This window comes from Lysinibacillus alkalisoli (genome assembly GCF_014643595.1).
Classification (GTDB): Bacteria; Bacillota; Bacilli; order Bacillales_A; family Planococcaceae; genus Metalysinibacillus; species Metalysinibacillus alkalisoli.
In genome coordinates this window covers 57,672-173,014 of the sequence record NZ_BMJT01000007.1, presented here as the reverse complement: position 1 = coordinate 173,014, position 115,343 = coordinate 57,672, and the positions used below count along the sequence as shown (strand labels likewise).

The 115,343-nt window shown below is 37.0% G+C and carries 104 protein-coding genes, 1 other RNA gene, 1 riboswitch and 3 other annotated features (1 of these 109 only partly in view); of the genes, 92 read left to right on the top strand and 13 right to left on the bottom strand.

All coding sequences use genetic code 11. The annotated features are described in order from the left end of the window. The 3 genes from IEW44_RS11650 to IEW44_RS11640 form a co-directional block, all read left to right on the top strand. A protein-coding gene (locus IEW44_RS11650; protein ID WP_188615222.1) for a hypothetical protein crosses the window boundary here: on the top strand, nt 1-1,058 show its 3' portion. Its footprint begins 172 nt before the window's first position; only the last 1,058 of its 1,230 coding nucleotides appear in the window; the start codon falls outside the window, past its left edge; the stop codon is at nt 1,056-1,058. A gap of 140 nt (nt 1,059-1,198) precedes the next feature. Next, on the top strand, nt 1,199-2,593 hold the full coding sequence (locus IEW44_RS11645; RefSeq protein ID WP_188615221.1) for a YfcC family protein: 1,395 nt from the start codon (nt 1,199-1,201) through the stop codon (nt 2,591-2,593). A 1-nt stretch (nt 2,594) separates the two neighbouring features. Continuing rightward, a complete protein-coding gene (locus tag IEW44_RS11640) occupies nt 2,595-3,698 on the top strand; it encodes an amidohydrolase (protein WP_188615220.1) in 1,104 nt (367 codons plus the stop codon). A 78-nt stretch (nt 3,699-3,776) separates the two neighbouring features. Here the strand turns inward: IEW44_RS11640 and IEW44_RS11635 are convergent, their stop codons facing one another. Then, on the bottom strand, nt 3,777-5,579 hold the full coding sequence (locus IEW44_RS11635) for an acyltransferase family protein (RefSeq protein ID WP_229704231.1): 1,803 nt from the start codon (nt 5,577-5,579) through the stop codon (nt 3,777-3,779). A gap of 253 nt (nt 5,580-5,832) precedes the next feature. Further along, a riboswitch (TPP riboswitch) is annotated at nt 5,833-5,928 on the top strand. 55 nt (nt 5,929-5,983) lie between these two features. Between IEW44_RS11635 and tenA the strand changes: the two genes are divergently transcribed. Together tenA and IEW44_RS11625 are read left to right on the top strand one after the other, a co-directional pair. Then, nucleotides 5,984-6,661 (top strand): thiaminase II, encoded by a 678-nt coding sequence (gene tenA, locus IEW44_RS11630; protein WP_229704228.1) that lies wholly within the window; start codon nt 5,984-5,986, stop codon nt 6,659-6,661. A 324-nt stretch (nt 6,662-6,985) separates the two neighbouring features. Next, entirely contained in the window at nt 6,986-7,441 is a 456-nt protein-coding gene (locus tag IEW44_RS11625) for a GNAT family N-acetyltransferase (RefSeq protein WP_188615217.1), read from the top strand. On the opposite strand, the gene IEW44_RS11620 is transcribed toward IEW44_RS11625, so the two are convergent. Beyond that, nucleotides 7,442-8,035 (bottom strand): TetR/AcrR family transcriptional regulator, encoded by a 594-nt coding sequence (locus IEW44_RS11620; protein WP_188615216.1) that lies wholly within the window; start codon nt 8,033-8,035, stop codon nt 7,442-7,444. Between the two features lie 108 nt (nt 8,036-8,143). On the opposite strand from IEW44_RS11620, the gene kynU reads away from it, so the two are divergent. The 6 genes from kynU (at nt 8,144) to IEW44_RS11590 (ending at nt 15,444) form a co-directional block, all read left to right on the top strand. After that, nucleotides 8,144-9,412 carry a kynureninase gene (gene kynU / locus IEW44_RS11615; protein ID WP_188615264.1) on the top strand — a complete coding sequence of 423 codons (1,269 nt, stop codon included), beginning with the start codon at nt 8,144-8,146 and terminating at the stop codon, nt 9,410-9,412. Then, nucleotides 9,412-10,038 (top strand): arylformamidase, encoded by a 627-nt coding sequence (gene kynB, locus IEW44_RS11610; RefSeq protein ID WP_188615215.1) that lies wholly within the window; start codon nt 9,412-9,414, stop codon nt 10,036-10,038. The genes kynU and kynB overlap by 1 nt, the downstream gene beginning before the upstream one ends. Beyond that, nucleotides 10,035-10,877: a tryptophan 2,3-dioxygenase gene (gene kynA / locus IEW44_RS11605; protein ID WP_188615214.1), complete on the top strand. Its 843-nt coding sequence runs from the start codon at nt 10,035-10,037 to the stop codon at nt 10,875-10,877. Before kynB ends, kynA begins: the two co-directional genes overlap by 4 nt. Before the next feature lie 12 nt (nt 10,878-10,889). Then, on the top strand, nt 10,890-12,233 hold the full coding sequence (locus IEW44_RS11600; protein WP_188615213.1) for a sodium-dependent transporter: 1,344 nt from the start codon (nt 10,890-10,892) through the stop codon (nt 12,231-12,233). A 122-nt stretch (nt 12,234-12,355) separates the two neighbouring features. Next, nucleotides 12,356-13,705: a cyclic 2,3-diphosphoglycerate synthase gene (locus IEW44_RS11595; protein ID WP_188615212.1), complete on the top strand. Its 1,350-nt coding sequence runs from the start codon at nt 12,356-12,358 to the stop codon at nt 13,703-13,705. Nucleotides 13,706-13,899: 194 nt separating this feature from the next. After that, entirely contained in the window at nt 13,900-15,444 is a 1,545-nt protein-coding gene (locus IEW44_RS11590) for a glycine betaine uptake BCCT transporter (protein ID WP_188615211.1), read from the top strand. A gap of 48 nt (nt 15,445-15,492) precedes the next feature. Here IEW44_RS11590 and IEW44_RS11585 read toward each other — a convergent pair whose 3' ends face one another. Then, a complete protein-coding gene (locus IEW44_RS11585; protein WP_188615210.1) occupies nt 15,493-16,485 on the bottom strand; it encodes a DMT family transporter in 993 nt (330 codons plus the stop codon). A gap of 119 nt (nt 16,486-16,604) precedes the next feature. Here IEW44_RS11585 and IEW44_RS11580 point away from each other — a divergent pair, with 119 nt between their 5' ends. The 8 genes from IEW44_RS11580 to IEW44_RS11545 all read left to right on the top strand — a co-directional run bounded on the left by IEW44_RS11580 (nt 16,605) and on the right by IEW44_RS11545 (nt 24,606). Continuing rightward, a complete protein-coding gene (locus tag IEW44_RS11580; protein WP_188615209.1) occupies nt 16,605-17,474 on the top strand; it encodes a LysR family transcriptional regulator in 870 nt (289 codons plus the stop codon). Beyond that, complete coding sequence (locus tag IEW44_RS11575; protein WP_188615208.1) at nt 17,475-18,146, top strand: response regulator transcription factor; 672 nt, start codon at nt 17,475-17,477, stop codon at nt 18,144-18,146. It abuts the gene before it with no gap. 1 nt (nt 18,147) lies between these two features. Beyond that, the gene (locus IEW44_RS11570) at nt 18,148-19,152 is read left to right on the top strand and encodes a sensor histidine kinase (RefSeq protein ID WP_188615207.1); all 1,005 of its coding nucleotides are present in this window, start codon (nt 18,148-18,150) and stop codon (nt 19,150-19,152) included. A gap of 249 nt (nt 19,153-19,401) precedes the next feature. After that, nucleotides 19,402-20,085, top strand: coding sequence for an ABC transporter ATP-binding protein (locus IEW44_RS11565; protein ID WP_188615206.1), 684 nt, complete (start codon nt 19,402-19,404; stop codon nt 20,083-20,085). Beyond that, nucleotides 20,082-22,463 carry an ABC transporter permease gene (locus tag IEW44_RS11560; RefSeq protein WP_188615205.1) on the top strand — a complete coding sequence of 794 codons (2,382 nt, stop codon included), beginning with the start codon at nt 20,082-20,084 and terminating at the stop codon, nt 22,461-22,463. Before IEW44_RS11565 ends, IEW44_RS11560 begins: the two co-directional genes overlap by 4 nt. Nucleotides 22,464-22,474: 11 nt before the next feature. Further along, nucleotides 22,475-22,843 (top strand): hypothetical protein, encoded by a 369-nt coding sequence (locus IEW44_RS11555; protein WP_188615204.1) that lies wholly within the window; start codon nt 22,475-22,477, stop codon nt 22,841-22,843. A gap of 213 nt (nt 22,844-23,056) precedes the next feature. After that, the gene (locus IEW44_RS11550; RefSeq protein WP_188615203.1) at nt 23,057-23,671 is read left to right on the top strand and encodes a DUF1232 domain-containing protein; all 615 of its coding nucleotides are present in this window, start codon (nt 23,057-23,059) and stop codon (nt 23,669-23,671) included. Nucleotides 23,672-23,685: 14 nt separating this feature from the next. After that, nucleotides 23,686-24,606 carry an LCP family protein gene (locus tag IEW44_RS11545; protein WP_229704227.1) on the top strand — a complete coding sequence of 307 codons (921 nt, stop codon included), beginning with the start codon at nt 23,686-23,688 and terminating at the stop codon, nt 24,604-24,606. A 144-nt stretch (nt 24,607-24,750) separates the two neighbouring features. Here IEW44_RS11545 and IEW44_RS11540 read toward each other — a convergent pair whose 3' ends face one another. Next, complete coding sequence (locus IEW44_RS11540; protein WP_188615202.1) at nt 24,751-25,938, bottom strand: multidrug effflux MFS transporter; 1,188 nt, start codon at nt 25,936-25,938, stop codon at nt 24,751-24,753. Between the two features lie 229 nt (nt 25,939-26,167). Here IEW44_RS11540 and IEW44_RS11535 point away from each other — a divergent pair, with 229 nt between their 5' ends. After that, nucleotides 26,168-26,482 (top strand): hypothetical protein, encoded by a 315-nt coding sequence (locus IEW44_RS11535; protein WP_188615201.1) that lies wholly within the window; start codon nt 26,168-26,170, stop codon nt 26,480-26,482. Between the two features lie 91 nt (nt 26,483-26,573). Here the strand turns inward: IEW44_RS11535 and purU are convergent, their stop codons facing one another. Next, complete coding sequence (gene purU / locus IEW44_RS11530; RefSeq protein ID WP_188615200.1) at nt 26,574-27,476, bottom strand: formyltetrahydrofolate deformylase; 903 nt, start codon at nt 27,474-27,476, stop codon at nt 26,574-26,576. Between the two features lie 195 nt (nt 27,477-27,671). Between purU and IEW44_RS11525 the strand changes: the two genes are divergently transcribed. The 5 genes from IEW44_RS11525 to IEW44_RS11505 all read left to right on the top strand — a co-directional run bounded on the left by IEW44_RS11525 (nt 27,672) and on the right by IEW44_RS11505 (nt 33,177). Next, a complete protein-coding gene (locus tag IEW44_RS11525) occupies nt 27,672-28,625 on the top strand; it encodes a cation diffusion facilitator family transporter (protein ID WP_188615199.1) in 954 nt (317 codons plus the stop codon). Nucleotides 28,626-28,728: 103 nt separating this feature from the next. Next, nucleotides 28,729-29,034 carry an ArsR/SmtB family transcription factor gene (locus tag IEW44_RS11520; RefSeq protein ID WP_188615198.1) on the top strand — a complete coding sequence of 102 codons (306 nt, stop codon included), beginning with the start codon at nt 28,729-28,731 and terminating at the stop codon, nt 29,032-29,034. A 74-nt stretch (nt 29,035-29,108) separates the two neighbouring features. Beyond that, nucleotides 29,109-29,417 (top strand): metal-sensitive transcriptional regulator, encoded by a 309-nt coding sequence (locus IEW44_RS11515; RefSeq protein ID WP_188615197.1) that lies wholly within the window; start codon nt 29,109-29,111, stop codon nt 29,415-29,417. Nucleotides 29,418-29,484: 67 nt separating this feature from the next. Beyond that, nucleotides 29,485-31,893, top strand: coding sequence for a heavy metal translocating P-type ATPase (locus IEW44_RS11510; RefSeq protein WP_188615196.1), 2,409 nt, complete (start codon nt 29,485-29,487; stop codon nt 31,891-31,893). Between the two features lie 237 nt (nt 31,894-32,130). Then, the gene (locus IEW44_RS11505; RefSeq protein WP_188615195.1) at nt 32,131-33,177 is read left to right on the top strand and encodes an AbrB family transcriptional regulator; all 1,047 of its coding nucleotides are present in this window, start codon (nt 32,131-32,133) and stop codon (nt 33,175-33,177) included. A 148-nt stretch (nt 33,178-33,325) separates the two neighbouring features. Here IEW44_RS11505 and abc-f read toward each other — a convergent pair whose 3' ends face one another. Then, a complete protein-coding gene (gene abc-f / locus IEW44_RS11500) occupies nt 33,326-34,930 on the bottom strand; it encodes a ribosomal protection-like ABC-F family protein (RefSeq protein ID WP_188615194.1) in 1,605 nt (534 codons plus the stop codon). A gap of 271 nt (nt 34,931-35,201) precedes the next feature. Between abc-f and IEW44_RS11495 the strand changes: the two genes are divergently transcribed. From IEW44_RS11495 to IEW44_RS11480, 4 genes are all read left to right on the top strand, one after another. Beyond that, entirely contained in the window at nt 35,202-35,723 is a 522-nt protein-coding gene (locus IEW44_RS11495; RefSeq protein ID WP_188615193.1) for a tetratricopeptide repeat protein, read from the top strand. A gap of 91 nt (nt 35,724-35,814) precedes the next feature. Continuing rightward, nucleotides 35,815-37,152 carry a sodium-dependent transporter gene (locus tag IEW44_RS11490; protein ID WP_188615192.1) on the top strand — a complete coding sequence of 446 codons (1,338 nt, stop codon included), beginning with the start codon at nt 35,815-35,817 and terminating at the stop codon, nt 37,150-37,152. Nucleotides 37,153-37,255: 103 nt separating this feature from the next. Further along, the gene (locus IEW44_RS11485) at nt 37,256-37,741 is read left to right on the top strand and encodes a DedA family protein (protein ID WP_188615191.1); all 486 of its coding nucleotides are present in this window, start codon (nt 37,256-37,258) and stop codon (nt 37,739-37,741) included. A 184-nt stretch (nt 37,742-37,925) separates the two neighbouring features. Continuing rightward, nucleotides 37,926-38,378 carry an OsmC family protein gene (locus IEW44_RS11480; RefSeq protein ID WP_188615190.1) on the top strand — a complete coding sequence of 151 codons (453 nt, stop codon included), beginning with the start codon at nt 37,926-37,928 and terminating at the stop codon, nt 38,376-38,378. 123 nt (nt 38,379-38,501) lie between these two features. On the opposite strand, the gene IEW44_RS11475 is transcribed toward IEW44_RS11480, so the two are convergent. Further along, complete coding sequence (locus tag IEW44_RS11475) at nt 38,502-39,323, bottom strand: DUF2785 domain-containing protein (protein ID WP_188615189.1); 822 nt, start codon at nt 39,321-39,323, stop codon at nt 38,502-38,504. Nucleotides 39,324-39,491: 168 nt separating this feature from the next. On the opposite strand from IEW44_RS11475, the gene IEW44_RS11470 reads away from it, so the two are divergent. The 33 genes from IEW44_RS11470 to IEW44_RS11310 all read left to right on the top strand — a co-directional run bounded on the left by IEW44_RS11470 (nt 39,492) and on the right by IEW44_RS11310 (nt 75,134). After that, entirely contained in the window at nt 39,492-40,454 is a 963-nt protein-coding gene (locus IEW44_RS11470) for a hypothetical protein (RefSeq protein WP_188615188.1), read from the top strand. A 104-nt stretch (nt 40,455-40,558) separates the two neighbouring features. Further along, the gene (gene tig, locus IEW44_RS11465; RefSeq protein WP_188615187.1) at nt 40,559-41,851 is read left to right on the top strand and encodes a trigger factor; all 1,293 of its coding nucleotides are present in this window, start codon (nt 40,559-40,561) and stop codon (nt 41,849-41,851) included. Between the two features lie 160 nt (nt 41,852-42,011). Further along, complete coding sequence (clpX, locus tag IEW44_RS11460) at nt 42,012-43,280, top strand: ATP-dependent protease ATP-binding subunit ClpX (protein ID WP_188615186.1); 1,269 nt, start codon at nt 42,012-42,014, stop codon at nt 43,278-43,280. A 156-nt stretch (nt 43,281-43,436) separates the two neighbouring features. Next, a complete protein-coding gene (lon, locus tag IEW44_RS11455) occupies nt 43,437-45,752 on the top strand; it encodes an endopeptidase La (RefSeq protein WP_188615185.1) in 2,316 nt (771 codons plus the stop codon). After that, on the top strand, nt 45,749-46,330 hold the full coding sequence (gene yihA / locus IEW44_RS11450) for a ribosome biogenesis GTP-binding protein YihA/YsxC (RefSeq protein WP_188615184.1): 582 nt from the start codon (nt 45,749-45,751) through the stop codon (nt 46,328-46,330). Before lon ends, yihA begins: the two co-directional genes overlap by 4 nt. Nucleotides 46,331-46,432: 102 nt before the next feature. Then, nucleotides 46,433-46,606 carry a YjfB family protein gene (locus IEW44_RS11445; protein WP_188615183.1) on the top strand — a complete coding sequence of 58 codons (174 nt, stop codon included), beginning with the start codon at nt 46,433-46,435 and terminating at the stop codon, nt 46,604-46,606. Nucleotides 46,607-46,636: 30 nt separating this feature from the next. After that, on the top strand, nt 46,637-48,007 hold the full coding sequence (locus IEW44_RS11440; RefSeq protein WP_188615182.1) for a hypothetical protein: 1,371 nt from the start codon (nt 46,637-46,639) through the stop codon (nt 48,005-48,007). A gap of 54 nt (nt 48,008-48,061) precedes the next feature. Further along, nucleotides 48,062-49,630 (top strand): S-layer homology domain-containing protein, encoded by a 1,569-nt coding sequence (locus tag IEW44_RS11435; protein WP_188615181.1) that lies wholly within the window; start codon nt 48,062-48,064, stop codon nt 49,628-49,630. Nucleotides 49,631-49,647: 17 nt separating this feature from the next. Next, nucleotides 49,648-52,506, top strand: a complete 2,859-nt coding sequence (locus tag IEW44_RS11430; RefSeq protein WP_188615180.1) for a vWA domain-containing protein — start codon at nt 49,648-49,650, stop codon at nt 52,504-52,506. Between the two features lie 143 nt (nt 52,507-52,649). Continuing rightward, entirely contained in the window at nt 52,650-54,011 is a 1,362-nt protein-coding gene (gene hemA, locus IEW44_RS11425) for a glutamyl-tRNA reductase (protein WP_188615179.1), read from the top strand. Nucleotides 54,012-54,106: 95 nt separating this feature from the next. Then, nucleotides 54,107-54,937 carry a cytochrome c biogenesis protein CcsA gene (ccsA, locus tag IEW44_RS11420; protein WP_188615178.1) on the top strand — a complete coding sequence of 277 codons (831 nt, stop codon included), beginning with the start codon at nt 54,107-54,109 and terminating at the stop codon, nt 54,935-54,937. A 16-nt stretch (nt 54,938-54,953) separates the two neighbouring features. Then, nucleotides 54,954-55,886 (top strand): hydroxymethylbilane synthase, encoded by a 933-nt coding sequence (gene hemC, locus IEW44_RS11415; RefSeq protein WP_188615177.1) that lies wholly within the window; start codon nt 54,954-54,956, stop codon nt 55,884-55,886. Then, entirely contained in the window at nt 55,876-56,616 is a 741-nt protein-coding gene (locus IEW44_RS11410) for a uroporphyrinogen-III synthase (protein ID WP_188615176.1), read from the top strand. The genes hemC and IEW44_RS11410 overlap by 11 nt, the downstream gene beginning before the upstream one ends. Beyond that, nucleotides 56,613-57,584: a porphobilinogen synthase gene (hemB, locus tag IEW44_RS11405; RefSeq protein WP_188615175.1), complete on the top strand. Its 972-nt coding sequence runs from the start codon at nt 56,613-56,615 to the stop codon at nt 57,582-57,584. Before IEW44_RS11410 ends, hemB begins: the two co-directional genes overlap by 4 nt. After that, nucleotides 57,585-58,877, top strand: coding sequence for a glutamate-1-semialdehyde 2,1-aminomutase (gene hemL, locus IEW44_RS11400; RefSeq protein WP_188615174.1), 1,293 nt, complete (start codon nt 57,585-57,587; stop codon nt 58,875-58,877). Between the two features lie 165 nt (nt 58,878-59,042). Continuing rightward, complete coding sequence (locus tag IEW44_RS11395) at nt 59,043-59,489, top strand: SRPBCC family protein (protein ID WP_188615173.1); 447 nt, start codon at nt 59,043-59,045, stop codon at nt 59,487-59,489. Nucleotides 59,490-59,539: 50 nt separating this feature from the next. After that, nucleotides 59,540-59,766 (top strand) — a binding site (T-box leader). Between the two features lie 44 nt (nt 59,767-59,810). After that, nucleotides 59,811-62,453 (top strand): valine--tRNA ligase, encoded by a 2,643-nt coding sequence (locus IEW44_RS11390; protein ID WP_308421647.1) that lies wholly within the window; start codon nt 59,811-59,813, stop codon nt 62,451-62,453. A gap of 50 nt (nt 62,454-62,503) precedes the next feature. Beyond that, nucleotides 62,504-63,790: a bifunctional folylpolyglutamate synthase/dihydrofolate synthase gene (locus IEW44_RS11385; RefSeq protein ID WP_188615172.1), complete on the top strand. Its 1,287-nt coding sequence runs from the start codon at nt 62,504-62,506 to the stop codon at nt 63,788-63,790. Then, nucleotides 63,787-64,998 (top strand): bifunctional folylpolyglutamate synthase/dihydrofolate synthase, encoded by a 1,212-nt coding sequence (locus IEW44_RS11380; RefSeq protein WP_188615171.1) that lies wholly within the window; start codon nt 63,787-63,789, stop codon nt 64,996-64,998. The genes IEW44_RS11385 and IEW44_RS11380 overlap by 4 nt, the downstream gene beginning before the upstream one ends. 112 nt (nt 64,999-65,110) lie before the next feature. Continuing rightward, nucleotides 65,111-65,785 carry a RadC family protein gene (radC, locus tag IEW44_RS11375; RefSeq protein WP_188615261.1) on the top strand — a complete coding sequence of 225 codons (675 nt, stop codon included), beginning with the start codon at nt 65,111-65,113 and terminating at the stop codon, nt 65,783-65,785. 229 nt (nt 65,786-66,014) lie between these two features. Continuing rightward, entirely contained in the window at nt 66,015-67,025 is a 1,011-nt protein-coding gene (locus IEW44_RS11370) for a rod shape-determining protein (protein WP_188615170.1), read from the top strand. Nucleotides 67,026-67,050: 25 nt separating this feature from the next. Next, nucleotides 67,051-67,968 (top strand): rod shape-determining protein MreC, encoded by a 918-nt coding sequence (gene mreC, locus IEW44_RS11365; protein WP_188615169.1) that lies wholly within the window; start codon nt 67,051-67,053, stop codon nt 67,966-67,968. Further along, nucleotides 67,968-68,492 carry a rod shape-determining protein MreD gene (gene mreD / locus IEW44_RS11360; protein WP_188615260.1) on the top strand — a complete coding sequence of 175 codons (525 nt, stop codon included), beginning with the start codon at nt 67,968-67,970 and terminating at the stop codon, nt 68,490-68,492. Before mreC ends, mreD begins: the two co-directional genes overlap by 1 nt. Before the next feature lie 22 nt (nt 68,493-68,514). Next, complete coding sequence (locus tag IEW44_RS11355; protein WP_188615168.1) at nt 68,515-69,180, top strand: septum site-determining protein MinC; 666 nt, start codon at nt 68,515-68,517, stop codon at nt 69,178-69,180. Between the two features lies 1 nt (nt 69,181). Next, a complete protein-coding gene (minD, locus tag IEW44_RS11350) occupies nt 69,182-69,982 on the top strand; it encodes a septum site-determining protein MinD (protein WP_188615167.1) in 801 nt (266 codons plus the stop codon). Nucleotides 69,983-70,084: 102 nt separating this feature from the next. Continuing rightward, nucleotides 70,085-70,158, top strand: a sequence feature (ribosomal protein L21 leader region). 13 nt (nt 70,159-70,171) lie between these two features. Continuing rightward, entirely contained in the window at nt 70,172-70,480 is a 309-nt protein-coding gene (gene rplU / locus IEW44_RS11345) for a 50S ribosomal protein L21 (protein ID WP_188615166.1), read from the top strand. Between the two features lie 21 nt (nt 70,481-70,501). Beyond that, nucleotides 70,502-70,849, top strand: a complete 348-nt coding sequence (locus tag IEW44_RS11340) for a ribosomal-processing cysteine protease Prp (RefSeq protein ID WP_188615165.1) — start codon at nt 70,502-70,504, stop codon at nt 70,847-70,849. Nucleotides 70,850-70,851: 2 nt separating this feature from the next. Continuing rightward, nucleotides 70,852-71,139 carry a 50S ribosomal protein L27 gene (gene rpmA, locus IEW44_RS11335; RefSeq protein ID WP_036142737.1) on the top strand — a complete coding sequence of 96 codons (288 nt, stop codon included), beginning with the start codon at nt 70,852-70,854 and terminating at the stop codon, nt 71,137-71,139. 206 nt (nt 71,140-71,345) lie between these two features. Beyond that, complete coding sequence (locus IEW44_RS11330; RefSeq protein ID WP_188615164.1) at nt 71,346-71,879, top strand: Spo0B domain-containing protein; 534 nt, start codon at nt 71,346-71,348, stop codon at nt 71,877-71,879. 5 nt (nt 71,880-71,884) lie between these two features. After that, nucleotides 71,885-73,171, top strand: a complete 1,287-nt coding sequence (gene obgE / locus IEW44_RS11325; protein WP_188615163.1) for a GTPase ObgE — start codon at nt 71,885-71,887, stop codon at nt 73,169-73,171. 20 nt (nt 73,172-73,191) lie between these two features. Continuing rightward, nucleotides 73,192-73,647, top strand: coding sequence for a transcriptional regulator ThrR (gene thrR, locus IEW44_RS11320; RefSeq protein WP_188615162.1), 456 nt, complete (start codon nt 73,192-73,194; stop codon nt 73,645-73,647). A gap of 219 nt (nt 73,648-73,866) precedes the next feature. Next, nucleotides 73,867-74,745: a prephenate dehydratase gene (gene pheA, locus IEW44_RS11315; RefSeq protein ID WP_188615161.1), complete on the top strand. Its 879-nt coding sequence runs from the start codon at nt 73,867-73,869 to the stop codon at nt 74,743-74,745. An 11-nt stretch (nt 74,746-74,756) separates the two neighbouring features. Then, a complete protein-coding gene (locus IEW44_RS11310; protein ID WP_188615160.1) occupies nt 74,757-75,134 on the top strand; it encodes a thiol-disulfide oxidoreductase DCC family protein in 378 nt (125 codons plus the stop codon). A gap of 213 nt (nt 75,135-75,347) precedes the next feature. Here the strand turns inward: IEW44_RS11310 and IEW44_RS11305 are convergent, their stop codons facing one another. Then, a complete protein-coding gene (locus IEW44_RS11305) occupies nt 75,348-75,785 on the bottom strand; it encodes an Rrf2 family transcriptional regulator (RefSeq protein ID WP_188615159.1) in 438 nt (145 codons plus the stop codon). A 211-nt stretch (nt 75,786-75,996) separates the two neighbouring features. Here IEW44_RS11305 and hmpA point away from each other — a divergent pair, with 211 nt between their 5' ends. The 3 genes from hmpA (at nt 75,997) to yidC (ending at nt 78,323) form a co-directional block, all read left to right on the top strand. Beyond that, on the top strand, nt 75,997-77,148 hold the full coding sequence (gene hmpA / locus IEW44_RS11300; RefSeq protein WP_188615158.1) for an NO-inducible flavohemoprotein: 1,152 nt from the start codon (nt 75,997-75,999) through the stop codon (nt 77,146-77,148). A 134-nt stretch (nt 77,149-77,282) separates the two neighbouring features. Further along, nucleotides 77,283-77,567 carry a hypothetical protein gene (locus IEW44_RS11295; protein WP_188615157.1) on the top strand — a complete coding sequence of 95 codons (285 nt, stop codon included), beginning with the start codon at nt 77,283-77,285 and terminating at the stop codon, nt 77,565-77,567. A gap of 24 nt (nt 77,568-77,591) precedes the next feature. Further along, a complete protein-coding gene (yidC, locus tag IEW44_RS11290; protein WP_188615156.1) occupies nt 77,592-78,323 on the top strand; it encodes a membrane protein insertase YidC in 732 nt (243 codons plus the stop codon). A 60-nt stretch (nt 78,324-78,383) separates the two neighbouring features. Here the strand turns inward: yidC and IEW44_RS11285 are convergent, their stop codons facing one another. Continuing rightward, entirely contained in the window at nt 78,384-78,914 is a 531-nt protein-coding gene (locus IEW44_RS11285) for a transcription repressor NadR (RefSeq protein WP_188615155.1), read from the bottom strand. A gap of 115 nt (nt 78,915-79,029) precedes the next feature. Between IEW44_RS11285 and ruvA the strand changes: the two genes are divergently transcribed. The 14 genes from ruvA (at nt 79,030) to dtd (ending at nt 95,066) form a co-directional block, all read left to right on the top strand. Then, nucleotides 79,030-79,644, top strand: a complete 615-nt coding sequence (ruvA, locus tag IEW44_RS11280; RefSeq protein ID WP_188615154.1) for a Holliday junction branch migration protein RuvA — start codon at nt 79,030-79,032, stop codon at nt 79,642-79,644. Nucleotides 79,645-79,656: 12 nt separating this feature from the next. Continuing rightward, nucleotides 79,657-80,655 carry a Holliday junction branch migration DNA helicase RuvB gene (gene ruvB, locus IEW44_RS11275; RefSeq protein ID WP_188615153.1) on the top strand — a complete coding sequence of 333 codons (999 nt, stop codon included), beginning with the start codon at nt 79,657-79,659 and terminating at the stop codon, nt 80,653-80,655. A gap of 26 nt (nt 80,656-80,681) precedes the next feature. After that, entirely contained in the window at nt 80,682-81,731 is a 1,050-nt protein-coding gene (queA, locus tag IEW44_RS11270; protein WP_188615259.1) for a tRNA preQ1(34) S-adenosylmethionine ribosyltransferase-isomerase QueA, read from the top strand. Beyond that, a complete protein-coding gene (gene tgt, locus IEW44_RS11265) occupies nt 81,731-82,876 on the top strand; it encodes a tRNA guanosine(34) transglycosylase Tgt (RefSeq protein ID WP_188615152.1) in 1,146 nt (381 codons plus the stop codon). Before queA ends, tgt begins: the two co-directional genes overlap by 1 nt. A 72-nt stretch (nt 82,877-82,948) precedes the next feature. Next, entirely contained in the window at nt 82,949-83,218 is a 270-nt protein-coding gene (gene yajC, locus IEW44_RS11260) for a preprotein translocase subunit YajC (protein WP_188615151.1), read from the top strand. Nucleotides 83,219-83,323: 105 nt separating this feature from the next. Continuing rightward, nucleotides 83,324-83,608 carry a post-transcriptional regulator gene (locus tag IEW44_RS11255; RefSeq protein ID WP_188615150.1) on the top strand — a complete coding sequence of 95 codons (285 nt, stop codon included), beginning with the start codon at nt 83,324-83,326 and terminating at the stop codon, nt 83,606-83,608. A gap of 142 nt (nt 83,609-83,750) precedes the next feature. Continuing rightward, a complete protein-coding gene (gene secDF, locus IEW44_RS11250; RefSeq protein WP_188615149.1) occupies nt 83,751-86,018 on the top strand; it encodes a protein translocase subunit SecDF in 2,268 nt (755 codons plus the stop codon). A gap of 128 nt (nt 86,019-86,146) precedes the next feature. Next, nucleotides 86,147-86,521 (top strand): LapA family protein, encoded by a 375-nt coding sequence (locus IEW44_RS11245; protein WP_188615148.1) that lies wholly within the window; start codon nt 86,147-86,149, stop codon nt 86,519-86,521. A 67-nt stretch (nt 86,522-86,588) separates the two neighbouring features. Beyond that, nucleotides 86,589-86,867: a single-stranded DNA-binding protein gene (locus IEW44_RS11240; protein WP_188615147.1), complete on the top strand. Its 279-nt coding sequence runs from the start codon at nt 86,589-86,591 to the stop codon at nt 86,865-86,867. A 730-nt stretch (nt 86,868-87,597) separates the two neighbouring features. Further along, nucleotides 87,598-89,481 (top strand): group II intron reverse transcriptase/maturase, encoded by a 1,884-nt coding sequence (gene ltrA / locus IEW44_RS11235; RefSeq protein ID WP_229704226.1) that lies wholly within the window; start codon nt 87,598-87,600, stop codon nt 89,479-89,481. Between the two features lie 119 nt (nt 89,482-89,600). Beyond that, nucleotides 89,601-91,673 carry a single-stranded-DNA-specific exonuclease RecJ gene (gene recJ / locus IEW44_RS11230; RefSeq protein WP_188615145.1) on the top strand — a complete coding sequence of 691 codons (2,073 nt, stop codon included), beginning with the start codon at nt 89,601-89,603 and terminating at the stop codon, nt 91,671-91,673. 32 nt (nt 91,674-91,705) lie between these two features. Then, nucleotides 91,706-92,224 carry an adenine phosphoribosyltransferase gene (locus IEW44_RS11225; RefSeq protein ID WP_188615144.1) on the top strand — a complete coding sequence of 173 codons (519 nt, stop codon included), beginning with the start codon at nt 91,706-91,708 and terminating at the stop codon, nt 92,222-92,224. Nucleotides 92,225-92,409: 185 nt separating this feature from the next. Next, nucleotides 92,410-94,599 (top strand): RelA/SpoT family protein, encoded by a 2,190-nt coding sequence (locus IEW44_RS11220; RefSeq protein ID WP_188615143.1) that lies wholly within the window; start codon nt 92,410-92,412, stop codon nt 94,597-94,599. A 20-nt stretch (nt 94,600-94,619) separates the two neighbouring features. Continuing rightward, nucleotides 94,620-95,066: a D-aminoacyl-tRNA deacylase gene (gene dtd, locus IEW44_RS11215; RefSeq protein ID WP_188615142.1), complete on the top strand. Its 447-nt coding sequence runs from the start codon at nt 94,620-94,622 to the stop codon at nt 95,064-95,066. 118 nt (nt 95,067-95,184) lie between these two features. Here dtd and IEW44_RS11210 read toward each other — a convergent pair whose 3' ends face one another. Further along, entirely contained in the window at nt 95,185-96,714 is a 1,530-nt protein-coding gene (locus tag IEW44_RS11210; protein ID WP_188615141.1) for an N-acetylmuramoyl-L-alanine amidase family protein, read from the bottom strand. A gap of 134 nt (nt 96,715-96,848) precedes the next feature. After that, nucleotides 96,849-97,070: a binding site (T-box leader), on the top strand. A gap of 43 nt (nt 97,071-97,113) precedes the next feature. Between IEW44_RS11210 and hisS the strand changes: the two genes are divergently transcribed. The 6 genes from hisS to IEW44_RS11180 all read left to right on the top strand — a co-directional run bounded on the left by hisS (nt 97,114) and on the right by IEW44_RS11180 (nt 102,940). After that, nucleotides 97,114-98,382 carry a histidine--tRNA ligase gene (gene hisS, locus IEW44_RS11205; RefSeq protein ID WP_188615140.1) on the top strand — a complete coding sequence of 423 codons (1,269 nt, stop codon included), beginning with the start codon at nt 97,114-97,116 and terminating at the stop codon, nt 98,380-98,382. Nucleotides 98,383-98,402: 20 nt separating this feature from the next. After that, nucleotides 98,403-100,163, top strand: coding sequence for an aspartate--tRNA ligase (aspS, locus tag IEW44_RS11200; protein WP_188615139.1), 1,761 nt, complete (start codon nt 98,403-98,405; stop codon nt 100,161-100,163). Between the two features lie 156 nt (nt 100,164-100,319). After that, nucleotides 100,320-100,499: non-coding RNA, 6S RNA (gene ssrS, locus IEW44_RS11195), on the top strand. Between the two features lie 84 nt (nt 100,500-100,583). Next, on the top strand, nt 100,584-101,351 hold the full coding sequence (locus tag IEW44_RS11190; protein WP_188615138.1) for a tRNA threonylcarbamoyladenosine dehydratase: 768 nt from the start codon (nt 100,584-100,586) through the stop codon (nt 101,349-101,351). Nucleotides 101,352-101,506: 155 nt separating this feature from the next. Then, nucleotides 101,507-102,013, top strand: a complete 507-nt coding sequence (locus IEW44_RS11185; protein ID WP_188615137.1) for a hypothetical protein — start codon at nt 101,507-101,509, stop codon at nt 102,011-102,013. Between the two features lie 210 nt (nt 102,014-102,223). Then, a complete protein-coding gene (locus IEW44_RS11180; protein WP_188615136.1) occupies nt 102,224-102,940 on the top strand; it encodes a hypothetical protein in 717 nt (238 codons plus the stop codon). Here the strand turns inward: IEW44_RS11180 and brnQ are convergent. Then, a complete protein-coding gene (brnQ, locus tag IEW44_RS11175; RefSeq protein WP_188615135.1) occupies nt 102,933-104,291 on the bottom strand; it encodes a branched-chain amino acid transport system II carrier protein in 1,359 nt (452 codons plus the stop codon). The two genes, IEW44_RS11180 and brnQ, sit on opposite strands and share 8 nt — an antisense overlap. Nucleotides 104,292-104,408: 117 nt before the next feature. Continuing rightward, nucleotides 104,409-105,686 carry a replication-associated recombination protein A gene (locus IEW44_RS11170; RefSeq protein ID WP_188615134.1) on the bottom strand — a complete coding sequence of 426 codons (1,278 nt, stop codon included), beginning with the start codon at nt 105,684-105,686 and terminating at the stop codon, nt 104,409-104,411. A gap of 126 nt (nt 105,687-105,812) precedes the next feature. Between IEW44_RS11170 and cymR the strand changes: the two genes are divergently transcribed. Genes cymR through IEW44_RS11150 form a run of 4 tightly spaced genes read left to right on the top strand, consistent with a single transcriptional unit; the run spans nt 105,813 to nt 109,163 of the window. Continuing rightward, nucleotides 105,813-106,232 (top strand): cysteine metabolism transcriptional regulator CymR, encoded by a 420-nt coding sequence (cymR, locus tag IEW44_RS11165; RefSeq protein ID WP_188615133.1) that lies wholly within the window; start codon nt 105,813-105,815, stop codon nt 106,230-106,232. A 12-nt stretch (nt 106,233-106,244) separates the two neighbouring features. Continuing rightward, a complete protein-coding gene (locus IEW44_RS11160; protein WP_188615132.1) occupies nt 106,245-107,360 on the top strand; it encodes a cysteine desulfurase family protein in 1,116 nt (371 codons plus the stop codon). A gap of 16 nt (nt 107,361-107,376) precedes the next feature. After that, nucleotides 107,377-108,495 carry a tRNA 2-thiouridine(34) synthase MnmA gene (gene mnmA, locus IEW44_RS11155; protein ID WP_188615131.1) on the top strand — a complete coding sequence of 373 codons (1,119 nt, stop codon included), beginning with the start codon at nt 107,377-107,379 and terminating at the stop codon, nt 108,493-108,495. A gap of 8 nt (nt 108,496-108,503) precedes the next feature. Further along, a complete protein-coding gene (locus IEW44_RS11150; RefSeq protein ID WP_188615130.1) occupies nt 108,504-109,163 on the top strand; it encodes a tetratricopeptide repeat protein in 660 nt (219 codons plus the stop codon). 108 nt (nt 109,164-109,271) lie between these two features. Here IEW44_RS11150 and IEW44_RS11145 read toward each other — a convergent pair whose 3' ends face one another. Continuing rightward, nucleotides 109,272-109,562, bottom strand: coding sequence for a hypothetical protein (locus IEW44_RS11145; RefSeq protein ID WP_188615129.1), 291 nt, complete (start codon nt 109,560-109,562; stop codon nt 109,272-109,274). 230 nt (nt 109,563-109,792) lie between these two features. On the opposite strand from IEW44_RS11145, the gene recD2 reads away from it, so the two are divergent. The 3 genes from recD2 to IEW44_RS11130 all read left to right on the top strand — a co-directional run bounded on the left by recD2 (nt 109,793) and on the right by IEW44_RS11130 (nt 115,046). Then, complete coding sequence (gene recD2 / locus IEW44_RS11140; protein ID WP_188615128.1) at nt 109,793-112,144, top strand: SF1B family DNA helicase RecD2; 2,352 nt, start codon at nt 109,793-109,795, stop codon at nt 112,142-112,144. A gap of 1 nt (nt 112,145) precedes the next feature. Continuing rightward, entirely contained in the window at nt 112,146-113,834 is a 1,689-nt protein-coding gene (locus IEW44_RS11135) for a polysaccharide deacetylase family protein (RefSeq protein WP_188615127.1), read from the top strand. A 63-nt stretch (nt 113,835-113,897) separates the two neighbouring features. Next, a complete protein-coding gene (locus IEW44_RS11130) occupies nt 113,898-115,046 on the top strand; it encodes a CapA family protein (RefSeq protein ID WP_188615126.1) in 1,149 nt (382 codons plus the stop codon). Nucleotides 115,047-115,343: the final 297 nt, after the last annotated feature.

Sequence of the window (115,343 nt, the reverse complement as noted above, 5' to 3'; positions counted from 1 at the left end):
TCCCGTATGAATTGAGTCAACAAGTGATTGAGGATAATCAATTGCCGGCACTCTATATTCGACAAGATGTCAATTCACTCTCGTTATCACTAATGAAGGCATTGTTAAAAGGGTATACCTTACAACAAATTTCTATTGATTATCGCCATCAAGAAGAATGGGATACGTTAACAAGAGAATTAGATGGTAATGTACCCACTATGGCTTTTCCGATTAGTAATACGATGACACCAGACGAAGTCATTCAATTACATAAAGAGAACATTGTAGCCTATGATGCAAAGATTATTATAACGAGTGTGCATCAAGCAGCTACAGCATTACTTACAGAGGGCGTGACCACACAGCGTGCTGTAGATTCAGAGAGCTCCATCATTAAGATGGTAGATGATGCTATACAATTAGCGACATTACATCAGTTATCTGATACCCAAATGGCTGTTGGGATGTTCTCAGCAGATAGTTTAACGACGCAAGAAGTCACACAGTTTGCTCACCAACTTGATGCTGTTTTTAAGCATGAAGATAAATTGATTAAAATGTACACGACAGTAGGTAAACTTCGACGATTTTTATTTAGCGATTTATTGCAAAAATGGTTGGATAACTTGCCAATAGAATTTGCGATCGGCTTTGGTAGTGGTGAAACATTATTAAAAGCTGAGCAGCATGCAAAAATGGCTTATGCTTATAAATTAAAAGAGCAAAAATACCAAAAAGCTTGTTATTATGTTGATTTGCATCAACGTTTAACAGGACCTTATCCAGAGCAACATAGCAGATTAGATTTAGCTGTGACAAATGATTACGTATATGAGTTAACACAGCAGACTAATTTAAGTCCAATGAGCATCTCAAAGATTATGCAATTTGAACAACTTAATAAAAATTTACCATTTACGATTGATGATTTAGCAGCCTATTTACAAGTTACGCGACGTACAGCTGAGCGAATAGTCAAAAAATTAATTGCGACACCTTATTTACATCAAGTAGGGGAACAAACCTCTACAGGAAAGGGACGACCAAAATCAATTTATCAATTCTCTATTAAATAATTCACTGAATAGTCAAAAAAGCATTGCAATATAACAAGTAATTTAATATACTTTTAAAAACGTCGATAATGTGTCGTTAAATGAATGATATTGGCTGAATACTTATTTGTCAATGCAAAATGTAAAGGGGAATTTTTAGTATGGGAGAAACAAAAAAGAAGTGGTTTAAAATACCACATACGTATGGCATTATTTTTACCATTATTATTTTGGCTACAATTGCCACGTATGTAATTAATGCAGGTCAATATGACCGTGTAGAAGTGGATGGTCGTCAAGTTGTTATAGATAATAGTTATCACCAAGTAGCATCAAGTCCTGTCTCTATTTTTGAGATGTTTACATCAATCCCATTAGGTATGCAAGCAGGTGCACAAATTATCTTCTATATTTTCTTAGTCGGTGGTGCATTTGGGATTATTCAAGCAACAGGTGCCATTGAGTCGGGTGTACAAAGCCTTGTATTAAAAATGCAAAATAGGGGTATATTACTCATTCCTATTTCAATGATTGCTTTTTCTATTTTAGGTTTCACAACAGGGATGTCGGAAGAGACCATTATTTTTGTGCCTATTGGGATCGCTGTAGCTCGGGCATTAGGTTATGATGCCATTGTTGGTACAGCTATGGTATCTACAGGTGCAGCAAGTGGTTTTATTGGCGGTATGATGAATCCGTTTACAGTAGGTATTGCACAAGGGATAGCAGAGATTCCTATTTTTTCAGGCTTTGCTTTTCGTACCGTCGTTTATTTATTTGTATTAACGGTCGCTATTACTTATGTAATGCGTTATGCGATTAAAATTAAAAATGACCCAACAAAAAGTATTATGTATGGTTTAGAGCAAAAATATGCAGGTAAAGCAGATGAGTTTGCAACATTTGAAACATTTAAATTGCGTCATGCATTGGTACTACTAACATTAGTAGCAGGTATTGGTGTTAATATGTATGGTGTTTTTGAGTGGGATTGGTTTTTAAATCAATTAGCAGCTAACTTTTTAATTGTAGGTATGATTGCTGGTTTAATTGGTGGGTTAGGTGTTAATAAAACATTTGATGCCTTAGTAGACGGGATGAAATTAGTCGCTTATGGCGCATTGATTGTTGGTTTTGCACGTGCAATTTTGGTTATTTTAGAGTCAGGCGTTATTATAGATACAATTGTTTATGGTTTAGTATCAGCAATATCGCACTTACCTCAAACATTGGCAGCTGTAGGTATGTTTTTTGTACAAGTATTGATTAATTTCTTTATTCCATCAGGTAGTGGCCAAGCAGCAACAACAATGCCAATTATGGTACCAGTAGCGGATTTACTAGGGATCGAAAGACAAGTAGCTGTTCTAGCATTCCAATATGGTGACGCGATTACAAACTCTATTATTCCAACATCAGCAGCATTGATGGGGTATTTAGCAATAGCGGGTATACCTTATGAAAAGTGGGTTAAATTTATTTGGAAATTAATTTTAATGTGGCTAACAATAGCGGCGGTTGCCTTAGTAGTTGCAGTCATGATAGGAGTGTCATAAATTGAAACAACAACAAATCCAACACGTTTTCGAGCATTTGCATAACCATGCAGAAGTGAGTTGGAAAGAGATTGAAACAACGAATTATTTAGTGGAATTATTTGAAGCAAGTGGTTTTTCTCCACAACGTTTTAAAAATTGTCCAGGCTTTTATGTCGAAATCGGAAGTGGACATCCTGTTGTTGGATTGCGAGCCGATATGGATGCTTTGTGGCAAGAGGTAGATGGTGAAATGAAAGCGAATCATTCGTGTGGGCATGATGCACATATGACGATTGTGACAGGTGTTATGCATGAGTTAAAAGATCGTGTATTACCACACACAGGGACAGTGCGAGCCATTTTTCAGCCCGCAGAAGAGTTAGGTAATGGCTCTTTAAGTGTTGTGGCAGAAGGTGTGGCAGATGATTTGGATTATTTATATGGTGTTCACCTACGTCCACATGATGAAATTAGCTTCCCCCAATGCGCACCTGGTATTCAACACGGTGCATGCGTCTTCGCCAAAGGGTGGATTAAGGGGCATGATGCACACGGAGCACGCCCTCATCAAGGGGTAAATGCGATTGAAGTGTTATTTGCTATTCAACAGCATATCAATACCATTCATGTGGACCCACATATTGCGGCCACAATTAAGTTTACCAATATTCAAGCAGGGACAGATAATCTCAATATCATTCCTGGCAATGCTACATTTGGCTTAGATATTCGAGCACAAACGAATGAAGCTATGGCAAAAATACAACATGATACCCAAAAAATTATAGCAACAATGCGCCAGCTATATGCGTGTGACATTGAATTCACGTTTTTAGATGATGTGCCAGCAGCAGAGGTTGATGCGGACGCGAGTGCACTGTTAGCGACAAGCATACAGCATGTATTACAGCAAGAAGCATTACCTGTTATTGTGACGCCAGGAGCCGATGATTTTCATTTCTATACGATTGAGCGCCCACAAATTAAAGCGACCATGCTCGCTTTAGGAGCAGATGTAGCACCGGGATTACATCATCCTAATATGACATTTAATCCTCAGGCGATTGAAAATGGTATTGCTATTTTAACGGATGTTGTGTGTAGAACCTTAGCATATAAGTGAGTTCGATTACGTAAAAACAGGCACTAACGAGTTATAGCTCGTCAGTGCCTGTTTTTATAGGTGCTATATGATTATCTCTCATTTTGTCACCTTATCCACAGCTTCTTTAATCACGTTAGCATAGTAAAGGGAGCCTTCTTGGTTAGGGTGTATTTGGTCTTCATAAAAGATATTAGGACGTTGACGTGATAAAGTGTCCCAGTCAATTAATCTTACATTGTTATGTTGTTGTGTAGTAGTCGAAAATAAGGTATTGACTTGCTCCTTCCAATAGCGATTAACATTAGTATTAATTAAGAAAATGGTACGCTCTGTACCAATCACATCCAAAAGAGTAGCCATGTCTTGTTCAGAAAAAGCCCCATTAGCACCTAAACCAATCACAATGATATCTCCTAGCTGTTGCTGTTCATTTAGCTGTTGTAATAGGGTAATGGCTTCACTAGGTTGCCTACCTTTTACAGCATCTACATACAGATTAGGAATAGTGTTTTTCATACTTTCAGCAGCACTCATCATGACAGAATCGCCGATCGCTGTAACGGCTGAAGGTGCTTTATTTTGTATAGTTTTTTTCTCTTCTGTTGCTTTCTTTTCGTCGATAGTTTGTTGATTTTGCTTCATTTGTTGCTCCGCTTGCTGTAAATGCGCTTTTAACTCTTCTGTCGCTTGTTGTTGGCTCTTTGCCCAAACAAGACCACCTATAAAAATCGTCAATAAAGCTAAGGAAGTGAAGAAAGTTACTTTGCGTGTAAGTGACCATGTTTTAATCGGCGTCCAACGCCATTTTTTTAGTTTTTTGAAGCTTGCTTTTTTGATGGGTTGTTCAATCAAATGCCAGGATAATTCGGTTAAAATAATAGCAAGACCTACAGCATACCACATTTCTTTGGAGGTGAGCGGTGTGTCAGCAATACCTCCGCCCATCAAAATAATAATGGGGAAGTGCCATAAATAAAGACCGTAAGAACGTTTACCTAGCCATACAAAAGGTTTGAAGCTTAGTGCAGTAGCTAAACGGCTAGACGGTAATGTAATAACCGCAATAATAATAGCTGTAATAATCGAAGCGAGTAACATACCCCCGCGATATAAAAAGGCACTATCCTCTTTCATCGTTAAAAACATAACACCGAGTAGCAAAAGGGCGCTAATGCCAATCCAATCTAATTTATTACGCATAGCGGGAGAAATGGATTTAGTCATTTTTGCACTTGGCCAGACAACGGCCAACATTGCCCCAATAATAAGCGAGAATGCACGTGTATCTGTGCCATAGTAAAGGCGACTGGGGTCTTCATTTGCGGTAAAACCTATCGCCATTGCTAGAGCGGATAACACAGTTAAAATAGCCATTGGTCGCAATAATCGCATACGTGTTGTAAAAAAGACAAACCCTGCAACAATTAATAAGGGCCATATAATATAAAATTGTTCTTCAACGGCAAGTGACCACATATGTTGCAATGGAGAAGGTGCACTAAATTTTGTAAAGTATGATTGCTCTTGTGCAACATACCACCAGTTACTCACATAAAAAATAGAGGCAAGTACATCTTCACGTAACCCTGTCAAAAATTCACGTTGGAATAAAGTAATCCAGATCACTAATAAAAATAACATGGTAAATAAGGCAGGGAGTAAACGTTTGAAACGGCGAATCCAAAATTGTTTTAAGTTAATACGCTGTGTCGTTTCATATTCATATAATAATAAGTCTGTAATTAAATAGCCTGACAATACAAAAAACACCGTTACACCTAAATAACCACCCACAGCAAAAGGAAAGCTTAAATGATAAAATAAAACGCCAATAATAGAGATAGCGCGCAAGCCATCTAAACTGCTAATATAACGGCGTTTTAATTTGTTTTTTTGCACCAAAAACTACGCCTCCTTAAAACATATAACAATATCAATAAGACGCACAACTGATATAAATAGTTGATATCCCTTTATTGTAGAATAAAGTATAACATTTGAAAATATGGAGATAAGACGATTTGTAAAGATGATTCGTTTTACTATAAGTGTAATGGCTTAAAATAGGTGAGAAGTTGGAAGGAAGAGCACCTCGTATTAATTGACTTTACCTAATGCTTGTCCTATGGTGTTAAGTATAACGACATAATAGATGAAGCACTAGGGGAGCCACTGGCTGAGAGAGATTCCTTGACCCTTTGAACCTGATCTAGTTTGTACTAGCGTAGGGAAGTGCTATAGCTCATATATGCTTTTGTGCGCCCTCAATGCTTCATCTTTTAACATTAAGAGGAGGCATTTTTATGTTTACACAAAGATTGTGGCAAAAAGTTCAACCCTTGTGGGAGAGTTATTTAACCCATCCTTTTGTAAAGGGCATTGGAGAAGGTACGTTAGCGCAAGATAAATTCATTCACTATATGAAACAAGATTATATTTATTTAATCGAGTATTCACGTGTATTTGCCTTAGGTGCAGCAAAGGCTAATGATTTAAAAACAATGACTACTTTTGCTAACTTATTACATGGCACAATGAATTTTGAGATGGACTTACACCGAGAATATGCAGCACAGTTCGGTATTGCAACGCAAGAATTAGAAGAAACAAAGCCATCTGCTACCATGACTTCTTATACAAACTATATGTTAAGTCAATCTCAATTAGGCGGCGTAGCCCATGTGATTGCTGCGGTTTTAGCTTGTGCTTGGAGCTATAATTGGATAGGCAAACAATTAGCTACTTGGCCTGGCGCAACAGAGCATGCGTTTTATGGCAATTGGGTACGCATGTATGCATCGCCAGAGTTCAGTGCTTTGGCTGAAGAAACGATGCAAATGATGAATACAATTGCTAAACATCAACCGGAACATGAATTAGCAAAGTTAGAAGAAATCTTTGTAAACACTTGTCAGTATGAATACATGTTTTGGGATATGGCAGAACATAAGTCTATGTGGCCGTTACCTGTTATCTTATAAAATGATGTCATAAATGAAGCAGTAAAGACGATTGTGAGTCTTTTACTGCTTTTTTAGTTTGATGAAGGCATAATCGCAAGCGAATAAATTTTGAGGTAAGTTGATCTGTTAAAAGTATCATACCTTCACCGTAGGTTAATGAAGCTAACATAGACAAAATAAAAAATCTAATGTTGAATCGCTATCTGGCTGTTTTAATTAATAGGGTTGTGAGGATGGTTTGACAAAAGAGTGTGCCCTTATACAGCTTAAATGTATCATATAACATGTATTGACAAGTATATACCCTCCTTATATACTTGCATGCATATAAGGAGGGTATATATGAATATTTATTCAAGTGATGTAGCAGCAGTTATTCATGAAACGATGTTAGCGGCATTTGCTGAATATCGTGACAGTGAAATTCCTTCAAGTGCATTAGATGAGACTGTTGATACAGTGGCACTTGCTTTAAAAAAGGGTGAGCAAGCACTTGTAGGAGAGGTAAATGGCGATATTATTGCTATGGTGCGTTATCAATTACAGGATAATCACCTGTACTTTTCAAGATTATCGGTCATACCTACTCATCAAGGCAATGGCTATGCTAAACAATTAGTACAAGCATTAGATATGGTGGCAAAAACACAGGGCAAATCCATCATTCAATGTAAAGTACGAATGACTGTACCAAGAAATATCGCACTCTATCAAAAATTAGGATTTATTATTGTCTCGCAGGAAGTATTACATGAACGTGATGGATTAACCATTGTTACGATGGAAAAGTATTTATAATTATTGGTACAAAGCAGATACATAAAATTGTGTAATTTGTTGTGTGATAGTATTAATACATAAAGTATCATCAGCCACAATGCGCCATAAGAAAGTTTCATTAATGCCAAACCAAGAAGTAGCTATAATCGTAACATCAATCGGGTATTTCAGTAAATTTTGCTGTTGTGCATAAGTGAGGTCTTGTGCAATACGATGCGTAAATTGCTGTACAATCGTGGACCACTTTAACCGAATTAAGGCGCTATAACCCATAGCTTCTTCTATGAGTTGTAGTGTTTTTTTGTGCACTCTTGCCAATGTTAAAAAGCGGTACACTTGAGTATGAATAATAGCTGTAGCTTGTGCGGCATTTTTCGGATGAAAGGGTTCATTCGCTACAATAAAAAAGTCGTGCATCGTTTGTTCAATTAATTCACTAAAAATCGTCTCTTTATTTTTAAAATGCCCATATACAGTCCCATAGCCAATACCAGCTTGTTCGCCGATTAATGTGATAGTAGTGTCTTGAAAACCATGAGAGAGGAAAATCACGTGAGCAGCCTGTAAAATTTTTATTTTAGTTTGTTGTTTTTGTTGTAAACGTTTATTCATGATTGTCACCTTTTCTATTTCGTCGACATAATGTCGTTGACTAACTTTACTATACAATGGTAACATCAATTTGAAAAGTCTGAACATTTAGAAAGGTGATAACAAATGATGACTAATACAAAATCGTATGCCCAAAAGCTAGAGGCGACATTTCCTATCAAGTCAATGAGAGAAGCATTTTATTTACCAGAAGGGCGCATTTATTTTGATGGTAATTCTTTAGGTTTAATGAGTAAAAAGGCAGAACAATCTTTGTATGACTTAAAAGATTCTTGGAAAGACTACGGGATTGATGGCTGGATGCAAGGCGAGTATCCTTGGTATTTTTTAGCGGAAAATATTGCGCAACAAATGACACAGATAGTAGGAGCAAATAAGGAAGAAATTATTGTGACAGGTTCAACTACAACGAATTTACACCAATTAGTGGCTACCTTTTATCAACCACAAGGAAAGCGTACAAAAATCTTAGCAGATGAACTTAACTTCCCCACAGATATTTATGCGATTAAATCGCAATTGGCCTTGAAAGGTTATGATGAGTCACATCTTGTACAAGTTGCGTCAAGAGATGGCCAAACATTATATGAGCAAGATATTATTGATGCTATGACGGATGAGATTGCGCTTATTGTGCTACCTGCTGTTTTATATCGCAGTGGTCAAATTTTAGATATGGCGACATTAACAACAGCAGCGCATGAACGAGGGATTAAGATTGGCTTTGACTTATGTCATTCTGTAGGGGCAGTCCCTCATCACTTGCATGATTGGCAAGTGGACTTTGCTTTTTGGTGCACATATAAACATTTAAATGGTGGGCCTGGTAGCTCAGGTGCATTGTTTGTACACAAAAATCATTTCGGCACAATACCTGGTTTAGCAGGCTGGTTTGGTTCGAATAAAGAGAAGCAGTTTGCAATGAGTCACACGTTTGAACCTGCCTTTGAAGCAGGTGCGTTCCAACTAGGGACACCGAATGTATTAAGCATGGCGCCATTAATTGGCGCATTAACTTTATTTAACGAAATGGGCATTCAGCGTGTGCGAGAACGTTCGCTCGCTTTAACCGATTATATGTTGCAATGCGTCCATGATTTTCTGAGTGAATATCAATTTACAGTATGTAACCCAATTGACCATCAACAGCGTGGAGGGCATATTTATTTAGAGCACAAAGAGGCAGCACGTATATGTAAAGCGTTAAAAGAGCGAGGCGTCATACCAGACTTTAGAGCACCTAAAGGCATTCGTTTAGCAGCAGTAGCCATGTATAACACATTTGAAGAAATTTATGACTGTTTTACAATCTTGCAAGAGATTATGGAGACAAAAGCGTACGAAAAATATACGAATGAAAGAGAGATTGTTGCCTAATGACATGGATCGATATTACACAACCTCTTAATCGACAAATTGCTACATGGGCAGGTGACACTACATTTAGTTATGAAACGGTTGCTACAAAAGAACAAACAGGCTCTGTAAATGTAGGCAAAATTACAATGAGCTTACATTCAGGTACGCACATGGATGCCCCTTTTCATTTTAAAACAGAGGGGCGTACTTTTGAAGAATTGGATTTAGCACGCTGCATAGGGAGTGTTAGCGTTATTGATGCCACATCATATGAAGAAATTACAATGGACTTATTACAAGGTCAATTAACGGATGTACAAGCCGTATTTGTAAAAACGAAAACACGGGCAGATGCTCATATCTTCCCTGAAGAAGTGCCCACATTTACAGAAGAGGCTGTACATTATTTAGCTACACATAACATCACACTGATTGGGGTTGATGTGCCATCTGTGGATAAAGTACACTCAAAAACATTACCTATCCACCACGCTTTAGAGCAATATGATATTTATATTGTTGAAAACTTATTGTTAGAACATGTGCAACCAGGAAGATATAAAATGGTAGTTTTACCATTACTGATCGAGGGTGCTGATGGTAGCCCAGTACGTGCTATCATTAAAAAGGAGGAGCAACAATGACACAGCATAAGCAACCGTTTGAAGGGGAAAAAAACATCGTTACCAACTTTGAGAATCGTATGACATATACAGACTATTTGCATTTAAACGATGTACTTGCTTGCCAACAGCCGCTAACAGATGAACATGATGAGATGTTATTTATTACGGTGCATCATATTAGTGAGTTATGGATGAAACAAATTTTACACGAAGTAAAATCAGCGACAAAAGATATGCAAGCAGAGCGTTTGCCAGAGGCGTTTAAAAAGCTTGCGCGTGTATCACAAGTGCAAAATCAGCTGAAAAATGTATGGGATGTGCTTGCTACATTAACACCTGCAGATTATTTAAAATTTAGAGACTCATTAGGGAATTCATCAGGGTTTCAATCTTATCAAAATCGCCTTTTAGAGTTTTATTTTGGTTATAAAACGCCACATATTTTAAAAATTTATGCACATGAACCAAAAATAGCTGTACAATTGCAGGAAGCCTATGAAGCGCCAAGTTTATATGATGAAGCTATTCGTATTTTAGCTAAGCGAGGATTTGCCATAGATGAGGCAGTATTACAACGTGACCTTACACAAAAATATGAAGCAAATGATAGCGTGAAGGAAGCTTGGAAAGCCGTTTATCGAGCGCCTGAAACGTATTTTGAGTTATATGAGTTGGCAGAAGAATTAGTGGATATTGAAGATTTGTTCCAGCAGTGGCGCTTTCGCCACATGAAAACAGTAGAACGTATCATTGGCTTTAAAAAAGGAACAGGTGGCTCTGGTGGTGTTAGTTACTTAAAAAAAGTGCTAGACCAATATTTCTTCCCAGAACTTTGGCAGTTACGTACAGAATTATAAGGGGGGAGAGCGATGGCAGGGAAGGAACAATGGTCATCTAAAATAGGTTTTATTTTAGCTTCAGCAGGAGCGGCAATTGGATTAGGCGCTATTTGGAAGTTTCCCTATGTGGTAGGGCAAAGTGGTGGCGGTGCTTTCTTTTTATTATTTGTTGTGTTTACCATGTTAATTGGTTTACCTATGTTAATTGCAGAATATATTATTGGGCGTGGTTCTGGCAAAGAAGCTGTTGGTGCTTATCGAAAGTTAGCTCCTTCTTCATGGATGAAACAAACAGGTGTATTAGGTGTAATTGGCTGTGCGCTATTACTGTCATTTTATGCGGTTGTGGGCGGTTGGATTATCGTTTATGTGGCACTTGGGATTTTTAATCAAATTATTGGTAATCCTATGGCATATGACGCTTTATTTGGGTATATTATTACAACACCGTGGATTACCATTTTAGGTTTATTCGTATTTATGTTACTAAATGTAATTGTTATTGCTGCAGGCATTCAAAAGGGGATTGAGAAGGCAAGCAAATTATTAATGCCCTTATTATTTTTATTTTTTATTATTTTAGTTATTCGCAGTTTAACATTGCCAAATGCAATGGAAGGAGTAAAGTTCTTTTTAGCTCCTAATTTCTCTAATATCACGTGGGAAGCTGTGTTATTTGCTTTAGGTCAATCCTTTTTTAGTTTGGCAGTTGGCTTTAGTTGCATGGTAACGTATAGTTCATTTTTAAGTAAAAAAGAAAGTATACCAAATGCAGCAACAACAGTTGTTGTGTTAAATATATTGGTATCCTTTTTAGCAGGACTTGCCATTTTTCCAGCAGTATTTAGCTTTAATATTGAACCCGATGCAGGGCCTGGCTTATTATTTATGATACTGCCAACAGTCTTTGAACAAATTCCGTTTGGCACAGGATTTTTATTATTATTTTTATTGCTATTTTTATTTGCAACTATTACCTCATCCTTCAGTATGTTAGAAATTATTGTGTCTGCTTTTGTAGAAAATCGTCAGACGAGTCGTAAGAAAACAACATATGCTGTTGGAGCAGTTATGTTTATTTTGGCATTACCTTCAGCGTTAAGTAATGGCGTATTAAAAGATATCATTTTATTTAATCGCAATATTTTTGATCTCACTGATTTTGTAGTCAGTAACGTGTTATTGCCATTAGGTGCTTTGCTTATTGCCATATTTATTTGTTGGGCAATACCTAAACAGCAAATAAAGTCAGAATTCTTATTAGGGAGTAAAGTAAGCCCACAAACTTTTGAACTTTGGTATCGTCTAATGCAATACCTTGTGCCAATTGTAATCGGGGTTGTCTTTATATTAGGATTAATTAAAACGACTTGAGGTTAGATCAAGTCGTTTTTTTATATAATTGGACAAAAGATTAAAAAAATTTGAAAAAACCATTGTATTTATATTCGTTTTGTTGCATTATTAATACAATGTTGTTTGAAGGAGAGATTATCATGACAAAGAAAAATATTATTATCATCGGGGCAGCAGGCCGTGATTTCCATAATTTTAATACATATTATCGCAATAATGACTTATACAACGTAGTAGCTTTTACAGCTGCTCAAATACCAGATATTGATGGACGAAAATATCCTGCTGAATTAGCAGGCAACTTATATCCAGAAGGAATTCCTATTTATGCAGAAGAACAATTAGAAACATTAATTAAAGATTTACAAGTAGATGAGTGTGTATTTTCATACAGTGACTTACACTATGTAAAAGTGATGAATTTAGGTGCATTAGTAAATGCAGCGGGTGCTAATTTTGTATTATTAGGTACAGAGGCGACGATGATTAAAAGTAATAAACCCGTTATTTCTGTATGTGCAACACGTACCGGTACAGGTAAAAGTCAAACTTCTCGTAAAGTAATTGAGACGTTGTTACAGCACGACTTAAAAGTAGTGGCAATACGTCATCCTATGCCATATGGTGACCTTGTGAAGCAAAGTGTACAGCGTTTTGCTACAGTAGAAGATTTAAAATTACATGAATGTACGATTGAAGAAATGGAAGAATATGAACCGCATGTGGTGCGTGGTAATATTATTTATGCAGGTGTAGATTACGAAGCTATTTTACACGCAGCTGAGAATGACCCAGATGGTTGTGATGTGATTTTATGGGATGGTGGTAACAATGATTTCTCATTCTACCAACCTGATTTAGCTATCACTGTCTTAGACCCACACCGACCAGGGCATGAATTAGAATATTATCCTGGAGAAGTATGTTTACGTACTGCAGATATTTCGATTATTAATAAGGTAGATAGTGCAACGGAGGAAAATATTGCGATTGTAGAAAATAATATTAAACAAGTAAATCCAACAAGCCAAATTATTAAAGCAGAATCTACGATCACAGTAGATCAACCAGAATTAATAAAAGGGAAGCGTGTATTAGTCGTAGAAGATGGCCCAACCTTAACACATGGGGAAATGCAAATTGGTGCGGGTTCTGTAGCGGCAGAAAGACTAGGCGCCGCTGAAATTGTCGACCCACGTCCATATGCGAAAGGTTCTTTAGTTACAACTTTTGAAAAATATACACATGTTACAAAGGTGTTGCCAGCTATGGGGTATGGTAAAGAACAATTGAAAGATCTTGAGGCAACGATTAATGCTACAGATTGCGATGCTGTCATTATTGGCACACCAATGGATTTGACACGTATTATTTCGATTAATAAACCAACAACACGTGTATACTACGATTTACATGAGATTGGTGACCAAAATTTAGAACATGTGTTAACAACATTTATTGAACAACATCAATTACAAAAACAACGATAATAAGCAGTGAAACAAAAGGTTACTAGGAAAGCATGCTTTCCTAGTAACCTTTTTTGATGCAATAAAAGTAACAACTTCTATTATAGATGAAGTAGCTTTTATGTTATGATAGGAAAGGTGAAAAAGTAATCAGTTTATCCAAAAGATATTAGGGAAATAATGTATCGAACTGAATGAAAAAAGGGCGGATGTTTATGGTAAAGAAAAAAGAAACAAGACCCCAAAGAAAGTTAGGCGTTGTATTTTGGGGCGCTGTAATACTTACATTAATTGCAGTTGTGATTGGATTAGTTGCGCCAAATATGTTTGAGAGAGTTACAGCAAATGTCCAAGCCTTTTTAACAACAAACTTTGGTTGGTACTATCTGCTTGTTGTTGCGGTAATTGTGGCTTTTTGTTTATTTTTAATTTTAAGTCCAGTTGGCTCAATTCGTTTAGGAAAACGAACAGATCGTCCAGAATATAGTAATTTATCATGGTTTGCGATGCTGTTTAGTGCAGGTATGGGGATTGGTCTTGTATTTTGGGGCGCGGCAGAACCATTATCACACTTTGCTGTAAATGCACCAGAAGTGGCTGAAGGTACACAGCAAGCATTGAAGGATTCATTACGTTATACCTTCTTCCACTGGGGGATTTCGGCTTGGTCAGTTTACGGTGTTGTCGCATTAGCATTAGCCTATTTCCAATTTAGAAAAGGCGCACCAGGTTTATTGAGTGCGACGTTAACTCCTATTATTGGAAATAAGACAAAAGGCTGGATGGGCTATCTTATAGATATTATCGCAGTGTTTGCCACTGTTGTTGGAGTTGCTACTACATTAGGCTTAGGTGCTCAACAAATTAATGGTGGTTTAGCTTACTTAGCTAACGTACCTGTTAACTTCACGGTACAAATGATTATTATTGTGATTGTTACGATTCTATTTATTATCTCCGCATCAAGCGGTTTAGACAAAGGTATTCAAATTTTAAGTAATGCTAATCTTTATATCGCTTTACTATTATTAGTATTAACATTGTTTTTAGGACCAACTGTAAAGATTATGAATACTTTTACAGCAGGTATTGGTGAATATTTGCAAAATATTGTCCAAATGAGTTTACGTACAGCACCAAGTAATCCTGAAGGTCGTGAATGGATTAATACGTGGACGATATTTTACTGGGCATGGTGGATGTCATGGTCACCATTTGTAGGGATTTTTATCGCACGTATTTCAAAAGGGCGTACGATTCGAGAGTTTTTAATGGGTGTTATTTTGCTACCAACCATTGTAAGTATTTTCTGGTTTGCTGTATTTGGCACAACTGCAATTGACGTATCGACAACAAATAGTGCCATTACAAGTCTACCAACAGAACAAGTATTGTTTGGCGTGTTTGAGCAATTGCCAATTGGTTCTATTTTGTCAGTCATTGCTGTACTAGTCATTGCGATTTTCTTTATTACTTCAGCAGATTCAGCTACTTTCGTTTTAGGTATGCAAACGACTTACGGTTCACTAAATCCCAATTTCCGTGTCAAATTAATTTGGGGGGTATTACAAGCAGGTATTGCAAGTAGTTTACTCTTCTCAGGTGGTTTAAAAGCGTTGCAAAATGCAGCGATTATTGTCGCATTCCCGTTCTCTGTCATTGTATTACTAATGATGGCATCTTTATATAAATCATTAATGCATGAACGTAGAGAATTAGGGTTATACATTCGACCAAAGAAGCAGCCACAAGAAAAATAAATAACAAAGCCCCTACTGAAACGCTAGTTGTTTCAGTAGGGGCTTTATTTACGTATTAGAAGGTAAGAAATGTTTGCCTCGGTATGTTTTTTTAGTGAGAATAAATGATAATTTACGATTGCGCAAATCATGACGTTGGTATAAGTTGTTAGCTACTAAAGCTATGATGACAAGCGATGTACCAACTAAGTCAAACACTGTAATTTGATACCCTTGCCACATCATAATAAGCAATGTAGTAATAGGTACAAAGTTGATAAATAAAACACCGTTGAGAGCATTTAATTGTTTGACACCATAATTCCAACATAAGAGCGCAATAATACCTGGGAATGAGCTCATAAATAACATATCGTACTTAATGGTATCCATCACATGCATGGTAGGCATTACAATGCTACCTTGCCATGTTAAAATACCTGTAATAATTGCTGTCACACTTGTCCCAATCAAACAAGTAAGTGTGGAATAACGTAATGTCGACCAACCTATAAAGCGTTGGCCACCCATTGTATACACCACCCAACCTGTGACACCTAAAAAAATTAAGAATAAAGGTAAGGCTTGAGAGCTTAACTCGCTAAAGAAATGTAACTCCCCTTTTGTAATGACTAAACTTGCGCCAATAAATGCCACAATAATACTAAGTAGCATATAGTTTTTAGGGCGCGTTTTGTATAAAAACCAAATGATTAGTATGGTGATGATAGGCATTAACGTTTCCATGATGGAGGCAACAATAACGCCAGATTGCCCCATCTGCGATTGTCCCATAAAAATGAAAAGATTATAAACTGTGAAAGCCATTGTGCCAAAAAATAATAAATAGCGCATTTTACCTTCTGTACGAAAAGCGCGACTACCTTCACGCCACCATAATAAAATGACTAATAGGAGTGAAACAATGCCATAACGAATAGTAGCAAAATAAAAGGGATCAATGTATTGTAAAGCATGGTCAGCTACTGGAAACATGGCTCCCCATGACATACTGGCGATTAAACAGGCAAATGCCCCCATCCATAACGCTTTTTTTTTCAATCTTATTACCTCATTTCGATATCATTGTGTATTGATTATAAGATTGAATAAGTATCTCGTAAAATGATTGTAAAAGATAACTGCTATCATTTAAAATGATAAAAGGAGAGGGTGGAAATATGGACTTACGTAGCTTACGTATTTTTCAAGCTGTAGCAGAGTACGGCACAGTGAGTGCAGCGGCGAAAGAATTAAACTATGTACAATCTAATGTGACTGCACATATTAAACAATTAGAAAATCACTTACAGACGCCTTTATTTTATCGTAAACATAAAGGTATGGTATTAAACCCTGAGGGGCGTAAAATGTTACAGCAAGTAAATCAAATTTTACAACAAGTGACGGAACTAGAGCGGACATTTTTAGAACATGACACACCATCTGGCACATTAAAAATCGGCACAGTCGAAATCGTCAGCATCTTACCAGAGATTTTAGCTACTTATTACAATGCTTATCCCAATGTCGATTTGTCTTTAGAAGCCGGCTTAACAGAGCAATTAATCCAAAAAGTATTGAACCACGAACTAGATGGTGCTTTTATATCAGGGCCTATCCAACATGAGATGCTTAGACAATACACAATTAATAAGGAAGAGTTAGTATTAGTTACATCTAGTCAAGCTTTTAATGTAGAAGAGTTAACGACAATGCCCTTACTTGTGTCTAATGAAGGTTGTGGCTATCGTGCTAAGTTAACATTGTGGTTAAAAGCGTTAGGTATTCGCCCTAAGCGTATTATGGAATTTAATATTATGGAAACGATTTTAAAAAGCGTAATATTAGGACTAGGTGCAACTATTGTGCCAGCTAGTATGGTTGAGCAGCTCGCACAGGAAAAACGTGTATATTGTCATAAAATACCTGCTCAGTATGCGACCAATATAACGCTATTTATTCATCGCAAAGACCAAGGAATGACAGCAACTATGGCAAGTTTCTTAACACATTTACAACATGCTGATGAACAGGAGGTGCACATGTAAATGACACATATACTTGTTATTGAAGATGATGCTAGCATTGTTAAAAACTTAACATTGCTACTACAGGATAAAGGTTTTCAAACGACAGTAGCGATGACACAAAAAGAAGCATTGATGATACTCGACGCACAAACATTTGATCTTGTCTTACTAGATTTAGCTTTACCAGATGGCCATGGTTTTGTCATTTGTTCAACCATAAAACGAGAATATGAGATACCTGTTATCTTTTTAACCGCCAGTGGGGATGAAGGGAGTATTGTGACAGGTTTTGAACTTGGCGCAGATGATTATGTGGCAAAGCCATTCCGCCCACTAGAATTAATATCGCGCATTGCTAATGTTTTACGTCGTAATAAGTCTGAGAAAACAACCTTTCATGTGCAAAACGTTACGGTTGATAGTGTGCGAGCTACCGTAACAAAAGCGGGGCATGAGATTTATTTATCAGCACTAGAGTATCGTTTATTATTAGTATTTTTACATCATCCTGGACAAGTATTGTCACGTACACGTTTATTAGAGGAAATATGGGATATTGCAGGTGAGTTTGTTAATGATAATACTTTAACGGTTTATATTAAGCGCCTGCGTGAGAAAATAGAAGATGATAGTCAAAAGCCAACTATCATTACAACAGTACGTGGGTTAGGCTATAAGGTTGGCGATTAATATGGCAATACGCAGTCCTCATAGTGTACGTTTTATCAAATATTACAGCGTTATAATGAGTAGTATAGCTATTGTCATGGGGTTGTATCACTGGGGAATAGCGCTTGCAGTACTTGCTACGGGTCTGTTCGCTTTACTGTTCTTTATACGTCACTTATATCAAAGAGAGAAGGCTATTGCTGCATTAAGCATGCAATTAAATACGATTTTACATCAACAAAAGCGGATTGCTATTTCAGATTATGAAGAAGGGGAGCTATCCGTGCTAAAAAGTGAGATTCAAAAGATGGTGACAAGACTTTTTGAACAAGCAGATGCCTTGCAGCAAGAGAAGGTTTATTTAAAGGACGCTATAGCTGATATTTCACATCAACTAAGAACGCCATTAACATCCCTTCAGCTTATTTTACCACGCTTAACATCAGCTACGTTAACCGAGAGAGAACGCATGGAATATGTATCAGAAATGACACAACTGATACAACGCATTGATCATTTAATCAATATATTGTTGAAAATATCTAAAATTGAGTCAGGCACAGCTACCTTTCAACAACAACCAGTGCATATATATGCTATTGTACAACAAGCGGCAGAACCACTCCTCATACCTATGGAGCTTAGAGAGCAGCAATTTACAATTACAGGTTCAACAACAAGTACATTCATAGGAGATGCCTTGTGGTCAGTGGAGGCAATAACAAATATTTTAAAAAATGCGATGGAACATACGCCTGCTCATGGCAATATACGAGTGACTATTAGTGAACAGCCCTTATATACTCAAATTACGATTGAAAATGAAGGCAATCATATTGCTGAGGAGGACTTACCTCATTTATTTGAGCGCTTTTATCAAGGGCGTACAACAGGACAATGGAATGTAGGAATTGGTTTAGCGTTAGCTCGCATGATTATTCATCAGCAAAATGGTACAATTACAGTAAAAAACCGGTCACATAATGGCGTTATTTTTACGATTAAATTTTATCAATATACGATTTAAAAGCTAATACTACCTTAAAATAATAGCATTCATGGCACTAACGAGTATAATTTCGTTAGTGCTTATTTTATGTGATATTTCTGTGTCGTATACAGTTGGGTTCACATTCGATGGATGTTAAGACTTGCCGCATCCACTAGAGGATCAGGCAACACTTTTTTTGTAAAGTGACGTTTTTGTTATTTTACAGTCACGTTACTGTCACCGTAGGTATGGCATAGTGGAAATATGAAACAGGAGGAATGAACAATGGAAATCGTAAAAGTAGAAAATCTCAGTAAAACATATGGCTCTGGCGATCATGTTGTGAGAGCGCTTGATGATATCTCTTTCACTATAGAGCAAGGTGAGTTTGTTGCGATTGTTGGGCCATCGGGTTCAGGCAAGTCTACGTTAATGCATTTGCTTGGAGGTATTGATAAACCAACAACAGGTAAAATATTTGTAGAAGGTACAGACGTTTATGCACAAAATGAAGAGCAACTTGCAATTTTTAGACGCAGACAAGTCGGCCTAGTGTATCAATTTTATAATTTAATACCTGTGCTTAACGTAGTGGAGAATATTACATTGCCTATGTTGATGGATGGACAAAAAGTTAATGAAGAACGTCTAGAAGAAATGCTACATGTATTAAATTTACAAGGAAGAGAAACACATTTACCTAATCAATTATCGGGTGGGCAACAACAGCGTGTTTCCATTGGTCGAGCTTTAATTAATGCCCCTTCTATTGTATTGGCGGACGAGCCCACAGGGAACTTAGATAGTAAAAATGGACAAGAAATTATCGAATTATTAAAGTATTCTAATCGCACATATGGACAAACCTTAATCGTAATTACTCATGATGAAAATTTTGCACTGCAAGCAGATCGTATTATTGCTATACAAGATGGCAAAATTCATCGTGATGAGGTGGTTATGCGATGAATGTCTTTCAAAAAATGACGATTGCTTTTTTACGTAAAAATAAGATGCGTACATTAGTGACGATTATTGGTGTGATTTTATCTGTATCAATGTTTGTCAGTATTACAACATTTTTATCAACACTGCAACAAAATACTTTACAATCTGAGATTGACCGCAATGGGGATTGGCATGTTGAGCTCCCCGATATAGCCCCTCAAACGATGAAAAAAATCCAACAAGATACTCGTGTGGCACATGTCACATGGAAAAATGAGGACCTTTATATTGATATAGCCGATATGGAAGCACCATTAGTATTTGCTTCCGCTACCTTTTTAGAAGCAGAGCAAATCAAAATTGTAGGAGGCAGATTACCTAAAAATAGCGAGGAAATCATTGTGCCTAATTATCGTATTGGTGGAGAGTTAGGATTAAAGATTGGAGATACCATTACTGCCCATTATGGTGTGAAAAATAGTGAGGATATCACAGCCCCAATGATAGTGCAAGGTCAAAAGACATTCACGATTGTAGGCGCAGGTAACTTCCCTATGCAGTATATGGATACCGACCATTATTTTGCATTAGCACCAGATAACATGGCTAATATCACAGCGATTGTTACGATGAAAAATCCGAAAGAAGTATATGATGTAGTGAAAGACTATGGTGTGCCACAAGTAAAATACAACAGCTCCCTCCTCATGTATTACGGGGTATTAAAATCGGTAGCTGCGAATGAAACATTTCTAGGTCTAGCCATTATTTTAATTAGTATTATTGTTATTGGTTCGGTTCTTTTGATTTATAATGCCTTTGCTATCTCAGTGACAGAACGTACAAAGTACTTTGGTTTGTTATCATCTATAGGAGCCACAAAGAAACAGTTACGCAAAATGGTGTTTTTTGAAGCATTGATCATTGCATTGATCGGTATTCCACTCGGCCTATTATCAGGAATAGTTGGTATTGGCATTACAATGAAAGTGTTGGAAAAACCGCTCACCCAATTTATCGACACAACAGGTCAATTTACGATGCATATCTCCTATGCCTCTATACTTATTGCGGTTTTATTAGCAGTTATTACGATTATTATATCTGTTTGGGTTCCTGCAAAACGGGCAAGTAAACAAACCGCCATTGAAGCCATACGACAAGCAAGAGACATTCGGCAATACCCCACTAAAACAAAAAAGTTATCATGGATTTATCGGGTATTTGGCTTGGAAGGTATGATTGCAAATCGTAATTTTACTCGCAATAAACGCCAATATCGTACAACAATTATTTCACTTGCTGTGAGTATGGTACTAGTAGTTGCGGCAGGTGCGTTTACTAACTATTTAAAGGTGGGTGTAGGCGAAGTAAACGAACCACTAGATTACGATATTATGTATTATTTAGGTGAACAAAAGGACATCACCCATGTTACTACTGTTTTACAACAAAATAAAGCGCTTAAAAATATAACGGCGACTTCGCTTTACCAAGCTGAAACAACGGCATTCAATACAGAGAATATTACCTTTTTGGTATATCATACAGGTTTTGATGAGTACGCTAAAAAAGCCAATCTAGCAGGTGCACAAGCCATTTTAATTAATAAAATGTATACACGGTCGATGGATACAGGAAAGTTTATCATTCATAAATTAAAGCCTACTGATGAAGCGTTTGATTTGGCTTTTAATATGAATGAAAGAGAAATGACGATGACAGTGGATGGTGCTACAACCCTTTTACCTATTGGTGTCTCAGGTATCATTAAAGAAATGGCATCACCTATTGTCATCGTGTCCCCTAATTATGCTAAAGACTTGCAATTACAAGGTAGCAATATTGATGAAATTTATATGAGTGTGAAAGATCGTGAAAATAGTGAGCAAGTACGAATGGTATTAGAGCGTCAATTAATCGAAGCGGGTTATAGCACTACAATGTTAAATGATGTATCGCATCATGCAGATAGCGACCGTAATTTTATGCTCATTGTTAACGTATTTTGTTATGGCTTTATTGTGTTAATCTCGCTCATTGCCATCGCTAATGTTTTTAACACCATATCTACGAATGTGATGTTGCGTACAAAAGAGTTTGCCATTTTACAGTCCATTGGTTTTAGTAATAAAGATTTATATAAAATGTTGCGCTTAGAATGTGTATTATATGGACTAAAAGCTATTGTGTTTGGATTGCCGTTATCATTTATTACAGCAATTGCCATCCATATTGTAATGAATCGCTCCATTAGTCTTACATTTATGATGCCGTGGGTAAGTTTGATGAGTAGTATTATTGGTATTTTTATCATAGTGGCATTAAGTATGTGGTATGCCGTTAGAAAAACTAAACAAGCAAGCATTATTGATGCATTGCGCAATGAAAACCGTTAGGAAGTATAAAGATGAAAAAATATATGTTACTCGCTACGATTGTAGGAATACTGGCAAGTATTTTATATCTGAAAATGCCCCTTACAGTTGTACAATCAACCACAGAGAATATTACAAAGATTGAAATATATGGTGACACTAAAAAAGTTATTACAAATGTTGTAGATATTGAAACAATATTGCATGAATTTCATAAAACAAAGTATGTACGTTATAAAGTAATACGCAACGGTGAAGGCACACGCCAACAATATCTCGTTAAGCTATGGCGTGGACAACAACTTATACAGTGGATTAATATTGCGGATTCAAGCCATATTGATGTAAAGCAGTGGCAATATTATGCACAAGCGCCACTTGATTTAACAGTTTTTCAATAAACCAATGTCAACTAAGCGGTCAAGGAGCAGTAGCTTCCTTCGACCGCTTAGTTGTGTTTGCATATATGCCATTTTATCATTTACTAACTTTATAGCATGCGTCTGCTCTTTTTTCCTTTTATTAAGCAACTTTATATCATGACAAAGCGTCAAAATAATTGACGTTTTGTCAAAAAAGAGGTATTTTTATTTTGGTGAAAGGAGGAATATCATATGGAAACAGATGATTTTGGTCAATATTTAACAAAGCAACTGCATAATAAACAAATGAATCGCGCCCAGTTAAGTAAGCAAACAGGTATCAACCCCTCAACCATTTCTCGTATCATTACAGGCAAGCGACAACCAACATTGCAACATTTACAACAATTAGCTTTTGCTTTAGAGCGACCTTTGCCAGAATTATTACGTTATTTAGAACCACAACCATCATCACCATCTCTGCCGCATGCCATCCATGAAATTATGGATCAGCTTACTGCTGTATACCCTATAGATAAAGATGATTTTAAAGTTAAGGTGGAAGATAAATTAATCTCTTTGCAACAAGATCAGGATGAAGTACGTCATAGACAAATGATTTTGCAAGAGTTTCCAAAAAAGATTCAAACATTGCAAGGAGATGGCCCGTATATTTCACAATTTCATGATTTCTTTGCACGCTTTAAAAATCGAGAAGGCACAAAAAAACAAGTAACATTCATTGGTTTGGCTTTATTATATTTCGTCATTCCAGTAGATGTTATTCCAGATTATATCTTTCCGATTGGCTACATAGATGATGTTATCGCAATGAATATTGTAGTGAACTGGTTAAATAAAGAATAGAGAGTGGATGTATAGTGAAAAAATTTGTATTTGGCTTTATTAGTTTATTGATGATTGGTGCGACGATAGGTGTTTTTTATTTCAAAAATGAATACCAAAAAGCGTATAATGCTCAATTAGCCCATATTGATCCAATTAACGAAGAGGATATTGAATTTAAAGGAGCGAAACCTGTTAAAGGTATTGTAAATGTCTTGTTATTAGGTAGCGATGCAAGACCAGGTGATACAGGGAATTCGGATACATTGATGATTGGTCAATACAATAATGATCAAAAGAAGCTGAAATTAGTATCTGTGATGCGTGATACATATGTGGATATACCAGGTCATGGCATGAGTAAAATTAATGCAGCTTACAGTTTAGGTGGCCCTGATCTAGTGCGCCAAACATTAAAAAAGAATTTTGGAATCAATTTGCATTATTATGCAATTGTAGATTTTAAAAGTTTTTCAAGTGTTTTTGATATTTTAGCGCCAGATGGTATTGAAGTAGATATTCCTTATGAAATGTCTTACGGTATTGGTATGACATTGCCCGCTGGCAAACAAATATTACATGGTAATGATGCATTAGGTTATGCAAGATTCCGACATGATATTAATAGCGATTTTGGACGTGTACAGCGTCAACAAGAAATCATTTCTAAAGTAAAAGACGAGGCTTTAAGCACACATACAATTACTAACTTACCAACAATATTAGGCACACTTGATGCCTATGTGGCAACAAACTTGGATATGAAAACGATGCTAGGTATTGGCACAAGCCTAATTACTCAAGACTTTGGCGAGATTGAAACATTACGCATTCCTTTAGAAGAATCTTATGAGGACGAATATAATGAATATGGTCAACAAATTTTAGCTGTAGACTTGGCTGAAAATCGTCGTGCACTCATACAGTTTTTAAGTAATAAACCAAGTATAAAATAATTTTATAATGGTAATAAAATAGGCGGCAAAGGAAAATAGTACACTTCCTTTGCCGCCTTGCTATTTGTAAATCGTTTTTAAAAAGTAGCACACAACTTGCATCGCTAATATAAAGTACTGCTTTAAATTTAACTACTTACGCATTTATTGTGTGGTGTGACGTTGCAAAATGCGTATACTTGCTATTAACATAACAATACCAATACATAAAAAGTAATAAGGCATTGCTGTTAATGTACCGTCATGCCAAACACTCATACCATAGGTAATTAAACTCACAAGTAAATAATATACTAAACTAAAGACAGCACCTGCTGATGCAACTACATCTTGAAAGTCATTTAATGCTAAGCTTAAACAATTAGGCAAGGCCATACCATTGCCAAGTAACACAATAAATAGACTACCTATCATCAGCCATAACTGTATGATGGCAGGCATCATTGCCGTCACTAGTGTTAAAATACTCCCAACTAACATGATGATAATGCCTAAGACAATGATTTTTTCAGGCATGATATGACTCACTAAACGTTTAGATAATAATGCACCTGTAATAGAGGCAAGAGCGACTATAATACCTAAGAAGCCGAACTGTGCACTTGTTAATGTAAAGTACTGTGTAAAAATGAAAGGGGCTTCGGCATAATAGCTAAATAAAATACCATTAATGCCACCAATTAATAGGGCATAATGCCATAAACGAGTGTTGGTTGCCATGCGTTTCATGATGGGTGTTAGTGGTTGAATCGTTTGTTGTTGAGGCGCTGTTTCTGGTAAGCGCAAATATGCATAAACAAAAATACTAACGCTCATCACAATTAATACTATGAACATCATTTTAAAACCTAAATAGTAGTCTGTAAAACCGCCAATTAGTGGACCAATCGCTGGTGTAAATGCTAATGCAGCAGAAATTTGTGCAAATAGTTGATGTCGTTTGACGCCTGTAAAAGCTTCTCGCAAAATAGTCTGTGTAATTACAGAACCAACACTAGCACCAAATGCTTGAATAAAGCGAGCGACAAGTAAAAATGATAAATCTTTAGCAAAGAAGCACAGCATATTCCCAACAAAATAAAAAGCTACACCAAGTAGCAAAGCTTTACGACGTCCAATATAGTCTGAGAGACGCCCAAAAAATAATACACCAATGGCAAAAGCTATGAAATAAATACTCATCGTTAATTGCACTTGGCTCATAGATATATGAAAGGCTGAAGAAATAGCAGGTAGTGAGGGGCTAAAAATTGTCTCACTAATTTGTGGGAAGCCTACTAATATAATCAGTAAAAGTACATGTGGTGTTTGTTTATCGATGTTTTTCTTCAAAAAAATCCGCTCCTAATTACATAATAGGGATAGTAGAAAAACATCTTTGCTTGGGAAATGGAGGCTTCACAAGTTTAATTCGTTCTAAATCACTCATGAATTCACATCCTTTATTAAGATGGTGTTGATTTTAACAAGTTTGATAAGATAAAGCAACTAATTTCTTTACATTATGACGATAAATTCGTAAACTATAAGAGAAAGTTATTGACAATTAAGGAGTGAAGAAATGAAAAAATGGCTAACAGTTACTTTTCTCTTTTTTTCGATCACCTTCGTTAGTGCCGTAGCGTCTCCATATGATGCAGCGCAAGCAGCGTCATACGATCAAATTTTCATTAAAAAAAATGTACCTTATACACATGATAAAGTGATATGGGAGACACAAACACATTATGGTATTGTTTATTCAGGTTATTTGTATAATAGAGGTTTTAGTGATGCGGCTGGACGTTACTCATTATTTTCTGGCTACCTTATTGGTTCGTCAATGATGCCACCAATTGTGCCAATGACAATAAAATTGCCTCAAGCATCCCAGTAACGATGATAAAAACAGGCACAGACAAATAGTTATTTGTCTGTGCCTGTTTTTTATATTAATTAGCAACGAAAGGGTTATTTACATGTGATAATCAATGAAAAACTACGGTTTTATTGCCTTCTACAATAATGCGGTCTTGCAGATGCCATTTCACTGCACGAGCAAGCACTCTACGTTCAATCTGACGACCTATTTTTTTCAATGATACGACATCTTCTCGGTGATCGACACGCTCAATATCTTGCTCAATGATGGGCCCTTCATCTAAATCGTTGGTGACATAATGTGAAGTAGCACCAATCAATTTGACACCGCGTTCAAAAGCACGTTCATAAGGTCTAGCTCCTATAAAAGCGGGTAAAAAAGAATGATGGATATTAATAATGCGACTTTTAAATTGTGCAATGAAGTGTGGCGTTAATATTTGCATATATCGCGCTAAAATCAATAAATCTACATCATATTCTTCCATCAATTGAATTTGTTTCGCTTCAACTTCTTCCCGAATGCCTTTATGAGCAGGGATATAATAAAAAGGAATGTTTAACGCTTCAACCATCTCACGCGCATCTTCATGATTACTAATGACAAGCGCAACATCCATTGGTAATTCACCATTTTGCCATTCCCATAATAATTCCATTAAGCAGTATAGCTCTTTAGATACATAAATGGCTGTACGTTTACGCTCGAAGGCATAAGTAAATTGATAGCTCATTTGATATTGCGCAGCAATGGCTGTAAAACTTTGTTCCATCTCTAATGCTTGTTGCTGTAGATTTTTACAATAGAAAGCGATACGAATAAAAAATGTGCCATGCACAGGATCACTAGAATACTGATTAGATTCAATAATATTAGCATTATATTGTTGAAGGAAGGAAGATAATTTTGCTACAATACCTGGCTGATCGGGACATTTGACGAGTAAACAGCCTTCATTTTCTACTTTGGTTAATGGTGCTTCTTTACTTTGTACATTCTGAGTAGACAATTTATAAACAACTCCTAAACTTTAATTCATTTGTTAATTATGGACTAAAGTTAATATAATCGCAATGTTTTTATGAGTAATAAATCATACTGTATTTCTAGAGAGGAATTTATAAGTAAAGTTTGACAAGTAGTTTTAAATATAATAATCTATATATGAACATATAATCATATATAGTTATTAGGAGGCGTAAATATGACAAATCAGACCAATCAACAATCTACCCATGATGCCAATAAAAAAGTGTTAATCATTTCATTTATCATTATTACAACGTACATGATTATTGAAGTAATAGGTGGTGTTTGGACAAATAGTTTAGCATTATTATCAGATGCAGGGCATATGTTATCAGATGCGATCTCTTTAGCAATTGCTCTAATTGCGTTTAAGTTAGGGGAGAAGGCAACTTCTAAAAGTAAAACATATGGCTATAAACGTTTTGAGATCTTAGCTGCATTATTAAATGGTGCAACATTATTTGCTATTGCTATATTTATTTATTATGAGGCAATTCATCGTTTTACAAACCCCCCAGAAGTAGCAACAACAGGGATGTTAATCATTAGTACAATTGGTTTGCTTGTTAATATTTTTGTAGCATGGTATATGTTCCGCGGAGCAGATACAAAAGATAATTTAAATATGCGTGGTGCATTTCTACATGTGATTGGTGATATGTTAGGCTCTGTCGGTGCAATTATAGCAGCATTATTGATGATGTTTTTCGGCTGGGGATGGGCAGACCCATTAGCTAGTGTATTAGTCGCAACACTTGTATTACGTAGCGGATTTATGGTAATGAAATCTTCTGTACATGTATTAATGGAAGGTACACCAGCTTCAATATCAGTCGAGCGTATGGTAGAAGTTATAAAAAATGTAGAAGGTGTGAAAAATCTTCATGATGTGCATGTATGGGCGATTACAAGTGGGCTTAACGCTTTATCAGCCCATGTGGTTGTAAATGGGCAACTCACTGTAATAGAAGCAGAGCGCATTATTAAAAAAATTGAACATGATTTAGAGCACGAAAATATTCAACACGTCACTCTACAAATTGAGTCAGAGCAACACCCTCATGATGATGAGATTTTATGCACGATTAAAGGGCCAATGCCAGATGCACATGCAGGTCATAATCATTAATAGTAAGGCGCAGAAGCATTATAGTTTCTGCGTTTTGCCGTTGACGAAAATAAAGGGACTGATTATGCTTTGTTAAAGAGAGCTAGAGAAGGAGCGCTAATAAATGAATCAATACGAGTGGCATGAATTAGATGAAGAGGTGCTATTTAGCATCACACAAATATTTAAGGCGTTAAGTGACCCTACAAGAGTTAAAATTTTAAATTTAGTCTGTTCTAGAGAATATGCCGTAAACGAAATCGCAGAAACATTACATCTTGGGCAGTCGACAGTGTCACACCAATTACGATTTTTAAAAAATCTGCGTCTAGTAAAGGCGCGTCGAGAAGGTACAACCATTTATTATTCAAGCGATGATGAGCATGTGAAAACACTACTCACTCAGGCGATTGAGCATGCGGATCATTAAATGAAAACAATTATTTTGCATACCTAACATGGGTATGTTATAGTGAGGGTGTACAAATAAAAGGAGGTATTATTATGGCACAATCATCAACAGATACTGTTTGTCGTAAAAGTCACCATCCTGAACACATTAAAAAAAATCTCACAACACGTTTAAATCGTATTGAAGGTCAAATTCGAGGGATTAATAATATGATTGAAAATGATGTGTATTGTGATGATGTTATTACACAATTATCAGCAGTTCAATCTGCACTTAACAGTGTAGCCACAATATTGTTAGATGGGCATTTAAAAGGTTGTGTAGTGGACCGGCTTGCTGATGGTGATGAAGAAGTGTTAGACGAGCTTGTTGTGACAATAAAAAAGTTAATGCGTAAATGAGAGTGCAATCATGCACTCTATACTTTTCGTAAAAATATACCCATAGTAGGTATAAGAGGTGAGGAAAATGACAAATAACAAAGAAATGAATGTACAACTATCAGGTATGACTTGTGCAGCTTGTGCTACACGCATTGAAAAAGGATTAAATAAAATGGAAGGCGTTACATCCGCTAACGTGAATTTGGCATTAGAAAAGTCAACTATCACATATAATCCTGAAGAAGTTTCAGAGCGGGATGTCAAAGCTAAGATTGAAAGTTTAGGTTATGGTGTAATAGAAGAAAAAGCAGAGTTTGATATTACAGGTATGACTTGTGCTGCGTGTTCAGCGCGTATTGAAAAAGTACTAAATAAAATGGAAGGTATTGATGAAGCTAGTGTGAACTTAGCATTGGAAAAAGCGACAGTTACATTTAATCCCTCAACCGTTTCTGTACATGATATTATAGCCAAAATCGAAAAAGTAGGTTACGGGGCGCATCAACAAACGGAAGGGCAATCGTCTGAAGATCATCGTGAAAAAGCGATACGTATTCAAAAACGCAAGTTTATTTTTGCCGCTATTTTATCATTGCCTTTATTGTGGACAATGGTTGGGCATTTCTCTTTCACATCCTTTATTTATATGCCAGAAATTTTAATGAATCCATGGGTACAAATGGCTCTAGCCACACCTGTGCAATTTATTATAGGTAAGCAATTTTATGTTGGTGCTTACAAAGCGTTACGTAATGGCAGTGCTAATATGGATGTCCTTGTAGTTATGGGGACATCAGCTGCTTATTTTTATAGTGTTTATCAAGCATTTCTTACACTTAATACAAATATAGAGCCACATTTGTATTTTGAAACAAGTGCGGTATTAATTACTTTGATTTTATTAGGTAAATTATTTGAAGCACAAGCGAAAGGTCGTTCTTCGGAAGCAATAAAGAAATTGATGGGGTTACAGGCAAAGACAGCTCTAGTTGAACGAGATGGTGTAGAAAAAGAAATACCATTAGAAGAAGTATTGATTGGTGATATTGTACATGTGAAACCAGGTGAGAAGATACCTGTTGATGGCGAGGTTGTAACAGGTGCAACAGCTGTAGATGAATCTATGTTGACAGGTGAGAGCCTGCCTGTTACTAAGCAAGTAGGCGATGAGCTATTTGGTTCAACTGTGAACAAAAATGGCTTTATTAAAATGAAAACGACAAAGGTAGGTAGAGATACAGCCTTAGCTCAAATTATTAAAGTTGTAGAAGATGCTCAAGGTTCTAAAGCGCCTATACAACGTCTTGCAGACACGATTTCAGGTATATTTGTACCAATCGTTGTAGGGATTGCTGTTCTTACATTTTTAGTGTGGTTTATTTGGATAACACCTGGTAACTTCACACAAGCATTAGAAGTATTTATTGCAGTACTTGTCATTGCTTGTCCATGTGCGTTAGGTTTAGCTACGCCAACTTCCATTATGGCAGGCTCAGGTCGAGCAGCGGAGTTTGGTATTTTATTTAAAGGTGGCGAACATTTAGAGCAAACACAAGCCATTGACACAGTAGTAGTTGATAAAACAGGTACAGTGACACATGGTCAACCAAAATTAACAGATGTAAAAGTAGTAAAAGGACAAGAAGAAACATTTTTAGCTCTAGTTGCAGCAGCAGAAAAACAATCCGAACACCCACTAGCAGAAGCTATTGTAGCAGGTGTTGAGGCACGTCAGATTACAATAGGTAACGTGCAATATTTTGAGGCAATTCCAGGGCATGGTGTAATAGCAACTGTTGATGGTCAAGGGTTAATTATTGGTACAAGGAAACTCATGGCACAATCCCAAATTGACATCACAGCAGCAGAGCAATTGATGACAACGCTTGAACGTGAAGGTAAAACAGCTATGTTAGTTGGCATAAACGGAGAATACGCTGGACTAGTAGCTGTGGCAGACACTGTTAAAGAAACATCAGCAGAAGCTATACGACGATTAAAAGATATGGACATTACAGTGATTATGATGACTGGTGACAATATTCGTACGGCAGAAGCTATAGGTAAAGAAGTTGGTGTGGATGAAGTCATTGCTGAAGTATTGCCAGAAGGTAAAGCCGAAGAAGTGAAAAAACTACAAGCACAAGGCAAAAAAGTGGCGATGGTAGGAGATGGAATCAATGATGCGCCAGCTCTCGCAACCGCCAATATTGGTATGGCGATTGGCACAGGTACAGATGTTGCGATGGAGGCTGCCGATATTACGTTGATTCGCGGCGATTTAAATAGTATTGCTGATGCGATTATGATGAGTCGTAAGACAATGCGTAATATAAAGCAAAATTTGTTCTGGGCATTTGCGTATAACACTTTAGGCATCCCGATTGCTGCAATTGGTTTGTTAGCGCCATGGGTAGCAGGTGCAGCAATGGCATTTAGTTCTGTTTCGGTTGTGTTAAATGCCTTACGTTTGCAACGTGTAAAACTTCATTAAAGTTGTTTAGCGATAATCTATTTACACGATATTGTCATGGCATTTGTCAGCTAACTATATTAATAATTGCTAGTACACAAAAAATACAATAGGGTTATAGAGAAGCAAGCATTAACATTTGTCCCATGTTAGTGCTTGTTTTACTTTTTTATTGTATTGAAAACAACTTATTTTAGCTTGTATTAAAAGTGTGTCACAATAAAATAAGAGATTTACAATAAGAAATAAGGTGAGCAAATGTACGATAGTATAAAACGCATAACAATTACGCTAAGTTTTGCATTGCTTGGTGCAGGGTTATTTACCGTTTTTCATTTACCATTGCCGTGGCTATTAGGTCCAATGTTGAGCATTTTAGTGATTGCACATTGGTACGCAAAATGGTTGTACTGGCCAAAACAATTGCGTAATACAGGGTTGATTATTGTAGGTTATGTAATAGGACGGTCATTAACAAAAGAGGCTTTATTAGAAATTAGTCAGCACATATGGCATATGTTATTTTTTACTTTATTTTTAGTCATAATCTGTTTACTCATTGCGGTTTTGCTAGCTAAAACAACGGGATTACATATAAAGACTGCTATCCTTGGTAGTATACCTGGAGGGATGATGCAGGCACTTACTTTAGCAGAAGAAACGAAAGGCGTTAATGTTGGTATTGTAACGTTAATGCAAACGATAAGGCTATTATGTATTATTATAGGTGTGCCATTATTAGTGATCGGTAATACATCCACATTACAAAATGAAAAAGTCGAAGTTTTTCATCTTACATGGCATTTCATTATTTTTATGGTGAGTGTTGTAATAGCCGCATGGGTAGCTAATAAATACCACTTACCAACAGCATATATGCTTGGGCCAGCAATCATTACGGTTATTTTACAATTGATCGGTTTAACAAGCGAGCCCTTTCCGATTGGTGTAAGTGAGATTGCCCAACTTTTAGTAGGTACAAATTTAGGTTTGATTTTGCATAGACAAAAGATGCCTGAGCTTAAAAAGATGATCGGTTATAGTATAATAAGTGGGGTTTTGATATTTATTGTGTCCATGCTAGGGGCGTTGATCTTCTATCGAATGAGCAACTTTACATTGCCTACTGCATTACTCGCCCTAGCACCAGGAGGGCTAGATCAATTAGGTTTAGTGGCGCATGCCATTGGGGCAGATTTGGCTGTTGTATCAGGCTTTCAAATTTTTAGATTGTTCTTTTTGTTACTCATTATGCCCTTTATTATTCGCCTTATTTTCCGCTTTTTTGACAAACAAAAAGTTTAACTTATATGATTAATAGTAAGTCTTTAGGACAAAAATAAAAGGTTAGACCGCTGTATGGTCTAACCTTTTATTGTAGCGAGGAAGGCGTTAAACAAGTAAGTGTTTTTGCAGTTTTTCAAAGAATCAAGTAGTAATCTCCATTTCTTATTTACTCTTTGAGCTGTTTAATCCGTTGGAGAATTTCGTTAAAACGAGCATCTAATGCCGCATAGTCTTTATGTGAAGGTGTTAAAAAAGACAGTTTCCCTAGTACTTCTTGTTTTTCTGTTTCTAACGTTAATACATCTGCATTTTCATTAGATATTGTCTTTGGTACATGTAACGAGCCTTTCTCTATCATGACAGTACGAGTGGCTAATTTTTCTCGTAAATAACGGTCATGAGACACAAATAGAATAGTGCCATTATAACTTAATAACGCTGCTTCTAATTGTTCGCGTGACGCTAAATCAAGATGGTTACTTGGCTCATCTAAGATAAGGAAATCACATTGTGTAAAAATAAAATTAGCAATAACGAGTTTAATGCGCTCTCCCATACTTAACGTGCCGATAAGTTGTTGCCACTGACTATCCTTAAAGCCGAGGTGAATGAGCTGTGTACGAATCCCTCCTTCCTCTTTAAAGTTTTCAAATTGAAATAACGAAGCAATGGTTTCATCTTCAGGTAATGCAAAAACGGATTGTTGTAAATAGCCGATTTTAGTAGTAGGCGATAGCCATAAGACATCATCCGAAAAGCGTTGTTTCACAATATGATTCAGTAATGTGGATTTTCCCACACCATTATTGCCCATAATAGCTACACGCTCGCCTCGCATAATAGTAAGATTGATATGTTGTAATAATGGAGAGATGCTGCCATTTTTCAGTTGCAAAATCCGTTTACCTTTTGGGGCAAGTGTTGAGAGTGAAAAATTTACTTCGTAAAGTTTCTTAGGTTGCTCAATGGTTTGTTTCTCCAGGTTTTTTTGAAGCAATTTACGTTTAGATTTTACTTGTTTATCCGCTCTCTTTGCTTTTAAACGATAATATTCTTTTGCACCCATTGCTTTAGGATGGTGATTGGCTGTAGATTCTTTATGCATATTAGCTGACCATTGTTCCAAGTCAGCCATCTGTTGTTCGACATGAGCAATATGTTTTTGTTGTTGTTCGTAATCATGCTGTTGTTTAGCGCGTTGTTTTTTATACCATTGTACGTAATGACTATAATTTCCTTTTACTGTAGCAAATTGTTGATCATCTAATGACCAGATTGTTGTCGCAATGGCATCTAAAAAATAACGGTCATGGGATACGATGATATATGTTTTTTTGCTATTTTTAATCGTTGTAATAAGCTGTTGAACACTGTGTTCATCTAAGTGATTAGTCGGTTCATCCAGTAGAATGATCGGTGCAGGATGTGCCAAGGTCTTAGCGAGCCGCCACTTTAATTGTTCCCCACCACTAAGCTGTGTGTAAGGCCTTTCTGGCACATGCCATTTGGCTAATAAAGCAGCCTCTTCTTTTGTATACTGAATGGTTGAGAGTTGTTCTTCTTGTTTCATGAGAGATGTTGTGGTAGATGTGATTAATTGTCCATCTGTTGGCAATAGGTCTTGATGAATAATATGCAATAATGTAGATTTCCCTGCACCATTTGGCCCCACAATCCCTATACGCTCCCCCTGTTGTAGATGAAAATTAATATGCTGTAAAATTACTGTCTCATCGATTTGAAATTGAATGTTCTGTGCTTCCATTAACATGAGTATCACTCCTTCTGTTTAGGAGAAAAGAAAAATCCTCCTAAACTACTGTTTAGAAGGATTAGTCCATACTTAATAAGCACAACTTGTGTGTGTGCGTGTACTAAAATAGACAGACTAATCCCATAAAATTGAAAAGAAAACGAACTATATTCGCATCCATCATTTTTGCAAGAGATTAGTTATCCATCGTCCACACGTCACCCCGTTCATAAATTTGATACTAGTATAAATAGAAATACGTTACAATGTCAAATGAGGTGATAATTTTATGGTGACTTTAGAAGCGGTGACGAAGACGATTTACTTTGACCATAATAATTATTTGCGAGAACAGACGAGAGACCCTCAAAATGTTCAGCGTTACATATTAACTTTAAAGACAGAAGATTACCTTACATTAAGTTTAAAAGCCTATTTATATCGCATTTTAAATCAGCCAAAAGAAGCGATACGTTTATTTAAATTAGTGATTCCACACACAGATGCTAGCAACTATGGTCTAACATTATTACGATTAGGTGAAGCCTATAAATATGATAATGAGCATGCAAAAGCTTTATTAAAGTTTGAAGAAGCTTATGAAGATTTAGCTGAAGAGCATTATGATTTTTATTATCAACATAAAGCAAAATGCTTATGGGAGCTTGGCAAGTTAGAAGAAGCGAGAAAACTCTTTTTAAAAGCACAATATTTACGTAAGCAAAAACGAGATACCAAGTTAATTCGTTCTACTACCCAAGCGATTCGATTAATTGAACAATCACTCATGTGTCAAAATTCAGACAATTAGGAACAGAATCTCTTTTTCGTGCTCCTCTACTTGTTTTCTTACATTGGTCAAGCGATAATGTACCAATATGTAAAAAAAGGAGTAGAGGTTTTTGTCTTCAAGAGAACAGTTTTCATCTAAGATTGGGTTTATGCTTGCAGCAGCAGGTAGTGCCGTCGGATTAGGTGCCATTTGGAAGTTCCCCTATATGGCAGGTAGTCACGGCGGGAGTGTTTTTATTTTATTATTTGTAATATGTATTTTTTTGATTAGTCTACCTGTACTCATCGCAGAGTTTATGATAGGTCGTAGAGGTCAAGCAGATGTAATCACATCTTTAAAGAAACAAGCTCCAGGTACACCTTGGTATTGGATTGGTTATCTAGGTATGTTTGTATCAGCAGTGATTTTGTCGTTTTATAGTGTAGTTGGTGGCTGGATTATTAGTTACTTAGGGCGTGCTTTGGTTTTTGCAGTAAAGCCTGCGGAAGGACAAACGTATGAGTCATTATTCAACCATGTTATTCAAAGTCCACTTGAAACGATAGGTTCACAATTTATTTTTATGTTACTCACTATTATTATTGTGCAAGCAGGTATTAAGTCTGGTATTGAGAAAGCAAGTAAAATTATGATGCCTGCGTTATTTATCTTTTTCATTATATTAGCCATTCGTTCATTGACGTTAGATGGCGCTATGGAAGGCGTACGCTTTATGTTTGTACCTGATTGGTCATATTTAACGAGCGAAACCTTATTACTAGCGCTAGGTCAAGCATTCTTTACATTAAGTGTAGGTATTTCTATTATGATTACATACGCTTCGTATTTAGGGAAGAGTGAAAACATTGTTGGTACAGGTATTAATGTTGCTGTAATGAATATTTTTATTTCATTGTTAGCAGGGTTGGTCATTTTTCCAGCTGTTTTTGCTTTAGGTTTTAAGCCAGACCAAGGCCCAGGGTTAGTGTTTGTCATTCTGCCCGCTGTATTCGAACAAATACCGTTTGGTGGTGTATTTTTATTAATTTTCTTCATTTTATTATTATTTGCAACCATTACCTCGTCTATGTCGTTATTAGAGATGGTTGTATCAGTTGTAGTAGGTGAAAAGAGAAGAAGTCGAGTGCGTACAAGTTGGCTTGTAGGTATTGTGATTTTTGTGATGGGGATTCCAAGTGCCTTATCATTTGGTGTACTCGCTGATGTAAAAATATTTAATAAATCCATCTTTGATGCGATGGACTTTATGACAAATAATATTGGTATGCCTCTAGGTGCATTATTTATCTCAATATTTGTAGGTTATTATTATAAAACCGATATATCACGTAAAGAGTTAAATACATCTCAAGGGATATATAAGGGATGGATTACATTAATACGTTTTGTATCACCAGTAGCGATTATTATTATTTTTATCCAAAGTATTTTGCCACTCTTTAAATAGTCTACATTACGTAGACTATTTTTCTTTGAATTTTAAGTGAAATACCACGCATTTTATGATAGTGTTATGCAAGGTATAGACAAGAAAGGGGGAAGTAAGCATCATGGGCACAGTAGAAAACCTCATTATGGATTATGGCTACTTTGCTTTATATGGCATATTGGCATTAGGTATTATAGGGCTACCTGTACCTGATGAGATACTCATGACATTTGTTGGTTATCTTACTTCCACCCACGTTATGAGCTTTACTATTGCGTTAATCGTAAGCATTTTAGGGTCAATTACAGGAATGATGGTGAGTTATACGATCGGGCGGAAAGTCGGAAAGCCGTTTTTACTAAAGTACGGAAAATATGTGAAACTAACAGAAAAACGTATTGATAAGGTGGAGAATTGGTTTAATCGTTATGGACCATGGACCATTAATATTGGCTATTTTATTCCAGGTTTTAGACATGTTACAAGTTATATTGCAGGAACAAGTGGCATGAATCAGCGTAAATATATTATTTTTGCGAGTATTGGCGCAGTTATTTGGTGTGTTACCTTTTTGATTATCGGTCATAAAGTGGGAGTTCATTTCTAAGGTGAGTGTTATAAGAGTAGGATGTCATGAGTAATCTCATGACATTTTTTAATGAATTGAAGAAAGAATATTCTTATATTTCGCAACAATTCATAAATTATTTAGTAAAGCACTAGTAATCTTTTTGAAAGTTGTTATACTATTAAAAACTAAGTAAATCTATAAGAATTAGGAGAGATGTATCATGGCAGTAACTGTTTTTCAATCAACATCAACATTAAAAGAGAATGTGTTAGTAGAATCAACGGCTCGTCAACATGCAATTACAATAGACGAACCTAAACAACTTGGCGGTACAGATACAGGGATGAATCCAGTAGAGTTGCTATTAGCAGCATTAGGAGCATGTCAAACCATTGCTGCTCAAACATTTGCTAAGAAGTTTGATGTAAGTTATGAGGAACTTTATGTAGAAGTAGAGGGAGATTTAGATATTGATGGCTTTTTAGACAAGGCGGATGTGCGTCCAGGTTTTTCAGAAATTCGTTATAAAGTTCATTTAACATCACAAGCACCACAAGATAAAATTGATGCTTTTTTAGCTTTTGTAGAAAGCCATTGTCCAGTAGGTGATACGTTAGCTAATGGTGTGAAACTTGTTTCACAAGGTGCTGTAGTGACAACACCTCAGCTATAAGTGAATCTACTATTTTTACTACGTATATTATTAATAGTGAATAAAAATAAGGATTATGTTTGATTGGAATAGATGAAATATAAAAAGTGAGACGAGCTGCAGCTGCGTCTCACTTTTTATATTTTATGCATTCAAACGGTGCCATTGTGTAATGTAGGCATAAAGTGTTTCTTGTAAAAGTGGCATGCAACGCTTTACTTTTAAATAAAAATATAAAGTTTTCAACACATGTAATGTGTTAGTGCGTTGCTTAAAGAAATGATCGGTATAACCTGATTCAAATAATGTGTAGTTTAACTGTTCAAATACTTGTGTCACCCATTCGATAAGTAAAGGTTCAGGTATTTGTTGATGGGCTAGGGTTTCAAGAATAATAGCAGCACGTTCATCTTCATCATGTGTGTACACCGTATGTAATTGTAAAATATGTTTAACACCATGCAAAATTTTAGGGACAGTTTTATCGTCGAAAAGGGGATGCTTAATAGCAGCGATAGTAGCATCAGCCCCAAAAGGAATTGCATTAGCCCATCCCTTACCTTCCACAAAATTACGTGTATCGTTTTCATACATTAGGAAAGAGCTGATGTGTACGAGTGTTTGTTGCATACAAGTAGGTTCAATCTGTTGTTGTTCAGTATCTAATGCAATAACATCTGCTAATAAAAGAGCAGCGTATGAGCGTGCAAAAACAGCATCTTCTGTATCATGTAGTGTTAACAAATCGCGTAATTGATGGGTTAAAAATGTAAGTTGTTCTGATGTAAGTAGTTGTTGACGCAAACAATGGAAGAGTGTCTGATAACTAAAATCGTCTCTAATCATAGGGTCCGTATTTTGCAAAGATTGTATTAAATCAAGTAGTAATTGTGGTTTGTCGTGTTGTAAATAATGCTGGAATTCAGTGTGCGTTAATTGCGTTATTTTTTGTAATTCTTGTTGCAATTTTGTCAACCTCCTTGTCGATTTGTCATGCTATAATGTTCTTATTATGCCATGAAAAAATCAACAACAAAAGGGTAAGGTACATACGAGGCTGACGAGTCATGTGGGTTATACTAAAAATGTTAATTTTTTGTTATGAGGTGTAAGTGTAGCGAGGAGGGGATTTGCTTGAAGTCTAAGAAAGTTATTGTATTCCCAGGAATGATTGAAAAATTAATTGAACAAGGGAAAGAACACGCCGAACACTACCGGTTTACTGAGGCAGTTACTTGCTTTGAACAAGCACTAACAGTAGCCGATATTGAGGATGAACGCGTAATGTTTGTTTATGCTTGTGCTTTGCACGAACTTAAACAATATGAAAAAACAAAGCAAATTTGTGAAGAGTTAATGAAAATGGGTACAAATCATTACTGGGATGTCGTGGAACTTTATATTGCAACGAGCGTAGAGTTGAAGAACTTCAAGCAAGTAGAGACACTCATTCATTCGCTATTTGAAGAGCAAGCCATACCCGTTCATAAAAAAGAACAATTTGAACGTTTACAATCACTCAATCAACGTTTGGCAAACAACCAAACAGTGCCAGCATATGAAGAGCCTCAAATGAAAAATGAGGAACTTATAAAGTTTGTAGAACTACCAGTGCCAGAGCAAATCAAACAGTTAAATGAATGGACAGAAATAAATATGCGCAAACAGCTAACGCTTCTACAAGGTATTGTTGAGCATGAGTCAACGCATCCTTTTGTACAAAGTTTAGCGCTTTTGATATTGAAAGAACAAGAAATCAATGTTAGAGTACAGGTGAAAAAGTTTAATCATGACCGTTCTTTTATTACAACTGAACTATTATTACCTACACAAATGCCACAATATCAATATATCGAAAATTTTTTAGAAGAACATTTAATGCAAGACCCAACAGCATTAGAAATGGCTACGTATTTGTTGGCAAAGCATGCGATTGCTGTATACCCATACGAATGGCAACCTTTTGAAGAAGATGATATTGCGATAGGCTATATGCAGTTTGTACAGGCAATGTTTGGTAAAATTCAAGAAACAGATGTGGAAGTGCAAGCTTTTTTACAAGAACTAGAGCTGTTAACAGCCATCTATGATGCATGAAAAAGTTGAAAGTCTAATGAACTGTGATATACTAAAATGGTTGTCAAAGAACGGCAAGACATGTAGACTGTCTAACAGTGAAACTTATTTTGGAGGTAACATATATGTCAACTAAATGGGAAAAACAAGAAGGTAACATCGGTACGTTAACAATTACTGTACCAGTTGAGGAAGTAACTAGCGCTTTAGATAAAGCATTTAAAAAAGTAGTTAAAGAAATTAACGTACCAGGTTTCCGTAAAGGTAAAATGCCACGTGCGATGTTCGAAAAACGCTTTGGTGTAGAAGCACTTTATCAAGATGCACTTGAAATCGTTGTGGGTGAAGCTTATCCAAAAGCATTAGATGAGGCTGGTATTGAACCTGTAGACTACCCAGAAATTGATGGTACAGAAGGCTTTGAAAAAGGTAAAGAATTTACTTTCACAGCTAAAGTAACTGTTAAACCAGAACCAAAACTAGGCGAATATAAAGGTTTAGAAGTAACAAAACAATCAGCTGAAGTAACGGACGAAGAAATTGAAGCAGACATTGAAGCACAATTAGCTCGTCATGCAGAATTAGAAGTAAAAGAAGATGAAGCGATCGTTGAAGGCGATACAGCTGTAATCGACTTTGAAGGTTTTGTTGCTGATGAAGCATTTGAAGGTGGAAAAGGCGAGGATTACGCTTTAGAAATCGGTTCAGGTACATTTATCCCTGGTTTTGAAGAGCAATTAGTAGGTTTAAAAATGGGTGATAACAAAGATGTTGTTGTAACATTCCCAGAAGAATACCATGCTGAAGAGTTAGCTGGTAAAGAAGCAACATTCAAAGTGACAGTTAAAGAAGTAAAAGTTAAAGTGCTTCCAGAATTAGACGATGAATTTGCGAAAGAAATTGACGAAACTGTAGAAACAGTAGAAGCATTACGTGCAAAAATGAAAGAAGAAAAATTAGCAACTAAAAAAGCGGATGCAGAAGCAACTTTACGTGACGAATTAGTTGAAAAAGCAGCAGAAAACGCTGAGTTTGATATTCCAGAAGGTATGGTTCGTACAGAAACAGACCGCATGTTACAAGAGTTTGGTCAACGTCTACAATCACAAGGTATGAATCTTGAATTATACTTCCAATTCTCTGGTCAAACAGAAGAAGATTTACGTGGTCAAATGAAAGAAGAAGCAGAAAACCGCGTGCATGTTTCCCTAACATTAGAAGCAATTGCTGAGGCAGAAAAAGTAGAAGCTTCAGAAGAAGATATTGCAAAAGAGTTAGAAGAAATGGGTAAACAATTCAATATGTCTGCTGAACAAATTACTACTGCTTTAGGTGGTAGCACAGATATTCTTAAACAAGATATCCGCATGAAGAAAACAGTAGAATTATTAGTAGAAAACGCTAAAATTACAGAGTAATTTTATACGCTAAAAAAATAAAACCAAAACAAGGTACGGACAGCATGCCCGTGCCTTGTTTTATCAATATTTAGATTGTCAAAAAATATTAAGTAGACAATTTATTTGATAAAAGAGTGAGAATCTTGTAAGATTGTTGCTTGAATAGGGGTGAAACAAATTGTTCAAATTTAATGATGAAAATAACAATTTACACTGCTCATTCTGTGGTAAACCACAAGAACAAGTACGCAAATTAGTTGCGGGACCAGGTGTCTACATTTGTGATGAATGTATCGAACTTTGTTCGGAAATCGTTGTTGAAGAACTAGGTGTAGAGGAAGAAATCGATTTCAAAGATGTGCCTCGCCCAAAAGAAATTCAAGCGATTTTAGATGAGTACGTGATTGGACAAGACCGTGCGAAAAAGGCCCTAGCTGTAGCAGTTTATAATCACTATAAACGTATTAACTCAAATAGTAAGATTGATGATGTTGAACTGTCTAAATCGAACATTGTATTAATTGGACCTACAGGTAGTGGTAAAACATTACTAGCACAAACATTAGCACGAATTTTAAACGTACCTTTCGCTATTGCTGATGCTACTTCATTAACAGAAGCAGGTTATGTAGGTGAAGACGTTGAAAATATTTTACTGAAATTAATCCAAGCTGCTGACTATGATATCGAACGTGCAGAAAAAGGAATCATTTATATTGATGAAATTGATAAAGTAGCACGAAAGTCTGAGAATCCATCTATTACACGTGATGTTTCAGGCGAAGGTGTGCAACAAGCTCTATTAAAAATCTTAGAAGGTACTACAGCAAGTGTACCTCCTCAAGGTGGACGTAAACATCCACATCAAGATTTCTTGCAAATTGATACGACGAACATTTTATTTATCGTAGGTGGTGCTTTTGATGGCATCGAAGATATTATTAAACGTCGTCAAGGCGAAAAGATTATCGGATTCGGTGCTAAATCAGCAAAAGCAACCGTAGATGGCGAATCATTTATGGCAAAACTCATTCCAGAAGATTTACTAAAGTTTGGGTTGATTCCAGAATTTATTGGTCGCTTGCCTGTATTAGCAAGTTTAGAGCAATTAGATGAACAAGCTTTAGTACAAATTTTAACTGCACCAAAAAATGCGCTTGTTAAACAATATCAAAAAATGCTAGAACTTGACCAAGTAGAGTTAGAGTTTACAGATGAGGCATTAATTGAAATTGCCAAAGAAGCGATTGAACGTAAGACAGGTGCACGTGGTTTACGATCTATTATTGAGTCAACAATGCTAGATGTCATGTTTGAGTTGCCTTCGCGTGACGACATTGCTAAATGTGTCGTTACTAAGGAAACAATCACGGATAATGTGAAGCCAACTCTTTTGATGGCTGACGGTACAGAATATACTGAGGACCATACAAAAACTTCGGCTTAAGTTGTTTTTGATAAGGTAAGCTGACTTCGATTTTGTGCTTGGCACATTTTCGTAAGTCAGCTTTTCTTTTTGTAATGAAATGGTATGATATGAGAAGAATTTATACTTTGCAAGCGGGAAATGCAAAGTGGATAGTTAATGGAGGTGGCTCCCCGCATGACAAAAATTATGCCGATTTTGCCTTTGCGAGGCTTACTCGTATTCCCTGAAATGCGTCTACATATTGATGTTGGTCGTGACCGCTCAGTTGCTGCATTAGAGGAAGCGATGGATAATGATAAAGAAATATTATTAATTACGCAAAAAGATGTACAAGTAGATGAACCAACAGAACAAGATCTATATTCAATAGGGACAGTTGCTTATATTAAACAATTAATGAAACTGCCAAATGGTACATTACGTATTTTAGTAGAAGGGCTTTCCCGAGCAGAGTGGTCTAACTATACAGAAAACCGCAAATATACAGAAGCACTAGTAAAGCCTTTAATATCTGAGATTGAGTGGGATGTAGAAACAGAAGCGTTAATGAGCATAGCTAATGATTATTTCGCTAAATATGCCAAGTCTTCAAGTAAAATTACAGCTGAAACGTTGGCTATTGTAAAAGAAGAAGAAAATCCTAGTAAACTAGCAGATATGTTGATTACACATTTACCTTTTAAAGTAGCTGAAAAACAAGAAGTGCTCACGATTATCAATGTAAAGAAGCGTTTAGACCATTTGATTATTCGCATGCATGATGAACTTGAATTACTAGAGATTGAAAAGAAAATTAATGCACGTGTTAAAGAGGCTGTAGAACGTACGCAAAAAGAATTTTACTTGCGTGAACAAATGAAAGCCATTCAACAAGAGTTAGGCAGTAGTGAAGGTAAGACAGGTGAAATTGCGGAGTTAAGAAAGCGTATCGAAGAAGCTGGTATGCCAGAAGGTACGCATAAAGTAGCTATTAAGGAATTAGACCGCTATGAAAAATTACCAAGCGCAAGCGCAGAGAGCGGCGTAATCCGTAATTACATTGAATGGTTAGTATCTGTACCATGGTCAAAAGAAACAAAGGATCGTTTAGAAATTGATCATGCTGAAGAAATTTTAAACCGTGACCACGATGGATTAGAGAAAGTTAAAGAGCGCATTGTAGAGTATTTATCCGTTCGTCAAATGACAAAAAGTTTACGTGGCCCAATTTTATGTTTAGCAGGCCCTCCAGGTGTAGGTAAGACATCATTAGCTCGCTCAGTTGCTGAGAGTTTAGACCGTGAGTTTGTACGAGCGTCATTAGGTGGCGTGCGTGATGAATCGGAAATTAGAGGGCATCGCCGTACGTATGTAGGAGCTATGCCAGGTCGTATTATTCAAGGAATGAAAAAGGCAGGTACAATCAACCCTGTATTTTTACTAGACGAGATTGATAAAATGTCAAATGATTTCCGAGGAGACCCTTCAGCAGCTATGCTTGAAGTGTTAGATCCAGAGCAAAACAACACTTTTAGTGACCACTATTTGGAAGAACCTTATGATCTATCAAAAGTATTATTCATTGCAACAGCTAATGATTTAAGTACAATACCTGGGCCTCTCTTAGATCGAATGGAGATTATTACAATATCAGGTTATACAGAGCAAGAGAAGTTAGCCATTGCGACAAATCATCTGTTACCAAAACAATTAAAAGAACATGGTTTAACAAAGTCGCAGTTAATTATGAAAGAAGAAGCCTTGATGGATATCATTCGCTATTATACACGTGAAGCAGGTGTACGAAGTTTAGAGCGCCAAATCGCTACGGTATGTCGTAAAGTCACAAAGCTGATTGTTACAGGTGAACGGAAGCGAGTGACAATTAATTCAAAAATGGTAGTAGAGTTACTAGGCAAACATAAATTCCGTCATGGTATGGCGAGCGATGAAAATGAAGTAGGTGTCGCAACAGGTTTAGCTTACACTACTGTTGGAGGCGATACACTGCAAATTGAAGTCAATATCACACCAGGCAAAGGCAAAATGCAATTAACGGGTAAACTTGGTGATGTCATGAAAGAGTCTGCCCAAGCAGCATTATCTTTTGTTCGTTCTCGCACTGACCAACTACAAGTTGATAAAAATTTTTTTGACGAACACGATATTCATATTCACGTGCCAGAAGGTGCTGTGCCAAAAGATGGTCCTTCTGCAGGGATTACCATGGCAACAGCTATTACCTCTGCTATTACAAATAAAGCAATCAAACGCGAGATTGGTATGACAGGTGAAATCACTTTAAGAGGTAGGGTGTTGCCAATTGGTGGCTTAAAAGAAAAGTCTTTAAGTGCGCATAGAGCAGGTTTAACAACGATTATCTGTCCTAAAGACAATGAACGTGATGTAGATGATATCCCAGAAAGTGTGCGCAAAGCACTGACATTTAAATTTGTTTCAACCGCAGATGAAGTGTTAAATCTAGCTTTAGACGGAGGGTTCTCATCATGAAAGTCCATCATGCAGAAATCGTAATAAGTGCTGTAAAACCAGAGCAATATCCAGAAGACGGCTATCCTGAATTTGCACTTGCAGGTCGTTCAAATGTAGGGAAATCTTCTTTCATTAATCGTATGATTAATCGTAAAAGTTTGGCAAGAACTTCTTCTAAACCGGGTAAGACACAAACGTTAAATTTTTATAAAATAGAAGACCAATTATTTTTTGTGGATGTGCCAGGTTATGGTTATGCAAAGGTCTCAAAATCAGAGCGAGCAGCATGGGGACGTATGATTGAGCAATATATTACAGGTCGTGAAACATTACGAGCTGTATTATTAATTATTGATTTGCGTCATGACCCCACCGCAGATGATAAAATGATGTATGATTTCTTAAAACATTATAATATTCCATGTGTAGTCATTGCTACAAAAGCTGATAAAATTGCTAAAGGGAAATGGGAGCGTCATAAAAGCAATGTAAAAAAACAATTAGATATGGTCAAAGGAGACCCTATTATTGTATTTTCATCTGAAAAAAGCTTAGGTGTGGAACAAGCATGGCAAGAAATTGAAAAAAGAATGTAACAGCCATTTGAGCTATAACTTATAGCTCAAGTGGTTTTTTTTATAAAAATGGCTTCAAAAACATACTGTTTTGTCGATATAATTGTACAGGAGGTGTTAAATATGGATATTGCAGCTTTAGCTATGAATATGAGTCAAACTAAGTTAATGCAAGATGTTTCTTTAGCTGTTACAAAGCAAGCGATGGATATGCAGGAGACGCAAACTACACAGTTAATTGAAATGCTAGATGCACCACACCCAACAGCCGGTCACAATTTTGATGTTCAAGTATAGAAGATAATAATAGCAAGGAGGCAATAAATTATGAAGAAAATTATCGCAGCTATAATGGTAGTCATTGGTTTGATTATAGCAGTTCCTAATCACACAACATTAGCTGCAGAAAATGAAGTAACAGGTACATTATCAAGTATCGACCCGAATGGTATGTTTATTACAGTACAATTGAATCGTACAACTGAAAAAACATTTTATATTAACCGCAATACAATGTATCGCAAAAATAATAGTGTGGTTGATATTAGTGCGATGTATGTTGGTGACGTGGTATCACTAAAATTAGCGCCATCCTCCTCTACTGTACAAGAAGTCAAGATTAATGCTACAGGTACAGTAGTGGAAAATGTTTACAGGGGCACAATGACAACGGTTAATACAGGCTCTAATCGTTTAACTGTGCGTAATCAACAGCCACTTGAGAACTGGGAGTTTGGTTTTGATGTATCAAATAAACAAGTAACAACAAAATTTGATAACCGAGCTACTGTTTTTTATGGCAATAAAAAAATCTCAAAAGCGCAATTAAAGAAATATAAAAACAGCGATGTATATTATGCTACAGTGAAACAGTTTGGACAAGAAGTCATTCAAAAAATTGTTATCTTAAAAGATAATGAACGTACATATTATGAGGATATGCAATCTGTAGATACACGCAATAAATTCATGACATTAAACAATGTGGGGAGATTGTATTTCCATGATGGTTCTATTCTTGTGCGTAATGGACGACTTGTGACACCAACTGCTCTCACGATGCATGGACAAGCTTATGTTGTTACAGATGGCGAACGTCGCAATAACTTTGCACAAATTGTGCAAGTAACAAGTGATAGTTTTACATCAGCAAACTTAGCAAAACATGATTTATACTATGGTCAACTCAACTATGTTGATAACAATTATTTGCTAGAGGTAAATGATGCTGTAAAATTTGAAAATAATCGTTGGACATATACAAAAGATAATCCATTCACATTATCTTTCAGTAATTCCACTGTAGCTCGTTATAATGACGGTACTCGTGTAGTTGATATTAAACCAGAAATGGAATTATTTTTACATGAAGGCGAGTATGGTTATTTTTATGTTAAAGATGGACATGTACAAGCTATGCACTTTGATGATGCTATGCAAAGTATGAAGACTATTACAATGGTAGGTCAAATTGATAAAATTCAAGCGAAATATCCTGCAACGCTTCAAACGAAATCCACAGCAAAGTGGCAAGCAGGTGGATGGCATATGACAGGTCAAAATGTTGACTTATCTATTGATCAGGCGTTAATTATTCGCGCTGGGAAAATTATCTCACCACAAGATCTACGCAAAAACGACCGCATTGTAATTTTGTCAGACAGTGAATTAGAAGTATCTGTTTTATTAGTTGATTAAAAGTAAAGACGTGTTGAAAGACACGTCTTTATTTGTAAGGAAAGGAAGGGCAGTATGCAGAGAAAAAAATGGTACGTTATGATGACTTTATTGTTTATGATGATACTAGCGCCAACGGTTAAAGCCGAAACATTAGATATGGGTGGCGGTGTAAAAAATCATACTGACTACCAAGAAGTTGTATTTATTTCTGGAGAACCAGTGTTATTTGTAGCACCACAAAAAACACCTGTAAAAATTACAGAGTCTATTAAAGGCAATAAATTAGTGCGTCAAATTAAATTATCTTTAGTCAATATTGACAATGATAAAGATAAACTAACACGAGACATAACGTATGAGTCAGAAATTATTACATACGACGAGATTGGGCAACAGACTGCCAATGAAAAGATTACAAAGTTTAAAGAAACAGCAACGATTGCTGGTGTGAAGTACGATTTAGTAACGAATGGTTTTGAGCATTCAGATGCTAAGTTTGTTGATGTGCGACCCGCTTCGGATTATTATTCAGGACGCGGTATTACTCGTAAGATTTATAATAAAAGCGTTAAACGTAATCAACCACCAGAGCGTGTAATTGTTAACGTGGAAACAAGACGAGCGGGTTACGAGAACTTTTGGGGTGCTACGGAGGCATTGCTAACAGATACAACTTATGAACTTGAAGTTGGTGGCGATATCACAGACCAATGGATTGTGGCAAATAAACATAGTGTATCTAAATCACGTGTGTTAGAAAAACAAGAAAATTTATCACCTAATGTGAGCTATGAGAGTTTTTATGTAGTAGAGAGTTATCGTGAGATGGGATCCATTTATGAATACGAATTAGCAGATGGTGAAACAGGTGAGATTGAATTAAATTTAAGCTACACACCCAATAATGTTTCATTGCCTGTAGCAAAATTTAGCGACATGAAGTCAATAGCAGAGCATGATCGTGAAACAGTAAGTAAGATGTTTGGCTTACAAGTTATTAATGGTTATCCGAATAATACAACACATCAAATGGAGTTTAGACCTGGTAAGCCTATTTCACGTTTAGACTTTACAGTTGGTTTAGCTGAATTAGTTGATTTACGTGTCAATATGCCGGATGAAAGAAATAAAAATAAAAACAAAAATAAAGGTTCAGGTAGTTATTTCAATGATATCCCTGCATCACATCCAAAATATGATAAATTACTTTTAGCTGCTAAAAAGGGATTGACTACAGGTAATGGAAGATGTAATTTTAATCAACCGCCAATCATACCTCAAAAGCCTTCTAAAAATAATCCAGGGGGTACCATAAATCCTTGTGCATTCTCACCAGATGCTTCTTTAACAAGAGCACAAGCCGCAACCTTTTTGGTGCGAGCAGTTGGTATGCAAAATAAAGAGGCAAATATGAATGTAACGCGCGCTTATCATGACGTGCCAGACACAAGCTCGCATGCGAATAATATTTATTTGGCACGTGAATTAGGCTTAATGAACGGTTTTCTAGATTCTAATACATTCAAACCAAATCAATACTTAACTCGTATGCAAGCGATGCGTATGTTAGAGAATTTATTAAATTATTTAGAAGATGATTTAAAACAATTATATTTAGACGATATTATTTTTACAGAATAAAAAAAGGGTGAAGACATATGCAAATGTGGCGTAAGTTTTTTACAATAGTTATAGCACTATTGTTAGTAATACCAGTGATGGTACCAACTACAACTCAAGCGAGTGCTAGTGAAAAACAGCAAGCGATTAACTGGGCGATTGCCAATAAATACATGAGTCAAACTGCTATTAATTCATCTATTGTACGTGAAAAGACATTACTTGATATTTTAGCAAAGTTAGATGAACATTATGTATTAACAAATCGTGCACCAGAAACGGTTTATACATTTTATGATCAATTTCACATACCATTAAAAGGTTTGAATCGCAGTGATAGTGCTGTAACAAGAGGCGATTATGCACGTATTTATGCAGCATTTAAAGGGCATGATGTAACGGAAAAACACGCTGTACAATATTTGTACACAGAAGGTATTACAACAGGTGCAACGGGTAATAAAACATATGCTAGTTATAAACCAACCGTTAATCTATCAGGTAGTGATTTAGCTGTGTTTTTATATCGCAGTGTACAAAAAGAAACATTTGGTGTGATTGGTTTACAAGCACCTGCAACAGGAAAACATGATGCTAACTTTAATTTACCACCAGGTTTTTTAGGTGAAGGCGAAGTAGAGCTACCAAAACCAGAGCCAGAACCAGGCAATGACATTGTAGGATCAGATAGCAGTAAGAGTGTTGTGCAAGAAGTCGTTATCGAGAAACAAGATCTCATTGCTAATGGTGTAGATTCAACAGCTATTCGTGTGAAATTACAAAATTGTAGCAATCAGCCCATTGCCAATGATGTAGTGCACCAATTCCAAGTGCGCTCAAACTATGGTGCATATGCGATTGATAACGAAGGCAAGGTAACAAGAAATGTGTATACAGATGGGGACACCATTTATGCAACAATTGTAGCGCCTCAACTCACAAAATCTGTGCGAGATACGATTTCTTTGGAGTTAGTAAATAACAAAGATTCATCCATGAGTTGTTTTGTAGGCAAACGTATTGAAATTCCATTACGTTATGCACCAAAAGCAGAAATGCGTGTAACGTATGATGTGTGGGACCCAGACCAACCAGAAGATGATAATACCAATATTAAGCCACCAGCAATTATTACAGAGCAATCACCAGAATTTTTCCAAGAGGGATTGATTGATGTATATAATATATTTGAAGGGTATACCTTTGAAATTGGTCAGTTGACAGAGTACCGAGATTTATTAGGTGAAATAAAGAAAGAATATATTCATTATGGTAAAGATAATAATGCTAATAAAGATGCCTTAGGTTATGGAAATGCAGTATTAAAGTTTGAGGATTATGATATTGCACTATGGTTATTTGATCGCATGTTACAAGAGCGGGTTTATGAAGGCGCTGTTTATCCAGCACAAATCCAATTTAGTCGCGTAGACCCATTGCGTCCAACCTATACGATACAAGGGATCGATGATGTTATTGCTGCTCAGGCAGAGCATATTAACGCTGTGGCGGCTATTGTACAGTTAATGAGCTATTTGCCAGATGAAAAAGATATTACATTAGAGCATTATGACAGCGTTATGTCGATTTGGGCAATTTATGAGAATTTAGGTCAAAAAGAGCGAGATGTCTTTTTACGTTATGAAAAAGGTAAGAAGTTAGGACAATTAGAAGCTTATAAAAAACGTGTAGATGCATTAAAAGAGAGCGACATTAGCGCTAATCGACCTAAAGAATATGAGCGTTATACGAAAGTAATGGTGAATTTGTATATGCCAGGTGGCGACGTTATTACAGATTACCAAGGTGAAGTAGAGATTACATTTAATGGTGAAAAGCGTAAAGCACATTTCATTACAAATACATCAAGTTCCATTAGTGGCACAGGTGAGCCAGGTACAGCCGTTGCATATTTTGATTCTATTGTTTATGGTGAGTCAGAAGGCACTGTAGAAATATCTGTAGGCGATAAAGAGTATGATAAGATGCTGAAAGACCTTATGGGCAAACCACAAACCTTTACGGTTTATACAGATCCTAAATTTGAGAATAATAGTTGCTCACGTGCAACAGAGTTGGCTGTAGTTGTAGACTACTCTGAATCAATGAAGATTGCAGACCCTGATAATGACCGAGCAAAATATGTACGTAAAATGGTAAAACAGTTCAATTCAGAACATAATATTATTGTACGTGCAGATACACAAGGTGTTGTATTGAAAGAGGGGAAAGCAAAAGATGTTTTAACCCATAGTTTATTTGATAATGCGATCGAAAAAGGCGGAACGGACTTATTAAAAGCAACAGACGTTGCTTTAAATCGCTTCACAGATAATAAACAAGCAGGTAAAGCTTTGGTCATCGTTTCAGATGGTAAAACATCGACAAAGTTACAAAAACAAATTATTACAAAAGCCAAAGCACAAGGCGTTAAAGTGTATACCATTGGTTTAGGTGATGAGAAACAGTTAAATAATAAGACGTTAGTCGCTTTAGCACGTGATACAGGTGGTACCTACTTCCATGTAACAAATCGCATGCAATTTCATAATAGTATGCAAGTATTAATCAATGCGGTACTATGTAATAAAACGTTAGATGCTTGTTCGATTGGCAGCGAGTTATTACAAGAACCTAAAGTAACGATGCGTCGCAATCATGTAACAATGTCAACACGTGTAGACAATACATGTGGGATTGTTGATAAAGTGGTAGTTAATTATCGTGCAGCAGGTGGCGACTTACAATTCCAATTGGGTAATCGCAGTAATACCTTGTTTACAACAACTGTAGACAAAGCTGCTTTCCAAGATTTAAATCTTAATAAAAATGTTGAATTTATTGCATATGATAAAGATGGTAATGTTGTATCAAGAAAAAATGTCACAGTACAATAAATAGCAAAAGGTATTGAGTATAAGCTCAATGCCTTTTTTTGTGCAATAATTTGCATAGGTTGTTCACATTTCTGCCGAGAATTAACTGAGAATGTATGTTATAATAAACAGCATGAATTAAAAAGTGTGAGGTGGCAAAATTCATGCATACTTTGGTTGTAGGCTTGAATTATAGAACGGCGCCTGTTGAAATAAGAGAGCGACTTTCATTTGTCGAAAGTACACTCCCAGAAGCAATGGAAGCGCTACAAAAACAAAAAAGTATTCTGGAGAATGTAATTGTATCAACTTGTAATCGTACAGAAATTTATGCAGTAGTTGATCAATTGCACACAGGCAAACATTATATTAAACAATTTTTAGCTGATTGGTTTGACTTACCCATTGCGGATTTCATGGATTATTTATTCATTTATGAAAATGACGCGGCATTTACACATTTGTTCCGAGTAACAGCAGGCATTGACTCTATGGTGTTGGGGGAAACACAAATCCTAGGTCAAGTGCGTGCTAGTTTTTTAAATGCGCAAACTAATGGTACAACGGGAACCGTATTTAACCATGTCTTTAAACAAGCGATTACGTTTGCTAAGCGCTCACATACCGAAACAGCGATCGGCGAAAATGCTGTTTCCGTTTCATACGCAGCTGTAGAGCTGGCTAAACGTATTTTTGGCTCACTGAAACGCAAACATGTGGTGATTTTAGGCGCTGGTAAGATGGGTGAATTAGCTATTCAAAACTTATATGGTAGCGGTGTTGGAAAAGTAACCGTAGTCAATCGTACATTTGAAAAAGCAGAAGTATTAGCAGGTAAATTTGAAGGTGAAGCAAAATCGCTGCAAGAATTACAATGTGTATTATTAGATGCAGATATTTTAATTAGCTCTACGGGTGCGTCTAATTATGTAATTGACCATGCACTAATGAATGATATTTTACGTTTACGCAAAGCAAAACCACTATTTATTGTAGACATTGCTGTACCTCGTGATATTGATCCTGCTGTTGGTGATTTACCGAATGTCTTTTTATATGATATTGATGATATGCAAGGTATTGTAGAAGCTAATCTTGCAGAACGTGAACAGGCAGCTGCGACGATTGAGCGTATGATTGGTCAAGAGTATGTTGCTTTTGAGAATTGGTTAGCAACGTTAGGTGTTGTACCAGTAATTACAGCACTGCGTAAGAAAGCAAATCAAATTCAAGAGCAAACAATGGCAAGTATCGAAAACAAAATGCCAGAGCTCACAGAACGTGAGCGTAAAATCTTAAATAAACATACAAAATCAATTATTAACCAGTTGTTAAAAGATCCAATACTACAAGTTAAGGAAATTGCGAATACGCGTAAAGCAAATGAGCAACTACAGCTGTTCCAAACGATATTTGGTATTGAAGAAGCTGTAGAAGCAGAAAAAGAAGAAGCACAGCAATTAGAAAAAGAGCGTTTAGCTGCCGCAAAACAACAACAAGTAGCTCAACCTAATTTTTCATTTTAACAATTTGTAAGGCGTTTTTGTATCTGCGTTAGTTAAGTAGCGTGATGCGAAAGCGCTTTTCTTTTGAAATAAAAGACAGTGAGGAAGGATGGAATGTGACTGATTTTATTTTACTGAGATTGTATGAAGTCATGATTGTAATTTATGCAATTAGTCTTGTTCTTTATTTCGTAGATTATTTAATGAAGCGGCCAAAATGGCGACGTATAGCTTTCTGGCTAGTTTCGATTGTTTGGGTATTACAGTCCTTATATTTATTATTATATATTTGGGAGATCCAAAGATTCCCTATACTTTCATTATACGAAGGTATCTTATTTTATTCGTGGTTACTCGTGAGTCTATCCATTGTCTTACATTGTATTGCACGTGTAGATTTGCCGGTATTATTGATTTATTCACTAGGCTTTGTATTTGTTACGATCCATACTTTTATGCCCAAGCGCTTATCAGGTGCTGTGCATGAGAGTATGGTCTCTGAGATGTTGTTTATTCACATTTTTACAGCAATGGTAGCCTATGCTGTTTTTACATTAACATTTGTGTTTTCTGTGCTTTACTTACTCATGTATCGGATGTTAAAAGAGAAAAAAACAACACCTATGTTTTGGCAGAGGTTTCCGCCTCTTGAGCAAATGACGGTATGGATGAATGTAACCGTATATATTGGTGTGCCAATATTATTAATTAGTTTATTATTAGGGTTAGAATGGGCTATTTTGCAAATTGATAGTTTGCGTGTTTTTGATCCCAAAATTATTACATCATTTTTAATTGTTATTATGTATAGTGCTATTACGTACGCTAATCGCAAAGGTAAATTGTCCAATACACGTTATGCTTGGATATTAATTTATGCTTATTTAATCGTTGTGATTAACTTCTTTTTAGTAAGTAGCTTATCTACATTCCATTTATGGTATTAAGAAAGGTTGGATTTTGTTGAGAAAAATTATTGTCGGTTCAAGAAGAAGTAAGTTAGCTTTAACACAAACAAAGTGGTTTATTGAGCAATTAAAATTAGCAGGTGCACCGTTTGAGTTTGAAATTAAAGAAATCGTTACAAAAGGAGACCAGATTTTAGATGTACAATTATCTAAAGTTGGCGGTAAAGGTCTCTTTGTTAAAGAAATTGAACAGGCGCTATTTGATAAGGAAATTGACTTTGCGGTGCATTCTATGAAAGATATGCCCTCAGAATTACCTGAAGGTTTAGTATTAGGTTGCGTGCCACCAAGAGAAGACCCACGCGATGCATTCATTTCAAATAATCATGTGAAGTTAGCGGACTTACCAAAAGGCGCTATTATTGGTACGAGTTCATTGCGTCGTAGTGCACAGCTCTTAACATTACGTCCAGACCTTGAGATTAAATGGATTAGAGGTAATGTTGATACCCGATTAAATAAACTGAAAACAGAAAACTACGATGCTATTATTTTGGCGGCAGCGGGTTTAAAGCGCTTAGGTTGGTCTGATGATGTAGTTACAGAGTTTTTGCCTGTAGAAGATTATTTACCTGCGGTAGCACAAGGTTCTTTAGGTATTGAATGTCGAGCGGATGACGCTGAGTTGCTAGCTGTATTCAAAAAAATTACAGATGATAAAACATGGCAAGAGGCTCATACAGAGCGTGCATTTTTAGCAGCTATGGATGGCGGTTGCCAAGTGCCAATTGCAGGATTTGCACAAGCAACAGCAGAGGGGATCACGTTTACAGGTATGGTAGCAGCACCTGATGCATCTATTATTTATAAAGAGACTGTATCGGGTAAAGATGCTGTCACAGTAGGTGAAGAAGTAGCAAAATTATTAACAGCACAAGGAGCCTACGATTTAATTCAAAAAGTAAAGGCTGAGAGCGATGCCAACTAAAGTATTGGCTGGACAAACAATTGTGTTAACAGGTACGAAAAAGACACAGTCAATTATGGATGCTATTGAAAATCATGGAGGAAGAGCAGCTGTTTTTCCTCTTATTACAACAAGGCAATTCCATTCATCACAAGATGAGATTAATAAGCAACAGTTACATAATTATGATTGGTTAATTTTTACCAGCCAAAATGCTGTTGATTATTTTATAAAAAAGATTGGAAGTATGCGAGTAGAAGCGAAAATTGCTTCTGTTGGTGAGAAAACGACTAAAGCTTTAGCAGATGTAGGGTTAAGTGTTGCATTTTCACCTACGATTTATAGTGCAGATTATTTTGTTCGAGAGTTTCCAACAATAGTAAGTGGTCAACCCAAATGCTTATTTATACGTGGTGATCAAGCAAAATCTACAATTAAAGAAGGATTACCATTTTGTGTAGATGAGTGGACAGTATATGAAACAATAGCTAATATAACGCAAATACCTGCCTTAATCGACTGCGTGCAGCATGAAAATGTAACGGTGATTTTTGCTAGCCCATCTGCTGTTCAAGTATTTCATGAACATGTTGCGCCTCTTATTGGTTGGCAACAAATAAGAGTAGCTGCTATTGGGCATATTACAGCAAAAGCATTACAAGATTTACAAGTAGAAGTCGCGATACAACCTGCTGTCTATACGATGGAAGCAGTGTTGCAAGCCATTATTTTATCGGAGGGACAACGATGACATTTCAAAGACATAGACGCCTACGTCAAAACGCAGCAATGCGTGCATTAGTGAGAGAGACAACATTATCAGTAAATGATTTTATTTATCCTATTTTTGTGGCAGAGGGGGAGCATGTTAAAAATGAAGTACCTTCTATGCCAGGAGTATATCAGCTTTCTTTAGATAATTTTGGTCAAGAATTAGATGAAGTCGTAGCACTTGGCATTAAGGCTATTATTTTATTTGGCTTGCCACATGAAAAAGATGCGGAAGGCACAGGCGCATTTTGTGACCATGGTATTATTCAAGAAGCAACACGATTCGCTAAACAGCGTTACCCAGAACTATTAGTCGTTGCAGATACGTGCTTATGCGAATATACAGACCATGGACATTGTGGTGTTGTAGAAGGTGAAGAAATTGTGAATGATGCATCGCTTGATTTACTTGTTAAAACAGCCGTGTCACAAGCGCAAGCAGGAGCAGATATTATTGCCCCGTCTAATATGATGGATGGTTTTGTTGTGGCAATTCGTCAAGGGTTAGATGCAGCAGGTTTTGCTCATATTCCTATTATGTCTTACGCTGTAAAATATGCATCTGCTTATTACGGCCCGTTTCGTGATGCAGCAGACGGTGCGCCGCAATTTGGAGACCGCAAGACTTATCAAATGGACCCAGCGAATCGCTTAGAAGCTTTTCGCGAGGCAGCTTCAGATATAGACGAGGGTGCTGACTTTTTAATTGTTAAACCTGGACTCGCTTATTTAGATATTGTACGTGATGTGAAAAATACTACAAACTTACCTGTGGTAGCTTATAATGTTTCAGGTGAATACGCGATGGTAAAGGCAGCAGCATTAAATGGATGGATTGATGAAAAAGCAGTAGTGCTAGAAACATTACTCGGCTTTAAACGAGCAGGCTCAGATTTGATTATTACGTATCATGCAAAAGATGCAGCAAAATGGTTGGAGGAGAAATAAATGACACATTCTTATGAATTATCAAAACAAGCATATGAAGAAGCATTAACAATGATGCCAGGTGGCGTAAATAGCCCCGTTCGTGCCTTTAAGTCTGTTAATATGGACCCCATCTTTATGGATAGTGGGCATGGCGCCATCATTCGTGATGTAGATGGTAATGAATACATTGATTATGTTTTATCTTGGGGCCCGTTAATTTTAGGACATACGCACCCAGCTGTAGTAAAAGCACTTGGTGAAACAGCAGCAAAAGGTTCATCATTTGGTGCTCCCACAGTAACGGAAAACCGTCTCGCTAAATTAGTATTAGAACGTCTACCAGCAATGGATATGATTCGTTTCGTATCTTCTGGCACAGAAGCTACTATGTCAGCATTGCGTGTGGCACGCGGCGTGACAAAGCGTGATAAAATTATTAAATTTGAAGGCTCATACCATGGACATGGGGATTCTTTATTAATCAAAGCAGGCTCTGGTGTAGCAACATTAGGTTTACCAGATAGCCCTGGTGTACCTAAAGACATCGCACGTAATACATTGACGATGGCATATAATGATTTAGCAGCAGTGAAAGAAGTATTTAAAGTGCATGGCAACGATATTGCAGCTGTTATTGTAGAACCAGTAGCAGGCAATATGGGTGTTGTACCACCTCAGCCAGGCTTTTTAGAAGGCTTACGTGAAGTGACAAAAGAGCACGGTGCACTCTTAATTTTTGATGAGGTAATGACAGGTTTCCGTGTTGACTATAGCTGTGCACAGGAGTACTTTGGTGTAGCACCAGATATGACATGTTTAGGTAAAGTAATTGGTGGGGGCTTACCAGTGGGTGCATTTGCAGGTACAAAAGAAATTATGCAGCAAGTAGCACCAGTTGGTCCGATTTATCAAGCGGGTACATTATCAGGTAATCCATTAGCAATGACAGGTGGCTATGAAACACTATCACGCTTAAATCAAGACAGTTATGTATATTTCCAGCGTCTAGGTGACCAATTAGAAGAAGGTTTCCGCGCAGCAGCTACCAAATATAATATTCCACATACCGTAAATCGTGCAGGTTCGATGATTGGTTTCTTCTTTACAAATGAAGCAGTAGTTAACTTTGACACAGCTAAAACATCTGACTTACAATTGTTCGCAGAGTACTTTAAATTGATGGCAGAAGAAGGCATTTTCTTACCACCATCTCAATTTGAAGGTTTATTCTTATCAACAGCACATACAGAAGAACATATTGCAAAGACAGTAGAAGCTTTCCACAAGGTATTTGCTAAACTAGCACGATAATTTATGAATTAAACTGTTAAGAAATTGATTTCTTAACAGTTTTTTTACGAAAAATTTTAGTCAATATTGCAACTTAATTGTTATGGTTAACGTTAAATTATGATAGTAGAAACATACGTTTGTTGATATAATAAGTATGAATAAAAAGAGAAAGTAGTGGTTAAGATGGCAACAGGAACACATTCAGTGGAAGTGCCCGTATCAATTGAAAAAGTATGGGATTACGTAAGCGATATGGAAAAATGGGCAAAGTTGGCGCCAGGTTATCGCGCGCATACTATGATTAATGATAAGCAGTCTAAGTGGAATTTTGAAGGTAGCGTTGGCCCTGTTAAAAAAACAGCTGAAATTCAAATTGATATTTTAGAATGGCAAGCACCTACAAAAGTGACGTTCGAATTAAAAGGTTTAACGGATAATTTTGCTGGCAATGGTTACTTTGAAGCAGAAGTAATAGATGCTAATACAACACGCATGACAGGTTTTTTAGATGTTAAAGCAGGTGGGATTGCTTCAGCTGTATTAAATCCTATTTTAAAACCTGTAGTACCTAAAGCGACAAAAATGTTAACAGAACGTGTAGCAAATGCTATTAAAACAATTAACGCGTAATCTCACTTGAAAAAATAAAGACTTAACGTTACAATATGTAAAAGTTAAATAAAGATGCTTTGAAGAGGAAGAGTAAAAAAAGTAGCATAGGTTAGAGAGGGGATGGTAGCTGAAAAATCCCTACTATAGCATTTTTGAAGGTAGCCTCTGAGCAGCACTTGCGAACCATATGTGAGTAGCAAGTTGCCGGCAACTAAGCCGTTATGTAATGAGTGCCAAACTATAGCATAGTTTGGAATAAAGGTGGTACCGCGAATCCAACTCCTTCGTCCTTTTTTAGGCGATAGGAGTTTTTTTATGTTGAACGAGGGAGGAATTAGTATGACAGAGATTAATATGCCAACAAAGTATGAGCCAAAGAAAACTGAAGAAGGTCGCTACGAATGGTGGGTTAAAGGTGGTTATTTTAATGCACAACCAGATAGCAATAAAACACCATATTCGATTGTAATCCCACCTCCAAATGTAACAGGTAAGTTGCATTTAGGTCATGCGTGGGATACTACATTACAAGATATTTTAATTCGTATGAAGCGTATGCAAGGTTACGATGCATTATGGTTGCCAGGTATGGACCATGCAGGGATTGCAACACAAGCAAAAGTAGAAGCAAAACTACGCGAGGACAATGTATCACGTTATGATCTAGGTAGAGAAAAGTTCTTAGAGAAAACATGGGAATGGAAAGAAGAATATGCAGGACATATTCGTGAACAATGGGGTAAATTAGGTTTAGGCTTAGATTACTCACGTGAGCGCTTCACTTTAGATAAGGGTTTGAGTGATGCGGTTAATAAAGTGTTTGTTGATCTTTATAATAAAGGATTAATTTATCAAGGCGAGCGTATTATTAACTGGGACCCTGCAGCAAAAACGGCTTTATCAGATATTGAAGTAATCCATGAGGAAGTAGAAGGTGCATTTTATCATATGCTTTATCCGTTAGCAGATGGTTCAGGACATTTAGAGATAGCTACTACGCGTCCAGAAACCATGCTAGGGGACTCAGGAATCGCTGTGCATCCTGAAGATGAGCGTTACCAGCATCTCATTGGTAAAACAGCTATTTTACCCATCATTGGTCGTGAGTTACCAATTGTAGGGGATGATTATGTTGAGATGACATTTGGTACAGGTGTTGTAAAAATGACACCTGCGCATGACCCTAATGATTATGAAGTAGGCAACCGTCATAATTTAGAGCGTATTATTGTGATGAATGAAGATGGTACAATGAATGAACTAGCAGGCCCTTATGCAGGGTTAGACCGATTTGAGTGTCGCAAACAATTAGTTAAAGACTTGCAAGAACAAGGTGTGTTAATTAAAATTGAGCCACACACTCATCAAGTTGGCCATTCTGAACGTTCAGGGGCTGTAGTAGAGCCTTATTTGTCCAAGCAGTGGTTTGTAAAAATGCAACCTTTAGCAGATGTTTCTTTAGCTAATCAAAACAATCCAAAGAATAAAGTAGAGTTTGTACCAAATCGCTTTGAGAATACATTCACACGTTGGATGGAAAATGTACATGACTGGTGTATCTCTAGACAGTTGTGGTGGGGACACCGCATACCAGCATGGTACCATAAAGAAACAGGCGAGGTATATGTGAGCACAGAAGCGCCAAAAGATATGGATAATTGGGAGCAAGATGAAGATGTATTAGATACGTGGTTCTCATCAGCATTATGGCCGTTTTCTACGCTAGGATGGCCAGATGAGAATAATGAAGACTTCAAGCGTTACTTCCCAAATGATGTATTAGTAACAGGTTATGATATTATTTTCTTCTGGGTATCACGTATGATCTTCCAATCATTAGAGTTTACAGGTAAACGTCCATTTAAGGATACTTTAATTCATGGCTTAGTGCGTGCAGCAGATGGTAGAAAAATGAGTAAATCACTTGGTAATGGTGTAGACCCTATGGATGTTATTGAACAATACGGAGCGGATTCACTACGTTACTTTTTAGCAACAGGTTCTTCACCAGGGCAAGATTTACGCTATGCACCTGAAAAAGTAGAAGCTACATGGAATTTTGCGAATAAGATTTGGAATGCTTCCCGTTTTGCATTAATGAATATGGACGGCATGACATTTGAAGAAATTGATTTATCTGGTGATAAATCTGTAGCAGATAAATGGATTTTAACACGCCTTAACGAGACGATTGCACGTGTAACGGATTTAGCAGAGCGTTACGAATTTGGTGAAGTAGGGCGTGAGTTATATAACTTTATCTGGGATGATTTCTGTTCATGGTATATCGAAATGGCTAAGCTGCCATTATACGGTGAGGATGAAGCAGCTAAAAAGACAACACGTTCAGTATTAGCTTATGTATTAGACCAAACAATGCGTTTACTACATCCATTTATGCCATTTATTACAGAAGAAATTTGGCAACACTTGCCACATGAAGGCGAGACTATAGTAACAGCAGCATGGCCAACAGTAAATGATACACTTCACTTTGAAAAAGAAGCTGAAAATATGAAGTTACTGATGGAAATTATACGTGCGGTGCGTAATATACGTGCGGAAGTAAACACGCCAATGAGTAAAAAAGTACCATTATTAATTTCTGTGAAATCAGCCTCTACACAAGCTGTATTAGAAGCAAATCGTGCGTACATTGAAAAATTCTGTAACCCTGAAACTTTGACAATTGGCGAACAATTAGAAGCGCCAAGTCAATCAATGACAGCTGTTGTAACAGGAGCAGAGCTATATTTACCTTTAGTGGGGTTAATTAATTTAGAAGAGGAAATTGTCCGCCTTGAAAAAGAACTTGAAAAATGGACGAAAGAGGTTAAACTAGTTACAGGTAAGCTTTCAAATGAACGCTTTGTTCAAAAAGCGCCTGAAAAATTAGTAGCAGAAGAACGTGCTAAATTAGCAGACTATCAAGAGAAGTATGCTTTAGTAGAAAAACGTTTAGCAGAATTGAAAAATATGTAAGAATTTAACGGTGGGCCTATGCTCGCCGTTTCCTTTTTGGAGGGATTCATATGTTTACAACAATGGAGCAATGTACAGAAAAAATTTTTAGCTTACGTAAAATAGATCAAGACGAAATACCACATGCTAAAATGAATAAAATTTTACATTATTTAGACCAACCACAAAAGCAATTGAATATTGTACATGTTGCTGGCTCTAATGGTAAAGGCTCTACAATATCTATGTTACGTGCTTTATTAGAGGCAAGTGGCTTGCGTGTAGGTGTTTTTACTTCGCCTCATTTAACCAAGGTGAATGAGCGAATTGTTGTCGATGGTGAAGAAATTACAGATGAAGCATTTTTACGTCATATGAATCGCCTTGACCAAATTATTACAACTAAATTAGATGGACAGTATCCGAGCTTTTTTGAAGTCATTACATTGATAGGTTTCATGCATTTTGCAGAATTAGAACCGCAAATTGTTTTATTAGAAACAGGTTTAGGTGGTCGATTAGACGCTACTAATGTTGTGCGTCCCCTTGTTTCTGTGATTACGACCATTTCATTAGAACATACCGCACTATTAGGCAATACACATGCGGCCATCGCTTATGAAAAAGCAGGTATTATTAAACAAGGTGTACCCGTTATTTCAGGTGTGAAAAATGCAGCAGCACAAAAAGTAATTGCTGCATGTGCTGATGATTTACAAGCACCATATTATGCATTAGACCGAGACTTCTTTGTAAAAGATAATAAACAAGAAGATGACATTCAACAGTTCAATTACTGTTTTAAAGACCAAAAGTGGGCAAATCTCAAATTAACGTTACAAGGTGAACACCAAACCTATAATGCAGCAGTAGCATTAACAGTAATGCAATTTTTAACAGAAGAATTACATTTTATCTTTACAGAGAGTACAGCTCGTTTTGCATTAACTAATGTGCAGTGGGCTGGGCGTTTTGAAGTGTTCCATGACATTATTTTAGACGGAGCTCATAATGTAGAAGGTGTAGAATCATTATTAAAAACATTGCAAAGAGTGTATCCTGACACACCATTTGATGTATTGTATGCTTCGTTGCAGGATAAGGATTATACTACTACCATATCTTTATTAGAAGCTAGAGCAAAGGCTATGTTTTTTACACAAATTGATATGCCACATGCGGTGCCTATGCTAACACTATTTGAACATAGTAAACATCAACGTAAGATGTTAGTGCCAAAGTGGCAGGATGTGTTACGTAAACATTGTGAGGGGCGTTTACTCGTGGTAACAGGTTCTTTATATTTTGTAGCAGAAGTACGTCAGTTTTTAATGAGTCGGAAAGAAGGGATGAAATGATTCCTCAGTTTGATGTGTATCAACAACGCCATCATGTGTATGCAGAAGCTGTAATTTCACCAGGATTAACACGCATTGAAATAGCGCTTGAAAAGTTAGGTGCACCACATCGAAAACTTAAAGTAATTCATGTGGCAGGTACAAATGGTAAAGGGTCTACGGTCGCGTTTTTAGATGCTTTATGCCAAGTTAAAGGGTGGAAGGTTGGTACATTTACTTCGCCTGCTATTATTGATGTGCATGACCAGATTAAAATTAATGGCGCATCTATTACAACTCATCAGATGGATAACATATTTCAACAACTAAAAAAATATCAACTTCAGTTGACAGAGTTTGAATTGTTGACAGTTATTGCACTATATCATTTTGCTGAAGAACAAGTAGATATAGCGGTTATTGAAGCAGGTTTAGGCGGGCTTGAGGATAGTACAAATGTGGTAGTACCAGCAGTGAGTGTTATTACAAGTATTGCTTTAGAGCATACGCATTTTTTAGGGAATACATTAACTAGTATCGCCAAACATAAAGGCGGTATTATTAAGCAGGCGCCTGTAGTTACAGGCATATTGCCACAAGAAGCACAACAAGTGATACAAAAAATAGCTCAACAAAAAAAGGTACAATACATTGCCTTGCATCAACATTTTTCAATCGATGCGCAAAGATATGATTGGGGAGAAATAAGCTATACTAATTTACAACCGCAATTATTAGGAGAACATCAACAGCAAAATATGGCAGTAGCAATCACAGCATTTTTATTACTAGGCGAAACATTATCAGCGATAGATGTACAACAAGCTGTACACAATGCTAATATCCTACACCGCTTTGAACAAGTGAGTCCTGGCGTTTATTTTGACGGAGCTCATAATCCTGCAAGTGCTCAACAACTTATCGATACAATTAGACAATGTTTGCCAAGTGATAAGATAAGTTTTGCTGTAGGCATGGTACGTGACAAAGATCTGGCAGCTGTTTTAGCCATTTTGGAACAAGTGAGCGAGACATTTTATTTTATTGAATTTAATAACGAACGTGCTGCTAAAGCAGAGCAATTATATGCATTAAGTCAAGCTAAGCATAAATCGATTGTCAACGATGTGCCACAAGTACAAGGTACACTAATTGTGACGGGGTCATTATATTTGTTAGCCTCGTTGCGAGAAAAATTAATTTGTGCCACACAAGAAATAAAAAATTAAATTTTAGCCGTATAATAGCTATGATTCATACATTATATGAAGTTTCTTACAATTTTCAAGCAACCTTCTTTCTTCTATAGTACGAGGAAAGGAGGTTTTTTGTATGGAACATATGTTAATGCGTGATATCCATGAGGATGGTCGCCCGCGTGAGCGCTTATTAAAGCAAGGCGCACAAAGTTTGTCACATCAAGAGTTAATCGCTATATTATTGCGTACAGGCACTAAGGACGTTTCTGCAGTAGAGCTAGCCAATCGTATTTTACAAAAGGTTGAAAAGTTACACGGACTAAAAGAAGCGACTATTGAAGAATTGACAGCTATTTCGGGCGTAGGTAAAGTGAAAGCGATTCAGCTAATTGCTGCTATTGAGCTAGGAAGACGTCTTGCCTTGAAGCATCATGAAGAACGTTACACTATAAGGTCTCCACAAGATGCAGCGATGTATGTGATGCAGGAGTTATCTTCACTCATGCAAGAGCATTTTGTAGCGCTATTGCTCAATGTTAAAAATCAAGTGATTGATAAGCGTACAATTTTTATTGGGAGTTTAAATACAAGTATTGTCCACCCCAGAGAGCTGTTTCGAGAGGCGATCAAACGTTCAGCAGCGAGTATTATTATCATTCATAATCACCCTTCAGGAAACCCTGTGCCGAGCCAGGAGGATATTGATGTAACAAATCGTCTCTGCGAGGTTGGTGTTGTAATAGGTATAGAAATTATTGATCATATCATTATTGGCAATCATGAGTATATTAGTTTAAAAGAAAAGGGGTATATGTAATCGTTAAGCGACATCTTACTTAAGTGAAATGTCGCTTTTTTATGACTTTTGCGAACCAATTGCAAGCAAAAGCGTTTATAATTTATTGATAGCGCTATTATAATTGTAATTTTAATGAAAGTGAGGACAGAAGGTACTATAAATTTTTGGTTTTTTCCGTTATAATAAACGTTATGATTTCATAATTACAACAAATGAGCAATTTTCATATAGAAAGGGAGTACACACATTGTTCGGATTAGGAAGCAAAGATGTCGGCATTGACCTCGGCACAGCAAACACGTTAGTTTTTATTAAAGGAAAAGGTATTGTTTTAAGAGAGCCATCAGTTGTTGCAAGAAACACGAAAACAGGTGAAATTGTAGCCGTTGGTAATGATGCCAAAAATATGATTGGTCGTACACCAGGTTCTATCGTGGCGATTCGCCCTATGAAAGATGGCGTAATTGCTGATTTTGATATTACAACCGCAATGATTGAATATTATTTAAAAGAAGCCTCTAAAAATTCAGGTGGTAATTGGAAAAAACCAAATGTAATGATTTGTGTACCATATGGTATTACATCTGTTGAACAACGTGCTGTTATTGATGCATCACGCCAAGCAGGAGCGCGTGAAGCATTCACAATTGAAGAGCCATTTGCGGCAGCAATAGGTGCTAACTTACCTGTTTGGGACCCAACAGGTTCAATGGTAGTTGATATTGGTGGTGGTACAACAGAAGTGGCTGTTATTTCACTAGGTGGTATCGTAACAAGTGAGTCAGTACGCGTTGGTGGCGACGCTATGGACCAATCTATCATTGCTTATATTCGCAAAACATATAACTTAACAATTGGTGAACGTACAGCAGAAGCAGTAAAAATGGAAATTGGCTCGGCTTATACAGAAGAAGATGAGAAAATGGAGATTCGTGGACGTGACTTAGTAACAGGTTTACCAAAAACATTAGAAATTTCAGCTAAAGAGATTTCCGAATCATTACGTGAGTCAGTAACAGCCATTATCGATGGCGTTAAACGTACATTAGAGCATACACCACCGGAATTATCAGCAGACGTTATGGAACGTGGTATTGTATTAACAGGTGGCGGTGCTTTACTTAAAAATCTAGACAAAGTATTGAGTGATGAAACAAATATGCCTGTCTTTATTGCAGAAGATCCATTAGACTGCGTAGCAATAGGTACTGGTAAAGCATTAGAACATATTGATGTAATTCGACAACAACAACTGTAATAGTAAGGAGAGGGGCTTAAGCAAGATGCCACAGTTTTTTACAAATAAAAAACTTATCGTGCTATTAGTGGGCATCATCTTCCTAGTTGCTATTATTAGTTTTTCATTAAGTAATCGCAGCAACCCAACAATGCCAGAACGTATCATTAAAGATGGTGTAGGTTTTGTGCAAAATTTAGCATCAAAACCCGTAGCTACTGTTACATCTCTTTTTGAGGATCTAGATAGCTTGTTGGCGACCTACGATGAAAACAAACGTCTAAAAGCTCAGCTTTCAGACTTTGCTGTAACAAAAGCAGAACTTGCTGAAGTAAAGACAGAAAATGAAAGACTAGCTGCGCTTATTGATAAAGAAGATAGTTTAATTAAATATGACCCAATTAACGCAACGGTAATTGCACGTAACCCAGACCAATGGGAAGAAAAAGTAATCGTTAATAAAGGTACAAAACATGGTGTAGAAAAAAACATGGCTGTTATGACAGCAGATGGCCTAATTGGTAAAGTAACAGTTGTGACATCACATACAGCTGAAGTTGAACTATTATTTTCTAACAATCCTAATTATCGTATATCATCGAAGATTAAAGGTGATAAAAAAGATGTCTTTGGTTTAATTGAAGGCTATGATGAAGAACGTGGCGAATTATTAATGAAACGTATTGATTCAAGCCTCAAAGTAGAAAAAGACCAAACCGTAGTTTCATCGGGGTTAGGCGGTATTTTCCCACAAGGTTTATTAATTGGTAAAGTAACCGAAGTAAGTACAGATGACTATGGCTTAACAAAAATGGCTTATATTAAACCAGCTGCAGACTTTGCTTTATTAGACCAAGTTGTCATTGTAAAGCGTGAAACAACAGCAATCGATGGTGTTGATGGTGACAATACAAATCAAGATTTAACAAATCCATCAGAAGAATCGGAGAGTGATGCGAAGTGATGAGACGCTTTTTAGTCGTAGCGGCTGTCGCATTGCTCTTCTTATTAGAGCCGGGATTTGCTTTCTTATCGCCATTACAACTTGGCGATAATGTTTATTATTTTGTACCACGATTCGTTATTGTAAGTTTAATTTTTTTAGCAACATTTCATTCCAAAAAGCGAGCAATCCTTATCGGCTTGTTTTTTGGCGTTTTATATGATGTTTTTTACATTAACATCATTGGTTTATATGCGTTTGTTTATCCTTTCCTCGCGTTCCTCGCAGGCACTATTATGCGCTATATTCGACCTAACATGATTGTGACGTCAATAGTTTCATTATTGCTCGTAACGGTTATGGAAGTAATATTGTATCAATTTTATCATTATATCGGTTTTACAACGATGCCATGGGCGAGCTTTATTCAGCATCGTTTATTACCAACAATGTTAACGAATACACTCTTTACGATTTTAATGGCCATTGTTTTTGTCTATTTGATTAATAAACGTTGGATTCGTAACGAAATGGATACAGTATAATTGAATTGAGGTGAGTGGTTGTATGAAGCAAGTTGTGCATATGAAAGGTACGAAAGATGGTTTTATTATTAAGTTAGATGATAAAGCAGCCTATCAAGACTTACTAATTGCACTAATGGAGTTGGCAGAGAGTTATACAACTGATCGCCAAGTCGATGTTCAATTGCACTTAGGATATCGTTATTGTAGCGAAGAGGAGCAAGAACGCTTAGTTGCAGCTATAGAGAAAACAAACAAGTTGCACGTTACACAAATTAATAGCGATGTTGTAACGAAGCAAGAGAGCGAAGCGCAGTTGATTAAGTTACAAAATGAAATGTACGTCGGCATGGTACGTTCAGGTCAAGTATTGCGCGCAGATGGCGATGTGTTTATTGTAGGTAATGTAAATCAAAATGGACGTGTAGTAGCAGGTGGTAATATTTATATATTAGGGCGACTAAAAGGTATGGCATATGCTGGTCAAAATGGCAATGAACATGCTGTAGTAGCTGCATCCTATTTTGAGGCGACACATATTTGTATTGGCGAAGTAATGGAGACGATGTCCAATGAAAAAGTGGCGCAAACAGGGCATACGGAACTTACATGTGCTCATCTAAATGAACAAGGAGTTATCGCGTACAAGCCAATTCATGAACTAAGAAACATGCCATCGTTTTTTATGACTGCTAAAGGGGGAAACTGATGTGGGCGAAGCGATTGTAATTACATCAGGTAAAGGCGGTGTTGGTAAGACAACAACAACGGCTAACCTTGGTATAGCACTGGCATTACAAGGAAAAAAAGTTTGTTTAGTTGATACAGATATTGGTTTAAGGAATTTAGATGTTGTATTAGGTCTAGAGAATCGTATTATTTACGATTTAGTTGACGTCGTAGAAGGACGTTGTCGCTTACATCAAGCTCTAGTAAAGGACAAGCGAGTAGAAGAACGATTGTATTTGTTACCTGCTGCGCAAACAACAGATAAAACGGCAGTATCGCCAACGCAAATGAAGGCGTTAATTGATGAAATTAAACAAACTTTTGATTATGTGCTAATAGATTGTCCTGCAGGTATTGAACAAGGTTATAGGAATGCTGTAGCAGGTGCAGACCAAGCGATTGTTGTGGCTACACCTGAAATTTCCGCTGTGCGTGATGCAGACCGCATTATTGGTCTATTAGAACAAGAGGCACATGTGGGAGCACCAAAGTTAATTATTAACCGTGTAAGGCATCATTTAATGGAGTCAGGCGATACATTAGATATTAATGAGATTACAGCGCATCTGTCTATTGACTTAATTGGTATTATTTTAGATGATGAGGATGTCATTACATCTTCTAATAAAGGGGAGCCAATCGTAATGGACCCCAATAATAAAGCTTCACTAGCTTATCGTAATATTGCAAGGCGTATTCTTGGTGAAAGTGTACCTTTAATGGCAATTACAGAGGATAAAAAAGGTTTTTTCACGAAGCTATTCGCTATTTTTTCTAAGTAACGAATAAAAGCTTGTCTTTTTATAGACAGGCTTTTTCTTTTGATGAATATATTGACTTCATAAAACATACGTGATAATATCGTAATGTTATTGTTTGTAGCACCCATGCTACAACCGCACTCACAAGGTTTAAGTATCGAAAGGTCACCTTGCTAGGGGCGAGTCTGAGTCTAAGGAGGTGCATGTAGAATGTACGCAATTATTGAAACTGGTGGTAAACAAATCAAAGTAGAAGCTGGTCAAGAGATCTTCATCGAGAAATTAGGTGTAGAGGCTGACGAAACAGTTACTTTTGATAAAGTTTTATTCGTAGGTGGCGACAGTGCTAAAGTTGGCGCTCCATACGTAGACGGAGCTACTGTAACAGCTAAAGTTGTTAAAGAAGGCCGCGCTAAAAAAATTACTGTTTTCAAAATGAAAGCAAAGAAAAACTACCGTCGTAAACAAGGTCATCGTCAACCATACACAAAATTAGTTGTTGAAGCAATCAACGCTTAATTCAAGTGAGGTGAATCCTAGATGATTCAAGTTACGATTTTCCATGATGAAAATAGACATGTACATGCATTTGAGATGTCAGGGCATGCTGAATACGACGAATCTGGTAAAGATTTAGTGTGTGCAGGTGCATCAGCTATCGGCTTTGGTGCTGTAAATGCAATTTATGCACTTTTACAACTTAAACCAGAAATCGAACAAGCAGGTGAAGGTGGTTACTTAAAAGTAACATTACCTACTGATATTGATGAAAAAATGGATGAAAAATTACAACTTATTGTTCAAGTAATGACTGCTCAGTTTTATACTATGGTAGAAAGTTATGGACAGTATATTAAAATATCTTATAACCAGCAGGAGGTGGAATGATTATGTTATTAACATTAGATCTTCAATTCTTCGCTTCTAAAAAAGGTGTAGGTTCTACTAAGAACGGTCGTGACTCTGAGTCAAAACGCCTTGGTGCTAAACGTGCTGATGGTCAATTTGTAACTGGTGGTTCAATTCTTTACCGTCAACGCGGTACAAAAATTTACCCAGGTACAAACGTTGGTCGTGGTGGCGATGATACGTTATTTGCCAAAGTTGATGGTGTTGTAAAATTCGAACGCCTTGGCCGCGACAAAAAGCAAGTATCAGTGTACCCAGCTGAAGCTTAATAATGACAATTAAGAGCATGTCCAAAGCGCTTTGTGCTTTTTGGATATGCTTTTTTTGGGCATGAGTAGACTTATAAGTATGTGTTACTTATGAGTCTATTTTTCTTGAAACATTGAAATTTTCTCATAGTATGTGTAATACATGAATAATGCTGAACAATGCGCTATAATTGTGAGAAAACATTGTTATACTAGGAGTGAACAACATGGCAGACGTGAAGCCTAAACTTTGTGTGAGAGAAGCGATTCGCTTTGCAAATCATGATTTTTTAAACGACTTGCAAGTCCTTTCTATGTATGCAGAGTTAGGTCTTCATGATAAAAGTAAAACGTATATTCAAACAGTGGCTAAACGTTTACAGATGATATCTAACTTGAATAAGCTAGGGCTACCAGAAACTATTGAGTGGTTATTAACGGTATCATGGCGTTTTACGATGTTCACATGTGATGTTAAAAGTAATGTTACAGCACCAATGAGTGGTGAATGTGACTTTGCATTAGCGCAATACTTAGAAAAGACAATGCTTCAATTGGTGGAGCTTGCAGATATTACAAAGCCTCAAAAACTGTATATTGTAGTTAAAACAACAGATGTGGACATGCAGTTAGAAGTGGATATTCAAGGTTTATGGCAAGCACCTCTTGTAATCGAACGAAAAAATGAATGTTTTGCAGTAGTCATAGAAAACAGCACAGTAGAGCATGTAAAATTTCAAATTACTGCAAACAGGGAGTGAAATAAATGTTTGTTGATCACGTAAAAATTTATATTAAAGGTGGTGACGGTGGCGATGGTATGGTCGCCTTCCGTCGCGAGAAATATGTCCCAATGGGAGGCCCAGCTGGTGGGGATGGTGGCAATGGTGGTAATGTTGTCTTTGAGGTAGACGAAGGATTACGCACATTGATGGACTTTCGTTACAAGCGTCACTTTAAAGCAACACGCGGTGAACATGGTATGAGTAAAGGCATGCATGGTAAAAAAGCAGAAGACTTAGTAGTAAAAGTGCCCCCTGGTACAGTCGTTATGGATGAAGAAACAGAAGTTGTGATTGCTGATTTAGTTGAGCATGGTCAACGTGCTGTTATAGCGCGAGGAGGCCGAGGAGGTCGAGGTAACTGTCGCTTTGCTACACCAGCTAACCCTGCACCAGAACTCGCTGAAAAAGGAGAACCTGGTCAGGAGTTCAATGTCGTATTAGAATTGAAAGTATTAGCTGACGTTGGTCTTGTTGGCTTTCCAAGTGTAGGGAAATCTACATTACTGTCTGTCGTATCAGCAGCAAAGCCAAAAATTGGTGCATATCACTTCACTACTATTGTGCCTAATTTAGGTATGGTTGAAACAGAAGATGGACGTAGCTTTGCTATGGCAGACTTGCCAGGACTGATTGAAGGCGCACATGAGGGTGTTGGTTTAGGGCATCAGTTTTTACGTCATATTGAACGTACGCGTGTTATTGTGCATATGATTGATATGTCAGGTATGGAAGGGCGCGCCCCCTATGAAGATTATGTCACGATTAATAACGAGTTAGAACAATATAATTTGCGTTTAACTGAGCGCCCACAAATTATTGTAGCTAATAAAATGGACATGCCTGATGCAGAAGAAAATTTAAAACAATTCCGTGAAAAAGTAGGCGCTTCGATTAAAGTATTCCCAGTATCTGCTGTTTCACGACAAGGATTAAAAGAGTTATTATTTGAAGTGGCAGATTTATTAGAAGTGACACCAGAGTTTACATTACACGATGTTGTCGAAGAATCTGATGCAACAGTGATGTATAAACACGAAAATACATCTGAGGACTTTGACATCACACGTGATGATGATGGCGCCTTTGTATTGAGTGGCTACACAATTGAACGTCTATTTAAAATGACAGACTTTAGCCGTGAAGATGGCGTGCGTCGTTTTGCTCGTCAATTGCGCAGTTTAGGTGTGGATGAGGCCTTACGTGAACGCGGGGCGGAACACGGTGACACGGTTCGCTTATTAGAATTTGAATTTGAATTCTTTGAATAAAGTGGAGTAGGGGGAAAAATATGAAAAGCGTTGCTAATCAACGATATTTTTTAGTGCGTGAAGATGTTTTAACAGATGCTATGCAAAAAACGTTAGAAGCTAAACAGCTGCTTTCTAGCGGTGCAGTATCTTCCATTTGGGATGCGGTAAAAGAAGTCGATATTTCGCGTAGTGCGTTTTATAAATATCGTGATGCGGTTTTCCCTTTCCATTCTGTTGTGCAAGAACGCATTTTGACTGTGTTCTTGCAGTTGCAAGACCGCAAAGGTACACTGGCAAGATTATTGGAAACGGTATCAATTACACACTGTAATGTCTTGACCATACATCAAACCATACCTATTCAAGGGCGAGCAAATGTAACATTGTCACTAGACGTGACAAGTATGACCTGCGAGTTAGACGAATTATTACAACAATTAAAGCGCCTTGACTTTGTTGAGTCAGCAGAAGTTATTAGTTCAGGTGCATTATAAAACAAAAATAAAAAAGTGGTAAGGGAGAAATCATATTTTCCCTTATCACTTTTTACTTTCTAGTAAAAACTACTATTAACAAATGAGAGTAGAAAGACGTAGTGTTATTACTTCACAATAAAAGTAACGCGATCTCCACTTCTTTTTATGCAAAAAATAATAATCATTGGAATGTTTTGAATAATAAGCGTAAAATAATGATAAGGAGGTAATTGTAACATGATAGAGAAAGAAAGAATGCCTTATCGAATCGCTTATTTAGGGCCAGAAGCGTCCTTTACATATCTTGCTACAAAGGGATTATTCCCACAAGATCAATTACTGCCACAGACAACAATACCAGGCTGTATCGAAGCAGTTGCAGCTGATAAAGTAGACCTTGCTGTAGTCCCATTAGAAAATGCGTTAGAAGGCTCTGTACCCTTAACACTAGATTATTTATTCCACGAAGTAGATTTATATGTGATTGGTGAAGTATTGTTACCTATTGAACAACATTTAATGGTCAACCAGGCGCAAAAAGAGCACTGGGAGAAGATTGAAGGCGTATATTCTCACCCTCATGCCTTAGCACAATGTCATAAGTATTTGTATTATCGTTTTAGCCATGTGCCATTACATCAAACGTCATCAACTGCAGCGGCAGCAAAATATGTGTCTGAACATCCTGAGCAGTGTATTGCAGCGATAGGTAATGCTTCAGCAGCAGCCAAATATAACCTGGCATTAGTACAACCTGCCATTCATGACTTTCAATTCAATCATACACGCTTTTTTGTATTATCTAAACAGAACCATCGTTTGCCGCAATTAAATACGGATCATCAACCAAAGACAACATTAATGATAACTTTGCCAAAAGATAATCGTTCTGGAGCGCTGCATCAAGTATTATCTGTCTTTGCTTGGCGTCAACTTAACTTAAGTAAAATTGAATCAAGACCTTTAAAAACGGGACTGGGTGATTATTTCTTTATTGTAGATATCTTATCAGATGAACATACACCAATGATGCAAGGAGCAATGGAGGAGTTACAAGCTTTAGGTTGCAATGTTAAATCGTTAGGGACATATTATTTATACAAACAATCGCTGTAGGTGGTGGTATTATGAATGTTGTACTCTTTGATGGAGATTGTCACTTTTGTCAAGCGAGTGTTCAAATGATATTACGTTATGAAAAAGAACCCTTTTATCAGTTCGCATCTTTGCAAAGTGACACAGGACAAAAATTAGTACACAAACATCATATTATGGATGATAGTGCAGTTGTAATTGAAGGGGAGCATATATGGATAAAATCGCAAGCCGCTTTGCGCATTATTAAACGCAGCCGTTATGGCATAATACCTTATTATGTAGGGCGTTTGGTGCCTGCTTTTTTAGCGGATAAAATATATGATTATATTGCCCGCAATCGCCACCGTATTATAGTAAAGCAATGTCATATCCCTACAAAAGCGGAAAGAGCACGTATATTACCATAAAGACTTATGACAATAAGTTAGAATAGGGTTCGTTTATGATAAAGTGTCGTTAAAAAAGAGGCTGGGACAAAAGAAAAAATGTGAGGCGATTTTTAAAATCGCCTCACATTTTTTTGCTTTCAAGTACATTAAGTGATTCATTTAGCCGAAAAATTATTACTTAAATTTTATATTTCTCCTCAAAATTGAGTTGTGTCCCAGCTTCTTTTTTTGTCATGGTTGACGAAGTAGTGATAAAATTAAATTTTTGTTTTGTAAAAAGTCGGCAATTGTGTACTGATCGAGCACTGCTAAATAGGCGAGTAATGCCTCGTGCAATACGCTCTTTAACTGGCAGGCAGAAGCAATTTTACAGAGATTACTCTCTGGGTTAAAACATTCGACTAAATGAAAGTCTTCTTCTGTTTGCCGTACTACCTCACCAATGCCAATCTCATCTGCAGGTTTGGCAAGTCGTATACCACCACCACGACCTCGTATGGTTTCGATATAACCAAGTTGTCCTAATTGATGTGTAACTTTCATTAAATGGTTTTTCGATATATTATAAGCATCTGAAATTTCCTGAATTGTTGTTAATTGTTCACGCTCTTTAGCACCTAAAAAAATTAATGTGCGTAATGAGTAGTCAGTGTACACAGTTAAGCGCATGTGATCTTCCCCACTTTCCTTACTATATTATAGCATTTATCAGACTAATGGCGAGTAATTCATCTTGCACAAAAGATGTATAATTGATACATAAATTTTAAAGATGTATTTTATATGTATGTTTTGTGGCAGAATTGTTAAAGATGTATTTTATATATTGCTTTAAAAAATAACCCGCGTTATAGTGGAATTAAGAAAAGGAGTGATACACATGTTACAACAACAAACTATGGAGATTATTAAGCAAACGGCACCTGTATTGGAGGTTCATGGTGTTACAATCACAAAAACGTTTTATCAAAACATGTTTGAAGCACATCCAGAATTATTAAACATTTTTAATCATACGAATCAAGCACAAGGTAGACAACAAACAGCATTAGCTAATACGGTATATGCTGCAGCAGTACATATTGAAAATTTACAGGCGATCTTGCCTGCGGTGATGCAAATTGCTCATAAACATAGAAGTCTTGGTATCTTACCTGAACATTATCCAATCGTAGGCAAATATTTATTAGGTGCGATTCAAGAGGTATTAGGGGATGCCGCTACACCTGAAATAATAGATGCGTGGGAGCAGGCCTATGGCGTTATTGCTGACATCTTTATTCAAGTAGAAGAAGAGTTATACCAACAAACAGAACAAGATGGTGGCTGGCGTTTATTTAAACCTTTTAAAGTAGCTAAAAAAGAGGTGGAGAATGATTTAGTGACATCATTTTACCTAGTGCCAGAAGATGGTTCAACTTTACCGAATTATGCACCAGGTCAATATATTTCAGTGCGTACTGCTATTCCTGGTGAGCAGTATTTAGCTAATCGTCAATATACATTATCTCAAGCACCAAACCATGATGCTTTTCGTATTTCGGTGAAAAAAGAGGTTGAAGCAACGCCACAAGGGAAAGTATCGAATTATTTACATGATACTTTACAAGAAGGAGATGTATTAGATGTGAGTGCCCCAGCAGGTGTATTTACATTAGGCGAATCACAGAAAGTAGCCTTTATTAGTGGGGGTATAGGTGTAACACCTTTAAATAGTATGTTGCAAGCAACGACAGACCAAGAAGTGACATTTATTCAATGTGCACGTAACGAAAATGTAGTTACATTTAAAGATGCAATTAAGCAAAAGTTGCAAACAATGCCAAACGCTAACTATGAAGTGTTGTACTCGGATAAAGAACAATATATTAACGCAGATATCATTAAAAATACGATTCCACAAGATGCAGAAGTCTATGTATGTGGACCAGTGCCGTTTATGGCTAGTGCTGTACAGTTATTAAAAGAACAAGGGTTTACAGAAGATCGCATTCACTATGAATTCTTTGGACCAGCATTGCAATTAGCGTAGTAGCATTATGATAAAGTAGCCTATGGCATTCAAAAGGCACTGACGAATTAAAACGTCAGTGCTTTTTTAGATGCTTTTATTTTGAAACTATACTGGGTGATAAAACGTAAGATAAAGGTAAGGAGGTGAATAATTTGTTACAGCTTATGCAGGAGATATGGATAGGGACAGCAGATTTTTATATGTATATGTTATTGTTTGTGATTTTGTTAGCCATTAGCTATGCATTATCAACTTCAACAGCAAAACTACCATTTTTAAAGCCAACATTATGTGCTCTTCGTCAAATTAATATTAATGTTGTCTATTTCATTTCTCGGCTTATTCCTAATGAAGCGGTATTTGTTTGGGTAATGAGGAGACAACGAAGAATAGCACAACAAACAGATGATGAAGTACCGACGAACTCTTATTATTAACACATAATAAGAGGAGGAACAAAGTTGAATCAATTATTCACATATAAACAGACAATATTATTATTTTTATTAATCAATATAGGGTTACTTTTATCAGGGTGTGTATCGTTTACAACGTATGTTGTGAATCCATTCTCACAAGTAATTGATAGTATCGCTACTATTTTTGACGGCAATTATGGTCTAGCTATTATTGCGATTACACTTGCTGTGCGTCTTATATTATTACCACTCATTATTAAACAAACGAGAGCGAGTAAGGTCACGCAAGAAAAGATGAAACAATTGAAGCCAGAGATAGATGCTATTACGGCAAAATATAAAACAGACCAGCGACCAGAAGCACAACTAGAGATGCAAAAAGAAATGTCTGCCATATATGCAAAACATGGCACCAATCCTTTTGCTATGTTGTCAGGCTGTGTCCCTTTACTTTTACAAATGCCCATCTATATTGGTTTATATTATGCCATTAGAGAGTCTTCAGCAATAGCAACGCATAGTTTCTTATGGTTTGAGTTAGGACAGACAGATATAATATTAGCTATTATCACAATTATTCTTTATGTACTGCAAGCTAAAATAAGTACGCTTCATCTAGATAATAGTCAACAACAAATGAAGTTCATATTATATGTAACACCTATTATGATGTGTTTTGTTGTCTTTATTATGCCTTCTGCGTTGGTGTTGTATTGGGCTGTAGGCGTTCTATTTTTAATTGCACAAACGATATTCCTTAAGCGTTTAAGCTAATTGTACGAAAAACAGCCAATTGACAGATGTCGATTAGCTGTTTTTTATCGTTTTTGGCCATTAGTTTTCAATTAAAAAGCCGCTGTCCCGCAGTGCTTGCTCTGCACAATCAAGCATTGCTGTCGTTGGTGCAACGAGGGTGTGCAAATGAGTACCATCTGTCAGTGCAGATAAGTACATCGCTTGTTCTTCAGCAACTTTTTGTAAAAATTGCTTCACTTCAAGTCGATTACTCACATGAATGGACGCTGTTAAATCCCCGTACACCCCATGTTCAATAATAACGTTTTTTACCATTACTCCACAATCAACAATCGCAAATAATTCTTCTTCTGTTTGTGCAGGGGTATGTTGGCAAGCTACAATGCGTTCGTATAATGGCGTAGATTCTTTAGGCATGTAGACATAGCCTTGACTTGTCGCTAAAATAGGTTCGTTACGTGCTTTTAGTAATGTCATGTCGGTTACAATCACTTGTCGTGATACGTTAGCCACTTTAGCTAATGCAGTGCCTGTAATCGGTGTATCAGCTTCTCGTAGTAACTCCATAATTTTTGCTCTTCGTTGCTCACCAAGTAGTTTTTTTGTCATACGTACTCACTCCTTGCATAAAGATATTGTATCACGAAATGGCTATGTAATCAGTCGAGCATTCGTTCGCTAATATGCTATAATTTAAACCATGATATGAAATGAGGGACGACAAATGTATGATTATATAAAAGGTAGAATCGACCGCATTACACCAGAGTATATTGTAATTGATAATCAAGCAATAGGTTATCGTGTGTTCACGCCAAATTCGTATGCATTCACTTCCCATAAGGAGGAGAGCATCATTTATGTACATCTTCATGTGAGAGATGATGCACACTTATTATTTGGTTTTCAATCGCTTGATGAACGCGAATTATTTCGCAAACTAATTCAAGTATCAGGCATTGGGCCTAAAGGGGCTTTAGCGATATTAGCTACAGGTAATCCTGTGCAAGTAATGACAGCGATTGAGAATGAGGATGAAACGTATTTAGTTAAATTTCCAGGTGTAGGTAAGAAAACAGCCCGTCAAATCATTTTAGATTTAAAAGGCAAGTTAGGTGCATTACTTGATAATGTAGAGATGGCAAGCGCACCAGACGAACTGCCATTATTTGAAGATAGCACAGTTAATCATGCCTTAGAAGACGCATTGTTAGCTTTAGCGACATTAGGTTATTCCGAGCGTGAATTAAAGAAAATCCGCCCACAATTGGAACAATCTACAGATTTGTTAACGACGGATGATTACATGAAAAAAGCGTTAACATTGCTACTCATGTAAGGAGGGAAAGATATGCAAAATCATTTAACAACAAATGAATCAACAGACTTTGATGAGCAATTTGAATTTTCATTGCGCCCACAAAAATTAGCCCAATATATTGGGCAAGCTCAAGTGAAAAAAAACTTATCAGTGTTTATTGAGGCAGCTCGTCAACGCGGGGAATGTTTAGACCATGTGTTGTTATATGGTCCTCCAGGCTTAGGTAAAACAACTTTAGCAGCTGTTATTGCGAATGAGATGGGTGTTAACTTTCGTATGACAAGCGGTCCAGCTATTGAAAGACCAGGTGATTTAGCAGCGATTCTAAACGGTTTAGAACCAGGTGATGTCTTATTTATTGATGAGATTCATCGTTTACCTCGCGCAATTGAAGAAGTATTATATCCAGCTATGGAGGATTTTTGTTTAGATATTGTAGTAGGGAAAGGACCAGAAGCTCGTAGTATAAGACTAGATTTACCTCCATTTACATTAATCGGTGCGACGACACGAGCAGGCGCATTATCTGCACCACTTCGCGACCGTTTTGGTGTATTATTACGTTTGGAGTATTACGACCAACAAGCGTTAACAGAAATTGTGCAACGTAGTGCTACAGTATTCGATGTTGTCATTGATCAAGCTGCTGCTGAAGAGATTGCGATGCGTTCTCGCGGTACGCCGCGTATTGTCAATCGTTTATTGAAGCGTGTGCGTGACTTTGCACAGGTATTAGGCGATGGCGCGATTACATCTGAATTATCTCACCAAGCATTGGAGTTATTACAAGTGGATGTTAAAGGGCTAGATCATATCGATCGTAAATTATTAGAAAGTATTATTGAACGTTTCCGTGGAGGTCCTGTTGGTTTAGACACAATATCTGCCTCTATTGGTGAGGAGGCCCTAACAATTGAAGATGTCTACGAGCCTTATTTGCTTCAAATAGGTTTCATTCAACGTACGCCAAGAGGACGTATAGCAACACCATTAGCTTATGAACACTTTGGCTATGAGATACCAGAATAAATTTAAATAAAAGGAAGTACATGATGATGAAAGTGGAAGATTTTGATTTTGAATTGCCAGAGCAATTAATTGCACAAACACCTTTACTAGACCGCACAGCAAGTCGTTTATTACTCGTTGATCCAGATACAACGCATGTTGAGCATGCACAGTTTCCAGCCATTATCGATGAGCTAGAGTCAGGTGACTGCCTTGTATTAAATGATACGCGTGTTTTACCTGCACGTTTGATGGGTGTGAAAGAAGAGACAGGTGCACATGTTGAAGTATTATTATTAAAACAAACAAAAGATGATGAGTGGGAAACGCTAGTTAAGCCCGCTAAGCGTGTAAAAGTAGGTACAATAGTAACTTTTGGTGAGGGATTATTAACAGCTACTTGTACAGCAGAATTGGCCCACGGTGGTCGTAAGTTTGTATTCCGATACGAAGGTATCTTTTATGAGATTTTAGAGCAACTAGGCGAAATGCCATTACCACCTTATATCCGTGAAAAGTTAGATGACCAAGATCGTTATCAAACAGTTTTTGCTAAAGAGAGAGGTTCAGCAGCAGCCCCAACAGCTGGATTACATTTTACAGATGCTATATTAGATAAACTGCGTGCTAAAGGCGTACAAGTAACATTCATTACATTGCATGTAGGTTTAGGTACATTCCGTCCAGTAAGTGTGGATTCGATTGAAGAGCATGAAATGCATGCAGAATTTTATAGTGTAAGTGAAGAGACAGCGCAAATCATTAACAAGACAAAACAAAAAGGTGGTAAAGTAGTGGCTGTTGGTACGACATCGACACGCACGCTTGAGACCATTGGGTCAAAATATCAAGGTGAGATTAAAGCCGAAGAAGGTTGGACATCTATATTTATTTATCCGGGATATCAATGGACGGTTGTGGATGGTTTGTTAACAAATTTTCACTTACCTAAGTCTACATTAGTCATGTTAGTAAGTGCATTAGCAAGTAAAACAACTATCATGCATGCGTATCAAGTAGCTGTACATGAACAATATCGATTTTTTAGTTTTGGTGATGCAATGTTTATTCGTCCAAAGAGAAAGGAAATAAAATAATGACAAAACAAGCCGTATGGTATGAACATATTAAAACTTGTAAGCAAACAGGTGCGCGTTTAGGCATCGTCCATACGCCACATGGCTCTTACGAAACACCAACTTTTATGCCTGTAGGTACACAAGCTACAGTAAAAACAATGTCTCCAGAAGAATTAAAAGAAATGAAAGCAGGTATCATTTTATCAAATACGTACCATTTATGGTTGCGTCCAGGCAATGATATTGTAAAAGAAGCTGGTGGCTTGCATAAATTTATGAATTGGAATGGCCCTATTTTAACCGATTCAGGAGGGTTCCAAGTATTTAGTTTAAGTAAGTTTCGTAAAATAGAAGAAGAAGGCGTTCACTTCCGCAATCATTTAAATGGGGATAAATTATTTTTAAGCCCTGAAAAAGCAATGGAGATTCAAAATGATTTAGGTTCTGATATTATGATGGCATTTGATGAATGCCCTCCATATCCTGCAACTTATGAATACATGTTGAAATCGGTAGACCGTACGACAAGATGGGCTAAACGTTGTAAAGAAGCTCATAAAAATACAGAGAATCAAGCATTGTTTGGCATTGTACAAGGCGGCGAATATGAGGACTTGCGTCAACGCTCTGCAAAAGCATTAGTGGCATTGGATTTCCCAGGTTATGCGATTGGAGGCTTATCTGTAGGTGAGCCAAAAGATATAATGTACCGCGTTTTAGAACAGACGACGCATTTATTACCTGAAGATAAACCACGTTATTTAATGGGGGTTGGATCACCAGATGCTCTAATCGAGGGAGCCATTAGAGGGATTGATATGTTTGACTGCGTATTGCCAACACGTATTGCACGTAATGGTACATTGATGACGTCAGAGGGACGCTTAGTAGTGAAAAATGCTAAATATGAGCGTGATTTCACACCAATCGACCCAACGTGTGATTGCTATACCTGTAAAAATTATACACGTGCTTATGTTCGTCATTTAATACGTACTGATGAAACTTTTGGTTTGCGTTTAACGTCATATCATAACTTGCGTTTCTTAATTCGTTTAATGGAGCAAGTACGTCAAGCAATTCGTGAAGATCGTCTAGGCGACTTCCGCAATGAGTTCTTTGAAAAATATGGGTTAAACAAAGAAAACGCAAAAAATTTCTAACAATTGTCGCTTTTTACGTAAGGTTTATACTATACTTATTGAGTGAACTTGTCATAAAGAGGTGAAAATGAAATGAGTCAACAATTAGTCGGTTTGATTCCGATTGTTTTAATGTTTGTTGCAATGTGGTTTATTTTAATCCGCCCTGCAAAAAAACGTCAACAACAAACGATGCAAATGCAAAATAATCTACAACGTGGCGATGAAATCGTTACGATTGGTGGTTTACATGGCACAATCGATGCAATTGAAGATACAACAGTATATCTTGTATTAGCAGATGGCACGCGTCTAAAGTTTGAGCGTCAAGCTATTGGCCGTGTATTAAAAGATGAAGTGTAAAGCGTGATTTTTTAGGGAAGAGTGTTCATAGAGAACGCTCTTTTTGTTTTTTAGTAAACATTTGGATAAAAAGCTACGATAACATGAATAGAGGGAGGGAGATAGATGTCACATACACGGTATGAAGAAGTATTACCTGCACTTGAAACAAAGGTAGCAGACTTACAAACGTTGAGTGGAATTTGCCTGTCCCCACAGGCGTTATGGGCGTATTGTTTGCAATGTGTATGGTATAATATCTCACCACAAGCGCTGCCTATTCATAAAGTAGTGGCGCAAATTTTTGCGATCCAACCTGCTGATTTGCAAGTATCTGAGCGACGCATCGGTTTTGCAGAAGTGACACCAGAGGAATTAGCTGTACTACACGCAAATCTCCATGAGCAATAATGAGATTTGACAGAGAACGCAACCTGTTTCATAATATTAGTGTTGCGCTTTTTTAGCGTGTAATAGGAACGAATTGAATGCTCGCATTTGCGAGTCATCGTGTACATAATGTTTGCGCACGACACTTGAGGAGGATTTAATCATGAAAGTAAAAAGTCGTATCCTTGCGTTTTTAGTAGTAGTAGTTGTATTAGCAGGCACTATGGCATTTACAACGCAGGATGTACTGAAAAACATTCGCTTAGGATTAGATCTACAAGGTGGTTTTGAAGTTCTGTATGATGTTGAAACACTTGATGGCAAAAAAGTAAATCAAGAAGATGTTAAAAACACAACAGATGCTTTAAGTCGCCGTGTAGACAAAATGGGTGTAAGCGAACCTAGTATTCAGGTGGAAGGAAATAATCGTATTCGCGTGCAATTAGCGGGTGTGGAAGATCAGGAGACTGCGCGTGAAATGTTGTCAACATCAGCGAACTTAACGTTCCGTGATGTGGAAGATAATATTTTACTTGATGGTAACGATCTTAAGCAAAATGGCGCTAAAGCGACTTTTCATGGAGAAACGAATCGACCAATTGTTACTCTGACATTGAAAGATGCAGAAAAATTTGGTGAGATTACAACGAAAATTAGTCAAAAGCCTTCTGGTCAAAACTTACTCGTTGTTTGGATGGACTTTGAAGAAGGCGTCGATTCTTATGCTGCCGAATCTCAAAAGCCAGACCCACGTTATGTGTCAGCAGCAGCAGTAAGTAAGCCTTTAAACACAACCGATGTTATGATTGAAGGTGGCTTCTCTGTAGAAGAGACACAAAACTTTGCTAATATTTTAAATGCGGGTTCATTACCTGTAAAAATGACGGAAGTATTTTCAACCTCTGTTGGTGCACAGTTTGGTGAACAAGCGTTAAAGAGCACCGTGTTTGCAGGCGTAGCAGGTGTGTTAGCTATTTTCGCCTTTATGTTATTGTATTACCGTTTGCCAGGCTTAATCTCAATTATTACACTAACTGTATTCACGTACCTTGTATTGATTGTCTTTAATGGCATCAATGCCGTCCTTACATTGCCAGGTATTGCAGCGATTGTATTAGGGATTGGTATGGCGGTCGATGCTAATATTTTGACAGCCGAGCGAATAAGAGAAGAATTACGTGTAGGTCACAGTGTGAAGCAAGCTTTCCAGTTAGGTTCTAAACAATCGTTATCTGCTATCATAGATGCGCAATTAACGACATTATTAGTTGCTGCTGTATTGTATGCTTTTGGGGCAAGCTCAGTAAAAGGTTTTGCTACCATGTTAATTATTAGTATTTTATTAAGCTTTATTACAGCTGTGTGGGGCTCACGTATTTTACTAAACCAATTAGTGTTAAGTGGTTACTTTAATAGCCCAGGTTTATATGGTATTTCAAAATCAAAACAACATGACTTATCCGAAAATTTAACAACAATTGATTTAACAACGAAGTTTGACCGCATCGACTTTGTTGGTAATCGTAAAAAGTTTTATAGCTTCTCATTACTTATTTTAGTTGTCGGGATTATTGCTATAGGTATATTCCGATTGAACTTAGGTATTGACTTCTCAAGTGGTACTCGTGTTGATATTGTAAGTGACAAAGAAGTAACAAAAGAGGAGATCTCGCAATTTATTGATAAGATTGGTCATCCTTCTGATGATATTGTAATTTCAGGCGATAAGAAAAATATTGGTGTAGTACGTTACACAGAAGATTTTTCTAAGCAAGAAACATTACAATTTAAAAAAGATGTAAGTGCAAAATATGGGGAAGAACCTTCGGTGAGTAACGTATCGCCAACGGTTGGTAAAGAACTTGTAAAAAATGCTATTTATGCGCTTAGTGTCGCGGCAATTGGTATTTTGATTTATGTAGCGATCCGTTTTGAGTGGCGCATGGGTGTTGGTACGATTGTGTCATTGTTACATGATGTATTTTTAATTGTAGCGATCTTTAGTATTTTCCGCTTAGAAGTGGATATTACATTCATTGCGGCAGTATTAACGATTGTTGGTTACTCCATTAATGATACGATTGTTACATTTGACCGTATTCGCGAAAACTTAAATGCATTTGATGAAGTGAAAGATAAAGAAGTACTTGCTACGATTGTTAATAAATCATTGCGTCAAACGATGGGACGCTCTGTAAACACAGTATTGACTGTCATTATCGTTGTAGTGGCATTATTAGCCTTTGGTGCACCTTCTTTAACCAACTTCTCTATCGCATTGCTAGCCGGTTTAATTACAGGAATTTACTCATCTATCTGTATTGCGGCACAAGTATGGTATTCATTGAAAATTCGTGAAATGGATAAATCAGGTGGTAAATTGAAGAAGAAAGAGAAAAAGCAATGGGGTACAGACGAACCTACTGTCTAATCCTTCATACAGTGGCATATAAAAATAGCAGATGCTATTTTTATATGCTGCTTTTTTATTTATAAACATGAAAACCATGTTACAATTTGACATGTAATACACATAATTAGAGTAAGGAGTGATTAAGGATGAAGGAAAATAAAAGTGGATTAAAGTCACAACTCTCCTTAGTAGCAGGTTTAGTCTTTGCTATTATCATCGCGATTTTTGCTATTTTAAATGTAGATAAAGTACCTGTTAGCTATGTTTTTGGCAAGGCAGAATGGCCATTAATACTCGTGATTTTAGGTTCAGCTTTAATTGGTTTTATGATTAGCTTATCTTTCTCTGTCGTAAAAATGTATGGTAATAAGCGAACAGTTACTCATCTTACGAAAACGTTGAAACATAAAGAGGAGCTTATTGGCAAACAACAAGAGCAATTAAAGCACCTTGAACATGAGCTGAAAGAAGCGAAAAAGAACATATCAACTGCACAGTCTGTTACGAATAGCGACATCTAATATAGAACCGCGCATTTGCGCGGTTCTTATACATTTTAAAACACTTAGAAGAAAGTATGGTGGAAAGATGGAAAAACGATGGATCATTGAAAGACAAAATCAACAACTTGTTACGCAATTACAGGATGAATTCGCTTTGTCAGCCATTACAGCTAAAATTTTAGTAGCAAGAGGTTATACAACGAGTGAGCAAGTGAAAACCTTTTTATCCGCACAACCTGTTGTACATGACCCATTGTCAATGCATGGCATGCAAGAAGCTGTAACACTTATTGAAGAAGTCATAGCTGAAGGCGGATTTATTCGCGTATATGGTGACTATGATACGGGTGCGACACGTTTCTAAGTGAAAAGCTTAGACACTAGGGAGTCGCTTAATATCCTTAGGAGAACTGATTTCTTGATAGGTGGAATGAAGGAGTAACGCCCTGAAACGCCTACTCTGATACTCCGACATGCTTTCACTAAGGTTAAATAGTAAAGTATGAAGCTCGGTGAAGTCGGCAGAGAGATACCGTAAAGTTTCTTTCAATTTTTGTTATAGGTTGAAAGTGAGAATGAAAGCTGTCTAGCGGTAGATGGTGTATCCTATATGCCGGGAGTCCATAAAATATCTATGGTTAGAATGTGCTGCACAAGCACTGACGAATCTCTGAATGTACGGGTCTAGACGTAGACATTGTAGAAATGCAATGGGTGGTAATGCCATCGTATGTGTGGGTGAGTAAGAATCTGCAGTTATGAAAATCCATAACTTGTTACAGGCAAGTTCAAGCATACAGGACTATAGGAGAAACCTAAGGATATATGTAAGGATAAAGAAATCGGAACGTGGAAAGCGAAGGATGTGGAGGTATTAACCTACCGCTGAAACAGTTCAGTATATAAAAGGAAAATTTCTATTAAAACTGATTAACCTTTCGTGAGAGTGGAGCCATAGTACCATTGAAACCGTGATAATAAGCGGTGGAGGGATAGGCTCTAGTCGGAACTTTCAAAGACTTATAAGTGCATAACAATATCACAGATTCGAGTATGACTAAGAGAATCACCACTTGAGAAAGGGGTTGATGTCTGTGGCAAATTCACGAATCGTAAAACATGTTAAAAAGTCCAAACTAAGAAATGCGGAATATTACAGTATGCAAGCAACGTTTGATATGCTGTATGACCAAAGTAAAAATGGTAGTAATTTCAAAAACTTAATGAACATCATTAGTTCCACTGAGAACATTAAGTTAGCGTATCGTAATATTAAGAAAAACACAGGTAGCAAAACGGCTGGCGTAGACGGTCGGACTATTGAACATGTTTCGAAGCTATCTGAAGATAACTTTGTTCGTTATGCAAGAAATAAACTTAAAGATTACAAACCGAAAGCGGTTAGACGAGTTGAAATACCAAAGCCTAATGGGAAAATAAGACCTCTCGGAATCCCAGCAATTTGGGATAGAATAGTTCAACAATGTATTTTACAAATTCTTGAACCGATTGCAGAAGCAAAATTTTCTGGACGAAGCCATGGTTTCAGACCAAATCGTTCAGTAGAAAATGCAATTGCCCAAACGTACCGATTAATGCAAAACTCAAAAATGTCATATGTAATTGATATCGATATTAAAGGGTTTTTCGATAACGTCTCACATGAAAAACTTTTAAAGCAAATGTGGACAATGGGTATTAGGGATAAGAATTTAATTTCGATTATTTCTAAAATGCTAAAAGCCAAAATCAAAATGCCAAATGGTCAAATGATTGACAACGACAAAGGTACACCTCAAGGAGGAATTCTCTCTCCTTTGTTATCAAATATCGTTCTTAATGAATTAGACCAATGGATTGAAAGTCAGTGGGAAAAGATTCCTGTATTTGAAGAAAAAATAGTTATCCATAAAGATAGAGGGAATTCTACGGATAAAGGGAATCAATACAAATATCTAAAGAAAACGAGGCTTAAAGAATGTTACATTGTTCGATATGCTGATGATTTCAAAATATTTTGTAGCAATCTGAATCATGCAAAGCGACTTTTTATCGCAGTACAAAAATGGCTGAAAGATAGACTAGGCTTAGAAGTCAGTGAAGAAAAATCGAAAATTGTAAATTTAAAAAAGAACTATTCGGAATTTCTAGGATTTAAAATGAAACTTATACCAAAAGGTGAAAAGTGGATTGTGAAAAGTCACATGTGCGATAAAGCAATACAACGCACGAAGGATAACCTAAAAGAAATTATTAATGGCATCCGATATGATAGTGGCTCGAACGACCAAGCAAGAAAAATAGCATTATACAACTCAACTGTAATCGGCCTTCATCAATACTTCCGAATTGCCACAATGATTTCCGAAGATATGGGAAACATTGCATACGAGGTCAATGCAAATTTAAAAGACCACCGAATGAAACGGCGAATTAAAAAGATAGGTGTTATTTCATCGGACTTTATTAAAAAGGAATATGGAAAAAGCAAACAGTTAAGATTCATTTCCAAAGCACCATTTCTTCCGATAGGCTATATTAAACATAAAAGTCCTATGATGAAACGAAATGTGGTTAATGCATATACAAAGGAAGGCAGAGAAGAAATTCATAAAAATCTGTCTACTATTGATATAGGGGTATTACGTTTCCTAATGGAACACCCTATACCACAGAGAAGTATTGAATATAACGATAATCGCATTGCATTATATTGTGCTCAAAAAGGGAGATGTCATGTAACAGGGATTGAATTGAATCCGATGACGATACATTGTCATCATAAAGTACCACGGTTAGAAGGTGGTACTGACGAATACAAAAATCTCTGTGTAGTAGACAAAGACATTCATATCTTAATCCATGCAAAAGATGAAGAAGTAATTAATAAGTATATGACCTTAATAACGGATAATAAAATGTTAAATAAATTAAATACGCTACGAAAGAAATTAGAATTAGAACCACTAACAATTTAATTTGGACATTTAGAAGTTAAACAGTATACGTGAATTGTGTTAAGTTATGTAGATTACAAAAGTTTTGAACGTTTTCGATGGAACGCCGTGTGAGGTGAAAGTCTCACGCACGGTGTGAAGTGGGGGAAAAGCTGGAGATAACTTCAAAGGTTTACCTATCACTATATGGTATTACAAGTACAACGGTATTAGTCAGCGCTTTACGTGATCAAGGTGCAGAAGTAGATTACGTTATACCTAATCGCTTTATCCATGGCTATGGCCCGAATGAACAGTTGTTTAGAGAGGCTTATGCGGATGGTGTTTCATTATTAATTACAGTAGATAATGGGATTGCTGGTGTTCAAGAGGTAAAGGTGGCAAAAGAATTAGGCTTAAAAGTAATTATTACTGACCATCATGAACCAGGAGAGGCATTACCAGATGCAGATGTCATATTACATCCACGTATACCAGAAGGGCATTATCCATTTGGCGAGCTAGCAGGTGTTGGTGTTTCATTTAAATTAGCACATGCTTTGTATAAGGTTTTTCCAACACATCTCGTTGCGCTAGTAGCACTTGGTACAGTAGCCGATTTAGTACCATTAGTGGATGAGAATAGGACGCTTGTTAAACAAGGATTAGAACAATTACAGCAAAGTGATGCGTATTGGTTACGAGCATTTTGTGAAGTGGCACAAGTTGAACAAAGTAAAATTGATGAAGATACGTTAGGCTTTCAATTTGCACCTCGTTTAAATGCTGTTGGTCGGCTACAAGATGCAGTGCCAGGTGTTGACTTTTTGTTAAGTGAAAGCTTGGAAGAAGCAAAGCATTTAGCTCACTTATTGGATGATTGTAATCAGGAACGTAAGGCAATTGTACAACGTATTACAGATGAGGCTATCGCACAGGTTGAAGCAGAAGAAAGGCTGCAACAAGCACGTGTACTTGTAGTTACAGGAGAAGACTGGAATGCAGGTGTTGTCGGGATTGTTGCCTCTCGATTAGTAGAGCGATTTTATAAACCCACAATTGTACTCGGTATTGACGAAGCTAAACAGACAGCTAAAGGTTCAGCACGTAGCATAGCAGGTTTTAACTTATACGAAGCGTTAGCAAAAAATGCGGCATTACTTACACATTTTGGTGGGCATCCTATGGCAGCAGGGATGACATTGCCCGCTGAAAATGTAGAGACCTTATTTACACATTTAAATGAGCAAGCTCAAAGTTTAACAGAAGAGCAACTAACACCCGTAATCCATATTGATATTGCATTGACCATTGATGACATCACGATTGAAGCGATTGAGCAAGTACGTATGTTAGCACCGTTTGGTACAGCTTTTCCAAAACCAACATACGCTTTAGAGAAAGCAGTTGTAGCTGATATGCGCAAAATTGGTCAACATCAAAAGCATTTAAAGATGACATTAGAAAGCAATGGGCAAACCTTAGATACCATTGGCTTTAATAATGCACATTACTATGATGAAATTACTTATCAAACACCTATTTCACTTGTAGGTGACTTGCAAATTAATGAATGGCAGGGACGTAAAAAGCCCCAGTTTTTGTTGCGTGACATTCAAATTAATACGTGGCAACTTTTTGATGTTCGAGGGATTACACAAACAGCACGCTGGGCCTCGACTGTAGCTGCAAATAGTATAGGTATTGCCTTTCATGAGACGACATTGCACTATTTTGATACATTATTGTCGATGGACCTACAATTAGCGGAACAGGTGCATGAGGCGGAGGCTGTTGTATTATTGGATGTGCCACCTTCTGAAGAAGCATTAATTACTTGTTTACAACGTTTACAACCTAAAAAGGTATATGCACATTTCCATGCGCCAAAAGATACGTATTTTAATGCCTTGCCAACGAGAGAACAATTTGCTTGGTATTATAAATTTTTAAATAAAAGACCAAACTTTGCCCTGAAACAGCATATGACACAGCTTGCGACACATATGGGATGGCAAGTTGACACAATTAAATTTATGACAAAGGTGTTTTTTGAACTTGGTTTTGTTAAAATAGACAATGGACTGACTACGGTTGTAACAGGTGCAATAAAAACACCATTAGAACAAGCACCGTCGTACCAACAACGCTTGACACAAATCGCATTAGAGCAACAATTTGTTTATGCACCATATGCAGCATTAAAACAATGGTTTGATGACAACGTTTACTAAAAGAGTGATGTTTCTTAGGGAGGAACAAAGAAATGAATTTGAAAGAGTATATTACGATTGTTGATGGATGGCCGAAAGAAGGCATTAGTTTTAAAGATATTACAACCATTATGGATAATGGCCCTGCTTATAAATATGCAACTGATCAAATTGTAAGCTATGCACAAGAAAAGGGCGCTGAGTTAATTGTTGGTCCTGAGGCTCGTGGCTTTATTATGGGTTGTCCAGTAGCCTACGCATTAGAGATTGGCTTTGCGCCTGTACGTAAAGAAGGCAAGCTACCTCGTGAAGTTGTACGTGCAGAATATGGTTTAGAATATGGCAAAGATGTACTAACTATGCATAAAGATGCTGTTAAGCCAGGGCAGAAGGTTATGATTGTGGATGACTTATTAGCTACTGGTGGCACAGTAGAGGCAACGATTCGTCTCATAGAATCTATGGGGGGTATTGTTGTAGGATGCGCCTTTTTAATTGAGTTAGAAGAATTGCATGGTCGCGATAAAATTGGCGATTATGATGTGAAAACGCTTATTCAATATGATGTATAATTTATAAATGTAAAAAGCAGATGATGGCATGTTTCCTTACTATCATCTGTTTTTATTTTATTTCGTAAAATTGACAAATGAAACCAATGGAATTGTTACGCTCCCCTTTACAATGTCCCATGCTTTTCTATACAATGTACTGTAACGATAAATCTGAAAATACTGAGAGAACAAGGTGAATTGATATGGCAAAAGAGCAAATAATGACACCAGAAGATGTGTTTACAAAAGTTCGAAATTATATGAATGAAGAAAATGTAGCATTTGTGGAAAAGGCATATGAAGTGGCAAGAGATGCCCATAAAGAGCAATTTCGTAGCTCTGGTGAACCATACATCATTCACCCTGTACAAGTCGCAGGTATTTTAGCTGACTTAGAGATGGACCCAGCAACAGTGGCTGCAGGTTTTTTGCATGATGTTGTTGAAGATACGGAGGTTACGAGGGACGATTTAGTGGCTACTTTTGGTGAGGAGGTAGCATTGTTAGTTGATGGCGTAACAAAGTTAGGTAAAATAAAATATTTATCTAAAGAAGAGCAACAAGCCGAAAATCACCGAAAAATGTTCATTGCTATGGCTCAAGATATACGTGTTATTTTAATTAAGTTAGCAGACCGCTTACATAATATGCGTACATTAAAACATTTACCCGCTGAAAAACAACGTCGCATCTCTAAAGAAACGTTAGAGATCTTTGCACCACTTGCACATCGTTTAGGGATATCAACCGTAAAATGGGAATTAGAAGATACAGCGCTACGTTATTTGAATCCGCAACAATACTACCGCATTGTGAGTTTAATGAAAAAGAAACGTAATGAACGAGAAGCCTATTTAGATAATATTGTTGATGAGATTAAGTCACAGTTAGCGGAAGTGGCTATTGATGCTGATATTTATGGTCGTCCAAAACATATTTATAGCATTTATCGCAAAATGGTGTTACAGGAAAAACAATTTAATGAAATTTATGATTTATTAGCCGTGCGTATTTTAGTAGATAGCATTAAGGATTGTTATGCGGTGTTAGGTATTGTGCATACCTTATGGAAGCCAATGCCAGGTCGCTTTAAAGATTATATTGCGATGCCCAAACAAAATCTTTATCAATCGCTACACACTACTGTCATTGGACCTTATGGTGACCCATTAGAAGTTCAAATTCGGACGAAAGAGATGCACCGTATTGCGGAGTACGGGATTGCCGCTCACTGGGCATATAAAGAAGGTAAAAAAGTAGAATCTGATAAAGAGAATGTAGATCAAAAGTTAACATGGTTCCGTGAAATATTAGAGTTCCAAAATGAATCTTCTAACGCAGAAGAGTTTATGGAGTCTTTAAAATTTGACTTATTCTCAGACATGGTTTACGTCTTTACCCCAAATGGTGATGTGATTGAATTACCAGCAGGCTCAGTGCCAATCGACTTTGCCTACCGTGTTCACTCCGAGGTGGGTAACCGTACAATTGGGGCTAAAGTAAATGGGAAGATGGTACCGCTAGATACCCCATTAAAAACGGGCGATATTATTGAGATTTTAACCTCTAAACAGTCATTTGGGCCAAGTAGAGATTGGGTTAAAATTGCACAATCCTCACAAGCAAAAAATAAAATTAAACAATATTTTAAAAAGCATGTGCGTGAAGAAAGCATTGAAAAAGGTAAGGATATGGTTGAAAAAGAAATTAAAGCACAAGACTATGACCATAAAGAAGTCCTATCTAATGAAAATATTAAACGTGTATGTGAAAAATTAAATTATACTAATGCAGATGACTTATATGCAGCCGTTGGGGTTAATGGGATTACAGCATTACAAGTTGTTAATCGCTTAGCGGAAAAAATTCGTAAAGAACGAGAACAAGAAGAAGCATTAGAAAAAATCGAAAAGAAAATGAAAAATCCTACGTCGCCAAAAACAACAGAATCAGGTGTTGTGGTTAAAGGCATTGATAATATGTTGATTCGACTTTCACGTTGTTGTACGCCTGTGCCAGGTGACGAGATTGTTGGCTTTATTACAAAAGGACGAGGTGTATCTGTTCACCGTGCAGACTGCCCAAATGTCTCACATGAAGAACAAGAGCGTTTGATTGATGTTTCATGGCAAGAGGAAGTGCCAACACGTAAAGAATATCCTGTCGATATTGAAATATCAGCATTTGACCGTCCAGGTATTTTAAATGAAGTCATGCATACCGTAAGTGATGCCAAAACTAATATATTGGCGGTAAGTGGTAAAGCAGATCGCGAAAAACTAGCTACTATGCATTTGAAAATAGCGATTGCGGATACTGCACATTTACAACGCGTTGTAGAGAAAATTAAGCAAATTCCTGATATTTATACCGTACAACGTGTCATTAATTAATAGAAAGAGGCTTAGACGTAATGAAAGTAGTATTACAGCGCAGTAAGGCCGCTTCTGTAGCGGTTAATGGTGAAGTTAAAGGTGCTATTACTAAAGGTTATGTATTATTAGTGGGCATTACAGCAGACGATACGACAGACGATGTCACATATGCTGCTCGCAAAATTGCTGCTATGCGTCTTTTTGAAGACGCAGAAGGAAAAATGAATTTAGCCATAGATGCCGTACAAGGCCAAATTTTATCGATTTCACAATTTACCTTGTATGCAGATACAAAGAAAGGCAACAGACCAAGCTTTATTCAAGCAGCTCCACCAGCAATTGCAAAGCCAATGTGGGAGTCATTTAATGACGCGCTGCGTGCACATGGTTTGCAAGTTGAGACAGGTGTGTTTGGTGCTATGATGGATGTTACCCTTGTTAATGATGGGCCTGTCACCATTATTTTAGATACGAAAAATCGTTGACGTTATTATACATGTATAGCGCATACAGTGTTGCTTTTTTCTGAAATGGGTTAAAAAAGTGGTAGAAGGGTATTTTCCCTCTACCACTTTTTCTTTGTTAAGTGAGTGATATAGTATTTCACTTGAAATATTGCAAGATACCATTATAAATGCCTAGTGTAGCCTGTTCTCTAAATTGAGCAGATGTAATATATTGTTCTTCAGCAGGGTTTGTTAAAAAGCCTAGTTCAATTAATACAGCTTCTTGGCGATTTTCACGTACGACATAATAATTACCAGGTTGCACACCACGATCTACTAAATTCGTTTTAGGTGTTAAATTGTCATGTATGGTTTTGGCTAAGTTGTATTGATTATCATTAAAGTAATACGTGGTAGAGCCTGTGATTGCATTATTTTCATTCGCATCATAATGAAGACTAATGAAAGCATCAGCACTCGTTTGATGCGCAATGCTCACACGTTTACGCAACGTAACATATTCATCACTCTCACGCGTCATAACAACGGTAGCACCTGCTGCCTGTAATTTTTGCGATAATAAAGTTGCTGTTTTTAAGGTCACGTCTTTTTCATCTGTGCCTCGGTACCCTGTCGTACCTCTATCTTCACCACCATGCCCAGCATCAATAACGATCGTTTTTCCACTTAGTACCCCTTTTTGACCTGAACTGTGAGATTTGATAGGCTCATTTGCTGTTCTGGTCGTTTGTGGCTGTTGTTCTGTTGACACAATCCAATTGGCAATATAACCGTTAGAGCCATCTGTCATTTGAATTTCATACCAGTCGCCAGCAGCGCCAACAATAGGGTATTGTTCACCAGCATCTACACTTGTCAAAATTGTACTATTGGTAGACGCTTCAGTTCGTACATTAGTGTTGTTATAAATGACGGTGACTTTTTGATAAGCGGTTTCCTGACTCGTTTGTTGGTCTGAAAAGGAACCGTAAAAACTGTATAAATATGCAGAACCTTCGCCATAAGCAATTTCTACCCAGTTATCATGTCTTTGAATGACAGCAAATTGTTCGCCAAATTGGGCAGTACCTAGCTCAGCCCCATTTAAACTTGCCTCACTTCTAATGCGTAAGGCTTCAACTTGAACAGTAAAGACATCATTTGTGGACACTTTTTGAGCACTTTTGTTCGCATCTTTTAATGCAACATAATCTTTGGATACCCAGCCAATTTGCTCATTCCATTTAATTTGTATCCATCCATCTTGTTCCTTTAAGGCAGTAGCTTGGTCACCTGTATACATTTGTGCCATAATAGTTGCTGAAAAATTAGGTTCTAAACGTACATTTAAGCGATCTGCTTGAGATACTACGATTTTAGGTGAAGCTTTACTCGTATCATCAGCAGGCTTAACGAGCCAGTTAGCGAGCCAACCTTCATATTGGTCTGTCTGAACTTTAATCCAATCGCCTTCAACTGCAATAGTAGTCAAAGGTGTACCACTCTTAACTGTTGTAATTACAGGATACGATAACCCAGGACCTTCACGTAAGTTTGTATCAGCACTACCTACTGTTAAATCAGCATTTGCAGCTTGAACAGTAGGCATATGGCTAGGAGGGAAGAACGTAATGAATAATGCAACCATAATGCCCCAAGCTTGCCATTTATAAAATTGTTTATACATGTTAGCCTCCTATTCATTTTGATAACATTTTATCATATTCCCTAAATAAGGTGCGAAATAACTTCGAGATAAAAAGTATTTAGAAAAGAGTTGACATTATGTAAGTAAGTGATTAAGATGTAGTGTATCTATAGCAAACACTTATGATTGAGCAAGTAGCGATACCACTATTGGTCAGAGAGAAGAAGACAAAGGCTGAAATCTTTTTCGCAATATGTATAGTGAACAACACTCAGGAGGTTCTTTAATGAAGTAGCAGTAGTTAAAGACGGTCACGACCCGTTATGTCGTTTGAGGTGGACAATACTATTGTCAACTAGGGTGGAACCGCGGAAGCAACAGCTCTCGTCCCTTGCATATGCAAGGGATGAGAGCTTTTTTTATTAAGGAGGAGTTAATATGAACTTTAAAGTACCACGTGGCACACAAGACATCTTGCCAGGGGAATCAGCAAAATGGCAGCGAGTAGAAGAGGTTATTCGTGAGTTATGTCGCGTATACCGTTATGATGAAATTCGTACACCAATATTTGAAAACACAGAATTATTTACACGCTCTGTCGGCGAAACAACAGATGTTGTTCAAAAAGAGATGTATACTTTTACAGACCGAGGTGATCGCTCACTTACGTTACGTCCAGAAGGCACAGCAGGGGTAGTACGTGCCTATGTTGAGCATAAAATGTTTGGCGTGCCAGACCAACCTGTAAAGTTATCATACATAGGCCCCATGTTTCGTTATGAGCGTCAGCAAGCAGGGCGTTACCGTCAGTTCGTACAGTTTGGCGTAGAAGCTATTGGCAGTGCTGACCCAGCGATTGATGCTGAAGTAATTGCACTAGCTATGGATATTTATGAAAAAGTAGGCTTAACAGATATTAAATTAGTGTTAAATTCTTTAGGTGATAAAACCACACGTGATAGTCACCGTTCAGCGTTAATTGCGCATTTTGAACCTTCTATTCATGAATTGTGTTCAGACTGTCAAAATCGATTACACAAAAATCCATTGCGTATTTTGGATTGTAAAAAGGACCATGAGCATCCACTAATGGCAACAGCTCCAGCATTGCCAGATTATTTAACCGATGAGGCACGTGCCTATTTCGAAGAAGTGAAAAAATATTTAGATGTGTTGAGCATCCCTTATGAGTTAGATGCTAATCTTGTGCGTGGGCTGGACTATTACAACCACACCACATTTGAGATTATGTCAACAGCTAGCGGTTTTGGTGCGATTACAACGCTATGTGGCGGAGGTCGCTATGATGGCTTAACATCAGAGCTTGGCGGGCCAGATGCACCAGGTATTGGCTTTGCATTAAGTATAGAGCGTTTATTGTTAGCACTAGAAGCAGAACAGAAAACATTGGATTTAAATAATCAACTCGATGTTTATATTATTGCAATGGATGCAGCAGCTAAAGTAAAAGCTGTGGAATTAACAAGCACATTCCGCACAAAAGATATTGCGACAGAAATTGATTATGTTAATCGCAAAATGAAAGCGCAAATGAAAGCAGCAGATCGTCAACATGCTAAATTCGTTATCATTCTAGGCGAGACAGAATTACAAGAGCAAGCAGCTACCGTAAAAAATATGACAACTGGCGAGCAACAAAAAGTTATATTTAGCGAATTAGTTACGTATTTACAATCACAGTTATAATTTTGGAGGGAATCATAAACATGGCAAAACGAACGCATGCATGTGGCTTATTAACAGAAGCTGAACAAGGACAAAAAGTAGTATTAAAAGGCTGGGTACAGCGCCGTAGAGATTTAGGTGGTTTGATTTTTATTGATTTACGCGACCGTGAAGGGATTATTCAAGTAGTGGTTAATCCAGAAACAGCGCCAGAAGCATTAAAAGTAGCAGAGAAAGTACGTAGTGAATATGTTTTAGAGATTGTAGGTGATGTGGTCTTACGTGATGCATCTCAAATTAATGCAAATGTACCTACAGGCAAAATTGAAGTTTTAGCAGAAAATATCAGCATTATTAACGAAGCAAAAACACCACCATTTGCGATTGAAGACCGCGTTGAGGTATCAGAAGAGTTACGCTTGAAATATCGTTATATTGATTTACGTCGACCAGCGATGTATGAAACATTTAAAATGCGTTCAGATGTGACACGTGCTATCCGAAATTTCTTACAAAATGAAGGTTTTTTAGAAGTCGAAACACCAATTTTAACGAAATCCACACCAGAAGGCGCTCGCGACTATTTAGTGCCTTCACGTGTACATGACGGAGAATTTTACGCATTGCCACAATCACCACAATTATTCAAACAATTATTGATGGTGTCTGGATTTGAAAAATATTTCCAAATTGCCCGCTGTTTCCGTGATGAAGATTTACGTGCCGACCGTCAACCAGAATTTACACAAGTTGATATTGAAACAAGTTTTTTAACAATGGATGAAATTATCGAAATGAATGAACGTCTCATTCAAACTGTGATGAAAGAAGTAAAAGGAATAGATATTCCTGTACCATTCCAGCGCATGCCATATGAAGAGGCCATGAGCCGCTTTGGTTCTGATAAGCCAGATGTGCGCTTTGGTTTAGAGCTTGTGCAATTATCACATGTAGTAAAAGATAGTGCCTTTAAAGTATTTGCTTCCGCTGTAGAGAATGGTGGCGAAGTAAAAGGGATTAATGTGAAGGGTGCCGCAGCTAACTTCTCACGCAAAGATATTGATGCATTAGGTGAGTTTGCTAGCGTATATGGTGCTAAAGGTTTAGCATGGTTAAAAGTGACAGATGAAGGTTTGAACGGACCTATCGCTAAATTCTTTGCCGATGGTGCAAGTGAGGCATTAATAGAAGCAATGCAAGCTGAACCTGGCGATTTATTATTATTTGTAGCTGACCACTCTCATATTGTAGCAGATGCATTAGGTGCATTACGCCTTAAGTTAGGTAAAGAATTACAATTAATTGATGAGTCAAGGTTCGCATTTTTATGGGTAACAGAATGGCCTTTACTGGAGTATGATGAAAAAGCAGGGCGTTATACAGCAGCCCATCACCCTTTCACACGCCCAACTGATCAAGATATAGCTTTAATGGAAACAGACCCAGCTCGCGTGCGTGCGGAAGCTTATGACATCGTATTAAATGGCTATGAATTAGGTGGCGGTTCACTGCGTATTTATGAGCGTGATTTACAAGAAAAAATGTTCCAATTGCTTGGTTTCTCTGAAGAGGAAGCTAAAGAACAATTTGGCTTCCTATTAGAAGCATTTGAGTATGGAGTACCACCACATGCAGGTATTGCTTTTGGTTTGGATCGTTTTGTCATGTTATTAGCAGGGCGTACGAATTTACGTGACACCATTGCTTTCCCTAAAACGGCAACAGCAAACTGCTTATTAACAAGTGCACCAAGTACAGTGGCAGAAGCTCAATTAGATGATTTACACATTAAAGTGAAATAATTTATTCTACGCTAAAAGCAAATCCTTATATATCATATGAGAAAGGCACATCTTGCATACTTATTGTAAGGTGTGCTTTTGTACGTTATGCATAGTATTTGTCGAATAAACATTTAATTTGTTGTTTTCAGAATTTTGTGTTAGAATACAAATAATTAAATCCTGAGCTGTTCGTAATACCATTTCGATTGACCGACACCTTTTTTTAGGGAGTTTATCTATAGTGATAATAAACAAGCCTGCTAAAGACGGGACGTTTCATCATCATTATGAAAACACCCACCTGCACATAGCGGGATCAATCTGAAATTAACATTACGGCAGTTTGGGGTTTTTCTTTTTGTATAAAAACATAGCTTGATACTCGGTATTGTTTTTGTGTATAATGCGCTCATAGCATAAAAGAAATGAGGCGCAAATATGTTACACCAATTTTCAAGAAATGAATTAGCCATTGGTAAAGAAGGGCTAGAGAAATTAGCACATACAACAGTAGCCATTTTAGGTGTGGGAGGTGTAGGTTCTTTTGCAGCAGAGGCATGTGCACGTAGTGGCATCGGTAAAATTGTCTTAGTAGATAAGGATAATGTTGATATCACCAATGTTAATCGCCAATTAGTAGCGTACTTATCAACAGTAGGACAATCAAAATCTGCTGTGATGAAAGAACGCATCAAAGATATTAACCCTAACTGTGAAGTTGTAGATATGCATATGTTTTATACCGAAGAAACGTATGAGCAGTTTTTTGCTCAAAAGATTGACTATGTCATTGATGCATCAGATACGGTGATGTATAAAATCCATCTCATGAAAGAATGTCTACAACGTAATATTCCTATTATTTCGAGTATGGGTGCCGCTAATAAAATGGATCCAACACGTTTTAAAATTGCCGATATTTCAAAAACACATACCGATCCTTTAGCAAAAATTATTCGTACAAAACTGCGTAAAGAGGGCATTCACAAAGGCATTACGGTTGTATTTTCAGATGAGAGTCCTATTGTTGTTCGTCCAGACGTAGTTGAAGAGGTAGGAAACAAAGAAGCATCTGTCCGTAAAGCGCAATTACCGCCATCATCGAACGCTTTTGTACCTTCTACAGCGGGTTTATTTGCAGCAAGTTGGGTGATTAATCAGATTGTAAAAGATGTTCATATTCAACGCGTGAATGATTCTCAGTAATAGAAATAACGTAAATTGCCACAAAACTGCTACAAATTGTAGCGTTTACATTCCTTTATACGTAAACCCTAATTTTTCATGTACTGAACTGATATACTTTGATTAAGTTGAGTAGACGAGTGGGAGATAAAAACAACATAAGGGAGTGTCGACATATGACAATAAAACGAACAAAAGGTGATTTACTAGACATTATGTCTTTACAAGAACAGGTGGAGCAAATTGTATTTGATTATATGGATACATCTGTCCGCTACGAAATTGCCTACGAGCAACTAAACCCTTTATTTCAAGAAACAATAAATTATTATATGACTTATTTGGATAAACAACAAGCATTGCCAACAGCTTCAACTTACTGGCATATGTTTGCGAGTACGACTGCACAACTTAGCTTCTTCTTATCTGTAGTATTGTTATCTACTGCGAAAACAGATGAGCAACGTAAAGAAGGCATGACATTAGCTCATATCGCAGTAACATCTTTACCTTATGTACAAGCAGAGAGTATTGATTTGGTTGTGCAAGAAATGAACGACACATACACTCGTTTGCTTGAAGGGGTAGACCAACAACAAATTCTTGCTAAATTAAAGCAACCAACAGAAGTAGACGAGGCGTTGCGTGTATTAGCAGACTATGCTAAAGCTGTAACACAGTAACTTTTTAGAACGTAGGATGAGCCGTATGCTATCACTAATGTGATCATACGGTTTTTTTGATGCAAAAAAATAATAGTAAAAAAAGTTCGATTAAAATAATAAATAAAATGGTATAAATGTGATTTAAATGGTATTGTTTTGATGAAAGCACTTTACTATTTATAAAAAATGTCGATAAAAAGGGTGAGCGAAATGGAAGGAGGATATGAGATGGGCAATATAAAAAGTCATATTTTTGATGTGCAGAGGGAAGATATTGATTTAGTAATTGCGTCGCGAGAAGATAATATTTTATTTTCATCCTATTTAAATTGGGCATTAAATGGGGAGTTACAACAATGTGAGCGCGCAGTGGGCTCTGTGCATGCTATAGCTTTAATGAGAGATATGTGGCTAAGTTTATATTATGGGCAAAATCAAGTGTTAGTTAATGAGAAAAATGCCATGATGTATTCGATTCGTCATGTCATTTATATGATTTTCTTAGAACAAAAAAGTGTGCAAAATATGATGAAGCAAACAGAAGGAAACGCAGAGCAATCCTTCTTACAGGCATTATTTATCATACAATATGGGGATCTATGGGTGACGAAAACATTATCAGAAATAGATGATAGCTTAGAGAAGTATGAGTTGATGATTAATAAACCATTAAGCGATTTTCGTGAGACTTATGATGAATTAGCTGAGTTGACTATTCCTTTACCACGCCATTGGGTAGAGGCTCAAGCTCAGGTCGTGAAGACACTGCGTCATTGCGCAGCAAGTCAAACAAATGAGATTAATAAAATATTGCAGTATGCAATTAATACGAGTCATCGCCTTGCTTACCTATTAGATGATAAACAACCAAAACACGCCACAGTACGTGAAGAGTTAGCGTACTTTTATGCCGAATTTCAAGAAAACACATCACCTCTTAGTTAAGAGAGGTTGATGTGTTTTTATTTGATAGCCTATGCCAAATAAAAGCAAAAATAAAGCCGATAAGTGCAGGAATTAACCACCCAAGTCCTATTGTGTAAAATGGCAAAAATTCATCATACCATTCGGAAATTATGGAAAATGGTTGGAATGTGAAGTTTGGAATCTTTATAATTAGTAAATTATACCCATCTATTACGCTAATGCATAACGTTAAGAGTAGTGGTAGGATAAATACAATTTTGCGCTGTTGAAATAATGGCGATAATAAGGTGAGTAAGGTAAGTACAATAGCGATAGGGTATAGGAAAAATAAAACAGGCTCAGCAAAACGAATGATTTGGCTTAACCCAACATTCGCTATTGCAAATGACACGATACAATTGATAACTACGAATGTGCGGTAGCGAATACGTGGCATAATGTCATGAAAAAATTCACTACAAGCAGTAGTTAAGCCAATACTCGTTTTTAAACAAGCAAGTACAATAATAATGGCTAGTAATAGAGCACCATATTTACCAAAATAATATTGGGCAACAGCAGTTAAAATTAGTCCACCATTTTCTTGTGTGCCAATGGCATCTAAACTTGTAGCACCAATGTACATAATAAAGCCATAAATAATCATCATTAAAATCATAGCGAATAAACCAGATTTCCAAGTCATATAAGCCACTTGCTTTGGTGTTGTAAAGCCTTGTTGTTTAATAGCATGCACAATAACAGCGCCAAACGCTAAAGCAGCGAGGGCATCCATCGTTTGGTACCCACCAGTAAAACCATTCATAAAGGCTGTACTCGCATCACCTGTGCTTTGTTCAAATTTCCCCATAGGAGACACGATACTGACACCTATTAAGATGAATAAAAACACTAAAAAAGCAGGTGTTAAGTATTTCCCAATGTAATCCATTACTTTAGCAGGATTCAACGAAAAGTAGCATGTTAAGGCAAAAAAGATAAAGCTAAAAATTAGCAAAGCTAAGGCAAGATAATTTTCTGAAATAAAGGGCTCAAACCCTACTACAAAAGGTACAGTTGCGGTACGTGGTAACGCACAGAGTGGCCCGATAGCTAAGTAGAGTAATAAAGAGAAAATAAAACTGAAAGTAGGGTGTACACGGTTACCAAGATCCAATAAATTTTTACTATTGGAAAGTCCAATTGATAAAATACCAATGAAGGGTAGTGTGATGGCTGTAATTAGAAAGCCGAGTAATACAAACCAAAAGTGTGTACCTGCTCCTTGACCTAATTGCACAGGAAAAATTAAGTTACCTGCACCAAAAAACATGCCAAAAAGCATGGTGCCAATTAAGGCATACGTAGAAAAAGATGGTTTTGTTTGCATGAGGTGATATCTCCTAGTTGATTCAATAATTTTCTTATCGTATCACATCTCACGTAATGTGCAATGCCACTTTATTATCCTAGGCAATTTTCGGTATATTTAAGTGAAAGCTGTAATTTATTTTTTCAAATGTTGCAAGTGTTGGTGAATTTTAGCGATGCGTTTTTCATCCCCGGCTTCGACAGGCGTATAAAATTGGGAGCCTTCAAGTGCATCTGGTAAGTATTGTTGTTTGATAAAGCCACCAAAAGTACCGATTGGTGTATCGTGAGGGTATAAATACCCTTTATGTCCAAGCGCTTCTGAGCCACTGTAATGCGCATCTCGTAAATGCATAGGAATATCCCCTGTTTTACCAGCTTGAATGGCAGCAATCGCTTGATCAATAGCTAAGTAAGCAGTATTAGATTTTTCGGATAAACACATAGCGATAACAGCTTGTGATAAAGGTATACGGGCTTCAGGCAAACCGAGACGTTCTGCTGCTTGAATGGCGGATAAGACATGTGTGCCCATCGCTTGATTAGCCAACCCGATATCCTCAAATGCCATTACAAGTAGGTGTCGAGAAACGGCCACTATATCGCCAACCTCTAATAGATGAGCAAGGTAATAGAGGGCTGCATCAACATCACTGCCACGGACGGATTTTTGTAAAGCAGAAAGTAAATTATAAAAGTGGGACCCCTTATTATCGCCGTATACACCAATACGCTTGGCTAAATGGGCAATCATACGATCACTCGCAATATGTTCTCCCTTAATCTCATCTGCGGCAAAAAATACAGACTCTAACAGGTTTAACGCTTTACGAGCGTCGCCATTTGCAGCATGTGCAATAGCTTTAATTTGTGTGATTGTAATTTTAAATTTTTCTTTACCCAGTCCATGCTCCGGATCTTTAATTGCTTTTGTTAATAATTGTACAATATCAGATTCCGTTAAACGCTGTAGTTGAATGATATCCCCGCATCTTGAGCGAATGGCAGGATTGACATCATGGAATGGATTTTCTGTCGTGGCGCCAATTAAAATAATTTTTCCTGCTTCTACGTGAGGGAGCAATGTGTCTTGTTGCAATTTATTGAAGCGGTGGATTTCGTCTAAAAATAAAATAACTTTCCCATAATACTCTGCTTCATTAATGACAAACTCCACATCTTTTTTATTAGATTGTGTCGCATTCAAAGGATAAAAAGGCAGTTGTGAACTACCTGCAATAGCGCTGGCAATCGAAGTTTTGCCAATGCCTGGTAAGCCATACAGTAATAAAGAAGGTACATGGCCTTTCATAATCATTTTATAAAGTGCAGTATCTTTACCAATGAATGACTCTTGACCAATAATGTCATCTAGTGTTTGTGGTCGCATGCGATAAGCTAATGGTTCACTCATCGATATTCCCCCTTCTATGCAATAGTCTTAAAACATTGTAACATAAGCGTATTACTCGTATTTAACACGTGGTTGTATGATATACTAATGCTATAATTTAACTTAAACTTTAATGAGGTGTTTGTCATGAAAATTTCCACGAAAGGGCGCTATGGCTTAACGATTATGATTGAGCTAGCAAAACATTATGGGGACGGCCCCACGCCGTTAAGAAAGATTGCTACAGAAAAAGAACTATCAGAAGCCTATTTAGAACAACTAATTTCACCAATGCGTAATGCAGGCTTAGTAAAAAGTGTACGTGGTGCATATGGTGGCTATTTATTAGCACGCGCACCAGAAGAAATTTCGGCAGCAGATGTAATTCGTGTATTAGAAGGACCTATTCAGCCAGTTGAAGGGATTGAAAATGAAGAGGCGCCACAACGCGAGTTATGGCTACGAATTCGCGATGCTGTGAAAAATGTATTAGATACAACAACCATTCAAGATTTAGCTAATCACACAGCGTCAGCACCAGATGATGGTTATATGTTTTATATTTAAGGGAGATGTCAAATGATTTATTTAGATTATGCAGCGACAACACCTATGCACCCGCAGGTAATCCGCGATATGACAGCAGCAATGGCGGTATACGGTAATCCATCTAGCATACATCAAGCAGGGCGTGCTGCGCGTAAATTAGTAGATGATGCAAGACGCACTTTAGCACAAACGATTGGTGCTAAAGAGAATGAAATTATCTTTACAAGTGGTGGTACAGAGGCAGATAATACAGCGATTTTTGGTGTAGCTTATGCCAATCAACATAAAGGAAAACATATTATTACAAGTCAAATTGAACATCATGCCGTTTTGCATGCGTGTGAACAGTTAGAGCGTGAAGGTTTTAGCATAACGTATTTGCCTGTTGACTCAACAGGTTGCGTACGTGTGCAAGACGTTAAAGAAGCTTTGCATGATGATACTATTCTTGTGACCATTATGTTAGGTAATAATGAAGTAGGCACGATACAGCCTATTGCTGAAATTAGCGAGCTTTTACAAATGCATCAAGCTGTTATGCATACAGATGCTGTACAAGCTTATGGGATGATCTCCATTGATGTTAATGACTTACAAGTGGATTATTTAAGTGTATCTAGTCATAAAATTAACGGTCCAAAAGGGATTGGCTTTTTATATCAACGAACGAATGCGCCATTACAACCCCTGCTATATGGTGGGCAACAAGAGCGTAAACGACGTGCCACAACAGAAAATGTCCCTGCTATTGTAGGGTTTGCTACAGCAAGTACGTTAACGAGTGATAGGGATGTGTATGAAAGATATAAGCAACAAATGCAAAAAACTTGGCAAGATGCACAGCTATCCTTTACGATAAATGGTGCTCATACGCTACCTCATATTTTAAATGTGAGTTTTACGGGTGTAAATATTGAGGCATTACTTGTTAATTTAGATATGGCAGGGATTTGTGCATCAAGTGGTTCTGCTTGTACAGCAGGTGCAGTAGACCCCTCGCATGTTTTAGTAGCCATGTATGGTGCAGATAGTGATAAACTCCACAACTCTGTACGTTTTAGTTTTGGTTATGGCTTAACAGCTGCACAAGTACAAGAGGCAGCTGTAACGATTGCAAATGTTGTACAAAGACTTGTGAATTTATAGAAAAAAGGTGAAAAATATGGCAACAAATCATGCAGCGCCAAAAAGAGTTGTCATCGGCATGTCTGGTGGCGTTGACTCATCAGTGGCGGCGTTATTATTGCAACAACAAGGATATGAAGTGATCGGTATCTTTATGAAAAACTGGGATGATACAGATGAAAACGGCGTTTGTACAGCGACAGAAGACTATGATGACGTCATTAAAGTTTGTAATCAAATCGGTATTCCTTATTATGCAGTGAATTTTGAAAAACAATATTGGGACAAAGTATTCACCTACTTTTTAGAAGAATATAAAGCAGGAAGAACACCAAATCCTGATGTGATGTGTAATAAAGAAATTAAATTCAAGGCGTTTTTACAACATGCCATTAGCTTAGGTGCAGATTACGTTGCTACAGGGCATTATGCCCGTGTACAACATAATGAAGATGGTAGCTTAATGTTGCGAGGGCTCGATGCTAATAAAGATCAAACTTACTTCCTTAATCAATTATCCCAAGACCAACTCAAAAATGTATTATTCCCCATTGGCGAAATGGAGAAGAGTGAAGTGCGTAAGATTGCTGAAGAAGCAGGCTTAGCCACAGCCACTAAAAAAGACTCTACAGGTATTTGTTTTATTGGTGAGCGTAACTTTAAAGAATTTTTGAGTCAATATCTACCTGCTCAACCTGGGAATATGGAAACGATGGACGGCGAAGTAAAAGGGAAACACGATGGCTTAATGTATTATACGTTAGGGCAACGTCACGGACTAGGTATTGGTGGCGATGGTGAGCCTTGGTTTGTACTGGGTAAAGATTTAGCACGCAATGTGTTGTTAGTAGGACAAGGATTCCATCACGACGCACTTTATTCTACATCATTAAAAGCCATTAAAATGAATTACATTACAACAACGCCACTAGCTAATACATTTTCGTGTACAGCTAAATTCCGTTACCGCCAAGTAGACGAGCCTGTAACAGTGGAGATTATGGAAGATGGGACTGCACATATTACGTTTGCAGAGCCTGTACGTGCGATTACACCAGGGCAAGCAGTTGTCTTATATGACGGTGACCAATGTCTTGGTGGTGGTACAATTGATGAAGTATTTAAAAATGGTGAACGATTAACATACGTAGGTTAGGTGAGGACATGGATTTTAATGAGAAAGGTATTCTTGCTTTTCAGGAGAAACGATATGAGGAGGCAGCTCAAGCCTTTAATGATGCAATAGAAGCCAACCCAGACGATGCAGTGGGTTATATTAATTTTGGAAATTTACTTGCTTCATTAGAAGAAGTTGACCGTGCAGAGCGTTTTTTTCAAAAAGCACTAACAATTGATACAACAGCGGCGACAGCTTACTATGGCTTAGCCAATTTATATTATAATGCAACACGTTTTACAGAGGCAGCTCGTTTATATAAAGAAGCGATCACACATGAGTTAGAGGGTGCAGACGCTTATTATATGTTGGCAAAAAGCCTAGAAAAAGAGAATAAGCATACCTTTGCATTGCCTTATATGCAACGTGCAGCCGAGTTAGCGAAAGAAGATGTACAAATTCAACTGTCATTTGGCATTTTATTATGCACATTAGAAATGTTTAAAGAAGCAGAGCCTCAATTGCAATACGTCATAACATTAGATGGATTGAATGCGGATGCTTATTATAATCTAGGCGTGTTATATGCTGTATCAACAGAGGATACAGAAAAAGCATTACAACATTTAACCCGCGCTTATGAGATTGAACCAGCATTTGAACAAGCTAAGTACATGATAGATTTAATCGAACAGCGTCTTAACTAGTCAAAAGATTAAGTTGAAGCTACGTGGAGTATGTTAAAGCGCTACGCCACATAAAATAAAAAGTACACTTGAATTCATAATTGTTCAAGTGTACTTTTTTGTCATATATTACTCATTTGTAATAGCAGCATTAAGTTGATAGCGTGTATTAAAGGCTTCAACAAAAGGGATTAAATCGATATTGACTTGTATATAAGGTTCTGTTTCGGTTTCTTGTAATAAGCTGCAAGTCGCTTTCAATGATTTGGAAAACTCCAATAACATTTGTTCATTGTCTAATTGGATTTGAATTTCCTGAGTATAATCTGTGCGATTAATTTTAAAATATTTCCCGTCGATAATGCGTTCTAAGTTTGTTTTTTGAAATGGAAAAATATAATCTTTGTAAACTAAATTCATGGATGACCCGACCTTTCAAAAAAAGTTTTTTTTAACAAACTATTTCTTCCACTTAAACGTTTGTATAGTGAGGGGTTAAAATACATTTGCTAATGTTATGCTTATCATAACATTAATTGCCGGATTATGTAGTTTGCATGCTTTAAAAAAATACAACATATTCATTTGTAGCATAGCAACAGTAAACAAGCTTTGTTATAATAAGCAAAGTGTAGAAGGGAGCTGTTAATATGCTAGATTACTATGTTGTAGGTGAAGTATTACGCACTCTTTTCTATAATGCGGATAATTTATACAGTGTGCTTTCTGTCCGTGTGACAGAAACAAATTGTGAAGGCATAACAGCAAAAGATGAGATGCGTATTACAGGTCAACTCATTCAACTAGAAGATGGTGAAACGTATCGTTTTAGTGGGCAACCAACTGTACATGCTAAGTATGGGCAACAATTTGCAGCAACAAATGTAGAAAAACAATTGCCTACTACAAAAACAAGTTTGATTCGTTATTTGTCGAGTGATTTATTTAAAGGTATTGGCGAAAAAACAGCAGAGAGTATTGTGCAACATGTAGGTGAGGATGTTTTACAGCGCATTTTAGATGATCCTTCTGTTTTGGACCGTGTACCTCGCTTGTCAGATGAAAAAAAAGATTTGATTGTTACAGTTATTCAAGATAATATTGGTGTTAGCCATATATTGGTTAAATTACAAGCTTTAGGTGTTGGTAATAAAGATAGCATGCGTATTTATGAAAAATATCGTGCTGAAGCATTAACAATCATTACCGATAACCCTTATATTTTGGTACAAGAAGTAAAGGGCATTGGTTTTGATAAAGCAGATGCTATTGGCCATCATCTAGGCATTGCTAAAGATAGTGCAATCCGTCTACAAGCAGCCATTATTACAGCGCTACATCAACTAAACGGCACAAGTCATATTTATGCAGAACGTGAAGATGTGTTACAAGAGGCACAACACATTGCTAAAGTGAATGATGATACAGCACTAAACAAGCAACTAGATGTATTATTGACTGAAAGTGTCCTTTGCCAAGAAGAAACCCGTATTTATTTGCCAAGCCTTTATTATGCAGAACTTGGTGTGGCGCATAAAATCATTCAATTATTAGTGGAGCATGAAGAGCGTGATCATCTTGTGAATAGTGATATTCATCTCGCGATTGGTGAAGTGGAAGAGGCATTGCAAGTCACGTATGCCAAAACCCAAATCAGTGCTATTGCAACAGCTGTGAATTCAGCCATTATGATTTTAACAGGAGGCCCGGGTACTGGTAAAACAACAGTTGTACGAGGCATTGTTGAAACATATGCCAAACTGCATAAGTTATCTTTAGACCCTAAAAAATATACCGATAAACCTTATCCTATCTTGTTAGCTGCCCCAACAGGCAGAGCAGCGAAACGATTAGCAGAGTCCACAGGGTTACCTGCTATGACAATTCACCGTTTGTTAGGTTTTACAGGTCAAGAGGAAGATGAGGAGACGGAACGTGATATTAAAGGGCAGTTGCTAATTGTAGATGAATTTTCCATGGTAGATACTTGGCTAGCCCATCAGCTATTAAAAGCGGTGCCTTCTGGTATGCAAGTGATTTTTGTAGGTGATGAAGACCAATTGCCATCTGTTGGTGTGGGTCAAATTTTACGTGACTTATTATTGAGTCAACAAATCCCTGTTGTAGAATTGACAGAAATTTTTAGACAAGCCAGTCACTCTACTATTATTCAGTTAGCACACCAAATTAAAAATGGTGAGATGCCATTAGATATCGCAGATAAAAAGCCTGATCGCTCCTTTATACCTGCGCAATATGATGAGGTCTCCAACCGTGTAACGCGTATTATTAAACGCGCATTAGAGACGGGGCAGTCGATTGATGATATTCAAGTGTTAGCCCCTATGTACCGCGGTGAGGCAGGTATTGACCAATTAAATAAAGACATTCAAGCTTTAGTGAACCCTCGCACTACAGATAAGCCAAAAGAAGTAAAGTATGGTGACACAATTTATCGTGTAGGGGACAAAGTATTGCAACTGATTAATCAGCCAGAGAGCAATGTGTTTAACGGGGATATGGGGCGCGTACAGCACATTATTTTAGCTAAGGAGACGCAAGATAAGAAAGAACAACTCATCGTTAACTTCAATGGTGTAGAAGTGACATATGAACGTGCGGATTTAAATCAGCTCACCCTCGCATATTGTTGCTCTATTCATAAAGCGCAGGGGTCAGAGTTTGCAACTGTCATTATGCCGATTTTATGGGAGTATGGTCGCATGTTAAATCGTAATATTATTTATACAGGTATTACACGTGCTCAAAAATTCCTTATTTTATGTGGTAGTCAAGAGGCATTTGCTAAAGGCTTAACGAAATCCGATAACCTAATGCGAAGAACAAGTTTAACTGCTCGTTTAGCATTTATTGAAGCACAAGATGAAGAAGTAGCAGTGACGATGGACAATGCGTTATTAGATGGCGATAATTATATGCATATAGACCCTATGATTGGTATGGGGGATAGCACGCCTTATCAATTTATGGAGGGAGATTAACTTGAAAAAATTAGTACCATTACTGCTTATTGCACTCTTTATGTTGGGCATGGGAAAGACAGTTGAGGCAGCACCAGCTGCATTTGAAGTAACAAGAGAAGTACCTGTATATGATAATCGTTCTGGCGCTTTAGTTGAGGTAGGACGCTTATTACCAGGTGAGACATTTAAAATTGAATCCGATTTTGGTGCTAATTGGTGGAAGATTAGATGGGCAAATTATTATGGTTATGTAGCGAAATCCTATACGAAGCGAGTAAACAACGTATCGTATAAAAATGATGCTGCAGCACTTGCTACAGTAAAGGATCAATTAATATTTACAGGTACAATAGATGTACACGATAATAAAACACAAGCACCTCATTTAGTGCCATTTGCTAAAATACTAGCAGGGCAAAAATATCCTATTTACAGTGTGATGGGCGCTTGGTATGGTATCGAGCTTAACGGTCGTTTAGGCTTTATTCATAACTCTAAAGTGCAAGTGGAAAAAGGAACGACAACCCCAACGAAACCAACAACCCCAACAGGTACAGGTAAACTAAGTTTAGTAGAGACAACGAGTTATGCACCGGCAACTGATTTACGTCGAGGCAATAAGCCAATGGAAATGGTCAACTTTTACAAAGGTACACAATTACAAATAGTAGATGCACCAGACCAATATACAGATAAATATGTAAAGATTCGCTGGGGTAAAACTTACTTATACATGAATAAAAAGCATGTAAAAGAAATTAATAAGTCGAACGAAAACTTTAAAGACGACACACGTGTATCTAAACAATTTATCATACCTAAAGGGCCAACAACAAATACCATTTATGCGAGTCGTAATGGTAAGTTAAATGCCTTTGCTAAATTGGATACCAACCGCCGCTATCCTGTGTTGCGCACAGAGGGACAGTGGTATATCGTATCATTCGGTGGTAGAGAAGGTTATATTCATAATACAAAAGTGAATAAAGACCGTGGTGTGCCCGTATTAATGTATCACCATGTACTACCTAATAAAGATTTAGGTTATTTCCGTAATAAAAGTACTACCGTTTCAGCTGAACAATTTAGCAGTGAAATGAATTACTTAAAAACGGCTAACTTTGAGACAGTGACATTAGAGGATTTCCGTCGTTATTTACGTCAAGAGATTACTTTACCTGCCTATGCAGTCGTAATTACATTTGATGATGGTCTACTCTCAACGAAACATTATGCTTATCCTGTTTTAAAACAACATGGCTTTAAAGCAGCTCAATTTTTAATTACACAACGTAATAATGACGCTAGTTTACAACAAAAATTTAGCCCTAATTTATTACAAGCATTGAATTGGCAAGATACACGAGATATGAGTGATATTTTTACATTTGAAGGTCATACGAATAACTTGCATAATTTAATTAATGGTAAAACTAGTAATGTATTAACGGTATCTAATGCCCAATTACTCGAGGACTTGCGTAAAAACATTAACTCTTTGCCTCAAGGCTCAAGGGCGTTTGCCTATCCATTTGGTCAATTCAATAACACAACTGTACAACTTGTACGTCAAGCAGGTTTTGATTTAGCATTCACTACACGTGAAGGCTATAATTCACCATTCGAGAATCCATATATGATTAAACGTGTATATTCGACACAAGCAGTTAATTTAGCGCAATATAAACGTATGGTCTCACCATTTTAAAAAGGGTTAGGTTGGTTATCAACCTAACCTTTCTCTATGTATAAATAAAAGAAAAGGGAATGTATGATGAAAGTGACATATGGTGCTAAGTTAGTAATGGTTTTTATGTTGTTTATTATGGCGATTTGCACAACAACCATTGCTGTAGCAAGTTATATTGATTTTGATGTATGGTTTACCCATGAAATTGTAGATGAGGAAACATCATCACCAAAAAAGTCCGCCACGATGAAAGTAACGGAGACTGAACGAATCACCACATCTACCTCTCCTACAACAATTGGCATGATTGGCGATGTATTATTACATCATCCTCTTTATTTGTATACGGAATATCAAACGGCTTTTGCGCCTGTGCAACAGGCGATGCAATCCGTAGATTTTTTATTAGCGAATCAAGAGTCCATGCCTGCTGGACAACGCTTTGCGTTAAGTGGTTATCCTAAATTTAATAGCCCATCTCACATTATTAGAGATTTACAAATAAGTGGCGTTGATTTTATGACAATTGCTAATAACCATACGCTTGACTACGGGCCACAACAAGCCATAACTGCAATTGAACATTTACAGCATTATCACATGCCTTATACAGGTGCTTTTTTATCACCTGAGGATAAAAATACAGCACGTATCATGCAAGTAAATGATATATCAATAGCTGTACTAGCGTATACATATGGGACAAACCAGTACAAAACAGCATACCCTCAAGGTTATGAATATATTATTTCTTATTTAGATGAAGAACAAGTCATACGAGATATTGAAAAATTGCGTGCTCAAGTGGATGTTATTGTACTCTCACTACACTGGGGTACAGAATATAGCACTGTAGCTAACGCACAACAAAAGCAATTAGCTACACGTTTTACCCATGCAGGAGCAGATATTATTTTTGGGCATCACCCACATGTTTTACAATCATTTGAATGGGTGAATGGCAAGCCCGTATATTATTCACTAGGTAATTTCTATTCGGCTCAACCATGGGCAGGTACAAATGTAGGTGGTATTGCCAAAGTGGAAGTGAGCAAGACAACAAGAGAGAATAAAAGTACAATTACATTTCCACAAGCTTATTTTTATCCAACAACAGTAGTACAAACGACGAATAAACAATTTATTGTGCAACCTTTGGCACAAGTTGGTGACCGTCAAGGTTGGCATACCTCTATGGTAGAACAACATCTTGGCTTGCCGAGTTGGTAAATTGTACAATAGGATAAACGGTGAAGTATGATCATACTTCACTATTTTTTATGCAGTTAAATGAATGACGCTAAAAAAATATTGAAAAGAATTTGCTCACGTTTTTCGCTATGATATGATAACATAAATCATAGCAGTAACTAATTCCTATGTTTTATAAGAACAGTAAATAAAAAAAGTACAGTTTAATGCGTAGATACGGAATAAAATCATTGAAATTTACTGTTTTTATCTTGTTGTTTAGTCTTTTGTGCTTAAATGATATGAAAATTTTTCATCCTACTTTTATACTGTGAT

Excerpts from the sequence above, each read along its gene's own strand:
- IEW44_RS11645 (WP_188615221.1), top strand. The coding sequence starts at position 1,199 with ATGGGAGAAACAAAAAAGAAGTGGTTTAAAATACCACATACGTATGGC.
- tenA (WP_229704228.1), top strand. The coding sequence starts at position 5,984 with ATGTTTACACAAAGATTGTGGCAAAAAGTTCAACCCTTGTGGGAGAGT.
- IEW44_RS11625 (WP_188615217.1), top strand. The coding sequence starts at position 6,986 with ATGAATATTTATTCAAGTGATGTAGCAGCAGTTATTCATGAAACGATG.
- IEW44_RS11620 (WP_188615216.1), bottom strand. The coding sequence starts at position 8,035 with ATGAATAAACGTTTACAACAAAAACAACAAACTAAAATAAAAATTTTA.
- kynU (WP_188615264.1), top strand. The coding sequence starts at position 8,144 with ATGACTAATACAAAATCGTATGCCCAAAAGCTAGAGGCGACATTTCCT.
- kynB (WP_188615215.1), top strand. The coding sequence starts at position 9,412 with ATGACATGGATCGATATTACACAACCTCTTAATCGACAAATTGCTACA.
- kynA (WP_188615214.1), top strand. The coding sequence starts at position 10,035 with ATGACACAGCATAAGCAACCGTTTGAAGGGGAAAAAAACATCGTTACC.
- IEW44_RS11600 (WP_188615213.1), top strand. The coding sequence starts at position 10,890 with ATGGCAGGGAAGGAACAATGGTCATCTAAAATAGGTTTTATTTTAGCT.
- IEW44_RS11595 (WP_188615212.1), top strand. The coding sequence starts at position 12,356 with ATGACAAAGAAAAATATTATTATCATCGGGGCAGCAGGCCGTGATTTC.
- IEW44_RS11590 (WP_188615211.1), top strand. The coding sequence starts at position 13,900 with ATGGTAAAGAAAAAAGAAACAAGACCCCAAAGAAAGTTAGGCGTTGTA.
- IEW44_RS11580 (WP_188615209.1), top strand. The coding sequence starts at position 16,605 with ATGGACTTACGTAGCTTACGTATTTTTCAAGCTGTAGCAGAGTACGGC.
- IEW44_RS11575 (WP_188615208.1), top strand. The coding sequence starts at position 17,475 with ATGACACATATACTTGTTATTGAAGATGATGCTAGCATTGTTAAAAAC.
- IEW44_RS11570 (WP_188615207.1), top strand. The coding sequence starts at position 18,148 with ATGGCAATACGCAGTCCTCATAGTGTACGTTTTATCAAATATTACAGC.
- IEW44_RS11565 (WP_188615206.1), top strand. The coding sequence starts at position 19,402 with ATGGAAATCGTAAAAGTAGAAAATCTCAGTAAAACATATGGCTCTGGC.
- IEW44_RS11560 (WP_188615205.1), top strand. The coding sequence starts at position 20,082 with ATGAATGTCTTTCAAAAAATGACGATTGCTTTTTTACGTAAAAATAAG.
- IEW44_RS11555 (WP_188615204.1), top strand. The coding sequence starts at position 22,475 with ATGAAAAAATATATGTTACTCGCTACGATTGTAGGAATACTGGCAAGT.
- IEW44_RS11550 (WP_188615203.1), top strand. The coding sequence starts at position 23,057 with ATGGAAACAGATGATTTTGGTCAATATTTAACAAAGCAACTGCATAAT.
- IEW44_RS11535 (WP_188615201.1), top strand. The coding sequence starts at position 26,168 with ATGAAAAAATGGCTAACAGTTACTTTTCTCTTTTTTTCGATCACCTTC.
- IEW44_RS11525 (WP_188615199.1), top strand. The coding sequence starts at position 27,672 with ATGACAAATCAGACCAATCAACAATCTACCCATGATGCCAATAAAAAA.
- IEW44_RS11520 (WP_188615198.1), top strand. The coding sequence starts at position 28,729 with ATGAATCAATACGAGTGGCATGAATTAGATGAAGAGGTGCTATTTAGC.
- IEW44_RS11515 (WP_188615197.1), top strand. The coding sequence starts at position 29,109 with ATGGCACAATCATCAACAGATACTGTTTGTCGTAAAAGTCACCATCCT.
- IEW44_RS11510 (WP_188615196.1), top strand. The coding sequence starts at position 29,485 with ATGACAAATAACAAAGAAATGAATGTACAACTATCAGGTATGACTTGT.
- IEW44_RS11505 (WP_188615195.1), top strand. The coding sequence starts at position 32,131 with ATGTACGATAGTATAAAACGCATAACAATTACGCTAAGTTTTGCATTG.
- abc-f (WP_188615194.1), bottom strand. The coding sequence starts at position 34,930 with ATGTTAATGGAAGCACAGAACATTCAATTTCAAATCGATGAGACAGTA.
- IEW44_RS11495 (WP_188615193.1), top strand. The coding sequence starts at position 35,202 with ATGGTGACTTTAGAAGCGGTGACGAAGACGATTTACTTTGACCATAAT.
- IEW44_RS11485 (WP_188615191.1), top strand. The coding sequence starts at position 37,256 with ATGGGCACAGTAGAAAACCTCATTATGGATTATGGCTACTTTGCTTTA.
- IEW44_RS11480 (WP_188615190.1), top strand. The coding sequence starts at position 37,926 with ATGGCAGTAACTGTTTTTCAATCAACATCAACATTAAAAGAGAATGTG.
- tig (WP_188615187.1), top strand. The coding sequence starts at position 40,559 with ATGTCAACTAAATGGGAAAAACAAGAAGGTAACATCGGTACGTTAACA.
- lon (WP_188615185.1), top strand. The coding sequence starts at position 43,437 with ATGACAAAAATTATGCCGATTTTGCCTTTGCGAGGCTTACTCGTATTC.
- yihA (WP_188615184.1), top strand. The coding sequence starts at position 45,749 with ATGAAAGTCCATCATGCAGAAATCGTAATAAGTGCTGTAAAACCAGAG.
- IEW44_RS11445 (WP_188615183.1), top strand. The coding sequence starts at position 46,433 with ATGGATATTGCAGCTTTAGCTATGAATATGAGTCAAACTAAGTTAATG.
- IEW44_RS11440 (WP_188615182.1), top strand. The coding sequence starts at position 46,637 with ATGAAGAAAATTATCGCAGCTATAATGGTAGTCATTGGTTTGATTATA.
- IEW44_RS11435 (WP_188615181.1), top strand. The coding sequence starts at position 48,062 with ATGCAGAGAAAAAAATGGTACGTTATGATGACTTTATTGTTTATGATG.
- IEW44_RS11430 (WP_188615180.1), top strand. The coding sequence starts at position 49,648 with ATGCAAATGTGGCGTAAGTTTTTTACAATAGTTATAGCACTATTGTTA.
- hemA (WP_188615179.1), top strand. The coding sequence starts at position 52,650 with ATGCATACTTTGGTTGTAGGCTTGAATTATAGAACGGCGCCTGTTGAA.
- IEW44_RS11410 (WP_188615176.1), top strand. The coding sequence starts at position 55,876 with ATGCCAACTAAAGTATTGGCTGGACAAACAATTGTGTTAACAGGTACG.
- hemB (WP_188615175.1), top strand. The coding sequence starts at position 56,613 with ATGACATTTCAAAGACATAGACGCCTACGTCAAAACGCAGCAATGCGT.
- hemL (WP_188615174.1), top strand. The coding sequence starts at position 57,585 with ATGACACATTCTTATGAATTATCAAAACAAGCATATGAAGAAGCATTA.
- IEW44_RS11395 (WP_188615173.1), top strand. The coding sequence starts at position 59,043 with ATGGCAACAGGAACACATTCAGTGGAAGTGCCCGTATCAATTGAAAAA.
- IEW44_RS11390 (WP_308421647.1), top strand. The coding sequence starts at position 59,811 with ATGACAGAGATTAATATGCCAACAAAGTATGAGCCAAAGAAAACTGAA.
- IEW44_RS11385 (WP_188615172.1), top strand. The coding sequence starts at position 62,504 with ATGTTTACAACAATGGAGCAATGTACAGAAAAAATTTTTAGCTTACGT.
- IEW44_RS11380 (WP_188615171.1), top strand. The coding sequence starts at position 63,787 with ATGATTCCTCAGTTTGATGTGTATCAACAACGCCATCATGTGTATGCA.
- radC (WP_188615261.1), top strand. The coding sequence starts at position 65,111 with ATGTTAATGCGTGATATCCATGAGGATGGTCGCCCGCGTGAGCGCTTA.
- mreC (WP_188615169.1), top strand. The coding sequence starts at position 67,051 with ATGCCACAGTTTTTTACAAATAAAAAACTTATCGTGCTATTAGTGGGC.
- mreD (WP_188615260.1), top strand. The coding sequence starts at position 67,968 with ATGAGACGCTTTTTAGTCGTAGCGGCTGTCGCATTGCTCTTCTTATTA.
- IEW44_RS11355 (WP_188615168.1), top strand. The coding sequence starts at position 68,515 with ATGAAGCAAGTTGTGCATATGAAAGGTACGAAAGATGGTTTTATTATT.
- rplU (WP_188615166.1), top strand. The coding sequence starts at position 70,172 with ATGTACGCAATTATTGAAACTGGTGGTAAACAAATCAAAGTAGAAGCT.
- IEW44_RS11340 (WP_188615165.1), top strand. The coding sequence starts at position 70,502 with ATGATTCAAGTTACGATTTTCCATGATGAAAATAGACATGTACATGCA.
- rpmA (WP_036142737.1), top strand. The coding sequence starts at position 70,852 with ATGTTATTAACATTAGATCTTCAATTCTTCGCTTCTAAAAAAGGTGTA.
- IEW44_RS11330 (WP_188615164.1), top strand. The coding sequence starts at position 71,346 with ATGGCAGACGTGAAGCCTAAACTTTGTGTGAGAGAAGCGATTCGCTTT.
- obgE (WP_188615163.1), top strand. The coding sequence starts at position 71,885 with ATGTTTGTTGATCACGTAAAAATTTATATTAAAGGTGGTGACGGTGGC.
- thrR (WP_188615162.1), top strand. The coding sequence starts at position 73,192 with ATGAAAAGCGTTGCTAATCAACGATATTTTTTAGTGCGTGAAGATGTT.
- pheA (WP_188615161.1), top strand. The coding sequence starts at position 73,867 with ATGATAGAGAAAGAAAGAATGCCTTATCGAATCGCTTATTTAGGGCCA.
- IEW44_RS11310 (WP_188615160.1), top strand. The coding sequence starts at position 74,757 with ATGAATGTTGTACTCTTTGATGGAGATTGTCACTTTTGTCAAGCGAGT.
- IEW44_RS11305 (WP_188615159.1), bottom strand. The coding sequence starts at position 75,785 with ATGCGCTTAACTGTGTACACTGACTACTCATTACGCACATTAATTTTT.
- hmpA (WP_188615158.1), top strand. The coding sequence starts at position 75,997 with ATGTTACAACAACAAACTATGGAGATTATTAAGCAAACGGCACCTGTA.
- IEW44_RS11285 (WP_188615155.1), bottom strand. The coding sequence starts at position 78,914 with ATGACAAAAAAACTACTTGGTGAGCAACGAAGAGCAAAAATTATGGAG.
- ruvA (WP_188615154.1), top strand. The coding sequence starts at position 79,030 with ATGTATGATTATATAAAAGGTAGAATCGACCGCATTACACCAGAGTAT.
- ruvB (WP_188615153.1), top strand. The coding sequence starts at position 79,657 with ATGCAAAATCATTTAACAACAAATGAATCAACAGACTTTGATGAGCAA.
- queA (WP_188615259.1), top strand. The coding sequence starts at position 80,682 with ATGAAAGTGGAAGATTTTGATTTTGAATTGCCAGAGCAATTAATTGCA.
- tgt (WP_188615152.1), top strand. The coding sequence starts at position 81,731 with ATGACAAAACAAGCCGTATGGTATGAACATATTAAAACTTGTAAGCAA.
- yajC (WP_188615151.1), top strand. The coding sequence starts at position 82,949 with ATGAGTCAACAATTAGTCGGTTTGATTCCGATTGTTTTAATGTTTGTT.
- IEW44_RS11255 (WP_188615150.1), top strand. The coding sequence starts at position 83,324 with ATGTCACATACACGGTATGAAGAAGTATTACCTGCACTTGAAACAAAG.
- secDF (WP_188615149.1), top strand. The coding sequence starts at position 83,751 with ATGAAAGTAAAAAGTCGTATCCTTGCGTTTTTAGTAGTAGTAGTTGTA.
- IEW44_RS11245 (WP_188615148.1), top strand. The coding sequence starts at position 86,147 with ATGAAGGAAAATAAAAGTGGATTAAAGTCACAACTCTCCTTAGTAGCA.
- IEW44_RS11240 (WP_188615147.1), top strand. The coding sequence starts at position 86,589 with ATGGAAAAACGATGGATCATTGAAAGACAAAATCAACAACTTGTTACG.
- IEW44_RS11225 (WP_188615144.1), top strand. The coding sequence starts at position 91,706 with ATGAATTTGAAAGAGTATATTACGATTGTTGATGGATGGCCGAAAGAA.
- IEW44_RS11220 (WP_188615143.1), top strand. The coding sequence starts at position 92,410 with ATGGCAAAAGAGCAAATAATGACACCAGAAGATGTGTTTACAAAAGTT.
- dtd (WP_188615142.1), top strand. The coding sequence starts at position 94,620 with ATGAAAGTAGTATTACAGCGCAGTAAGGCCGCTTCTGTAGCGGTTAAT.
- IEW44_RS11210 (WP_188615141.1), bottom strand. The coding sequence starts at position 96,714 with ATGTATAAACAATTTTATAAATGGCAAGCTTGGGGCATTATGGTTGCA.
- hisS (WP_188615140.1), top strand. The coding sequence starts at position 97,114 with ATGAACTTTAAAGTACCACGTGGCACACAAGACATCTTGCCAGGGGAA.
- aspS (WP_188615139.1), top strand. The coding sequence starts at position 98,403 with ATGGCAAAACGAACGCATGCATGTGGCTTATTAACAGAAGCTGAACAA.
- IEW44_RS11190 (WP_188615138.1), top strand. The coding sequence starts at position 100,584 with ATGTTACACCAATTTTCAAGAAATGAATTAGCCATTGGTAAAGAAGGG.
- IEW44_RS11185 (WP_188615137.1), top strand. The coding sequence starts at position 101,507 with ATGACAATAAAACGAACAAAAGGTGATTTACTAGACATTATGTCTTTA.
- IEW44_RS11180 (WP_188615136.1), top strand. The coding sequence starts at position 102,224 with ATGGGCAATATAAAAAGTCATATTTTTGATGTGCAGAGGGAAGATATT.
- brnQ (WP_188615135.1), bottom strand. The coding sequence starts at position 104,291 with ATGCAAACAAAACCATCTTTTTCTACGTATGCCTTAATTGGCACCATG.
- IEW44_RS11170 (WP_188615134.1), bottom strand. The coding sequence starts at position 105,686 with ATGAGTGAACCATTAGCTTATCGCATGCGACCACAAACACTAGATGAC.
- cymR (WP_188615133.1), top strand. The coding sequence starts at position 105,813 with ATGAAAATTTCCACGAAAGGGCGCTATGGCTTAACGATTATGATTGAG.
- IEW44_RS11160 (WP_188615132.1), top strand. The coding sequence starts at position 106,245 with ATGATTTATTTAGATTATGCAGCGACAACACCTATGCACCCGCAGGTA.
- mnmA (WP_188615131.1), top strand. The coding sequence starts at position 107,377 with ATGGCAACAAATCATGCAGCGCCAAAAAGAGTTGTCATCGGCATGTCT.
- IEW44_RS11150 (WP_188615130.1), top strand. The coding sequence starts at position 108,504 with ATGGATTTTAATGAGAAAGGTATTCTTGCTTTTCAGGAGAAACGATAT.
- IEW44_RS11145 (WP_188615129.1), bottom strand. The coding sequence starts at position 109,562 with ATGAATTTAGTTTACAAAGATTATATTTTTCCATTTCAAAAAACAAAC.
- recD2 (WP_188615128.1), top strand. The coding sequence starts at position 109,793 with ATGCTAGATTACTATGTTGTAGGTGAAGTATTACGCACTCTTTTCTAT.
- IEW44_RS11130 (WP_188615126.1), top strand. The coding sequence starts at position 113,898 with ATGATGAAAGTGACATATGGTGCTAAGTTAGTAATGGTTTTTATGTTG.